At 33.2% G+C, this 115343-nt stretch carries 119 protein-coding genes and 1 tRNA gene (2 of these 120 running past the window's edge); 85 read left to right on the forward strand and 35 right to left on the reverse strand.

Translation table 11 applies throughout. The annotated features are described in order from the left end of the window. From AB3G36_RS06175 to AB3G36_RS06230, 12 genes are all read left to right on the forward strand, one after another. Positions 1 to 2713, forward strand: the 3' portion of a protein-coding gene (locus AB3G36_RS06175) for a SusC/RagA family TonB-linked outer membrane protein (RefSeq protein ID WP_367757049.1). Its footprint begins 395 nt before the window's first position; only the last 2713 of its 3108 coding nucleotides appear in the window; its start codon lies beyond the left edge, outside the window; its stop codon occupies positions 2711 to 2713. Between the two features lie 14 nt (positions 2714 to 2727). Then, complete coding sequence (locus AB3G36_RS06180) at positions 2728 to 4245, forward strand: RagB/SusD family nutrient uptake outer membrane protein (RefSeq protein ID WP_367757051.1); 1518 nt, start codon at positions 2728 to 2730, stop codon at positions 4243 to 4245. A 17-nt stretch (positions 4246 to 4262) separates the two neighbouring features. Beyond that, positions 4263 to 5147, forward strand: coding sequence for a hypothetical protein (locus AB3G36_RS06185; RefSeq protein ID WP_367757053.1), 885 nt, complete (start codon positions 4263 to 4265; stop codon positions 5145 to 5147). Positions 5148 to 5307: 160 nt separating this feature from the next. Next, the gene (locus AB3G36_RS06190) at positions 5308 to 6771 is read left to right on the forward strand and encodes a glycoside hydrolase family 30 beta sandwich domain-containing protein (RefSeq protein ID WP_367757055.1); all 1464 of its coding nucleotides are present in this window, start codon (positions 5308 to 5310) and stop codon (positions 6769 to 6771) included. A gap of 11 nt (positions 6772 to 6782) precedes the next feature. Then, positions 6783 to 8249 carry a glycoside hydrolase family 30 beta sandwich domain-containing protein gene (locus AB3G36_RS06195; RefSeq protein WP_367757057.1) on the forward strand — a complete coding sequence of 489 codons (1467 nt, stop codon included), beginning with the start codon at positions 6783 to 6785 and terminating at the stop codon, positions 8247 to 8249. A gap of 36 nt (positions 8250 to 8285) precedes the next feature. Beyond that, a complete protein-coding gene (locus tag AB3G36_RS06200; RefSeq protein ID WP_367757059.1) occupies positions 8286 to 10031 on the forward strand; it encodes a cellulase family glycosylhydrolase in 1746 nt (581 codons plus the stop codon). Positions 10032 to 10086: 55 nt separating this feature from the next. Then, the gene (locus tag AB3G36_RS06205) at positions 10087 to 11151 is read left to right on the forward strand and encodes a glycoside hydrolase family 16 protein (protein WP_367757061.1); all 1065 of its coding nucleotides are present in this window, start codon (positions 10087 to 10089) and stop codon (positions 11149 to 11151) included. Between the two features lie 81 nt (positions 11152 to 11232). After that, positions 11233 to 12081, forward strand: a complete 849-nt coding sequence (locus AB3G36_RS06210; protein WP_367757063.1) for an endonuclease/exonuclease/phosphatase family protein — start codon at positions 11233 to 11235, stop codon at positions 12079 to 12081. Between the two features lies 1 nt (position 12082). Then, complete coding sequence (locus tag AB3G36_RS06215) at positions 12083 to 13510, forward strand: glycoside hydrolase family 30 beta sandwich domain-containing protein (RefSeq protein WP_367757065.1); 1428 nt, start codon at positions 12083 to 12085, stop codon at positions 13508 to 13510. Positions 13511 to 13524: 14 nt separating this feature from the next. Next, on the forward strand, positions 13525 to 14445 hold the full coding sequence (locus tag AB3G36_RS06220) for an alpha/beta hydrolase (RefSeq protein ID WP_367757067.1): 921 nt from the start codon (positions 13525 to 13527) through the stop codon (positions 14443 to 14445). A gap of 43 nt (positions 14446 to 14488) precedes the next feature. After that, a complete protein-coding gene (gene bglX / locus AB3G36_RS06225; protein WP_367757069.1) occupies positions 14489 to 16711 on the forward strand; it encodes a beta-glucosidase BglX in 2223 nt (740 codons plus the stop codon). A 12-nt stretch (positions 16712 to 16723) separates the two neighbouring features. After that, a complete protein-coding gene (locus AB3G36_RS06230) occupies positions 16724 to 17632 on the forward strand; it encodes a sialate O-acetylesterase (protein WP_367757071.1) in 909 nt (302 codons plus the stop codon). Between the two features lie 107 nt (positions 17633 to 17739). Here the strand turns inward: AB3G36_RS06230 and AB3G36_RS06235 are convergent, their stop codons facing one another. Then, positions 17740 to 18852 (reverse strand): acyltransferase family protein, encoded by a 1113-nt coding sequence (locus AB3G36_RS06235; protein ID WP_367757073.1) that lies wholly within the window; start codon positions 18850 to 18852, stop codon positions 17740 to 17742. A 320-nt stretch (positions 18853 to 19172) separates the two neighbouring features. Here AB3G36_RS06235 and AB3G36_RS06240 point away from each other — a divergent pair, with 320 nt between their 5' ends. The 4 genes from AB3G36_RS06240 (at position 19173) to AB3G36_RS06255 (ending at position 23923) form a co-directional block, all read left to right on the forward strand. Then, positions 19173 to 19928, forward strand: coding sequence for an NUDIX hydrolase (locus tag AB3G36_RS06240; RefSeq protein WP_367757075.1), 756 nt, complete (start codon positions 19173 to 19175; stop codon positions 19926 to 19928). A 118-nt stretch (positions 19929 to 20046) separates the two neighbouring features. Continuing rightward, positions 20047 to 21966, forward strand: coding sequence for an alpha-amylase family protein (locus AB3G36_RS06245; RefSeq protein ID WP_367757076.1), 1920 nt, complete (start codon positions 20047 to 20049; stop codon positions 21964 to 21966). A gap of 333 nt (positions 21967 to 22299) precedes the next feature. Further along, entirely contained in the window at positions 22300 to 22482 is a 183-nt protein-coding gene (locus AB3G36_RS06250) for a hypothetical protein (RefSeq protein ID WP_367757078.1), read from the forward strand. A gap of 415 nt (positions 22483 to 22897) precedes the next feature. Further along, positions 22898 to 23923: a low specificity L-threonine aldolase gene (locus AB3G36_RS06255; RefSeq protein WP_367757080.1), complete on the forward strand. Its 1026-nt coding sequence runs from the start codon at positions 22898 to 22900 to the stop codon at positions 23921 to 23923. A gap of 237 nt (positions 23924 to 24160) precedes the next feature. On the opposite strand, the gene AB3G36_RS06260 is transcribed toward AB3G36_RS06255, so the two are convergent. From AB3G36_RS06260 to AB3G36_RS06270, 3 genes are all read right to left on the reverse strand, one after another. After that, on the reverse strand, positions 24161 to 24508 hold the full coding sequence (locus AB3G36_RS06260) for a putative quinol monooxygenase (RefSeq protein ID WP_367757082.1): 348 nt from the start codon (positions 24506 to 24508) through the stop codon (positions 24161 to 24163). Between the two features lie 106 nt (positions 24509 to 24614). Then, on the reverse strand, positions 24615 to 25358 hold the full coding sequence (locus tag AB3G36_RS06265; protein ID WP_367757084.1) for a carboxymuconolactone decarboxylase family protein: 744 nt from the start codon (positions 25356 to 25358) through the stop codon (positions 24615 to 24617). A gap of 9 nt (positions 25359 to 25367) precedes the next feature. Next, the gene (locus tag AB3G36_RS06270) at positions 25368 to 25778 is read right to left on the reverse strand and encodes a cupin domain-containing protein (RefSeq protein ID WP_367757085.1); all 411 of its coding nucleotides are present in this window, start codon (positions 25776 to 25778) and stop codon (positions 25368 to 25370) included. Positions 25779 to 26068: 290 nt separating this feature from the next. Between AB3G36_RS06270 and AB3G36_RS06275 the strand changes: the two genes are divergently transcribed. Then, complete coding sequence (locus AB3G36_RS06275; RefSeq protein WP_367757087.1) at positions 26069 to 26965, forward strand: helix-turn-helix domain-containing protein; 897 nt, start codon at positions 26069 to 26071, stop codon at positions 26963 to 26965. 283 nt (positions 26966 to 27248) lie between these two features. On the opposite strand, the gene AB3G36_RS06280 is transcribed toward AB3G36_RS06275, so the two are convergent. Next, on the reverse strand, positions 27249 to 27551 hold the full coding sequence (locus AB3G36_RS06280; protein ID WP_367757089.1) for a winged helix-turn-helix transcriptional regulator: 303 nt from the start codon (positions 27549 to 27551) through the stop codon (positions 27249 to 27251). A 169-nt stretch (positions 27552 to 27720) separates the two neighbouring features. On the opposite strand from AB3G36_RS06280, the gene AB3G36_RS06285 reads away from it, so the two are divergent. Next, positions 27721 to 28680 carry an aldo/keto reductase gene (locus tag AB3G36_RS06285; RefSeq protein WP_367757091.1) on the forward strand — a complete coding sequence of 320 codons (960 nt, stop codon included), beginning with the start codon at positions 27721 to 27723 and terminating at the stop codon, positions 28678 to 28680. A gap of 54 nt (positions 28681 to 28734) precedes the next feature. On the opposite strand, the gene AB3G36_RS06290 is transcribed toward AB3G36_RS06285, so the two are convergent. The 8 genes from AB3G36_RS06290 to AB3G36_RS06325 form a co-directional block, all read right to left on the reverse strand. After that, positions 28735 to 28809, reverse strand: a tRNA-Val gene (locus tag AB3G36_RS06290). Between the two features lie 207 nt (positions 28810 to 29016). Beyond that, entirely contained in the window at positions 29017 to 29814 is a 798-nt protein-coding gene (locus AB3G36_RS06295) for a hypothetical protein (protein WP_367757093.1), read from the reverse strand. 115 nt (positions 29815 to 29929) lie between these two features. After that, a complete protein-coding gene (locus tag AB3G36_RS06300; RefSeq protein WP_367757095.1) occupies positions 29930 to 31165 on the reverse strand; it encodes a folylpolyglutamate synthase/dihydrofolate synthase family protein in 1236 nt (411 codons plus the stop codon). 45 nt (positions 31166 to 31210) lie between these two features. Then, entirely contained in the window at positions 31211 to 32008 is a 798-nt protein-coding gene (locus AB3G36_RS06305; RefSeq protein WP_367757097.1) for an energy transducer TonB, read from the reverse strand. Positions 32009 to 32045: 37 nt separating this feature from the next. Beyond that, positions 32046 to 32438 (reverse strand): ExbD/TolR family protein, encoded by a 393-nt coding sequence (locus AB3G36_RS06310; protein ID WP_367757099.1) that lies wholly within the window; start codon positions 32436 to 32438, stop codon positions 32046 to 32048. A gap of 36 nt (positions 32439 to 32474) precedes the next feature. After that, positions 32475 to 33179 (reverse strand): MotA/TolQ/ExbB proton channel family protein, encoded by a 705-nt coding sequence (locus AB3G36_RS06315; protein WP_367757101.1) that lies wholly within the window; start codon positions 33177 to 33179, stop codon positions 32475 to 32477. Between the two features lie 197 nt (positions 33180 to 33376). Continuing rightward, positions 33377 to 34603, reverse strand: coding sequence for a Glu/Leu/Phe/Val dehydrogenase dimerization domain-containing protein (locus AB3G36_RS06320; RefSeq protein ID WP_367757103.1), 1227 nt, complete (start codon positions 34601 to 34603; stop codon positions 33377 to 33379). Between the two features lie 68 nt (positions 34604 to 34671). Continuing rightward, complete coding sequence (locus tag AB3G36_RS06325) at positions 34672 to 35742, reverse strand: anhydro-N-acetylmuramic acid kinase (RefSeq protein ID WP_367757105.1); 1071 nt, start codon at positions 35740 to 35742, stop codon at positions 34672 to 34674. Positions 35743 to 35830: 88 nt separating this feature from the next. Between AB3G36_RS06325 and AB3G36_RS06330 the strand changes: the two genes are divergently transcribed. From AB3G36_RS06330 to AB3G36_RS06375, 10 genes are all read left to right on the forward strand, one after another. Next, complete coding sequence (locus AB3G36_RS06330) at positions 35831 to 36970, forward strand: acyl-CoA dehydrogenase family protein (RefSeq protein WP_367757107.1); 1140 nt, start codon at positions 35831 to 35833, stop codon at positions 36968 to 36970. 128 nt (positions 36971 to 37098) lie between these two features. Beyond that, positions 37099 to 37776, forward strand: coding sequence for a Crp/Fnr family transcriptional regulator (locus AB3G36_RS06335; RefSeq protein ID WP_367757109.1), 678 nt, complete (start codon positions 37099 to 37101; stop codon positions 37774 to 37776). 80 nt (positions 37777 to 37856) lie between these two features. Further along, positions 37857 to 38456, forward strand: coding sequence for a peroxiredoxin-like family protein (locus AB3G36_RS06340; protein WP_367757111.1), 600 nt, complete (start codon positions 37857 to 37859; stop codon positions 38454 to 38456). A 2-nt stretch (positions 38457 to 38458) separates the two neighbouring features. After that, the gene (locus AB3G36_RS06345) at positions 38459 to 39358 is read left to right on the forward strand and encodes a hypothetical protein (RefSeq protein ID WP_367757113.1); all 900 of its coding nucleotides are present in this window, start codon (positions 38459 to 38461) and stop codon (positions 39356 to 39358) included. A 12-nt stretch (positions 39359 to 39370) separates the two neighbouring features. After that, complete coding sequence (locus tag AB3G36_RS06350) at positions 39371 to 39835, forward strand: YHS domain-containing (seleno)protein (protein ID WP_367757115.1); 465 nt, start codon at positions 39371 to 39373, stop codon at positions 39833 to 39835. 10 nt (positions 39836 to 39845) lie between these two features. Continuing rightward, entirely contained in the window at positions 39846 to 40235 is a 390-nt protein-coding gene (locus tag AB3G36_RS06355; RefSeq protein ID WP_367757117.1) for a DoxX family protein, read from the forward strand. 1 nt (position 40236) lies between these two features. Further along, entirely contained in the window at positions 40237 to 40725 is a 489-nt protein-coding gene (locus AB3G36_RS06360; RefSeq protein ID WP_367757119.1) for a DinB family protein, read from the forward strand. Beyond that, positions 40713 to 41423, forward strand: a complete 711-nt coding sequence (locus AB3G36_RS06365) for an NRDE family protein (RefSeq protein WP_367757120.1) — start codon at positions 40713 to 40715, stop codon at positions 41421 to 41423. The genes AB3G36_RS06360 and AB3G36_RS06365 overlap by 13 nt, the downstream gene beginning before the upstream one ends. A gap of 11 nt (positions 41424 to 41434) precedes the next feature. Next, a complete protein-coding gene (locus AB3G36_RS06370; protein WP_367757122.1) occupies positions 41435 to 42487 on the forward strand; it encodes a D-alanine--D-alanine ligase in 1053 nt (350 codons plus the stop codon). Between the two features lie 5 nt (positions 42488 to 42492). After that, positions 42493 to 43131, forward strand: a complete 639-nt coding sequence (locus tag AB3G36_RS06375) for a hypothetical protein (RefSeq protein WP_367757124.1) — start codon at positions 42493 to 42495, stop codon at positions 43129 to 43131. On the opposite strand, the gene AB3G36_RS06380 is transcribed toward AB3G36_RS06375, so the two are convergent. After that, a complete protein-coding gene (locus tag AB3G36_RS06380) occupies positions 43124 to 43693 on the reverse strand; it encodes a GNAT family acetyltransferase (RefSeq protein WP_367757126.1) in 570 nt (189 codons plus the stop codon). The genes AB3G36_RS06375 and AB3G36_RS06380 overlap by 8 nt on opposite strands. Positions 43694 to 43821: 128 nt before the next feature. Between AB3G36_RS06380 and AB3G36_RS06385 the strand changes: the two genes are divergently transcribed. Both AB3G36_RS06385 and AB3G36_RS06390 read left to right on the forward strand, forming a co-directional pair. Further along, complete coding sequence (locus tag AB3G36_RS06385) at positions 43822 to 44499, forward strand: SDR family NAD(P)-dependent oxidoreductase (protein WP_367757128.1); 678 nt, start codon at positions 43822 to 43824, stop codon at positions 44497 to 44499. 13 nt (positions 44500 to 44512) lie between these two features. Further along, positions 44513 to 45112: a SprT-like domain-containing protein gene (locus AB3G36_RS06390; RefSeq protein WP_367757130.1), complete on the forward strand. Its 600-nt coding sequence runs from the start codon at positions 44513 to 44515 to the stop codon at positions 45110 to 45112. Positions 45113 to 45174: 62 nt separating this feature from the next. Here AB3G36_RS06390 and AB3G36_RS06395 read toward each other — a convergent pair whose 3' ends face one another. From AB3G36_RS06395 to gcvP, 6 genes are all read right to left on the reverse strand, one after another. Continuing rightward, positions 45175 to 45936, reverse strand: a complete 762-nt coding sequence (locus tag AB3G36_RS06395; RefSeq protein WP_367757132.1) for an ABC transporter ATP-binding protein — start codon at positions 45934 to 45936, stop codon at positions 45175 to 45177. Beyond that, positions 45936 to 46682 (reverse strand): MlaE family ABC transporter permease, encoded by a 747-nt coding sequence (locus AB3G36_RS06400; RefSeq protein WP_367757134.1) that lies wholly within the window; start codon positions 46680 to 46682, stop codon positions 45936 to 45938. The genes AB3G36_RS06395 and AB3G36_RS06400 overlap by 1 nt, the downstream gene beginning before the upstream one ends. A gap of 77 nt (positions 46683 to 46759) precedes the next feature. Continuing rightward, on the reverse strand, positions 46760 to 47611 hold the full coding sequence (locus AB3G36_RS06405; protein WP_367757136.1) for a glycosyltransferase family 2 protein: 852 nt from the start codon (positions 47609 to 47611) through the stop codon (positions 46760 to 46762). Further along, positions 47611 to 48135, reverse strand: coding sequence for a methyltransferase (locus tag AB3G36_RS06410; RefSeq protein WP_367757137.1), 525 nt, complete (start codon positions 48133 to 48135; stop codon positions 47611 to 47613). Before AB3G36_RS06410 ends, AB3G36_RS06405 begins: the two co-directional genes overlap by 1 nt. Before the next feature lie 152 nt (positions 48136 to 48287). Further along, complete coding sequence (locus AB3G36_RS06415) at positions 48288 to 49346, reverse strand: 3-oxoacyl-ACP synthase III family protein (RefSeq protein ID WP_367757138.1); 1059 nt, start codon at positions 49344 to 49346, stop codon at positions 48288 to 48290. Between the two features lie 301 nt (positions 49347 to 49647). Next, positions 49648 to 52491 carry an aminomethyl-transferring glycine dehydrogenase gene (gene gcvP / locus AB3G36_RS06420; protein WP_367757140.1) on the reverse strand — a complete coding sequence of 948 codons (2844 nt, stop codon included), beginning with the start codon at positions 52489 to 52491 and terminating at the stop codon, positions 49648 to 49650. Positions 52492 to 52629: 138 nt separating this feature from the next. On the opposite strand from gcvP, the gene AB3G36_RS06425 reads away from it, so the two are divergent. Further along, positions 52630 to 53442, forward strand: a complete 813-nt coding sequence (locus tag AB3G36_RS06425) for a hypothetical protein (RefSeq protein ID WP_367757142.1) — start codon at positions 52630 to 52632, stop codon at positions 53440 to 53442. A 104-nt stretch (positions 53443 to 53546) separates the two neighbouring features. On the opposite strand, the gene AB3G36_RS06430 is transcribed toward AB3G36_RS06425, so the two are convergent. Beyond that, on the reverse strand, positions 53547 to 55574 hold the full coding sequence (locus AB3G36_RS06430) for a M3 family metallopeptidase (protein WP_367757901.1): 2028 nt from the start codon (positions 55572 to 55574) through the stop codon (positions 53547 to 53549). Positions 55575 to 55806: 232 nt separating this feature from the next. On the opposite strand from AB3G36_RS06430, the gene AB3G36_RS06435 reads away from it, so the two are divergent. Beyond that, positions 55807 to 56475, forward strand: a complete 669-nt coding sequence (locus AB3G36_RS06435) for a hypothetical protein (protein WP_367757144.1) — start codon at positions 55807 to 55809, stop codon at positions 56473 to 56475. A 68-nt stretch (positions 56476 to 56543) separates the two neighbouring features. Here AB3G36_RS06435 and purE read toward each other — a convergent pair whose 3' ends face one another. The 4 genes from purE to AB3G36_RS06455 all read right to left on the reverse strand — a co-directional run bounded on the left by purE (position 56544) and on the right by AB3G36_RS06455 (position 61721). Further along, on the reverse strand, positions 56544 to 57029 hold the full coding sequence (gene purE / locus AB3G36_RS06440; RefSeq protein WP_367757146.1) for a 5-(carboxyamino)imidazole ribonucleotide mutase: 486 nt from the start codon (positions 57027 to 57029) through the stop codon (positions 56544 to 56546). 112 nt (positions 57030 to 57141) lie between these two features. Next, positions 57142 to 58293: a 5-(carboxyamino)imidazole ribonucleotide synthase gene (locus AB3G36_RS06445; protein ID WP_367757148.1), complete on the reverse strand. Its 1152-nt coding sequence runs from the start codon at positions 58291 to 58293 to the stop codon at positions 57142 to 57144. A 96-nt stretch (positions 58294 to 58389) separates the two neighbouring features. After that, entirely contained in the window at positions 58390 to 60033 is a 1644-nt protein-coding gene (locus tag AB3G36_RS06450) for a T9SS type A sorting domain-containing protein (RefSeq protein ID WP_367757150.1), read from the reverse strand. 38 nt (positions 60034 to 60071) lie between these two features. After that, on the reverse strand, positions 60072 to 61721 hold the full coding sequence (locus AB3G36_RS06455; RefSeq protein WP_367757152.1) for a DUF1800 family protein: 1650 nt from the start codon (positions 61719 to 61721) through the stop codon (positions 60072 to 60074). 266 nt (positions 61722 to 61987) lie between these two features. Here AB3G36_RS06455 and hpt point away from each other — a divergent pair, with 266 nt between their 5' ends. The 4 genes from hpt to obgE all read left to right on the forward strand — a co-directional run bounded on the left by hpt (position 61988) and on the right by obgE (position 65690). Further along, positions 61988 to 62518, forward strand: coding sequence for a hypoxanthine phosphoribosyltransferase (gene hpt, locus AB3G36_RS06460; RefSeq protein WP_367757154.1), 531 nt, complete (start codon positions 61988 to 61990; stop codon positions 62516 to 62518). A 16-nt stretch (positions 62519 to 62534) separates the two neighbouring features. Then, positions 62535 to 63107, forward strand: a complete 573-nt coding sequence (locus AB3G36_RS06465; protein WP_367757156.1) for an adenylate kinase — start codon at positions 62535 to 62537, stop codon at positions 63105 to 63107. Positions 63108 to 63257: 150 nt separating this feature from the next. Then, a complete protein-coding gene (locus AB3G36_RS06470; protein WP_367757158.1) occupies positions 63258 to 64532 on the forward strand; it encodes a hemolysin family protein in 1275 nt (424 codons plus the stop codon). 156 nt (positions 64533 to 64688) lie between these two features. Next, entirely contained in the window at positions 64689 to 65690 is a 1002-nt protein-coding gene (gene obgE, locus AB3G36_RS06475) for a GTPase ObgE (RefSeq protein WP_367757160.1), read from the forward strand. Between the two features lie 75 nt (positions 65691 to 65765). On the opposite strand, the gene AB3G36_RS06480 is transcribed toward obgE, so the two are convergent. Next, positions 65766 to 66227, reverse strand: a complete 462-nt coding sequence (locus AB3G36_RS06480) for a DUF962 domain-containing protein (RefSeq protein WP_367757162.1) — start codon at positions 66225 to 66227, stop codon at positions 65766 to 65768. 241 nt (positions 66228 to 66468) lie between these two features. Then, the gene (locus AB3G36_RS06485; protein ID WP_367757164.1) at positions 66469 to 67458 is read right to left on the reverse strand and encodes a glycosyltransferase family protein; all 990 of its coding nucleotides are present in this window, start codon (positions 67456 to 67458) and stop codon (positions 66469 to 66471) included. Between the two features lie 210 nt (positions 67459 to 67668). Between AB3G36_RS06485 and AB3G36_RS06490 the strand changes: the two genes are divergently transcribed. From AB3G36_RS06490 to AB3G36_RS06515, 6 genes are all read left to right on the forward strand, one after another. Further along, the gene (locus AB3G36_RS06490; protein ID WP_367757166.1) at positions 67669 to 68382 is read left to right on the forward strand and encodes a tetratricopeptide repeat protein; all 714 of its coding nucleotides are present in this window, start codon (positions 67669 to 67671) and stop codon (positions 68380 to 68382) included. Beyond that, positions 68379 to 69734 carry a UDP-N-acetylmuramate--L-alanine ligase gene (murC, locus tag AB3G36_RS06495; RefSeq protein WP_367757168.1) on the forward strand — a complete coding sequence of 452 codons (1356 nt, stop codon included), beginning with the start codon at positions 68379 to 68381 and terminating at the stop codon, positions 69732 to 69734. Before AB3G36_RS06490 ends, murC begins: the two co-directional genes overlap by 4 nt. Positions 69735 to 69742: 8 nt before the next feature. Then, positions 69743 to 70201: a GNAT family N-acetyltransferase gene (locus AB3G36_RS06500; protein ID WP_367757170.1), complete on the forward strand. Its 459-nt coding sequence runs from the start codon at positions 69743 to 69745 to the stop codon at positions 70199 to 70201. A gap of 66 nt (positions 70202 to 70267) precedes the next feature. Continuing rightward, a complete protein-coding gene (gene radC, locus AB3G36_RS06505) occupies positions 70268 to 70960 on the forward strand; it encodes a DNA repair protein RadC (protein WP_367757172.1) in 693 nt (230 codons plus the stop codon). A 16-nt stretch (positions 70961 to 70976) separates the two neighbouring features. Then, complete coding sequence (locus AB3G36_RS06510; protein WP_367757174.1) at positions 70977 to 71666, forward strand: YjjG family noncanonical pyrimidine nucleotidase; 690 nt, start codon at positions 70977 to 70979, stop codon at positions 71664 to 71666. A 3-nt stretch (positions 71667 to 71669) separates the two neighbouring features. After that, the gene (locus AB3G36_RS06515) at positions 71670 to 72437 is read left to right on the forward strand and encodes a hypothetical protein (protein WP_367757176.1); all 768 of its coding nucleotides are present in this window, start codon (positions 71670 to 71672) and stop codon (positions 72435 to 72437) included. Positions 72438 to 72495: 58 nt separating this feature from the next. Here the strand turns inward: AB3G36_RS06515 and AB3G36_RS06520 are convergent, their stop codons facing one another. Further along, on the reverse strand, positions 72496 to 73773 hold the full coding sequence (locus tag AB3G36_RS06520; protein ID WP_367757177.1) for a replication-associated recombination protein A: 1278 nt from the start codon (positions 73771 to 73773) through the stop codon (positions 72496 to 72498). Between the two features lie 220 nt (positions 73774 to 73993). On the opposite strand from AB3G36_RS06520, the gene AB3G36_RS06525 reads away from it, so the two are divergent. Next, on the forward strand, positions 73994 to 74773 hold the full coding sequence (locus AB3G36_RS06525) for a rhomboid family intramembrane serine protease (RefSeq protein WP_367757179.1): 780 nt from the start codon (positions 73994 to 73996) through the stop codon (positions 74771 to 74773). Positions 74774 to 74827: 54 nt separating this feature from the next. Here the strand turns inward: AB3G36_RS06525 and rlmB are convergent, their stop codons facing one another. The 4 genes from rlmB to AB3G36_RS06545 form a co-directional block, all read right to left on the reverse strand. Next, the gene (gene rlmB / locus AB3G36_RS06530) at positions 74828 to 75562 is read right to left on the reverse strand and encodes a 23S rRNA (guanosine(2251)-2'-O)-methyltransferase RlmB (protein ID WP_187017200.1); all 735 of its coding nucleotides are present in this window, start codon (positions 75560 to 75562) and stop codon (positions 74828 to 74830) included. Positions 75563 to 75632: 70 nt separating this feature from the next. Then, complete coding sequence (locus AB3G36_RS06535) at positions 75633 to 77081, reverse strand: SusD/RagB family nutrient-binding outer membrane lipoprotein (protein WP_367757181.1); 1449 nt, start codon at positions 77079 to 77081, stop codon at positions 75633 to 75635. 3 nt (positions 77082 to 77084) lie between these two features. Next, positions 77085 to 80342 (reverse strand): SusC/RagA family TonB-linked outer membrane protein, encoded by a 3258-nt coding sequence (locus AB3G36_RS06540; RefSeq protein WP_367757183.1) that lies wholly within the window; start codon positions 80340 to 80342, stop codon positions 77085 to 77087. Between the two features lie 85 nt (positions 80343 to 80427). After that, positions 80428 to 82137: a hypothetical protein gene (locus tag AB3G36_RS06545; RefSeq protein WP_367757185.1), complete on the reverse strand. Its 1710-nt coding sequence runs from the start codon at positions 82135 to 82137 to the stop codon at positions 80428 to 80430. Positions 82138 to 82318: 181 nt separating this feature from the next. Between AB3G36_RS06545 and rpsL the strand changes: the two genes are divergently transcribed. From rpsL to carA, 33 genes are all read left to right on the forward strand, one after another. Next, positions 82319 to 82702, forward strand: coding sequence for a 30S ribosomal protein S12 (gene rpsL, locus AB3G36_RS06550; RefSeq protein ID WP_007136570.1), 384 nt, complete (start codon positions 82319 to 82321; stop codon positions 82700 to 82702). A gap of 73 nt (positions 82703 to 82775) precedes the next feature. Beyond that, positions 82776 to 83252: a 30S ribosomal protein S7 gene (gene rpsG / locus AB3G36_RS06555; RefSeq protein ID WP_035668130.1), complete on the forward strand. Its 477-nt coding sequence runs from the start codon at positions 82776 to 82778 to the stop codon at positions 83250 to 83252. 10 nt (positions 83253 to 83262) lie between these two features. Beyond that, complete coding sequence (gene fusA, locus AB3G36_RS06560) at positions 83263 to 85419, forward strand: elongation factor G (protein ID WP_367757192.1); 2157 nt, start codon at positions 83263 to 83265, stop codon at positions 85417 to 85419. Between the two features lie 11 nt (positions 85420 to 85430). Further along, positions 85431 to 85736, forward strand: a complete 306-nt coding sequence (gene rpsJ, locus AB3G36_RS06565; RefSeq protein ID WP_011963470.1) for a 30S ribosomal protein S10 — start codon at positions 85431 to 85433, stop codon at positions 85734 to 85736. A 154-nt stretch (positions 85737 to 85890) separates the two neighbouring features. After that, complete coding sequence (rplC, locus tag AB3G36_RS06570; RefSeq protein ID WP_367757197.1) at positions 85891 to 86508, forward strand: 50S ribosomal protein L3; 618 nt, start codon at positions 85891 to 85893, stop codon at positions 86506 to 86508. Beyond that, positions 86508 to 87137 (forward strand): 50S ribosomal protein L4, encoded by a 630-nt coding sequence (gene rplD, locus AB3G36_RS06575; protein ID WP_367757199.1) that lies wholly within the window; start codon positions 86508 to 86510, stop codon positions 87135 to 87137. Before rplC ends, rplD begins: the two co-directional genes overlap by 1 nt. Before the next feature lie 6 nt (positions 87138 to 87143). After that, on the forward strand, positions 87144 to 87434 hold the full coding sequence (gene rplW / locus AB3G36_RS06580) for a 50S ribosomal protein L23 (protein WP_026707015.1): 291 nt from the start codon (positions 87144 to 87146) through the stop codon (positions 87432 to 87434). A gap of 9 nt (positions 87435 to 87443) precedes the next feature. Further along, the gene (gene rplB / locus AB3G36_RS06585; RefSeq protein ID WP_035668122.1) at positions 87444 to 88268 is read left to right on the forward strand and encodes a 50S ribosomal protein L2; all 825 of its coding nucleotides are present in this window, start codon (positions 87444 to 87446) and stop codon (positions 88266 to 88268) included. 6 nt (positions 88269 to 88274) lie between these two features. Beyond that, a complete protein-coding gene (gene rpsS, locus AB3G36_RS06590) occupies positions 88275 to 88553 on the forward strand; it encodes a 30S ribosomal protein S19 (protein WP_007136562.1) in 279 nt (92 codons plus the stop codon). A 6-nt stretch (positions 88554 to 88559) separates the two neighbouring features. Beyond that, the gene (gene rplV / locus AB3G36_RS06595) at positions 88560 to 88970 is read left to right on the forward strand and encodes a 50S ribosomal protein L22 (protein ID WP_007136561.1); all 411 of its coding nucleotides are present in this window, start codon (positions 88560 to 88562) and stop codon (positions 88968 to 88970) included. A gap of 6 nt (positions 88971 to 88976) precedes the next feature. Further along, positions 88977 to 89726, forward strand: a complete 750-nt coding sequence (rpsC, locus tag AB3G36_RS06600; RefSeq protein WP_026707012.1) for a 30S ribosomal protein S3 — start codon at positions 88977 to 88979, stop codon at positions 89724 to 89726. Positions 89727 to 89744: 18 nt separating this feature from the next. Next, positions 89745 to 90170, forward strand: a complete 426-nt coding sequence (gene rplP / locus AB3G36_RS06605) for a 50S ribosomal protein L16 (protein WP_367757203.1) — start codon at positions 89745 to 89747, stop codon at positions 90168 to 90170. A gap of 13 nt (positions 90171 to 90183) precedes the next feature. Then, entirely contained in the window at positions 90184 to 90375 is a 192-nt protein-coding gene (gene rpmC / locus AB3G36_RS06610) for a 50S ribosomal protein L29 (protein WP_035668115.1), read from the forward strand. 17 nt (positions 90376 to 90392) lie between these two features. Continuing rightward, positions 90393 to 90653 carry a 30S ribosomal protein S17 gene (gene rpsQ / locus AB3G36_RS06615; protein WP_016989323.1) on the forward strand — a complete coding sequence of 87 codons (261 nt, stop codon included), beginning with the start codon at positions 90393 to 90395 and terminating at the stop codon, positions 90651 to 90653. A 2-nt stretch (positions 90654 to 90655) separates the two neighbouring features. Then, positions 90656 to 91024, forward strand: a complete 369-nt coding sequence (rplN, locus tag AB3G36_RS06620) for a 50S ribosomal protein L14 (RefSeq protein WP_007136556.1) — start codon at positions 90656 to 90658, stop codon at positions 91022 to 91024. Between the two features lie 11 nt (positions 91025 to 91035). After that, on the forward strand, positions 91036 to 91350 hold the full coding sequence (gene rplX / locus AB3G36_RS06625; RefSeq protein ID WP_026707009.1) for a 50S ribosomal protein L24: 315 nt from the start codon (positions 91036 to 91038) through the stop codon (positions 91348 to 91350). A 2-nt stretch (positions 91351 to 91352) separates the two neighbouring features. Further along, positions 91353 to 91904, forward strand: a complete 552-nt coding sequence (gene rplE / locus AB3G36_RS06630) for a 50S ribosomal protein L5 (RefSeq protein ID WP_367757206.1) — start codon at positions 91353 to 91355, stop codon at positions 91902 to 91904. Positions 91905 to 91907: 3 nt separating this feature from the next. Next, on the forward strand, positions 91908 to 92177 hold the full coding sequence (gene rpsN / locus AB3G36_RS06635) for a 30S ribosomal protein S14 (protein WP_126745308.1): 270 nt from the start codon (positions 91908 to 91910) through the stop codon (positions 92175 to 92177). A gap of 71 nt (positions 92178 to 92248) precedes the next feature. After that, entirely contained in the window at positions 92249 to 92647 is a 399-nt protein-coding gene (gene rpsH / locus AB3G36_RS06640; RefSeq protein ID WP_072945389.1) for a 30S ribosomal protein S8, read from the forward strand. 15 nt (positions 92648 to 92662) lie between these two features. Next, entirely contained in the window at positions 92663 to 93205 is a 543-nt protein-coding gene (gene rplF, locus AB3G36_RS06645) for a 50S ribosomal protein L6 (protein ID WP_367757209.1), read from the forward strand. Positions 93206 to 93216: 11 nt separating this feature from the next. Beyond that, complete coding sequence (gene rplR, locus AB3G36_RS06650) at positions 93217 to 93567, forward strand: 50S ribosomal protein L18 (protein ID WP_367757211.1); 351 nt, start codon at positions 93217 to 93219, stop codon at positions 93565 to 93567. A 6-nt stretch (positions 93568 to 93573) separates the two neighbouring features. Then, positions 93574 to 94101, forward strand: coding sequence for a 30S ribosomal protein S5 (rpsE, locus tag AB3G36_RS06655; protein ID WP_187017211.1), 528 nt, complete (start codon positions 93574 to 93576; stop codon positions 94099 to 94101). Positions 94102 to 94113: 12 nt separating this feature from the next. Then, the gene (gene rpmD, locus AB3G36_RS06660) at positions 94114 to 94296 is read left to right on the forward strand and encodes a 50S ribosomal protein L30 (RefSeq protein ID WP_187010092.1); all 183 of its coding nucleotides are present in this window, start codon (positions 94114 to 94116) and stop codon (positions 94294 to 94296) included. 11 nt (positions 94297 to 94307) lie between these two features. Further along, positions 94308 to 94760 (forward strand): 50S ribosomal protein L15, encoded by a 453-nt coding sequence (rplO, locus tag AB3G36_RS06665; RefSeq protein WP_367757213.1) that lies wholly within the window; start codon positions 94308 to 94310, stop codon positions 94758 to 94760. A gap of 11 nt (positions 94761 to 94771) precedes the next feature. Beyond that, a complete protein-coding gene (gene secY, locus AB3G36_RS06670) occupies positions 94772 to 96118 on the forward strand; it encodes a preprotein translocase subunit SecY (protein WP_367757215.1) in 1347 nt (448 codons plus the stop codon). A 4-nt stretch (positions 96119 to 96122) separates the two neighbouring features. Next, positions 96123 to 96338, forward strand: a complete 216-nt coding sequence (gene infA / locus AB3G36_RS06675; protein WP_007136545.1) for a translation initiation factor IF-1 — start codon at positions 96123 to 96125, stop codon at positions 96336 to 96338. A gap of 12 nt (positions 96339 to 96350) precedes the next feature. After that, positions 96351 to 96467, forward strand: coding sequence for a type B 50S ribosomal protein L36 (gene ykgO / locus AB3G36_RS06680; RefSeq protein ID WP_008992256.1), 117 nt, complete (start codon positions 96351 to 96353; stop codon positions 96465 to 96467). A gap of 2 nt (positions 96468 to 96469) precedes the next feature. Continuing rightward, positions 96470 to 96844 carry a 30S ribosomal protein S13 gene (rpsM, locus tag AB3G36_RS06685; RefSeq protein WP_073210387.1) on the forward strand — a complete coding sequence of 125 codons (375 nt, stop codon included), beginning with the start codon at positions 96470 to 96472 and terminating at the stop codon, positions 96842 to 96844. 8 nt (positions 96845 to 96852) lie between these two features. Further along, positions 96853 to 97236: a 30S ribosomal protein S11 gene (rpsK, locus tag AB3G36_RS06690; RefSeq protein ID WP_024981527.1), complete on the forward strand. Its 384-nt coding sequence runs from the start codon at positions 96853 to 96855 to the stop codon at positions 97234 to 97236. Between the two features lie 90 nt (positions 97237 to 97326). Beyond that, complete coding sequence (gene rpsD, locus AB3G36_RS06695; protein WP_187017215.1) at positions 97327 to 97932, forward strand: 30S ribosomal protein S4; 606 nt, start codon at positions 97327 to 97329, stop codon at positions 97930 to 97932. A gap of 21 nt (positions 97933 to 97953) precedes the next feature. Next, a complete protein-coding gene (locus AB3G36_RS06700; protein WP_066080995.1) occupies positions 97954 to 98946 on the forward strand; it encodes a DNA-directed RNA polymerase subunit alpha in 993 nt (330 codons plus the stop codon). Positions 98947 to 99009: 63 nt separating this feature from the next. Continuing rightward, positions 99010 to 99498, forward strand: a complete 489-nt coding sequence (gene rplQ, locus AB3G36_RS06705; protein ID WP_367757221.1) for a 50S ribosomal protein L17 — start codon at positions 99010 to 99012, stop codon at positions 99496 to 99498. A gap of 305 nt (positions 99499 to 99803) precedes the next feature. After that, the gene (carA, locus tag AB3G36_RS06710; RefSeq protein WP_367757223.1) at positions 99804 to 100904 is read left to right on the forward strand and encodes a glutamine-hydrolyzing carbamoyl-phosphate synthase small subunit; all 1101 of its coding nucleotides are present in this window, start codon (positions 99804 to 99806) and stop codon (positions 100902 to 100904) included. 51 nt (positions 100905 to 100955) lie between these two features. Here carA and AB3G36_RS06715 read toward each other — a convergent pair whose 3' ends face one another. After that, entirely contained in the window at positions 100956 to 102293 is a 1338-nt protein-coding gene (locus tag AB3G36_RS06715) for an erythromycin esterase family protein (protein WP_367757225.1), read from the reverse strand. Positions 102294 to 102654: 361 nt separating this feature from the next. Here AB3G36_RS06715 and eno point away from each other — a divergent pair, with 361 nt between their 5' ends. The 4 genes from eno to ctlX all read left to right on the forward strand — a co-directional run bounded on the left by eno (position 102655) and on the right by ctlX (position 107356). Continuing rightward, entirely contained in the window at positions 102655 to 103947 is a 1293-nt protein-coding gene (eno, locus tag AB3G36_RS06720) for a phosphopyruvate hydratase (protein ID WP_367757227.1), read from the forward strand. Positions 103948 to 104102: 155 nt separating this feature from the next. Next, positions 104103 to 105380: a citrate synthase gene (locus AB3G36_RS06725; RefSeq protein ID WP_367757229.1), complete on the forward strand. Its 1278-nt coding sequence runs from the start codon at positions 104103 to 104105 to the stop codon at positions 105378 to 105380. A gap of 74 nt (positions 105381 to 105454) precedes the next feature. Then, positions 105455 to 106369, forward strand: coding sequence for a dimethylarginine dimethylaminohydrolase family protein (locus AB3G36_RS06730; protein ID WP_367757231.1), 915 nt, complete (start codon positions 105455 to 105457; stop codon positions 106367 to 106369). 51 nt (positions 106370 to 106420) lie between these two features. Further along, the gene (gene ctlX / locus AB3G36_RS06735; RefSeq protein WP_367757233.1) at positions 106421 to 107356 is read left to right on the forward strand and encodes a citrulline utilization hydrolase CtlX; all 936 of its coding nucleotides are present in this window, start codon (positions 106421 to 106423) and stop codon (positions 107354 to 107356) included. Between the two features lie 77 nt (positions 107357 to 107433). On the opposite strand, the gene AB3G36_RS06740 is transcribed toward ctlX, so the two are convergent. After that, on the reverse strand, positions 107434 to 108066 hold the full coding sequence (locus AB3G36_RS06740; protein WP_367757235.1) for a MarC family NAAT transporter: 633 nt from the start codon (positions 108064 to 108066) through the stop codon (positions 107434 to 107436). A gap of 181 nt (positions 108067 to 108247) precedes the next feature. Here AB3G36_RS06740 and AB3G36_RS06745 point away from each other — a divergent pair, with 181 nt between their 5' ends. Then, on the forward strand, positions 108248 to 108613 hold the full coding sequence (locus tag AB3G36_RS06745; protein ID WP_367757237.1) for a CoA-binding protein: 366 nt from the start codon (positions 108248 to 108250) through the stop codon (positions 108611 to 108613). Between the two features lie 121 nt (positions 108614 to 108734). On the opposite strand, the gene AB3G36_RS06750 is transcribed toward AB3G36_RS06745, so the two are convergent. After that, entirely contained in the window at positions 108735 to 110243 is a 1509-nt protein-coding gene (locus AB3G36_RS06750) for a sodium:solute symporter (RefSeq protein ID WP_367757239.1), read from the reverse strand. Positions 110244 to 110386: 143 nt separating this feature from the next. On the opposite strand from AB3G36_RS06750, the gene recR reads away from it, so the two are divergent. From recR to AB3G36_RS06770, 4 genes are all read left to right on the forward strand, one after another. Then, positions 110387 to 111007 (forward strand): recombination mediator RecR, encoded by a 621-nt coding sequence (gene recR, locus AB3G36_RS06755; protein WP_367757241.1) that lies wholly within the window; start codon positions 110387 to 110389, stop codon positions 111005 to 111007. Between the two features lie 70 nt (positions 111008 to 111077). Continuing rightward, entirely contained in the window at positions 111078 to 111866 is a 789-nt protein-coding gene (locus tag AB3G36_RS06760) for a polysaccharide biosynthesis/export family protein (RefSeq protein WP_367757243.1), read from the forward strand. A 15-nt stretch (positions 111867 to 111881) separates the two neighbouring features. Continuing rightward, positions 111882 to 114341, forward strand: a complete 2460-nt coding sequence (locus AB3G36_RS06765; RefSeq protein ID WP_367757244.1) for a polysaccharide biosynthesis tyrosine autokinase — start codon at positions 111882 to 111884, stop codon at positions 114339 to 114341. 23 nt (positions 114342 to 114364) lie between these two features. Then, positions 114365 to 115343, forward strand: the 5' portion of a protein-coding gene (locus AB3G36_RS06770) for an SDR family oxidoreductase (protein WP_367757246.1). 5 nt of this gene lie beyond the right edge of the window; only the first 979 of its 984 coding nucleotides appear in the window; it begins with the start codon at positions 114365 to 114367; its stop codon lies beyond the right edge, outside the window.

Raw genomic sequence — 115343 nt, forward strand, 5'->3', positions numbered from 1 at the left:
TTTGCCAATTACTAGAGTTGAGCAATCATTACAGGGTAGAGTTTCTGGTTTGACTATAGCTGCAAACTCAGGACAACCTGGTTCTTCTGCAACTATTCGAGTTCGTGGTATTACTACATTCGGAAACAATGAGCCACTTTGGGTTGTTGATGGAGTAGTGGTTGATGCTGGCGGTATAGGTTATTTGAATCAATCTGACATTGCCTCAATAGAGGTGTTGAAAGATGCTGCTTCACAAGCTATTTATGGTGCAAGAGCAGCGACGGGTGTTATTCTTGTGACAACAAAAAAAGGGAAATCTGGAAAAATCAGTGTCAATTATAATGGTTACACTGGAATATCGGCTCCTGCTAGAAAATTAGACTTATTAAATGCTACTCAATATGCCACTTTGATGAATGAGGCTTCAGTAGCAGGTGGTGGAGATATTAAATTTTCAAACCCAGCATCATTTGGAGTAGGTTCCGATTGGCAATCAGCGATTTTTAATAATAATGCAAAACGTGTTGGTCATGAATTAAGTTTAAGTGGTGGAAATGAAGTGTCAACATTCTATTTGTCTTTTGGTCTTTTGGATCAAGAAGGAATTGTCGCTACTGATATCTCCAACTATATCAGAAAAAATATTAGGTTAAACTCCACACATAAAATCACTAAGAAAATTACTTTTGGTCAAACATTGGGATATTCTAGAGAGAAAAATGTAGGGTTAGGAAATACTAATAGTGAATTTGGAGGACCTTTAAGTTCTGCAATCAATTTAGATCCATTGACACCAATTGTAGAAAGAGATCCAGTTCTTGCAAATCAATCTCCTTACACAAATACAGGTGCAATTAGAGATGCTAATGGTAATCCTTATGGTATTTCCTCTTTTGTGGGTCAAGAAATGTCTAATCCATTGGCGTATATTCAAACAAGATTAGGGAATTATGGTTGGTCTGACAATTTTGTTGGTAATGCTTATTTAGAAGTTGAGCCAATAAGTGGCTTAAAATTTAGAACTACTCTTGGGGGAAAATTAGCTTATTGGGGTAGTGAAAGCTTTACTCCAATATCTTATTTGAATGCTTCAAATATTGTAGCCAAAAATAATATATCAAGAAGTACAAATACTGGCTTTGGTTGGAATATAGAAAATATAGCTTCTTATTCTAAACTTATCAATAGTCATAATTTCAGTATTTTAGTTGGTCAGGGTGCTTATGTTGATAATATTACTAGTGGGAGCGGTGTAACGTATTATAATATTCCTGTTACTAGCTATAAAGATGCTTCATTTAATTATAGTGTTCCAAAAGACCAGATTGACTCTTACGCGTATACTGGATCAGAACATGTTGTAACATCGTTGTTCTCTAGATTAAATTATGATTATAAAGAAAAATATTTGGTAACTGGTATTATTCGTAGAGATGGTTCTTCGCGATTTGGATCAAATAATAGATACGGAACTTTTCCTTCATTCTCATTAGGTTGGGTAGCTTCAAAAGAAGATTTTTGGAAGGATAACAATGTAATTAATCAACTGAAATTTAGAGGTGGTTATGGTGTTACAGGTAATGATGCTATTGGTGATTTTAGATATTTAGCTACAATTGGAGGTGGAAGAAATTACACTATTGGGAATTCGGGTTCTGTAACTATAGGTAATAGTCCGAATGCTCCTTCTAACCCTGATTTGAAATGGGAAGAGACAAGTCAAACTAACATAGGATTTGATGCTACATTATTTCAAAATTTTAATCTTTCGTTAGATTTATATGATAAAAAGACAACAGGCATTTTGCAAGATGTTTTGATACCTGGTTATGTGGGTTCTACAGGAAATCCTGTTGGGAATGTAGCTGATATGCAAAATAAAGGTATTGATTTAGAGTTGGGGTACCGTAAAAAAATTGGTCAAGTAAATATGTCCGTTAATGCGAATGTTTCCTATTTAGATAATAAAGTTACTTATTTAGGGAACGGTATTGATTTCTTATCTGGTGGGCAAACTATTCAGTCAAGTACTTACCCTATTACAAGAGTTCAAGTGGGGCAACCATATAATGCTTTCTATGGTTTTAAAACGGCAGGGATATTCCAAAATCAAACAGAGATTAATGAATATACTAATGCAGATGGTGGATTAATTCAACCTAATGCTGTACCTGGAGATTTCCGTTGGAAAGATGTAAATGGTGATGGAAAGATCACATCAGATGACAGAGAGTTCCTAGGTAGTCCAATTCCTAAATATACTTTTGGTTTTACTATTAATTTAGATTATAAAAATTTCGATTTATTAGTTTTTGCCCAAGGAGCAAGTGGGAACAAAATTTTTCAAGGTTTACGTAGGTTAGATATTGGGAATGCCAATTTTCAAACATCAGCTTTAGGACGTTGGACAGGAGAAGGAACTTCAAATACTTTTCCAAGATTGACTACAAATGACACGAATAAAAACTTTAATAATCCTTCTGATTTTTATCTTGAAGATGGTGATTATTTAAGATTTAAAACAATTCAGTTAGGGTATTCTTTGCCAAGCGACGCTATTAGTAAAGCAGGTTTAAGCAAAACTAGAATTTATTTAACTGCCGAAAATTTATTCACTTTCACAAAATATTCAGGATATGACCCTGAAATTGGTGGAGGAGTAATGGGAATTGATAGAGGATTTTATCCGCAAGCAAGAACATTCATGTTAGGTGTTAATTTACAATTTTAATAAAAGATATTATTATGAAACTTAAAAATATAAAATTTTCACTTATTGCTTCTGTTGTGCTTTTTACAGCAACATCATGCAGTGAGGAATTTTTAAATGTAGAACCAAAAGGGACAGCATTAGAAGACAACTATTATACTAACGAAACAGAAGCTTATTCAGGACTGGTTTCCGTATATGACGTTTTAGGTAAACAGTCAAAAGGATTTGAGAATATGATTTGTATGTTAAATGCAGGATCAGATGACTTTTATGCTGGTGGTGGTGGTGCAACTGATGGTACCGGAATTCAATCTTTTTCAGATTATTCGATAAGCCCAGTTACAATTCCTGCTAGTTTTTGGAATGATTTTTATCAAGGTATTTTTAGAGCAAATATTCTACTTGAAAAATTGCCTAATGTGCCGATGAATGATGCAACTAAAGCAAGATTTACTGCTGAAACAAAGGCTTTGCGCGGTTATTATTATTTTGAATTAGTGCGAACTTTTAAGAATGTCCCATTAATTACTGAACCAATAGCTACTAGTGAAATATATAATGTTTTACAAGCTAGTTCAGATGATGTTTATGCTCAAATTGAAAAAGATTTGACAGAAGCATTACCTAATTTGCCTAATATAATAAGTGATGTAGCAAATGAAGGAGGACGTTTTTCTAAAGGTTCAGTTCAAGCTTTATTAGGAAAAGTATATTTATATGAAGGGAAAAATACTCAAGCAGCTGCTGCATTTGCTTCAGTTAATGGAACACCAGGGGGCACGAGTATGTATGGTTATAAATTGCTAAATAAATTTGCGGATTTGTGGACTATAAATAACAAGTTTAATTCAGAGGCAATTATTGAAATTACCCATACAGATAAAAGTAATGCAGATTGGGGTAATTGGGGATCAGGATCAGATGAAGGAAACAGTGTTAATGTAATGGTTGGGCCAAGGAGTTTTTCTAGACCTTCTAATTCTACGGCTCCGGATTATGCTTCGGGCTGGAGTTTCAATACAGTGACTCAAAATTTGTATGATGCCTTAAAATCAGACCCTCGTTTTGATGCAACCATTGTTGATATGAAAGCATTAAAAGCGGCAGGACAGGCGGATTATTCTCCTGGATATAAAGACACAGGTTACTTTTTGAAAAAATTTATGCCATTAACATCAGATGTTTCTACAGGTGGAGGCGCTTCAGTTTTAAATTATAAGCAAAATGTATATGCAATCCGTTTGGCTGATACGTATTTGATGGAAGCGGAAGCACTTGGTGCAACTGGAGCAAGAGCACAAGCTTTATTAGATGCGGTTAGAGCAAGAGTAGGTTTAGCTTCTGTACCAGTTTCTATGGATGCTGTTTTAGTTGAGAGAAGATTAGAATTAGCGGGAGAAGGTCATCGTTGGTTTGACTTAGTAAGAACAGGAAGAGCTGCTTCGACATTAGCAAGTAGAGGGTTTACAACTGGTAAAAATGAAATTTGGCCAATTCCTTTGAAAGAATTGGAAAATACTAAAATTGTTCAAAATCCTAATTACAACTAATATTAAAAATGAATAAGATGAAATTAAAAATAGTTTTAAATAGAGGAGTTTACTTAATGTTTGCTTTAGCTACATTATGTTCACTAAATAGTTGTCAACCTGATGCTGTTGGTGTTGGCAATGGTCTTACAGATACAAATGTAGATGCTTCATTTACTGTCAAACCAGTTGAGGGAGCTGTAAACAAATTTACATTAAGTGCTCAAAAAACAAATGTAATTGCTTCAAAATGGGATATTGGTGAAGGTACTTATTCAGGTAAAATGATTGAGACCGTTTTCTTTCCTGATGCGGGAACTTATACTGTAACCCATACTGCAATTGGGAAAGGTGGTTTTATGAATTCATCAAGTCAAGATATTGTAGTAGCAAGCTCGGATCCAGTTGCGGGGAATATCATTCAAGGAGGAAAATTTGAAAATGTGGCGGATCAGAGTAAGTGGACTGTTCTAAATCTTAGTCCTTCTGGTGCTGCAAAATGGACTTTTAATCCTGGAAGTGCTACAATTAATTCTTCTGGATCTTGGAATCAAGAGGCTATATATCAGTCGATAGAGGTTGTTAAGGATAAAGAATACACGGTAGATATGCTTGTTTCATCTTTAAATGGTTCCAATGAAACTTGGTTTGAAGTATATGTTGGTAAAACAGTACCTACGTCAGGTGTTGAATATAAAGATAACAAAGTAATGGGGTTAAGTACTTGGGATGGCTGTGCAACAGCCGCTTTTTCGGGTAGATTATCAGTTGTTGGATGTGTGAAAAACGATGTGACAAAAACCGTTAGTAATGTTGTGAAATTTGCAGAATCCGGTACAGTTTATTTTGTTATAAGATGTGGTGGTAACACCTTTACACAAAGCGGTATAATTGTTAAAAATGTAGAAGTAAGAGGTAAATAAGTTAGTTAAGTTAGGTTTAAATGTAGTTGGTAAAATGGCCCATTCTCTTTGGATTATGGGCTATTTTTTAAATTCAAATATAACAATTATATTTATTTTTTGTTTAAAGTCTTTATTTATAGACTTTTACAATATAATATTCAAATTAAAAATTCGATAAATGAAAAAAAATAGTTTAAAAATTCTTGTCTTGTTCTTGTCATTTACTGCTTTTGCACAACAGCATTCGCTTAAAAAAGAACAGCAAGGATTTATCACTAATGGAAAAAAAATAACGGTATATACTACTGCAGATAGTACGGATTTAAGGTTAACTCCCACAGATAATTTAGTTTTTAAGCCTGCGGGACAACCTTTTGAAACAGAAATTTCAGTTTTTGTGGAACCATCTAAAACTTTTCAAAAATTCATGGGAATTGGAGGCGCAATAACTGATGCTAGTGCTGAAGTTTATGCTAAATTATCCAAAGATAAACAGCAGGAACTCATGAATGCATATTATGATAAAGACAAAGGAATTGGTTATTCTTTGTTACGAACAACAATTCATAGTTCTGATTTCAGCAATGGAAGTTATACTTATATCAAGGAAGGTGATACGTCTTTGAAGACTTTTTCTATTGAGCATGACAGGCAATTTCGTATTCCAATGCTTAAAGAAGCAATCAAAACTGCTGGCGGTAAATTATTGACCTATGTTTCTCCTTGGAGTCCACCAGCTTTTATGAAAAGCACAAATAATATGCTAAAAGGGGGCATTTTGTTGCCAGAGTTTTATCAAGCATGGGCTAGTTATTATGCTAAATTTATTAAGGCATATGAAAAAGAAGGCATGCCTATTTGGGGGCTTACCATACAAAACGAGCCAATGGCGGTCCAAACTTGGGAGTCTTGTGTATATACAGCTGAAGCTGAGCGCAATTTCTTGAAAAACTTTCTGGGACCAACAATGGTAAAAGAAGGCCTTGGAGATAAAAAAATTGTGGTTTGGGACCACAATCGTGATTTAATGAATCAAAGAGCAAATACTATTTTTTCTGATCCTGAAGCTGCAAAATATGCTTGGGGTATGGGTTTTCATTGGTATGAAACTTGGGCAGGTGGAGCGCAAATGTTTGATAATGTACGCAAAGTACATGAAGCGTATCCAGATAAAAAATTACTTTTTACAGAAGGATGCATTGAGAAATTTGATGCTAAAAAATATCAATTTTGGCCTAATGCAGAGCGTTATGGCATTTCTATGATTAATGATTTTAATAATGGAACTGTAGGATGGACGGACTGGAATATCTTATTGGATCAAAATGGTGGTCCTAATCATGTTGGAAATTTCTGTTTTGCACCGATTCATGCGGATACTAATACAGGAGAATTAATCTATACTCCTTCCTATTATTACATCGGACATTTTTCAAAATTTATTCGTCCTAATGCCAAAAGAGTAAGTACAGCAGTTAGCAGAAGCAGTTTGTTAAGTACTTCTTTTTTGAATACAGATGGTAAAATGGTCACTATTGTAATGAATCAAAGTGACAAAAAAGTCACCTATAATTTATTTATAGCTTCAGAGAAAACAGTAGTGCAAATCCCAGCTCATGCTATTCAAACATTAGTCTACTAAAAAACAACAACATGAATCAGTATTTAAAAAGAGTACTTAAGATTGCCTTTTTTATAACGGCAATAGTTCTGCAAGTAAAATGTTCTTCATCAAGTGATAGTGGTTCAGAGCCAGCACCGCCAACACCAGTACCTCCTGTGAAAGTGGCTAATGAAGTTGATTTTTGGTTGACTAAAGGAGATCAAAGCGTAAAACTTCAAAAACAAACAGGTGTCTTGGGGTTTGGAACTTCGGCTAACGGTTACGCTAGTATAGAAGTAAATGAAGCCCAAAAATACCAAACAGTTGATGGCTTTGGTTATACTTTAACTGGGGGTAGTGCGGATGTCATTAATCAACTGACTTCTTCAAAGAAAAATAACCTTTTACAGGAATTATTCGGATCTGGTGAAAGTGCAATTGGGGTCAGTTATATCAGGATAAGTATTGGCGCATCGGATATGAATGCTACTCCATTTACCTATAATGATTTACCAACTGGGGATTCTGATTTGGCTTTAGCAAAATTCAGCTTGGATCCTGACAGAAATGGAGTTATTGCTTTATTGAAAGAAATACTATTGATTAACCCAAAGATTAAGATTGTAGCAACACCGTGGTCAGCGCCTCTTTGGATGAAAGATAAAGACAGTTTTGTGGGAGGACACTTGCAAACAAAATATTATGAAGTTTATGCACAATATTTTGTGAAATACATTCAACAAATGAAAGGGGAAGGAATTACAATCGATGCGATTACTCCTCAAAATGAACCTTTGCATGGAGGGAACAATCCAAGTATGGAGATGACAGCAATAGAACAAACCAATTTCATTAAAACAAATTTGGGACCCGCTTTTAAAACAGCAAACATCACTACAAAAATTATTGCTTATGATCATAATTGTGATAATATACAATATGCTAACACCGTATTAAGCGATGTTGATGCAGCTGCTTTTGTAAATGGAACTGCTTTTCATCTATATGCTGGAGATATTAGTGCACTTTCTATGGTTTACGATACTTTTCCAACTAAAAGCATTTATTTTACGGAACAATTTACGGCTTCTACTGGGGATTTTAAAGGAGATTTAAAATGGCATTTAAAAAATATAATCATTGGTTCTATGCGAAATTGGAGTAGAAATGCATTAGAGTGGAACCTAGCAAATTCAGGTTCTTTTGGCCCACACACCTCCGGTGGTTGTTCGACTTGTAAAGGTGCCATAACCGTTAATTCTAGTGAAAGTTTGGAACGTAATGTTGCTTATTATATTATTGCTCACGCTTCTAAATTTGTTCCGGCTGGTTCTATAAGAGTCGGAAGTAATGTTAGTGGTGATTTAAATAATGTGGCTTTTATAACTCCCGAAGGGAAAAAGGTTCTAATTGTTGAGAATGACGGTACTGTTAACACCTTATTTAATATTAAGTTCAATGGAAAATGGATAACAACTTCCCTAGATGCAGGTTCAGTGGGAACCTATACATGGTAATGAAATTTTAAAACACATTAAACTCAAAATTAGTATATGAAAAAAGGAGCTTTAATAATTACAGTATTGTTCTCAATTGCGTCTTTTAGTCAAGGGTTTTTACATACTAACGGGCAAAATATTGTTGATGGGAATGAGCAGAATCTAATTCTAAGAGGTGTAGGTTTAGGTGGTTGGATGGTTCAAGAAGGCTATATGCTCAAGACCGATCAATTTGCAGGACCACAGTATGTTATAAAACAAAAAATCACTGATTTAATTGGTGAAAAGAGTACCGAAGATTTCTATAAAGCATATAAAGAAAACGGAATTACAAAGAGAGATATTGATTCTCTTGCGGCTTGGGGATTTAATTCAGTTCGATTGCCCATGCATTATAACTTGTATACTTTACCTGTTGAAGAGGAAAAAAGTGCAGGAGAGAATACATGGCTTGTAGAAGGTTTTACAATGACTGATCATCTACTAGAATGGTGTGCGGCAAATAAAATGTATTTAATTTTAGATCTTCACGCCGCTCCTGGAGGGCAAGGGAGAGACGCTAATATATCCGATTATGATACGTCTAAGCCGTCTTTGTGGGAAAGCGAAGCCAATCGAAATAAAATGATTTCCTTTTGGAAGAAAGTGGCGGTACGTTATAAAGATAATCCGTGGATTGGTGGGTATGATATTATAAATGAACCCAACTGGAATTTTACGGGAACCAATAATAATGGATGTGATGAAACTTCAAATGGGCCTTTAAGAGCACTTCAAGTTAATATTACGAAGGCAATACGAGAAGTAGATACGAATCACTTAATTATTATTGAAGGCAATTGCTGGGGAAACAATTATAATGGAATTTTTCCGCTTTGGGATGATAACATGGCTTTGAGTTTTCATAAATATTGGAACCACAATACACAAGGTGCGATTCAGAAAATGTTGGATTATAGAACGCAATACAATGTTCCAATATGGTTGGGAGAAAGTGGTGAAAATTCTAATGTTTGGTTCAAAGATGCTATTTCTTTAGTAGAATCCAATAATATAGGTTGGGCTTTTTGGCCAATGAAAAAAATAGAAAATATCGCAGGAATTACCTCGGTTAAAAAGAATCCTGATTATGAGGTTTTACTTCAATATTGGAAAAATGGCGGAATGAAACCTAGTCCAGATTTTGCTAAAATAGCACTGATGCAGTTAGCGGAAAATTTTAAAATGGAAAATGTGACCGTCAAGCCAGATGTCGTTGATGCGATGTTTAGACAAGTACAAACGAATGAAACAAAGGCCTATAAAAAACATAATTTACTAGGAAAAATCTTTGCGACCGAATACGATTTGGGTACCAATGGATTTGCTTATTTTGATAAGGATGTAGTAAATTATAAAGTGGATACGGGAACTTTTGAAGAGTGGAATAAAGGAAATTCAATGCGTAATGACGGAGTTGATATTTTACCATGTACGGATGCAATTTCAAATGGATTCCAAGTTTCATTTATAGAAAATGGGGAGTGGTTGCAATTTACATTAGATTCAAAATCAAAAGAAACGTATGATATTGCAATTCGATACGCAAGTTCAAAAGCAGATGGGAAGCTACATTTTGAAATGGAAAATGGAATGAAATCATCGGGTATGAAACTTCCAAGTACGGGTGGTGATGCGGTATGGAAAACGGTTGTTTTGCATGGATTAGATTTAAATAAAGGAATAAATAAAATCAAAGTAGCTTTTGACAAAGGAGGTTTTAATCTTAATTATTTTGAATTTATAAAAAGTAAAAAATAACTATTTACACTAAGGTCAATCAATAGAAATCAACATCTTTAAAATAATATTTATAATGAAAAACATTGCTTATAAAATAACATTGTTATCTTTTGTTTTACTATTCGCATTTCTGTCTTGTAGCGACAATGGAGGAGCTTCAAATGAAGTGCCTGTAGTTGTGCCGTCAAATTTATCGGTTAAAGCTACAGTTGTTGGTACATCTACTGCAAATCCTAATGGAGATGGAAGCGGACTAGTGAATTTTAAAATCACGGCGAATAACGCGGTTTCGTATAAAATATTGGTCGATGGAAAAACGATTGAACAAACCTCTGGAGATTATTCGTATACTTTCAAAACGGCAGGAACTAATACTTTTACGGTTTATGTCTCAGCATATAATGGAGTAAATTTTATTAGTTCTTCGGTTGTGGTGGTGGTTAATGTAGCTTTAAATTTAATTTGGTCAGATGAGTTTAATGTAGATGGAACTCCTGATGTCTCTAAATGGAATTTGCAAACTTGGGATCCAGGTTATGTTAATGACGAACTTCAATCTTACACCACCCGTGCAAAGAATATAAAAGTGGAAGACGGCCTTTTGAAAATCACAGCACTTAGAGAAGATTATGGTAAAGGGAAGTTTACTTCTGGAAGAATAGAAAGCAATGGAAAATTTGAATTTACTTATGGCACAATTGTGATAAGAGCAAAAGTACCTACTGGAGTTGGTACATGGCCAGCTGTCTGGATGCTAGGTAGTAATATTGGTAGTGTAGGATGGCCAGCTTGTGGAGAGTTAGATATTTTAGAATCTGTGGGAAAAAATTTAAATCAAAATCACTCTTCGTTGCATTCACCAGGAAGATCAGGAAATACGCCTGATACAGGAATTATAAAAGTTCCTAATAGTAATACAGAATTTCATATTTATAAAGCAAGTTGGACTGCTACCGATATTAAGTTTTATGTTGATGATGTCTTGTATTATACTTTTCAAAATTCGGATAAATTTCCATTCAATAAAAACTTTTATCTAATAGTAAATTTAGCTATGGGAGGCGTTTGGGGAGGTGATGTTGATCCAAATTTCACATCTTCTACTTTTGAAATTGATTATGTTAGGGTTTATAATTAGGGTTTTATTGTTTATTATTGTCCATATTTTGGCTGCTGTTTTGTAATTCGAACAATCTTATCTATAATATAATTTGATAAAATGAAAAATTTAAAAAATATCTTTTTTCTTCTGATTTTTGGTCTAATGTGCACGGTTTTACCTGCTCAATCATTAAAGATCATGACGTACAATATCCGATTGGATGTAAGTAGTGATGGAGAAAATGATTGGACTCATCGTAAAGACTTTTTTACATCACAAATTCAATTCTATGAACCTGATGTTTTTGGAGTTCAAGAAGCTACCCCTAATCAAGTTGTTGATATCTCAAATGTACTTTTGAAATATAATAATGTAGGCATGGGAAGAGAAGGGGTTGGAAAAGGAGAGTCTTCCAATATTTATTTTAAAAAAGATAAATTCACAATACTGGATTCTAGTACTTTTTGGCTTTCAGATACACCCAATGAAATTTCAATGGGTTGGGATGCGGCTTGTAATAGAGTTTGTACATATGCTCTTTTTAAGGATAACAAAACAAAACAGTTTTTCTGGGTTTTCAATACTCACTTGGACCATATTGGTGAAGTGGCTCGAACCAAGGGAATTGAGCTAATTCTTTCTAAAATTGCGGCGCTAAATAGTAAGAAATATCCTGTAATTTTCATGGGGGATTTTAATACAGAACCTAATGAGGATCGAATAATCAAGTTGCAAAAAGTAATGGATGATACTAAGGACCTTTCACAGAATAAACCTTTTGGACCTGAAGGAACTTTCAATGGTTTTAAACATAATGAGCCTGTAACTAAAAGAATTGATTACATTTTTATATCAAAAAATAATAATTTAAATGTAATGAAATATGCTGTTTTGAGTGACTCCAAGGATTTGAAATACCCATCAGATCATTTGCCGGTTTTAGTAGAACTTAACTTTAAAAAATAATATGAAAAGAAGATTAAAAACGATACAGCTTTTGTTAATGTTGCCTATAATTGTCCTTCAATACAATTGTAGCCCTTCAAGGAAGACAATGGAAACTACTAATGAAGTTTCTTTTTGGATAACTAAAAGTGATCAATCGGTGCTATTGCAAAAACAAGAAAAAAACTTGGTATTCAATATTATTGCTAATTCGAATCCAACAATTGATGTTGATGACTCTCAAAAATTCCAAACGATTGATGGTTTTGGCTTTAGTTTAACAGGAGGAAGTGTGATGGCTATCAATAAATTAGAAAAATCAAAAAAAGCGGCCCTTTTACAAGAATTATTTGGTACTAAAGAGGATGCAATTGGGATTAGCTATTTGCGAATTAGCATTGGAGCGTCCGATTTAAATGAGGCTGTTTTTTCGTATGATGATATGCCTAAGGGGGAAACCGATTTGAAGTTGGAGCATTTTAATTTTGGTTCAGACGCAAATGATTTGATTCCACTTCTAAAAGAAATTATAGCAATAAATCCATCGATTAAAATTATGGGATCGCCATGGTCTCCACCTGTTTGGATGAAGGACAATGGAAATACAAAAGGAGGCAGTTTACTTCCTCAATATTATGAAGTATATGCGGAGTATTTTGTAAAATACATTCAACGTATGAGTGAAAAAGGAATTACTATTGATGCTATCACACCTCAAAACGAACCCTTGCACCCAGGGAATAATCCAAGTTTGTTAATGACTGCTTTAATGCAAGCTGATTTTATAAAAAATAACTTAGGTCCTGCTTTCAAAAAAGCCAATTTAAAAACAAAAATCGTAATTTACGACCATAATTGTAATAAGCCAGAATATCCTTTGACCATTTTGAATGATCCTCAAGCATTGCCATTTGTTACAGGTTCAGCTTTTCATTTGTATGAAGGAGACATCAGTGCGCTGTCAACAGTGCACAACGCTTTTCCTAATAAAGAAGTATATTTCACAGAACAATACACAGGTTCGGGGAGCAGTTTTGAATCGGATTTAAGATGGAGTGAAAAAAACGTGGTGATTGGTTCCATGCGAAATTGGAGTAAAAATGCACTATCTTGGGGTTTAGCCAATGATGAATTCTACAGACCTTTTACACCAGGTGGTTGTAGCACTTGTAAAGGAGCGTTAATGATTGATAAAAATGGGGCTATTAAAAGAGAAGTAGGATATTACATTATTGGTCATGCCTCTAAGTTTATTCCTGATGGATCTACTCGAATTGCTAGTAATTTAATTGATCATCTGACTAATGTGGCTTTTAGAACTTCTGGAGGAAAAACTGTTTTATTAGTTTTGAATGATGGAGAAAATAATGAAACTTTTAATATTAAATACAATAATAAATGGGTTACTACGACTTTAAATTCTGGAGCGGTAGCAACTTATATTTGGTAATAAATAAAAAAATAATGATGAGATTTAAGATTTTTTGCACACTGTTTTTGAGTTGTTTTATTATCAATAATGCTATATCACAAGAGGTTAAAACGATAACTTATTTCCAAAACGACACTATAAAACTGGATTTGGATTTATATTTGCCTCAAAAGAAAACCAATCAAAAAATACCCTTAATACTCTTTGCTTTTGGGGGTGGATTTTCTGGAGGGGATCGTACTAGCGGAAAAGAGTTTTGCAAACTACTAGCTCAAAATGGGTATGCGGCAGCAAGTATTTCTTATACTTTATATATGAAAGATAAAAACTTTAGTTGTGATGGTATTTTGACCGAAAAAATTAAAGCCATTCAAATTGGAGTGAGTGATATGTGGCAAGCTACTTCGTATTTGATAAAAAATGCGGATAATTATAATATTGATGCTTCTAAAGTATTTATAAGTGGAATAAGTGCAGGTGCCGAAATTGGTTTTCAGGCTAGTTATTGGGATTATAAATTAATGAATTTATATGAAAATAATTTACCAGATAATTTTAAATATGCTGGATTTATGGGAGGTTCAGGTGCCATTATGGATTTGAATTTGATTACAGAAAAAAACTGTATTCCAATGCTTTTGGCTCATGGTAGTGCTGACGGAACAGTTCCCTATGGAACAGCTGCGCACCATACTTGTCCAACTAATTCCTCTGGATGGTTGATGTTGTTTGGTTCATATTCAGTATATAATTATGCATCACAATTTAATAAATGGATTGAATTAATTACTTTTTGTGGTGGAGGGCATGAGTTTTCAGGCTATTTATTTGAGAAAGAACCGCACTATGTTTTAGAATTTTTAAAAGAGGTTTTAGCAGGAAACAAATTTCAAAACCATATTGTAAAACCTTCATCTAAAGCAGAAAAGTCTAAATATATGTTTTGTAATTAAGTTTATAACTAAATACTATTATTAAAGTTACAATTAAAAAAAAATGAAAAAAAGAACCACTTTAATCTTGTTGATGATTTCTTTTATAGGGATTGCACAACAATCAATTGATCAAAAAGTAAATGCATTGCTAAAGCAAATGACATTGGAGGAAAAAATTGGGCAACTCAATCAATATACTGGTAATAACCAGGCAACTGGACCTATAACGATTAATCTAAATAAGGAAACAGAAATTAAGCAGGGTTTGATAGGTTCGATGTTGAATGTTTTAGGAACTCAATATACGCGACAATATCAAGAATTGGCGATGCAATCCCGTCTTAAAATCCCTTTGTTATTTGGACAGGATGTTATTCATGGATACAAAACTACGTTTCCAATTCCTTTGGCCGAAGCGGCTAGTTGGGACTTAGATGCTATGGAACTTTCGGCAAGAATTGCAGCAACTGAAGCGGCTGCAAGCGGAATCCATTGGACATTTGCTCCAATGGTTGATATTGCTCGTGACCCACGCTGGGGACGTGTAATGGAAGGCGCTGGCGAGGATACGTATCTTGGTTCAAGAATTGCTGCTGCCAGAGTTAAAGGTTTTCAAGGGAAACTAGGTGATGTGAATTCAGTTATGGCTTGTGTAAAACATTTTGCGGCTTATGGCGCAGCTGTTGGAGGTAGAGATTATAATTCGGTTGATATGAGTGAGAGAATGTTATGGGAAACCTACTTGCCTCCATTTAAAGCAGCGTTAGATGCTGGTGCAGCAACTTTTATGAATTCATTTAATGATCTTAATGGGATTCCAGCTACTGGAAATAAATATTTGCAAAGAGATATTTTAAAAGGAAAATGGAATTTTCAAGGTTTTGTTGTTTCTGACTGGGGTTCTATTGGAGAAATGGTCAATCACGGTTACGTAAAAGATAATAAGGAAGCCGCATTGGCTGCAATAACTGCAGGAAGTGATATGGATATGGAAAGTAATGCTTACCGCTATCATTTGGCTGAATTGGTGAAAGAAAACAAAGTGCCAATTGCTTTGATTGACGATGCGGTAAAAAGAATTTTGCATGAAAAATTCGAATTGGGTTTATTTGATGATCCATATAAATACTGTAATCCTGAAAGGGAGCAAGCAGCATTAAATAATCCAGAACATAGAAAGGCAGCAAGAGAAGTTGCGGCAAAAAGTATCGTTTTATTAAAAAATGACAATGCTATTTTACCACTTTCAAAATCGATTAAAACGATTGCTTTCATAGGCCCATTAGTTAAAGAACACAAACAGAATATGGGATTTTGGGCTGTTGAATTGCCTGATTTGAATTATGATAAACAAGTAGTTTCTCAATGGGAAGGATTGCAAAATAAAGTTAGTAAAAACACTCAGTTGCTTTACGCCAAAGGATGCGAGACAACTGGAGATAGTAAAGAAGGCTTTGCTGAAGCAGTTGCTGTAGCTAATCAAGCTGATGTTATTGTTTTAAGTGTTGGTGAAAGTTGGAATATGAGCGGAGAAGCTAAAAGCCGTAGTAATATTCATTTACCAGGAGTTCAAGAAGAACTAATAAAGGCAATTCAGGCAACTGGAAAGCCAGTTGTAGTTTTAATCAATGCTGGAAGACCACTGATTTTTAATGATACTGCTGATACTGTCCCTGCTATTCTTTATACATGGTGGTTAGGTACTGAAGCAGGAAATGCGATTGCTGATGTTTTATTTGGAGACTACAATCCTTCGGGAAAATTACCAATGTCTTTTCCAAGAGAAGAGGGGCAAATTCCAATTTACTACAATCATTTTAATACAGGAAGGCCAGCTCCAAATGATACAGCAACAAATTATGTTTCGGCTTATACTGATTTGAAAAACAGTCCTAGATTTCCGTTTGGGTATGGATTGAGTTATACTACTTTTGAGTATTCTGATTTGAAATTATCTCAGAATAAAATAAAAAGCAATGAAACAATTGAAGTTTCGGTAACCATAACTAATTCAGGAAAAATAGCTGGAGAAGAAGTAGTTCAATTGTATTTAAGAGATAAAGTGGGTTCAGTGGTAAGACCAATTATTGAACTGAAAGATTTTCAAAAAATAAAATTAAATGCGGGAGAAAGTAAAACAATCCAGTTTCATATTGACAAAGAGAAATTGTCTTTTTACAATGCAGCATTGCAATGGATAACTGAACCTGGTGATTTTGATTTGATGATTGGTTCGTCTTCGGCAGATATCCGTTTGAGAGATAGTTTTGAATTAACGAATTGATTTTAGAATAAAATGAGCAATTTAAAAAATGCATTGTTGTTATTTATAATGCCATTTATGGTTTTTGCACAAACTAAAAAAGATACTATAAGGGTATTTTATTTGGGCGGCCAGTCCAATATGCAGGGGTTTGGTTATGTGAAAGAGCTTCCAGATTCTTTAAATAAATCAAATAAAAATGTTTTTATTTATCAAGGAAACCCTGTTGGGGATAATGATGTAGCTGGAGGTTTGGGAAAATGGGATTTTTTAAAGCCAGGTCATGGAACAGGATTTGAATCAGATGGAAAGAACAATATGCTTTCGGATCGATTTGGTATTGAGCTTTCGTTTGCCAAAAAACTACAAGAATTATATCCAAATCAAAAACTTGCAATTATAAAATATGCTAGAAATGGATCTTCTATTGATAGTAGTGGGACTGCTTATTTTGGTTCTTGGGAACCTAATTTTAGAAGCGGAAAAGGAATCAATCAATACGATTATTTCCTCAAAACAGTTAATGACGCTATGGCCATGAAAGATATAAACGGTGATGGAGTCGAAGATATTTTGATTCCAAGCGGTATCATCTGGATGCAAGGAGAAAGTGATGCCGATAAATCGGAACTAATTGCCAATCAATATTATTCGAATTTAAAAAGGTTGATGGAGTTGATGCAAGCCGCTTTTAGAAATAATGATTTGCCTATAGTAATTGGAAAAATATCGGATTCTGGTGATGATGTCGATGGGAAAATTTGGGCTTATGGCGAATTAGTTCAATATGGACAAGAAAAATTTGCAGCAATGGAACCCCATGTAAGCATTGTACGAACTACAAGTACTTATAAATATACAGACAAATACCACTACAAAAGTGATGGATATATTGATTTAGGAAAAGAATTTGCAAAATCAATTTTCCTTTTGAATAAATAAGAAAACATCTAATTGTAAAGGAGCAACTTTTATTTGAAAAATATTTTAAAACAGAAAAGTCGATAGTTTCTAATAGAAAACTATCGGTTTTTTGAATAAGGCTTGAGTTATTTTAATATTTTGTTTTTTAGCCACAACCTTGTTGGTTCATCATAAAGCTTTAGACAGGCATAAGCAACAATAATACTTGTAACCAAAGTTAATATGCTGTAAGGATACGCTTCGCTAATTTTAATTTTTGTGTCAGCAACCCATCCAGTGTAAATATAAATAAAGGCATAATGCGTGATGTAAATTGGATAGGATATATCACCCAAAAATTTGCAAATACGAGCTGCATTTTTACCTTTTATTTCACCACTAGCTCCTAAATAAACAATTAAGGGAAATAGAATAATGATACTTAAAGAGTCATAAAGGCCATTTTGCCATAAGTTTTCACCACCCCCAATTCGTGGCATTGCTAAAACAAAAACAATTAACAGACTAGACCAGAAGAACGCATTTTTAATAGTTGTAATTTTCGCTAGTCGGTGCAGTAAAATTCCACCAAAGAAGGGAAACATTAAGCGGGAGAGTCCTATATGAATTTGTGTAGAATCAATTGCCCAGCCACCAATAACATCACCAGTTTCACTAGTAACTGCAAGGTGAATTAATGCACATCCAGATAGGAATACAAGTATGGAAAGTGCTGTTTTTGAAAATTTCCTTACAAAAAGGGCATAAAGAATATTACCTATATATTCATAAAATAAGGACCAGCCTGGGCCATTAAGAGGATGCATTTCGGTCCAACCTCTTATGTCTAAAGAAGGAGGGACTGGTATTAATGTAAACCCTATAATCATAACTAGAATCATTTTCCAAATAGGCACCTCATGAATTGTTGGCCACAAAATAGAATCTTGAAAATAAAAACAAATGGCCCCGATAATCATTCCCATAATGACCATAGGTTGAAGTCTCACCAGTCTACGTTTGAAAAAATCACCAATAGACATTTTTTCCCAACGATCATCATAAGCATAGCTAATAACAAATCCAGAAAGTAAGAAGAAAAAATCTACAGCAAGGTAACCATGATTTATTATTTGATCCAGATGGCTTGTAGCGTGTGCTTCAAAAATATGAAATGCAACAACCATAATAGCTGCTACACCTCGTAAACCGTCTAGAATGGGGTAGTGGGGTTTTGAATGTAATGCGGTTGTTTTCATCGGTTTATTAATGTGGTTTTTTTAAAATGGTTAGTTTTGTAGTTGTTGTGTAATTTTGACGCAATGTACACGTTTTTTTTATTTGCATTCCTTTTTTTGATAATTTTTCTGTTTTCAGAATGATGCTTTTAGTTAATTTTGTAAGAATTATATTTATTATAATTTAAAATAATTCCATATTCTTAAATATTTAAAGTATTTGAGCTTATTTAATAGATTGTGAACTTTGAAAATAATACTTTCTTCTATTTTCTTAAATAAAAAAAACTAAATTGCGAAGATCGAAGAGATGAAAGTGTAATTATCAGAAAAAGAGTTTAATGTTAAAAAATATTTTAGATAACAAGGAAAGATACCAACCAGGCTTATCAATTGATTGTGTCATTTTTGGGTTTCATGATAACCAGCTTAAAGTGTTGCTAATAAAAACCAAGTATAGCAAAAAATGGTCTTTGCCAGGAGGATTTGTCCCTGTAGATCAAGATATTGATCAGGCTGCAGTAACAGTTTTACACGATAGGACTGGATTGGAAGGTATATTTTTGAGGCAGTTTTCAACTTTTGGAAAAGTCAAAAGGAATAATTCAGATTTTAGTCAAGAGGTTTTAAATTTTCATTCTATTCCATTAGAAGAAGGGGAATGGTATTCTAACCGTTTTGTAACTGTAGGCTATTATGCTTTAGTTGATTTTTTTAAAACAATGCCCAATCCAGAAGGGAAAAACGGAATTGTAGAATGGATTGATCATAATGCTGTTCCTGATTTGATTATTGATCATAAAGAAATTTTAGATAAAGCATTAGAAACACTGCGGGTAGAATTGAATTTAATGCCAGTAGGGTATAATTTACTTCCTGAAAAATTCACGATTCCAGAATTGCAAAAACTCTATGAAACTATCCTTGGTAGAACGCTTGATAGAAGGAATTTTCTTCGTAAAATAACTGCGATAGGAATTTTGATTAAATTGGATGAAAAGAAAAGTAATGTTGCTCATAAAGCGCCTAATTTATATAGTTTTGATAAACATAAATATGAAGAAGTGGTTAAAAATGGACTGACTCAAGGCTGGTAATTTTGTAACAATTTAGTTCTAATGAAAGTATTTACTAACTATTTTATTAGGTCATTTTTCTTTATTTTTGAGACACATCTCTTTTTATTTAATAATAAATATTTATAATTTAAAAATCATGCAACAGGCTGAAAAGTTATCAAAATTGAATGTTTTTTTGAAAGAAGTGAAAATTAATGATACTAATTTTCATCTTAGATTGGGAGCTAATTTTCCAATTATAAATGATTTATTTCAAAAACTATATTCGGATAGCCCAAATAAAGAGGAAGCGTTTCAATTGCTAATGCAGTCTTTAGTTAAAAATTTTGAAAATCGATCTGATTTTCAAAAGAAACGAGATTTGAACCGTGTATCTAATCCCAATTGGTATTCAAGTGAAAAAATCGTTGGAATGATGTTATATGTTGATCTTTTCAATATTGATTTCAATGGGCTAAAAGCAAAAATCCCTTATTTTCTTGATTTAGGTATTAATACGGTGCATTTAATGCCGTTTTTAGACGTTCCAGAATTTGAAAATGACGGTGGATACGCTGTGCGAAATTATCGCGAAGTGAATCCTAAGTTTGGTTCTATGGATGATTTTGAAGCTTTGGTTACTGAGTTTCAAAAAAACGATATGAATCTAGTCATGGATTTAGTGCTGAACCATTGTGCAAATGAACATGAATGGGCTGTAGAAGGCCGTAAAGGGAATCCAAAATATAAAGATTTTTTCTATTTCTTTCCTGATCGAACTTTGCCCAATGCCTACGAGAAATCAATGGTTGAAATTTTTCCGGATACCGCTCCTGGCAACTTTACTTATTTACCTGAAAATGATAAATGGGTGATGACTTTGTTTTATGGCTACCAATGGGATTTGAATTATAAGAATCCAATGGTTTTGGCTGAAATGATTGATATTATGTTGTTTTGGGCCAATAAAGGAATCGATATTTTTCGTTTTGATGCAGTTGCATTTATGTGGAAGGAAATTGGCAAATTCAACCAAAATTTACCCGAAGTACATTTATTATTGCAACTTTTTAAATTGTGTGGGCAAATTGTTTCCCCAGGTGTAGCTTATATAGCTGAAGCGATTGTAGCTCCAGATGAGATTATAAAATATTTTGGACAAGGATTATCACAAGGGGATGAATGTGATATCGCTTATAACGCTAATTTCATGGCTTTAAGTTGGGAAGCAATGGCTACTCGCAATACAAATTTGCTTAAAAAATCAATGAGAGCGGTTCCTACAAAACCTAGAAATACAACTTGGATCAATTATGCAAGATGTCACGATGATATAGGATTTGGTTTTGATGATAAATTAGTGACTGAATTAGGGCTTAATAGCCTACAGCACCGATTGTATATCTTGAAACATTATTGTGATGGATTTAATGGGAGTTTTGCTTTAGGGCAGCGATTTATGATTGAGCATGAAACGGGTAATGCTAGAATTTCGGGATCCATGGCTGCTTTATGTGGTTTAGAAAAAGCATTAATTGAAAATAATGTGAAAGAAATTCAAATTGCCATAAAGAGAATTAATTTGCAACATGCCGTTATTTTGTCTTTAGGAGGATTGCCAATGATTTATAGTGGTGATGAGGTAGGTTTGCCTAATAATTATGATTATTTAAATGATGAAAGTAAAAAGTATGATAATCGCTGGCTCCATCGTTCTAAAATGAATTGGAGTTTGGTCGAAAATATAGAAGATTCTCCATCGGCACAAGCTCAGGTCTACAAACAGTTAAAGCAATTAATTAGAATAAGGAAACAAACTCCAGCTTTCGCAGATAACAATGATTTGCAATATATCGATTATGAAAACAGTCATTTGTTAATTTATAAAAAAACAGATTCTCAAGGGAAAGAAGTATATGTTATCTCGAATTTCTCAGACTATGATACTTTTTTTAATAGTAACGTGTTTGAAAATTTAAAAAGCACAAAATTATTTAATTTACTTACTGGAGAGGATTTTGATATTCAAGAAATTAATTTCATCAGTGCGTATGATATTTTGTGGTTAAGAAAATAAAGTCACAGTAAATGCTGTATGTCTATTCCTGAAAAAAGGATACAGGAATAATCAAAATTAAAGATGTAATTATTAAACAGTAGTGAGGAAAAGTTTGCTGCTGTTTTTTTTATTTTTAAGTTTTTGTTTGACTTTATGTCGGCAGTGGAGTTCGTATACAGTTAGAGTAATTGTGATAAAGACAATTTATATTCTAGCATCTTAAGAGTGTTATTTCTTAAGGATTATGGACAAGGTTATCTTTTGGAGAAAATATAAATCAACTTCCCTTTTAATAAAAGTGTTACAAGAAAAGTTGATTTTTTTCATGTAGAACTACGTGCAGCTTGGTTTATGAAATACGATATGATACCTTCTATGATTGAAGGGGATTTGCAATTGCAAAATCCATCTTTAAAATCTATTTTTAAAAAGCTATATCTTGAAACTTATAATAATGATACTGCTACTAAGATTGCGGTTGATCGTTTAGTGGTTCAGGCGTTTTCTGAAATCGTAAGAAATAAGTCGTATTAAAAAGCTCAAAAACCAGCTTGGGCTTCGAAAATAGAATCGATTATTAATGATGAAAACTGGAGAAATTTGTTTTTGAACAAACTAGCAAATGAGTTAGGCTTGTATCTTGTTTATTTATCAAGAAAATTTGCAGAGTATTTTAATATGGACTTCGCAGATTATATTCGTGAAAAAAAGCTAGAACAAGGGAAGTTTATTTCATTAAAATAAATCGATTACTAATTCAGCTATTTCACATAATGCGGATTTTCGGATGAAAGCCATTTTTCGAGATATTTATAGCAAAGTTCAAAATGAAGCCAAAGCAATTCCAAAAAACAGTTCAAAAAGATAAGAATATGCCATTAGGTTTGCAATCTGCTATTTTAAGTTTTTTAAATTCTATATTTTTGTTTTCATATAAAACGATATCAGTATGTATAATTTCAAAAATGATTATTCAGAAGGTGCTCATCCTTCTATTTTAAATACGCTTTTAGCAACCAATATGGTGCAACAAATAGGTTATGGAGAAGATGATTATTCGGCTCAAGCAAAAACTATTTTAAGAAATAAAATGAGTAATGCTAATGCAATTATCTATTTTGTATCTGGAGGGACGCAAACTAATCTTCTTGTTATTACTACCTTGCTACGATCACATGAAGCGGTTATTAGTGCAAAAACTGGTCATATTTATGCTAATGAAACTGGAGCTATAGAGGCAACAGGGCACAGAGTAATTACTGTTGAGACACAAGATGGGAAACTTAGACCATTAGATATTAAAAAAGTGTTGCAAGATCATTTATTACGACCACACGTTGTAAAACCAAAAATGGTTTATATCTCTAATTCAACCGAAATAGGTACGATTTATAATAAAGAAGAATTGCAAGAGCTATCTGAATGTTGCAGATCGGAAGAGTTGTATCTTTTTTTAGACGGGGCAAGATTAGGACATGCACTAATGGCTGAAAACAATGATTTGACTTTGTCTGATATTTCAGCACTTACCGATGTGTTTTATATTGGGGGAACAAAAAATGGAGCTTTGCTTGGTGAAGCAATTGTGTTTAATACTGTAAAACTAGCAACAGATTTTGATTATTTATTGAAACAAAAAGGAGCGCTATTGGCAAAAGGAAGAGTGCTGGGGATACAGTTTCTGGAGTTATTCAAAGAGGACTTGTATTTTACTTTAGCAAAATATGCTAATGCTATGGCAATGAAAATTGCAGATGCAATTAAAGATAAAGGATATTCTTTTTTAACAAATTCTACTACAAACCAAATATTCCCTATTTTACCCAAAGATATAATTGAAAAATTAAGTCAAAAATATGCGTTTTATGTGTGGAAAGATATTGATGAAAATACATCTGCTATACGTTTAATTACATCATGGGCAACAGACGAGAATAAAGTGAATGAGTTGATTGATGATTTAAAGAAGCTATAAATTTAAAGTCTGTAGTAGGGGGTGATTTTGATGCATTGCTCAAAAAAATCTTACATAAAAAAACCTCCAAAATCAAATGACTTTGGAGGTTTCTAAGTTATGGTGGTCCTTACGAACCTGTTTACGAACCATTTTTTACAGGATTTAAAGAAACTTCAAAATTATAAAATACTACTTTAATGTTTTTTTTTAAAGATTATATCTCATCTTTTAATCGCGGTATTTCTAAAATTATTTTTATTCAATCATTTTCCTAAACAACATTTTCATTGATTCTGGATCTATTGTATTCATGTCTACCAGTTTTAATGATTTAATCATTTTAATTGTGGTTGTTTTATATTTTTGAAAATGAGGTGTTTTTAAATGCGATTGATAAGCATTGTTGTCATTGTATATTTCGATTATTCTTACTTGAGTTGAATCATTTTTTTGATACATAGGGAAAATTGCCAGTACACCAAGTTCTAATTTTACTGAAGCTGAAGATTCCTCTTTTAATATCGCTAAATATTCAGATAAATACTCAGGGTAAATTTCAATTTCCGAAAGACGAACCAGCATATCTTTTTTTTGAGCTGACATATTACTGTAAGTTAAAAACATTGTTGCACATATTAAATACACGAATAACCTATTTGGAAAAATATTCTGAAAATTATGAATTAACTTTTTCATTTATAACTTCAATTTAATTAATCTTTTTATTGGTTTGGATGACCTTCGCTAGAATATTTTTAACAATTTCTGACTGTTCTTTTCCGATTTTCTGTTCAATAATGGTGCTAAGTTCAATAATTTGTATCTCTGTAATTCCTGTATTTAGTCCTATGGAAATGTGAGCCTGCAATTGAGGTTCTACACCTGACATTGCTGATATTATGGAAATTGTAACAAACTCACGCTGACGATAATTGAGTACGTCGCGACTAAAAATATCCGCAAATAAATGCTCTTTCAAAAAAACATCAATTATAGGAGCAAAAGCATTTGCGCCAGTTTTGGGGTCTTTTTCTTCTCGTCCGGTTAATTTTTGTAGTGTTTCTTTTCCTACACTATACTTGTCATTTGCTGTATTAATGGGAGATGTTTCTCTTCCCTGTAAATCGGTAATCCCATCAGCTTTTCTCTTTTCCAAAACTTCCATAAAAGTATTGATTGCATTAAGGCTTCTCGGAAAACCACAATATGCATAAAGCTGTACTAACGCTTCCTTAATCTCATTAATAGTCAGTCCAGAATCAAGACCAAGATTTAACTCTGTTTTAAGTTGTTGCATATTTCCTACGGCAGACAATGCGACGATACTAGCCATGTTTTTCTGATGGAAATTTAAATTTGAACTGCCTGTATTTTTATCTTGTGCGATCATTATATTGATATTTAATAAAAGAATGGCTAGCAAAAGCTTTCCGAAATTATTTGCTTCTTTCATTTTTTTAAATTATTTATTTGCTTCTGAATATTCCATATCTGTTACTGGATTTAACCAAACGGCATTTACTTCTCCTTCGTAATTTGTAATAGCAATATGAACCATTTTCGAAGTTGCCGAAGCGCCATGCCAATGTTCTACATTTTCAGGAATATTGATTACGTCTCCTTTTTTAATTGATTTTGCAACTTTACCTTTTTCCTGATATAAACCAGCTCCTTCAGTAACTATTAAAACCTGTCCTTTTGGATGTGTATGCCAATTTGTTCTTGCTCCTGATTCAAATGTTACACTTCCTATTACGAAGTCGTTGTTTTTATCTTTAGCTAGTAATAATTGTAAATATGCGTCTCCGGTAAAATATCCGTTTGTTAATTTTTCTCCTTTAGCGAAAAGCGATGAAGTGCTTTCTGTACTCATTTTTTGTTGAATTATTTTATTATTACAGGATGTCAGTATTAATATCGATATTAAAGTTAATCTTTTCATTATTCCTTTTATCATAAATTTCATTTTTGTATTTTGAAGTATTCTAACCATAAAATTTATCTTGTAAATGATTATAGATAAACTACAATGCAAATTTCGTCAGTATACTTCTATTTAAGTGTAGACAGAATACAGATTTATTTACCACTTTTACTGATATTGCTTATACGGCGCAGTCAGGTAATTTAGTTTCTTTAAATTTGTGTAGTAATTTTTTGATTATGGAAGAAGTTGAAAGAATAGATACTGTTAAACAATACAACGACTCTGTTGGGGTTGATACCCTGCATCCTTTAGTAAGTGTTGTTAATTTTGATGAAATACCAACTTATCAATATTTCCGAAGATATATGGGTGTTTACGCAGTTTTTCTAAAATATATAAATTGCGGAGATATGCGCTATGGATGCCAGCCTTATGATTATGAAGACGGAACTTTAATTTTTATTGCACCGGGACAGGTTTACGGAATTGACAGTAAAGGCAAGCTTATAAAACCCGCCGGAAGAGCGCTTGTATTTCATCCCGACTTAATTGTGGGTACTTCACTTGGAAAACACATAAAAGAATATTCCTTTTTTTTATATGAAGTTAATGAAGCGCTTCATTTATCAAAAAAAGAAAGAGCAACAATAAATGATTGTTTAGAGAAAATCGCTGTTGAAATTGATTTGAATATAGACAAACATAGTAAAACACTAATCGTTTCAAATATTGAGCTTTTCCTAAACTACTGTATGCGTTATTATGATCGCCAGTTTATTACCCGAAATACCGTAAACAGGGATATTTTAGTTCGTTTTGAAGGTTTACTTAAGGACTATTTCAATTCCGATCTACCAGGAAAATTAGGATTACCCAGTGTAACGTGGTGTGCAGAGCAATTGCATTTGTCGCCCAATTATTTTGGGGATTTAATTAAAAAAGAAACTGGAAATACTGCATTAGACTACATTCAATCAAAACTTATTGATGAAGCAAAGGTTAAAATATTTGATCCTTTTAAATCAATAAATGAAATTGCAGATGAACTTGGATTTAAATACCAACAGCACTTTACCCGTCTTTTTAAGCAAAAAACTGGAATGACACCAAATGAATATAAAAATGCAAATTAAAGAAGTTTTCATTTTTGGCATATTTTAGCAAAAAATATCAGCTAAGAACCTTGCGATGTTCGAATCAATTTTCTCAGTAAATATTGGTGTCGAGAAAGCTAAGTGATTTTTTTCGATTATTTCGAACCATAAAAAAACCTCTAAAATCAAAAGACTTTAGAGGTTGTTTAAAAATGGTGGTCCTTACGAACCTGTTTACGAACCATTTTATGCAGGATTTGAAGATACTTTCGATATAATTCGACAGTTAATATATTGTAAATAATAAGAATAATTTAAAAAATTACTCCTGTAAAACTATTAATTTTTCTAGTTCTTCTCGATGATCTTCGCCCCATTTGGCGGTAAATTCTATAGCCGGAATTAAAGATTCTCCCAAGGGTGTTAACTCATATTCAACCTTTAAAAGACGTTCGTTAAATATAATTTTAGAAATAATTCCGTGATCTATAAGTTGTTTCAGTTGTGTGTCCAAAACTCTCCTTGATGCCTTTGATATTTTGCGATGCAATTCTCCTGGCCGCTTTATACCCGAATAGATACTCCAGATTAAAGCTATTTTCCATTTTCCATTGATTACCTCCATAAATAGGTGTAAACCGCAATCCATCGAGACTGGTATCTTTTTTTGGTACATAGTAATTCATTTGAAATTCAAATATAAGTCAAAATAATATAGTATTGATATGGCTAAATTTAGCCGTACTTGTACAGATTGATACTTATATTTAATTTTGTTAAATAAAATAAATGCAATGAAACAAAAATTATTTGGAACAAAAACGGGGCTTTATGCAAGTGAAATCATTTTAGGTGCAGCAATGCTTGGAAATAGAAAAGGTTATGGATCTAGTATTGAAGATGCCAAGCAAATATTAACTGCGTATACAGATGCCGGCGGAAATTTTATAGATACATCCGACCGATATCAGCTTGGTGAGTCCGAAGAAATAATAGGTCAATTTATTGAAAAACAGCGCAGTAACTTTATAATTTGCACTAAATATACGCAAAGTAGCGAAGCCAATCCTGCAATCAGTAATTACGGAAATCACCGTAAAGCAATGAGACAAGCTGTGGAATCCAGCTTGCGAAGACTAAAAACGGATTATATTGATATTTATATGCCACATTTTGACGATGGTGTGACTCCTCTTGATGAAATTATGAGAGGCTTGGAGGATTTAGTTACTTCAGGAAAAGTACTGTATACCGGTTTAACAAACTTTCCTGCATGGAAAGCAGCTGCAATTGCAAACTCAATACCTTTAAGTGCAATTCAGATTGAATACAACTTATTGCAGCGAACAGCAGATCGCGAACTAATACCGATGGCTTCACAATTCGGTTTAGGAACAATGATGTATTCTCCATTAGCCGGCGGATTATTAACAGGTAAATATCGTAAGGGAGAAACTGGACGTATAAATGGTACATCAAATGAATACGACGAAGACAAATTAACAAAAGCTATAATTGATCAGCTTTTTCTAATTGCAAAAGAACTTAGCGTAACTCCGGGTCAGGTGGCTTTTGCTTGGGTCTTATCAAAAGAATCATTCCCGATAGTTGGAGCTCGTAAGGTTGAGCACTTAAATGATGGACTTAAAGCTGCTAACGTGCAATTAACAACAGATCAGATCCAACAGCTAGATCAGCTAACTGCTATTTCTCTAGGTTATCCACATGATCTATTGTTAAGCGTTAGAAGATAATTTTTCAAAATACAGCATAAAAAAAACTCCTTAATTTCTTAAGGAGTTTCTTTGTGGGCGATGAGGGGTTCGAACCCCCGACCCCCTCGGTGTAAACGAGGTGCTCTGAACCAGCTGAGCTAATCGCCCTAACACAATTTGTAAATTTTACATTTCCTTATTGCGAGTGCAAATATAGACTAGTTTTTCGCTTACGCAAAACATTTATATGAATATTTTTTTATTTTTTTTATTTGATTTATATCTTGTTGAATTTTAATTTGTTGGGATTTTAAAAACGAAATAAAAAAACTCCATTTGATCAAAGATAAGTGGAGTTTTAAAAGTTTCTAGGAATTATTTGGAAAGTGTGGGCTCATTATGGTACAAATAATCGCCATGTATTCCAGTAAAGGCCTTGTTTAATTCAGCAAAGAATGCTTTTCGATCTTCTTCTTTTGGCCATGCGAGTTGAATTAACTCATTTTGTTTGTCGTTAGCTTTTTCTAAATCAGATAAGGAATCGTATAAATAGGCTTCCAAGAAGTCTCTGCTATCAGATCCCCAGGAATGACGATGTGGATAGTATGCTTTTATATAGGGGTTGTTCAGTGTTACTTTTTCGTTGAATTCTTTTAACCCTTTTCCCTGTCCATTCAATGACAATTGAGATTTTCTAATATATACGATCATAGGCTCTTTTGATGTACTTTTAAGGTCTTTGCTTCCAGCAGCTACTGTAGTGTATATTTCATCTGAATGCATTGGACCATAATAACTAGTGTATTTGTCAAAAAAGGCCTTTCTGGATTTTTCATCAGGCCATCCTTTTTTAATCAAGTCATTAGAAATGTCATTGGCTTTCTCTATATCTTCCCATGTTTTGAATACTGAAACGAGTAAAACTTCGGAGCTATTTTCAGTGTAATAATGATTTAATAGTTCGGAGCCGATTATTAAATCATTCTTACTAGTTACTTTGTCAAAGTACTCTTGTTCTGTTTGTTTCCAATCTTTTCGATCAGTATCTAGGTTGCGATGTAAAGTGGTCACCGTAACAAATACGGGTTTTGGATCTTCTTGAGCATGTAGTTTGATACTCAATAGGAGCGTTAAAATTAACATTCCTAATACTAAATTTCTGCTTTTTTTCATGATAATTTTGTATTAAATGATTAATTACTAAAAACGAGTATTAAATTTAACACATTAACAGTCAGAAACTTAGATTTTTTTAAAATATTTTTTAACACAAAAATAGCTTTGTAATCTATATCCCTTTGTTTAAAGGTAATTCGGCAACTACAAAAGTGCTTCCGCCGATATAAATGAAATCATTTTTTGTAGCATTATTCTTAGCGGATTCGTATGCGTCTGTTACAGAGCGATATATGTTTCCGTGTAGATGGTGTTTCTCTGCTTTGGTTTGTAAGATTGTCGCTTCTAAACCACGGGGAATGTTGGGTTTACAAAAGTAGTAAATAGCGTCAATTGGGAATAAAGGTAGAATTTCATTCAAATCCTTGTCATTTACTACGCCAAGGACAATATGTAATTTCTCAAATGTTTCTTTTTCTATTTGATGTAGTACAATAGATAAACCTTCTTTATTATGAGCGGTATCACAAATGATTTTAGGGGAACTTCCTAATTGTTGCCATCTGCCTTGAAGTCCAGTATTTTTAACAACGTTCAATAATCCGTTTTCAATATTAACTTGGGTAAGACTAAATTCATTTTGCGTATTTAGAATACTGATTGTTTGAAGAACTGTTTTTTTATTGAATTCTTGATAGTCACCAATTAAATCAGATGGGAATGTTTTTGAAATTAAGTCCGAAGCAAAATAAATTTCAGAATTACATTCTGTAGCCTTTTTAATAAAGACTTCTTTTGTTTCAGGAGTATATTCTCCAATAACCACTGGAATTTCAGGTTTGATAATTCCTGCTTTTTCAAAGGCTACTGCTTCTAGCGTATTTCCTAAAAACTGCGTGTGATCTAATCCTATATTGGTAATTACGGATAGTAATGGGGTAATGATATTGGTCGCGTCGAGTCTTCCGCCCATTCCTACTTCGATAATGGCAATATCTACTTTTTCTTTCGAAAAATAATCAAATGCAAGACCAACACTCATTTCAAAAAAGCTGATTTCATTGGACTCAAAAAATGATTTATTTGTATTGATAAATTTGCAGACGAATTCTTCTGAAATATCTATTCCATTAATTTTTATGCGTTCTCTAAAATCTTTTAAGTGCGGGGAGGTGTATAGCCCTACTTTGTAACCAGCTTCTTGTAAAATGGAGGATAACATGTGTGAAGTGGATCCTTTTCCATTAGTGCCTGCTACATGAATGCATTTTAAATTTTTATGTGGATTAGCAAGATGATTAATCAGGAGGTGTGTGTTTGTTAAATCTTTTTTATAGGCCGATGCACCCTGAAGTTGATACATAGGAAGTTGATTGAACATCCATTCTGTAGTTTCTTGATAATTCATTTTATTGCAAAGTTTAGAAAATTGAGTTCAATTTTCAAATAAATATTATTCTCCTAATTTGAAGTTCACAGTGATGAAACCTATTTGTGTTTCGGGAGCATTTGAGTCAGGTTGCCATTTGTATTTTCTAGCTGTCGCTAATGCGGGTTCTACAAGACAAGGGTTTGTGTTTGTTGTTCCTTTGGTATATTTTGCAGCAACGACATTTCCGTTTCGATTAACAGTTATTTGAACGACAACTGTTCCAAATTCATTACATTTTTGTACTTCTTTACCTCTAGAACTAATGCTTCTTCCATTTAAACCCCATCCGCTACCATTTCCTGTTCCTGTTCCAGAACCGTAGTAGCTGTTGGCATAAGGATCTCCGTTTAAGCTTCCTTTGTCGCCTGCTACATTGTCATTTCCTTCTCCTCCTTTGGCTTTTCCATCGGATTTAGGGCCGTTTATTAAACTAGATAGGGCATCTGAAGTGCTTTTTGAAGGTTTCGGGTTTTCTTTCGGTTTTGGTTTTACCTCTTCGGTAGCAACTTGTTTAGTGGGTTGCGCTTTTTTAACCTGTTTGATAACAACTGCTTCTTCAATATCTTGAGCTAGTATTTCGTCTTCACTAGATGCAGCCTGCTTGGCAGCTGTAGGTTGTGGTGCTGATTGAACGGCTTCGGTAGGTTGAATGTCTCCAGACCCAAACTCTGAGGTTCCAAAATTGATTGCTATTCCATTTTCTGGTGGTGGATCTAAAGAGGTTAGTCCTAAATAAAAAAACAAGATGAACATTAACACAAAAAGAACTGATGTGATAACGAATGACTTTTTTTCTTCTTCTGTTTCTAAATATTTCATGTAGAATAGATCTGTTTTTTTTGAAATGCAAATAAAATTATTTTGGCCTAACAGCCAAAACTACTTTGATTTGGTTTCTGTTTGCAATATCCAAAACGTTTACGGCTTTTTCGATTGGCACTCCTTCTTCAGCTCTTAGAATAATAGCTTTGGTTTTATCAGCAGAAAATAATGCTAATAATTTTGATTCTAATTCAGTTTCGGAAACAGGTTCTTTATCAATAAAAAACTCTAATTTTTTATTGATACTTACGGCAATATTTTTATTACTATCCGTTTTTCCTTTTGCTTTTGGTAGTACTAAATCTAAAGCATTAGTGGTTACCATGGTGGATGTTAGCATAAAGAAAATAAGTAATAAGAACACAATATCAGTCATAGATGACATATTGAATTCGGCACTTACTTTATTTCGTCCTCTTAAATTCATAAGTAGATTTTATTTTTTTTATTAAAATGCTTAGTTTTAAGCAGGATCGTTTAATAAATCCAAAAAGTCAACCGCATTTGCCTCCATTTGGTGAACAATTTTATCCGTTTTTACTACTAGGTGGTTGTACCCTACAAAAGCAATAATTCCAACTACTAGCCCAACAACAGTTGTTGTCATAGCAGTATAGATACCTTCAGAAAGTGCACCAACTTCAATTTGACCTCCAGCTGTTGCCATTTTATGAAATGCTTGAATCATACCTACAACGGTTCCTAAGAAACCAGTCATTGGACCTGCTCCAGAAATAGTTGCTAGCATACTTACGTTTTTTTCAAGCTTATAAATTTCTAGTTTTCCGGCGTTTTCTATTGCAGTATTGATGTCATCAAGAGGTTTTCCAATTCTTGAAATTCCTTTTTCAATTAATCGTGCAACAGGAGATTTAGAATGGGCACAAGCTATTTTAGCATTGTCAATGCGACCATTTTTAATATTTTCTTTAACTTGACCCATGAAATTCACATCGATTTTTGATGCTGCATTGATAGCCATTAAGCGTTCGAAATAAAGGTATAGCGCTACAAAAAACATTAGGAATAAAGAGGTCATAATGATCTGACCAGCTAATCCTCCGCTAGTTATTAATTCAATTATAGATAAAGTTTTTTCTACAGGAACCGTTTCGGCTAAACTTTCACGAGCAACAGATAAGGTATCTGCTTGTAACAATATGTTCATAAAATTTTCTTTATTATGGAAACGCTAATATATTATAAAAATTGTTATTTTTTAGGATAAAAATGGTAAACAAATATTAATTGTTTTTGCTGTTTATTTTAGTTTAAATGTAAAAAGTCCGTTTGATAGATTCGGTTTAAAACGGATCTGTCAAACGGACTTAAAATGAATTAATATTGCCTTTTTAATCTATTAAATTACACTAATTGTTTTAAAGCAATTTCAAATGCAGTAGCACTAATGTTTGTTTTAGAATTGTTTAAAGCATGTGCTTTTACAATGGCATTTTTTATAATTTCTGATGTGTCTTGAAAAATAGCTTCATCAGTCATTTGTACTTTCTTTTCCATGAAATAAGCAAAAACTCTAGCCATTCCGCAATTTGAAATGAAATCAGGAATCAAACTTACTTTATGATCTACATCTTCCATGATTGGTCCAAAAAATATTTCTTTATCAGCAAATGGAACGTTAGCACCACAAGAAATTACTTCTAATCCACTCGCAATTAAACTGTCAATTTGAGATTGAGCAACTAAGCGAGAAGCAGCGCATGGGGTGAAAATTTCAGCGCCAATTGTCCATATTTTTTGATTTATTTCCTCAAAAGGAATCATGTTTTTAGCAACTAATTTATTCCCGTCTTTATTAAGGAATAATTCTTTTATTTCTTCAAATGTGAATCCTTCTTCATTGATTAATCCACCGTCTCTATCGATAATACCAATTACTTTAGCACCCATTTCGGCCAAATAGAATGCAGCAGCTGAACCTACATTTCCAAAACCTTGTACAATTGCTTTCTTTCCTTTTACATCGCCACCATAAGTAGCATAATAATGACGAACTGCTTCGGCAACACCAAAACCAGTAATCATATCGGCAATCGTATATTTTCTTGCAACGTCTGGAGAGAATTTTGGATTTTCTATAACTTTAACTACTCCTTGACGTAATTGACCTATTCTATTTATTTTATCAGCTTCGGTAGGTTTAAAGTGACCGTTAAAAACCCCTTCTTGTGGATGCCAAACGCCACATTCCTCTGTCATTGGAATAACTTCGTGAATTTCATCAACATTTAAATCACCACCAGTTCCATAATAACTTTTTAATAATGGAGAAACGGCTTTGTACCAGCGTTGTAAAACCCCTTTTTTTCTAGGGTCATTTGGGTCAAAATTAATACCAGATTTGGCACCACCAATTGCTGGGCCAGAAACTGTAAATTTTACTTCCATCGTTTTTGCTAACGACAAAACTTCATTTATATCCAATCCTTTTCTCATTCTTGTTCCACCACCAGCAGCACCACCACGCAACGAGTTAATCACAGTCCAGCCTTCTGCATCTGTTTCAGTGTCTTTCCAATTGAATACAATGACTGGTTCTTTATTTTCAAATTTCTTCAGTAAATCTTTCATTTTGTTGCGATATGTTTAATTTGTACAAATATAAAAAATAGAATAATGCGAATTATGTATTTGTGTATTTATTTTGCATAGTAAATTTTTCCAGAACTATGGTCCTTTTTTGCTCCCGTTACACTTGATAATACGTTGATTTCATTACGTAATTTCAATACGCCTAGTAAAGCAAAGATCAGTGCTTCTTTAAATTCTAGAATTTTGGGACTAGGAATTATGATTTCTATTTTGGGTAAGTGATATTGAATTCTCTCTATTAGAAAATCATTATAAGCTCCGCCGCCAGTTATGAAAAAACTTCCTGTTTTAGTTGGTAGTGCTAAAGAAATTTGTAGCGCTACATGTTCTGTGAAAGTATGTAATTTGTCTTCTATAGTAATAGTGAAACTTTCAATCAAGGGTAAAACAGTTTCTTTTACAAATTCAAAACCTAAGGATTTAGGATGTTTTTTTTGATAAAAATCCAATTCATTTAGTTGCTTTAAAAGCGCTTCATTGGTATTTCCGGATCTTGATATTTCCCCTTTATCATCGTAATTGAATCCCAATTGATTGGCGTAGTAATTTAATACGGTGTTAACTGGTGAAATATCAAAAGCAATACGTTGATTATTTTCTTCGAATGAAATATTAGAAAATCCACCTAAATTCATGCAATAATCGTATTCTGAAAACAAAATACGATCCCCAATAGGAACTAATGGAGCACCTTGACCGCCTAGTTGAACATCTTGGACTCTAAAATCACAAACAACAGTCTGATTAATTAAAGAAGCAATTTCAGGTAAATTTCCTATTTGTAAGGTGAAGCCTTTTTGAGGTTGATGTAAAATAGTGTGTCCATGGGAACTGACAGCATCAAGATTTTCAATTTTATTTATTTTTATAAAATTTGAAATAATAGTAGCGAGAAGGGTAGTGTAATCTTGATTTAATTTTTCTAATTTAGTTGTCGAATAATCTACTGCTGATTTTAAAGAATTGATCCAATTTGAGTCATAAGAAATAGTTTCAGATTCTAGGATTTTAAAATTCCATTTGTTATTTTCGACAGTGAAGATTATTTGTGATAAATCGACTCCGTCTAGAGAAGTGCCTGACATGACACCTATAATATTATACTTTTCTTTTAACATTGGCTTAATTTACGAAATCGTTTGAAATATGATTTATAATAATTACTTTTGGCAACAAATTTAACAACATTTAATTTACAATAAAAATATGGATTTTAATCTTACCGAAGAGCATTTAATGATTCAACAAGCGGCAAAAGATTTTGCTAATACTGAATTGTTGGGTGGAGTTGTAGAAAGAGACGAGCATTCAAAGTTTCCTACTGAACAGGTGAAAATGATGGCTGAGCTTGGGTTTTTGGGAATGATGGTCGATCCTAAATATGGTGGGTCAGGATTAGATAGTATTTCTTATGTTTTAGCAATTACTGAAATTGCAAAAGTAGATGCTTCAGCTGCGGTTATCATGTCAGTAAATAATTCATTGGTTTGTGCGGGTATTGAAAAATATTGCAATGAAGAACAAAAAATGAAATATTTAGTGCCTTTAGCTAAAGGGGAGGTAATTGGTGCTTTTTGTTTATCGGAGCCAGAAGCGGGTTCTGATGCTACTTCACAAAAAACAACTGCAATAGATAAAGGAGATTATTATTTACTTAACGGTACAAAAAACTGGATTACTAATGGATCTTCGGCATCAACTTATATTGTAATTGCTCAAACGGATATTGAAAAAGGACATAAAGGAATCAATGCTTTTATAGTTGAAAAAGGGTGGGCTGGTTTTGATATTGGTCCAAAGGAAAAGAAAATGGGAATTCGTGGATCTGATACTCATTCATTACTATTTAATGATGTGAAAGTTCCAAAAGAAAATAGAATTGGAGAAGATGGATTTGGATTCAATTTTGCCATGTCTGTTTTAAATGGAGGAAGAATTGGAATTGCTTCTCAAGCCTTAGGAATTGCAACAGGAGCTTATGAATTAGCATTAAAATATTCGCAAGAGCGTAAAGCTTTTGGAAAAGAAATTTTCAAACACCAAGCTATTGCTTTCAAATTAGCTGATATGGCAACTCAAATTATGGCTGCCAAATTGTTAGTTCTTAAAGCGGCATCTGAGAAAGATGAAGGTAAGGATATTTCACAATCTGGAGCTATGGCTAAATTGTTTGCTTCACAAACCGCTATGGATACTACAATTGAAGCAGTACAAATTCACGGTGGGAATGGTTACGTATCCGAATATCATGTAGAACGTATGATGCGCGATGCTAAAATTACTCAAATCTATGAAGGGACATCTGAAATACAACGAATTGTAATTTCAAGAACGTTAGTTTCCTGAATTTTATAAAATATTTTTTTTTAACCATTAAGGGGTAAGTAGTTGAGATGTAAATCATCTTAATGGTCTTATTTCTTAGTGGTTTTTTAATTCTAAAAAAGTGTACATTTACCCAAAAGTTTCCTTTTATGTACGATGATTTAAAATATTGGTACTTGCGCGATCATAAATTATTCCGGACTTTAAGTTTTGGACAAATCAAGCAATTGTGTATTATTACGGGGTTTAAAAAGGCTCAAAAAGGAGAGGTTATTTATTTCAGTTCTTCAGATGTGCCTCGAATTTTTCTTTTGAAAAAAGGGAACATAAAAATAGTGGCAGTAGACGAAGAGGGAAATGAAACCATAAAAGACATTATTCAAAAAGGCGATTTGTTTGGGGAACTAACTTTAGAATCCGACAATCAAGCCAATGAGTACGCCAAAGTATTATCTGATGATGTAGCTATTTGCAGTTTTTTACTATCGGATTTTGAAGATCTATTATTGAGCAATCCTAGTTTGGCTTTATCCTATACTAAATTTGTAGGTTTGAAAATGAAGCGAATAAAAAACAGCTACTCTAATTTGATTTCTAAAGATGCCAAAACCAGACTACTATTGTTTTTAAAAGACTGGGGTGAAAGCGAAGGAAAAAGAACGGGTAACCGAATTGTGATTGAAAATTATTTGACTCAAAACGATATTGCTCAAATCATTTGTACTTCAAGACAAACCGCTACTCAGTTATTGAATGAAATGGAAACGAACGGTATAATTGCCTACAACAGAAAAGAAATAATTATAACGGATATAAATAATTTGTAGTTATTTTTATTGAATTGCAAACTAGGCGACAATTGCTTCTTAAATTACATAGTAGTTTTGTATTAATAAAATGAAACACTATGAAAAAATTATTTAGCCTTGCTTTATTTGCAATAGTATCGCTTGTAAATGCCCAAAATGAATTGCCTAAAACGGCAACAGATATTTCACCTTTGTTAATTGGTGAGAAAATCCCAGATGTTATCTTGAAATCAGTCGATAATCAAGATGTTAATTTAGCCTCCCTATTTAGTAATAAAAAAACTGTTTTAGTTTTTTATCGTGGTGGATGGTGTCCATATTGTAATCTACATTTATCCGCTTTAGGTGAAGCCGAAGCAGCATTAATAGCTTTAGGATACCAAATAATAGCAATTAGTCCAGATTCTCCAACAAGTTTGAAAGCTACTGTAGAAAAAGATAAAGTAAATTACCTTTTATTATCTGATAGTAATGGAAAGCTTGCAAAAACGATGGGAATTGCTTTTGAAGCTCCAGAAAATTACAAATCTATGTTGGCTAAAAGTTCTGATGGTGTAAATAGTAGTTTTTTGCCCGTTCCCTCTGTTTTTATTTTGAATGTAAATAAGGAAATCGAATTTGAATTTATTACTCCGGATTTTAAACATAGAATTACAAATGATCTTTTGATTGCAGCTGCTAAATCTTTAAAAGAATAGAAATGAAAAATTATTTTTTTGTTTTGATACTGGTTACTGTTTCTACTTTTGGCTACGCCCAAGGTTGTAGTGATGCAGGAATATGTTCAATAGGACATGGTTTTCAAAGTGACGAAAAAGAATTAAAAAATAGTGTAGGAATTGCTTCTGTTTTTGGTGATGGTGAGGCTGATGTAACCTATTTTTCTCCATTTATTTCCTATACTAGAAAAATAAATGAAAACTGGGCGCTGAGTAGTAAGGTGACATTTTCTAGTGCCAATGGTGCATTTGGAACTTCAACTTCATTAGGAGATGCATTTCTGTCAGGGAATTATACCTTTGAAACAAAGAATAATAAACAATGGAGTACATTATTCGGTTTTAAAATTCCTTTCACAAATTCCGATTTAAAAATTGATGGAAATTCACTGCCATTAGATTATCAATCAAGTTTGGGAACTTATGATTTATTTATTGGAGGGAATTTTAAATATAATAATTGGGATTTTAATTCAGCTATTCAAATCCCAGTAATAAATAATAATAAAAACTCCTATTTTAAAGAGTTTTCAGGCACTAATGATTTTCCGTCTACAAATAGGTTTGAACGTAGGTCAGATGCATTGTTTCGAACAACTTATACGCTAAAAACTGCCAATAAAAAATTTATCTTTAAACCGAATGTTTTATTTATTTATCATCTAGGAGAGGATAGTTATGAGACTATTCAGGGAGATAGAGAAAAAATAAAAGGGTCAGATGGTTTAACTATTAACGGGAATTTATTAACCACATATGTAATAAATAATCATAACAGTATAGAGCTCTCAATGGCAACTCCATTTGTAATTAGGGATATCCGTCCAGATGGTTTGACAAGGGCTTACGTTGTTAGTATTCAGTATAATATAATATTTTAATTGATTTGTAAGATGAAAAACCGTATTTTAATTGCCGCAATATTTTGTTTGATTTCTTTATTATCATTTGCACAAAATGAGAGTAAAAGACTAACACAATTTAATCTAGAAAAGAAAGTAGCTATTCAAGGCTACGATCCTGTTGCTTATTTTAAACAAGGTAAAGCAGTAAAAGGGAAAAAAGAATTGGGATCTATTTATGAAGGAGTGAATTATTATTTCTCATCAGTAGAAAACAAAGATGCTTTTGCAAAAAGCCCAATGACTTACGAACCACAATATGGAGGTTGGTGTGCATTTGCAATGGGAGATTCTGGTGAAAAAGTCGAAATTGATCCCGCAACATTTAAAATTGTTGAAGGTAAATTATACTTGTTTTATAATGCCTATTTTAACAATACATTGAAAAGCTGGAATAAAGATCAATCCAATTTGAAGGCAAAAGCCGATACAAACTGGAAGAAGTTTTTTAAATAAAAATAAAATTATGAAATCACCACTGATAACTTGGTTATTGCGCCTTATTGTTGCAGTAATTCTAATTCAAACTTTGTATTTTAAATTTACTGGTGCCGAAGAAAGTGTTTATATTTTCTCTACTTTAGGGATGGAACCTTATGGAAGAATAGGCTCAGGGATTGCCGAATTGATAGCGTCGATTTTAATTGTGTATCCAAAAACAACTTGGATTGGGGCATTAATAGGCATGGGAGTAATGATAGGTGCTATTGCATCTCATTTATTTGTTTTGGGTATAGAAGTGCAAAATGACGGGGGAACTCTTTTTATTTTGGCTCTAATTACCTTTATTTGTTGTTCTCTTTTGGTTTATCAAAATAAGAATACAATACTCAATTTGTTAAAATTAAAATTGTAATATGCTGATACCTTCTATAAATACGAGCTTGAATGAATTGGTAGATTTGCTTGTTCAACTCCCAGATTCTGAATATGCTAAGCCTTGTGTTTCGCTAAGTGATTCTACTATTGGCGAACATACGAGGCACATTATCGAGATGTTTCAGTGTCTTGAGAATAATTATAATTTGGGGATAGTGAATTATGATAAAAGACCACGGAACAAATTAATTCAAACCGATACTGATTTTGCCATATCTCAAATTAAAATGGTCCAAAATTCATTGGAAAAAGAAAATAAAAAGTTAGAATTACAGCAAATAATTGATAGTGAAGAGCTTCGTATTGAGAGTAATTATTTCAGAGAATTGCTTTATAATTTGGAACATTGTATCCATCATCAGGCTTTAATAAAAGTGGCGATTTTACAAATTGATACTATTGAAGTAGATGTCAATTTTGGAGTGGCACGTTCAACAATTGAATATAGAAATCAATGTGCACAGTAAGTTTTGTAAAAGTGGATAACAAAGTCATCATTACCTCCAATCGCGATGAAAAGGTGATAAGGCCCAGTGCAATTAAGCCCAAAAATTACATAGTAAAAGGCAAAAATGTCATTTATCCAAAAGACCCAAAAGCGGGAGGGACTTGGTACGCAGTGGATGACGATGGGACTATTTTGGTTTTATTGAATGGTGCCAATGAAAAACATATCCCAAAGCTTCCCTATAGAAGAAGCCGTGGTTTAATTGTTTTAGATATCATAAGCGAAGTATCCCCAAAGGATTTCTGGAATGAGATTGATTTAGATAACATTGAACCTTTTACTTTAGTTTTATTTCAAAATGGGGCGCTTTTTCAATTAAGATGGAACGGTTTAAAAAAAGAGGAGGTTGTTTTAAATGCAGATGATAGACACATCTGGTCTTCGGCTACTTTGTATTCCGATGAAATTAGAAAAGAAAGAGCAGATTTGTTTTATACCTTCTTGGAGGAGAATGGGGCAATTTCAGAAAAAGAAATGTACCAGTATCATCGCTATACAGATAAAGACAATCATCAAAATGGGTTGGTTATCAATCGAAATAATGAAATGAAAACGCTAAGTATTACGCAAGCCATAACTGAACAAAATAAGGTCGCTATTCGTCATTATGATTTAATATCCCAAAAAGAATCGTGCACTTCATTTATTATAATTTAAAAATTCCCTAAGTGATATTTAATAGAAATTCTAAATTACTACTACACAAGATAACCCATTGGGAATATTGGCCTTTCCAATTGGTCTATATTCCTATTTATTTTCAATGGGCTTTTTACGCTATAAAAGCAAAATCAATTTTTTTCTTTAATGCGTCTAATCCCACGATAAAAAATGGAGGATTTATTATGGAATCTAAAAAAGCGATTTATGATTTAATCCCTCAAAAATATTATCCCAAAACGGAATTAATTAGAGAAGGGACTTCATTAGAATCAATAGAAAATACAATTAAATCCTCGGGGATAAAATATCCTTTGATCGCTAAACCTGATATTGGTTTGCGTGGTTCAGGAGTTAAGAAAATTGAAACTATTACTGATTTAAAGCAATATGCCTCCAAAGCCAATTTTGATTATGTAATCCAAGACTTAATTCCGTTTCAAAATGAAGTTGGGATTTTCTATGTACGATACCCCAATCAAAAATCAGGAAAAATTACAGGAATTGTTTCCAAAGAATTTTTAATTATTACAGGAAACGGTATTGCAACAATCGAAGAGTTAATAAAGGAAAATCCGCGTTATGAATTGCAATTAAAAGTACTACAGCAGGAATACGGTAATCGTTTATTAACCGTTTTAGCTGTAGGTGAAAAAATGAATCTTGTTCCCTACGGCAATCATGCCAGAGGGGCTAAGTTTATTGATGGGAGTGACTGGATAACTCCAAAATTGGAAGCCGTTATTAATGAAATGTGCTTGCAAATACCAGGCTTTTATTTTGGGAGATTGGATGTCATGTATAATACGATTGAAGAATTAGAAAACGGAAAAAACTTTTCGATAGTGGAATTAAATGGAGCAGCCAGTGAGCCAACGCATATTTATGATCCCAAACATTCTTTGTTTTTTGCTTGGAAAGAACTATCACGACACATTAGTTATATGTTTGAAATTAGTGTTGCCAACAATAAAAATGGGGTTCCATATCTTGATCATAAAGTAGGGATGAAAGAATACAGATTGCATCTAGAACAGAGCAATAAAATTGTCAATTTTTAACAGCAATGAAAATAATAAAGAATATTCTTGTGGGGTTTGTTGTGAGCTTCTTGGGTTCTATTCCACTGGGATATTTGAATTTTATAGGCTTTGAAATTTACACTGAATTTGGAATAAATAATTTACTTTTATATTTATTAGGTGTTATTTTTATTGAAGCTCTAGTCATTTATTTCACTTTAATTTTTGCTGCTAAATTAGCCAATAATAAAAAATTGATGAAGGTAATTGACATCTTTGGTATTTTCTTTTTGTTGCTTTTGGCCTATTCCTTCTACTCTCATTCTACTCAATCTGTTTCGAATCAACATTATTTAGAAAAATACATTATCTATTCTCCTGTTGTAATCGGTTTATTTTTAAGTAGCATTAACTTTTTGCAGCTTCCCTTTTGGACGGGTTGGAATTTGTATTTGATAAATGGAAAATATATTCATGTGAATGGAAAATGGAAGTTTTTTTACATTCTAGGAACGCTAATAGGAACTTTTTTAGGAATGCTAGCTTTGGTTTTTTTCTTGAATACAATATCTCAAAACGCAGATAGCTTCTCTAAATACTTAATACCTGTTATAATTCCAATGCTCTTTATCGTTATGGCTTGTTTACAAAGCTATAAAGTTTTTAAAAAATATATTAAATAGCTTTTTTCATGTTATAAGCCAAAATGAAGTAGTCATTACTATTGAATTGAAAATCGCCAATAACAGTCCATTGTAATTTTTCACTATGGGCTTTTAAGGAAGGGATATTCTTTTTATTGATAAATGTCAAAGCCAATGGGTAACGTTCCACAATATGGCTTCTCATGAATTCAAAAAGAGGTCTGATTAATCCTTTGCCACGATAGTCCGCATGAATGCATATAGGACCGTATTGAAAACTATTGGTTGTAGTAATAGTATTAAAATCTTGAAAAGTAAGATTTGGAAATAAGGAACTCATGTATTTAAAAATGGGCCATTGGTTAAAAAAAGTCCAGCTTTCTGCAAAAATATAAGCGATGACTTTTTGATTGTCTTTGGCAATAAATAAACCTTTATTTTCTATGACTTCAGTCAACTGAGCATTTGTAAATGGCGTTGTCACAAAACCAAATTCTTTTTCGGCTTCTGTTAAATTAGAAACTAAATATAATTCTTGTAATGATAAAACACCGTCGATGTCTTGAAGTGACGCAATTTCTAATGGGATGTTTTCGGTCATTTTAAAGGAATTTAGTAGCGTTATTTTTTTGCAAAAATAAAAATAATTTGAGATTTTTTTATATTCAGATGAAAAATAATCACTTGTTTTAAATAGTACTTTTTAATGGATTTGTTTATTTTTGCTAAATGAAAAATATCATTGTAACAGGTACAAGTAGAGGAATAGGGTATGAGTTGGCTTTATTATTTGCAAATGCAGGACATCAAGTATTGGCTCTCTCTAGAAAAACCCCACGTATCCTTATAGAACATAAAAACATAAGCTGTCTATCAGTTGATTTATCAAATGAATCAGATTTAGATAGTGTAAAAGATTTTCTTTCTAGTTCATGGAAAAAAGTAGACGCTATTGTTCATAATGCGGGAAGTTTGTTATTGAAACCTTTTTCAGAAACAACTCAAGATGATTTTGAAGCTGTTTATAAAGTCAATGTTTTTGGGGTTGCAAATTTAACTCGTATTTGTTTGCCATATTTACAAAAAGGGAGTCATGTAGTAACAATAAGTTCTATGGGTGGAATTCAAGGAAGCCTAAAGTTTGCTGGACTAGCGGCATATAGCTCTAGTAAAGGAGCGGTTATAACGCTTTCTGAATTACTTGCTGAGGAATATAAAGAAAGAGGAATTTCGTTTAATGTTTTGGCATTGGGTTCAGTTCAAACAGAAATGTTGGCTGAAGCTTTTCCAGGATATCAAGCTCCGATATCTGCAAGTGAAATGGCGGACTATATTTTCAATTTTACATTGACTGGAAATAAATATTACAACGGGAAAGTACTAGAAGTTTCTTCTACAAACCCATAAATTAACAACTATTTTGAGCGAAACTCTAGCTAGATATATTCCTGAACATGCTGTAAAACCAGTTTTCGAATTGATTGTTGCGAATCAAGTACATCTTAAGATTGTAAATGAGCGACAAACTCGTCATGGTGATTATAGAAAAGGATTAAATGGTAAACATGAGATTACTGTTAATTCTAGCTTGAATAAATATAAGTTCCTAATTACATTAATACATGAGATAGGACATTTGGTGGCCTTTGAAAGGTTTGGTCGAAATATAAAACCTCATGGTCAAGAATGGAAATATTCGTTTCAACAACTCATGGTTCCTTTTATTCGTCCTGAGATTTTTCCAAATCATTTATTACCGTTAATAGCTAGACATTTTAAAAATCCAACTGCTAGTAGTGATACAGATGCTAATTTGTCTTTGGCATTAAAGCAATTTGATAAACAAAATGATAAAAATTATATTTTTGAAATTCCATATGGCAGTGTTTTTAGAATTCAAAATGGAAAGATTTTTAAGAAAATTGCAATAAGAACTAAAAGGTTTGAATGTTTAGAAATTAACTCTGGAAAATTGTATCTTTTTAATCCAAATGCTGAGGTAGAGTTATTACCTAGTTAATAATAAAAAACGGACTTTGGTTTTAAATCAAAGTCCGTTTTTTATTAAAATGGTATTTTTATTTATTCCTTCAAATACGCTTCTCTTACTTTTTTGAATAAATTAGAAGAGTAGACAAAATCAACTACTGCTTGATTATCTGTTCTAAAAATTTCTTCTTTTGTTCCTTCCCAAGCTTTTAATCCATTTTTAAGAAATAAGATGCGTTCTCCGATTTCCATCACTGAATTCATATCATGTGTATTTATAACGGTAGTGATATTGTATTCCTCCGTTATCTCTTTAATCAAATTATCGATTAATATAGCAGTGTTTGGATCCAATCCAGAGTTTGGTTCATCACAAAACAAGTATTTAGGGTTGTTTACAATGGCACGGGCAATAGCCACACGCTTTTGCATTCCTCCAGATATTTCTGATGGGAGTTTCTTATGAGCGTCAGTAAGATTAACTCTTTTTAAAACAAAATCGACACGTTCTTGGATTTTAGTTCCGTTGTCTCTAGTAAACATTTTCAAAGGGAAACCCACATTTTCAGCAACAGTCATGGAATCAAATAAAGCACTGCCCTGGAAAACCATTCCAATTTCGGTTCTTAACTCTCTTTTTTCATCTGCTTCGAGTTCAGAGTATATTCTACCATCAAAACAAATTTTCCCAGATTCCGGCTGATGGATACCAAGTAAACTTTTTAACAAAACCGTTTTTCCAGAACCACTTTGACCTATAATTAAATTGGTTTTACCAGTTTCAAAAACAGTTGATATTCCTTTAAGAATTTTGACACCACCAAATGATTTTTCTATGTTTTTTACTTCTATCATTACGTTAAGAGTAATTGTGTTAAAATATAATTCATCAAAATAATGGTTACGGAAGTCCAAACAAATGATACTGTACTTGCCTTTCCTACTTCAAGTGCTCCACCTTTCATATAATAACCATGAAAAGAAGGAATAGTTGCCAATAGCAAAGCAAAAATAAAGGTCTTTATAAAAGCATAAGCAATATGAAAAGGGATGAATTCTCGTTGTATACCATCAATAAAATCAGCACTACTACCAAAACCACCATAAACACTAGCAATATAACCACCAAGTATTCCTAGAAACATAGCAATCCCAATAAGGAACGGATATAATAATAAAGCCATTAACTTAGGGAAAACTAAATAGTTTAATGAATTTACGCCCATCACTTCAAGTGCATCTATTTGTTCCGTTACTCTCATGGTCCCAATACTCGATGTGATAAATGATCCCATTTTTCCTGCCATTACCACAGAGATAAAAGTGGGTGCAAATTCTAAAATAATAGATTGACGAGTAGCGAATCCTATTAAGTACTTTGGTATTAAAGGGTTGGTCAAGTTTAATGCTGTTTGTATAGCAACAACTCCACCAACAAAAAATGAAATAAAGGCAACAATACCAAGAGAACCAATGATTAAATCATCTATTTCCTTAAATATAAGTTTTTTCATTACAGACCATTTGGTTTGTTTATTGAAAATCTCCCCTAACATTAAGAAATATTTCCCTACTTGTGATAAATATCGAATGAGCATCATAGTTTTAAAATATAGTCAAAAATAGTTATAAGTTATGAGTTATGTGTTATGAGTTCAGGCTTTTTAGAATAGAGTAATTAACCAATTAATTTCTCTTTCATTTTCATTAAACGATACTTTCGAATAAATCGTGCTTGTTCTTTTGTAACCATTAAAGGCGTTTTTGCTGATTTTGCTTTCCAAAAACCGCTTAGATAGTCGATAAATAGGAGGGGCTTCTTTTTCATCATTGCCAGTTTTGCTGATGCAATTGCAGTAATGATAAAACCGTAGCCTAAAGTGTAAAACGCTTCCCCTTGTTTGTAACGAGCCGTTTTACTATAATTAGCGCCAGTAGGTTTTAAATGTTTTACATGTAAAGTAGCATCAGTGACTACTTTCCAATTGTAGAATTTACAAAGTAATTCATCAACCGTATCCCAACCCATTTGTGCTTTTAGTCCACCTATTTGTTTGAATGTTTCTTTTCTGTATGCTTTTAACGCACCACGAATATGATCTTTATCTGTTAAATTTTCTAGAATCCATTCTCCATTTTTCTCAATATAACAAAAGCCTCCAGCCATACCAATAGTGGAGTCTGATTGAAAATGCTTGACAATTGTTTCAAAATAATTATTTGGAAAAATTAGATCGGCATCCGCTTTCATCATAATATCATACTGATCATCTAGTGATTCTAAACCTGCGTTGAATGCTTGGATAACTTTGCTTCCTGGTAAATGAATGGCGCTTGACTCTTTGTTGACTAATGTGATAAACGGATGTTCTTTGGCGAAAGCCAAAACAATCTCTGCCGTTTTATCAGTTGAGTTATCATTAACAATCACTACTTTTTTTGGCAATAGTGTTTGAGAAATCAAGGATTCCAATGTTAAAGTAATAAGTGCCTCTTCGTTGTGTGCGGGAATAACTACGTAGTAATTCATTATTTTATCTTTTCGGCATAAACAATATAATACCTATTAGTGAAATAGCGCAATAAAGGGCGGATTCCAAGTTTCTTTACTGGATTAGTCCATTTTTGTCTGTCGATGATTTTCCAGCCTGTTTTTTCTAATAACCAATCGAGTTGCCAATCTTCAAATTCGTGGTAATGTCTGTCCCACATATCCGTTTTACTTCGGTATGCTGGAGAAAACCACAATCGCATTGGGATCGAAATAAAAAGTTTGTCTGATTTTATTTCACTTAAAATGGTAAACGGATTCAATAAGTGTTCGAAGATTTCAAATGCAGTAACTACATCTTGTTTTTCTTTTGAAAATATAGATTGATCAAGATCTAAATCTTCACCAGTAGTGTTTCTTACAGTATAGCCATCTTCTTTCATGATTTTTGAAAAAGGATTTTCAACGCCTAAATCTAGAATGCTTTCTGTAGTTGAAATGTGTTTGTTTAAAAATTCTAAAGTATGTTTGAATCTTTTATTAGGAAACGTTTTTTCGTACATTTTTGTTATAGTTTATCCAAAGTGCAAATGTACAAAGATATATTTCTTCTATTGCAGATTTCAACTCAGTTTGTTTCATGTTGAATCATTTATTAATAAAAAGGCCACTATTATATGAGAATAGTGGCCTTTTATAAATGTGTTTCGAAAAATTAATATCTATAAATAAAGGCATTTACATTCATTCCAGCTCCAACAGAAGCAAAAAGAAGAATATCTCCTTTATTGATTTTTTGATCTTTTATTTCACCTCTAATTAATAAGTCAAATAAAGTAGGCACAGTAGCTACACTACTATTACCTAATTCATGAATACTCATAGGCATTATGTCTTGTGGTACTGGTCTGTCATGAAGTTTGTAAAAACGTTGTATGATCGCTTCGTCCATTTTTTCATTGGCTTGATGAATAAGAATTTTCTTTACATCATCAATTCCAAGACCACTTTTATCCAAACAGTTTTTCATTGCAGCTGGAACAGTAGTTAGGGCAAATTCATAAATCTTACGACCATGCATTTTTATGTATCGCGTGTCAGGATCTAGTTCCGTATTGTAGGATGGTCCAAAAAATAAATAATTAGCTTCGTCCATAGCATAAGTTCCACTTTCATAAGAAAGTAATCCAGTTTCATCGTCTGAAGCTTCTATTATCGAGGCACCAGCACCATCCGAATAGATCATCGAATCTCTATCATGGTCGTCTACAACTCTAGATAATGTTTCAGACCCGATAACTAAACAACGTTTGGCCATGCCAGATTTAATAAAAGCATTAGCTTGTAATACACCTTCAATCCATCCAGGACATCCAAAAAGAATATCGTAGGCGACGCATTTAGGGTTTTTTATTTGTAATTTATTTTTCACTCGTGTTGCTAAACTAGGTAACATATCCGACTGTGATGTGCCACTTTTTACATCACCAAAATTATGAGCAAAAATAATGTAATCAATAGTTTCAGGGTCTATTCCTGCATTAGCGATTGCTTTTTGAGAAGCAAAAAAAGCCAAATCGGATGAAGTATATTGATCTTCAGCATAACGCCTATGCTCAATTCCTGTAATTCCTTTAAATTTATTGATAATTACATCGTTTGGTCGTCCAAATGGAGTGCCGTCTTCATTTAAAAAAACATGATTTCCAAAATCAGTATTGCTTACTTTCTTTTCAGGAATATAACTTCCTATTCCAGTTATTTTTATTTTCATGGTTTTATTTTCCAAAAATTTAGGCTAATTTAAAGATAAAAAAATAATTACAGCTATGTTATTTACTATGCATGCATATAATTATAGGATATTAATTATTTGGCTAATTTACTGATGATTTTTTAATAAATATCCGAAAACGATGTAGTTTTTACAATGCTATTTGTGATTTTCCGATTAGAATTTTTTTTCGGGAGTTTTTTTCTAATTAAATGTTTCTAAAATAAGTAGTTGTAAAAGGAATAAAAAAAATGCCTCGAAATCAATCGAGGCATTAATATAAGTTATAAAAATGTGTAATTTACATATACGCCTCAATTGGAGCACAGCTACAAACTAAATTTCTATCACCATAGGTTTCATCAACACGACGTACACTAGGCCAGAATTTATTCTCCGCTACATATTCTAATGGATATGCTGCTTTTTCTCTTGAATAAGGTAATACCCAAGTGTCAGCAGTAAGCATTGCTAAAGTATGTGGTGCGTTTTTCAATACATTGTTTGGTTCTTCGACAGAAGATTCTTCAATTTCTTTACGAATGGCTATCATAGCGTCACAAAAACGATCCAATTCTCCTACATCTTCTGATTCTGTTGGTTCAATCATTAACGTTCCAGCCACTGGGAAAGAAACAGTTGGAGCATGAAAACCATAATCCATTAAACGTTTTGCAATATCAGATACTTCGATACCTTTTACTTTGAAACCTCTGCAGTCTAGAATCATTTCGTGAGCTGCTCTTCCTTTTTCACCAGAATATAAGATAGGGTAGTGCTCTTCTAAACGCGCTTTCATGTAGTTAGCGTTCAGGATAGCATATTTAGTTGCATTAGTAATTCCTTCAGCACCTAACATACAAATGTATCCATAAGAGATCAAGCAAACTAAAGCTGATCCATAAGGCGCTCCAGATATAGCAGTAATTCCTTTTTCACCACCTACTTTTACTAATGGGTTTGTTGGTAAAAACGGAACTAATTTTTCGTTTACACAAATAGGTCCTACACCAGGTCCACCACCTCCGTGAGGAATAGCGAATGTTTTATGCAAGTTCAAGTGACAAACGTCAGCCCCAATAGTAGCTGGATTTGTTAAACCTACTTGAGCATTCATATTAGCACCATCCATGTAAACTAGTCCACCGTTATCGTGAATAATTTGAGTGATTTCTCTAATAGCACTTTCAAAAACACCGTGAGTAGATGGATACGTTACCATTAAACAAGACAATTCATCTTTGTATTGAATCGCTTTTTCTCTAACATCTTCTACATCTATATTACCATTTTCCATTGTTTTGGTCACGATAATTTTCATTCCAGCCATTGCTGCCGATGCAGGGTTTGTTCCGTGAGCCGACGCAGGAATCAAACAAATAGTTCTTTTCTCATCGCCTCTTGATTGGTGGTACGCGCGAATAGTCATTAAACCGGCATATTCGCCTTGGGCTCCAGAGTTAGGTTGTAATGTAGTTCCTGCAAAACCAGTAATCACATTTAATTGATGCTCTAATTTTTTAAGCATCTTCGTGTATCCTTCTACTTGATCTAAAGGTGCAAATGGATGGATAGTATTCCAATACGGCATACTTAATGGTAACATTTCAGCTGCTGCATTCAATTTCATAGTACAAGAACCCAAAGCGATCATCGAATGATTTAATGATAAATCTTTACGTTCTAATTTTTTGATATAACGCATCATACTCGTTTCCGAATGGTATTTGTTGAATACCTCATGCGTTAAGAATTCCGATGTTCTGTTTAAAAGCATCGGATAATTGTTCTCTAAAACATATTCCGAAACTTCAAAAGCTTCTTTTCCTACTGCTTCAGCAAAAATGGCAATTACTTGATTAATATCAGATGATAAAATGGTCTCGTTTACTGAAATAGAAATCGTTTCGTTATCAATATAATAGAAGTTTACCTCATTCTTTTCGGCAATAGTTTTTACTTTTTGAGCATCCGCTTTTACAACGATTGTATCAAAAAATGCTGTATTGGTTTGGTATATGCCTAATTTATTTAAAGCCTCCGCCAAAGTTGCAGCAGAAGAGTGTACTTTGTTAGCAATATACTTTAATCCTTTTGGACCGTGATATACTGCAAACATTCCTGCCATAACGGACAATAATACTTGAGCAGTACAAATGTTTGAAGTTGCTTTTTCACGCTTAATATGTTGTTCACGTGTTTGTAATGCCATACGTAAAGCGCGGTTCCCATTAGCATCTTGCGAAACTCCAATGATTCTTCCTGGCATAGAACGTTTGTATTCTTCTTTTGTCGCAAAATAGGCAGCATGTGGTCCACCATAGCCCATTGGGATTCCAAAACGTTGTGTAGTTCCAACAACAACTGTAGCTCCCATTTCTCCAGGAGGGGTTAATTTTACTAATGATAAAATATCTGCAGCCACTGCTACTTTTATTTCGTTATTATTTGCTTTTTTGATGAAGTCAGCATAATCATATACTTGACCGTATTTTCCTGGATATTGTAAAATAGCTCCAAAAAACTCTTTTGAGAAATCAAATTCTTGGTGATTTCCTATCACTAATTCTACACCAATAGGAGCAGAACGCGTTTGTAAAACAGATAAAGTTTGTGGTAAAATTTCTTCAGAAACGAAGAACTTACATACATTGTTTTTCTTTTGGTCTCTAGAACGAACATCAAACAACAACGCCATCGCTTCTGCAGCTGCAGTACTTTCGTCAAGTAACGATGCATTTGCAATTTCCATTCCCGTTAATTCAATAACCATGGTTTGAAAATTCAAAATAGCTTCAAGACGTCCTTGAGCAATTTCGGCTTGGTATGGTGTGTAAGCCGTATACCAACCTGGATTTTCAAAAATATTTCTTTGAATTGCTGGAGGTACAATGGTAGGGTGGTATCCTAAACCAATATATGATGTATATACTTTGTTAGTACGACCTAATAACCGAATGTGATTTGCATATTCATATTCAGTCATAATATGCTCCAATTCCAACGGTTTCTTTAAACGAATATCACTAGGAATAGTTTCTAATATTAACTGATCTAAAGTTTCAACACCTATGGTTTCTAACATTTTTGGTAAATCGTTTTCCCTTGGGCCTAAGTGTCTTAAAGCAAATGAGTCTGTTTTCATGTATATATGGTAATATTGTGTTTTTTTAGTGATGCAAAAATAAGTATTATAAACAATCTAATTCGGGTTTTAACATTCAATTTTTATCAATTTTTCAACTAAATGCGGTATTTGCTCACAATTGATTAATTTTGTCTAATGATTAGCTTTAAACAACTATTGGATTTTTATATCAGAAGCAGTATCCACGTTGCATTTTCTGTATATGCATTGGTGCGAATGACTCATTTTATGTTCAACATATCTGAAGATACATCTATGGCCTATTTTGCTTTTTTCGGCACTATTGTAGGATATAATTTCGTAAAATACGATGCTTTGGCTAGAGCCAAAAAAAGAACCATGCGAAAAGAACTAAAGTTAATTGCCGGCTTAAGCTTTTTTTCTCTTATTGCTGTGGGGTATTTTTTCTTTAAATTGCAATTCATAACACAAATGGTTTCTGTAGGAGTACTTGCTTTAACGTTGCTCTATACACTTCCTTTTTTTCCCAATAGAAAGAATGCCAGAAATTGGGCAGGGGTGAAAATTTACATTGTGGCTTTGTGTTGGGTAGGAGTAACGCTGGTCTTACCATTAGTAGATGCACATATTTCACTTGGACTTGATTTTTATCTAAAGTGTATTCAACGTTTTATATTGGTTTTTGTGCTGATTCTTATTTTTGAGATATTGGATTTGGCAAATGACGATCCACATCTAAAAACGGTACCACAACAAATAGGTGTGAAGCGAACAAAAAAGGTAGGTTTGTTGCTATTGCTTCCTTTTTATTTTTTAGAGTTTTTAAAAAATAATTTTATTGAAGAACAATTGATCGTTAATGGAATTCTAGTTCTCGCTCTTTCATTATTTTTGGCTTTCGCCAATGAAACACGATCTAAATATTACACTTCTTTTTGGGTGGAAAGCATTCCGATTTTTTGGTGGCTGATGGTGGTTTTCTTTTAAAAACAGTGGTTTTGGTGAATAGAGATCAATAATTTTCCCAGTTTGAAACAAAAAAACCGAAGCATTACTACTTCGGTTTATGTCTAAAACGACTTATCTTAAATCTATATCAATCCAGCTCTTTTCAATAAAGCATCTGGACTTGGTTCGTGTCCTCTAAAACGTTTGTATAAAATCATAGGATGTTCTGTTCCTCCTTTTGAAAGGATATTGTCTTTGAATTTATCAGCTACTTCTTTGTTGAAAATTCCTTTTTCTTGAAAATATTCAAAAGCATCAGCATCGAGCACTTCAGCCCATTTGTAGCTGTAATAACCAGATGAGTATCCACCTTGAAAAATGTGTGAGAAAGAGGTGCTCATAGCATTTTCTGCTACTTCAGGATACAATTGTGTATCGGCAAATTGTTCTGTTTCGAATGCTTTTAAATCAGTAATTGATGTAGGGTCTTGTCCATGCCATCCCATATCTAATAATCCAAAACTCAATTGTCGCATTGTTGCCATGCCTTCTTGGAAACTGGCACTTTCTTTTATTTTAGTAACATATTCCATCGGAATCATTTCACCAGTTTGATAATGAGTAGCGAATAAAGCTAAAGCTTCCGACTCATAACACCAGTTTTCCATGATTTGACTTGGAAGCTCTACAAAGTCCCAATATACTGATGTTCCAGATAAACTTGGATAAGTAGTATTGGCTAACATTCCATGTAATCCATGGCCAAATTCATGAAACAAAGTGGTCACTTCATTAAAAGTTAATAAAGAAGGTTTTGTTTCAGTAGGTTTTGTGAAATTACAAACATTAGAAATATGTGGTCTTTCGTTTACGCCATCTTTAATAAATTGGGTTTTGAATGAAGTCATCCAAGCGCCATTTCGTTTTCCTTTTCGAGGGAAAAAATCAGCGTAGAAAATAGCAACTAACTCCTTATTAGCATCAGTAACTTCATAAGTCACCACTTCGTCATGATATTTATCGATATCAAATATTTCAGTAAAAGTAAGTCCGTATAATTTTCCAGCAATGGTAAAAGCACCCTTTAAAACTTTTTCTAGTTGAAAATACGGTTTTAGTTTTTCATCATCCAAATTAAATAATTCTTGTTTTAATTTTTCCGAATAATATGCGCCATCCCATTTTTCTAGTTGTTCAAGTCCGTCTAGTTTTTTGGCGAAAGCAGATAATTCAGCAAATTCTTTTAAAGCGGCAGGTTTGGCTTTGGCCAATAAATCATGAGAGAATGATTTTACTTTTTCAGGACTTTCGGCCATACGCTCTTCCAATACAAAATGAGCATGTGTTGCATACCCTAAAAGTTGTGCTCTGTCAAAACGCAATTTGGCAATTTTAAGTACATTTTCCTGATTGTCAAATTCGTTGTTTTGAAAACCTTTGGCGCCAAAAGCGATTGCCATTTTCTTTCTAAGTTCACGTTTATCTGAATAAGTGACAAAAGGAACATAACTTGGATAATCTAAGGTGAAAATCCATCCATCACTATCTTGGCTCTTGGCTAGTGAACGAGCAGCTTCTATAGTTCCTTCAGGTAAGCCGGATAAGTCGCTTTCATCTATAATATGCAATTGAAACCCTTGTGTTTCTGCTAAAACATTTTCACCAAACTTAAGGCTTGTTTTAGACAGTTCTTTGTCTATTTCTCGAAGCAAGATCTTTTTGTCTTCAGGTAAATTGGCGCCATTTCTAGAGAAACCTTTGTATTTTTTGTCTAGTAATGTAGACTGTTCTGGGTTAAGGTTCAAGCTATCCTTTTGTTCGTAAATAGCTTTTACTTTTGCAAATAAATCAGCATTAAGAGTGATGTCATTCCCAAAATCAGAGAGTAAAGGAGAAACTTCTTGAGCGATTTTTTGCATTTCGTCATTGGTTTCCGCCGAATTCAAATTGAAGAAAATACTGGAAAGACGATCCAGCGTATATCCACTAAAATCTAATGCCTCTATAGTATTTTGAAAAGTAGGTGTGTCATTGTTTTGGACAATAGCGTCAATTTCGGCTTTTGCCAATGCGATTCCTTCTAGAAAAGCGGGTAGATAATCTTCATTCTTTATTTTAGAAAAAGGAGCAGTATCGTATTTAGTATTGAATTTTGAAGTTAAGACTTTCATTGTATTATAATTAGTTTTCATTATTTGAAACGAAATATTTTGAACTACAAATGTAGCGATTTATAGAAAAAGGAGCGTTTAAAATTGGATTGATTTGCGCTCCATCTCCTTAAAGTATTTGTGTTATAGTTATGTTATTTATTTCGTTAGAAGCGGTAAAAAGCTTAAATTGTACAATTAGATTAGATTTTGAATAAGCTAATCATTAACAATTGCAAATAATATACAATAAATGAATTACCAAATTATAATAAAGCGTATCGATACTGTAAATGAAGTGGAAGGGTATTGGTCTGATGAAGATTTTATTCAATTACTAGAAAAATTCAATTTTCCAGATGCGGCTACTGCAGAAAAAAAGAATTTACCAGAATTACTAGAAATGGCCATATCTGATTATGAGCCTAACGAAGCGGCTGAAATAGTGCTTGCTTACAAATTGTCTGAAGAATTAAATGAAGGACAAATAGAGCAAATTTCTCATAATATGTTAATTGATAAAGTATGTGAAGAGTATCCCGAAATTCATTTGCAAGGGACTTTGTTTCATATCAATCAATTGCTTTTTAAAGCGTATAACGGAAAGTTTCCTAATGCCAAAGCTTCAGTTGTTCATTTTTCAATGACGCCAGTTGATGGAGAAGTGAAAGAATTGACAGCCGAAAATGTACTGAAATTATTGAATAACGGATTGTCTGATCGGAATTTGATAAAAAGATTGTTTGACGATCAAATGTATAAGAACATTCCTTTCCCAGAAGCGGAAGGTATTATTTGGGAATTGAATACAGAAGATAATGTAAACTACAGTTTAGTGACTTCAGAGAACTGGATTAATAATGAAGATATAACCGCTTCTGAATTTGAAGGTATTCTAGAGGAAATAGAAGAGGAGGTATAAACTCTAACAATTTTTTTAAAACAACAAAGGCTCCCGTAATGGGAAGCCTTTTTTGCTATTAGGAGCTGTTATTTTTTAAGTAAACTTTCGGATGCTATGATTACCGCATCTTTTAATCCTGTTTTATATTGGATTACTTTTTCTAAAATAGCAGCGTCATGGCTTCCAATAATTTGAGCAGCTAGTATTCCTGCGTTTTTTGCACCGTTAAGAGCAACAGTTGCTACGGGAACGCCACCTGGCATTTGCAAAATAGAAAGAATACTGTCCCAACCATCGATAGAATTACTTGATTTTACAGGAACCCCAATAACGGGTAATGGAGACATTGAAGCAACCATTCCTGGTAAATGTGCGGCTCCACCAGCACCAGCAATAATTACTGAAATACCACGAGTATGTGCATTTTTACTGAAATCAAATAATTTCTCAGGTGTTCTATGTGCCGAAACGATATCGACTTCTGTTTCTATTTCAAATCCTTTTAAGATTTCAATGGCTTCTTGCATTACTGGCATATCTGAGATACTTCCCATGATTATAGCTACTTTCATTTTTTTATTATTTAAAGATTTAAAGATTTAAGTATTTAAAGATTTCTATTGAAGCTTGTTTTTGAGTCAAACCAATTTTTTCAATCTTTTAATTTTTCAATCTTTTAATATATTATGCGATTACTCTTATTGTATTCTTCACGTCTTCAGCAATTCTTCTGGCTTCATTCATGTTTTGGTTTACGATAGTTACATGTCCCATTTTTCTAAAAGGACGGGTTTGTTTTTTACCGTAAATATGAGGAGTGACTCCGTTCCATCCTAAAATAGTGTCAATGTTTTCATAAACAACATTTCCAGAAAATCCTTCTTCGCCAACTAAGTTAACCATAACTCCAGCTACTTTACTATCTGTATTTCCTAAAGGAAGATTTAGTATAGCACGAATGTGGTTTTCAAATTGAGAAGTAAAACTAGCTTCAATAGAATAGTGTCCAGAATTGTGTGGTCTTGGTGCTACTTCATTCACTAGTATTTCATCGTCTTCTGTTTGGAACATTTCAACTGCTAATAATCCAACATGATTGAATTTTTCAGAAACGTTTAAAGCTATAGTTCTAGCATTAGCAGCCACTTTGTCGTCAATTCGAGCAGGGCAAATTACGTATTCTACCTGATTGGCTTCCGGATGAAATTCCATTTCAACTACAGGATACGTTTTAATTTCGCCCGATGGACTGCGACAAACAATAACAGCTAATTCGTTTTTGAAAGGCACCATTTCTTCGGCAATGCATTCTACATTAGGCAGGTGATCTAAATCAGCTATTTGACGAATGACTTTTACTCCATTTCCATCATAACCAAACTCAGTACATTTCCATACAAACGGCAATTTTATTTTAGAATCTAAAATTTTAACTACTAGGGCTTTTAAATTGTCAAATCGCTTGAACGGGGCGGTTGGGATATTATGCTCAGCATAAAATGCTTTTTGAATTCCTTTGTTTTGAATTAATTGTAGCGTTTTAGGCGAAGGGTATACTTTTAATCCTTCATTCTCTAGCTTTATTAGAGCTTCGAGATTAACAAGTTCGATTTCAAAAGTAAGCACATCTACTTTTTTTCCAAAATTATAAACAGTTTCAAAATCCATTAAGTCACCCTGAAAAAAATGATCACAAGCTATACGACTTGGCGCTTCTTCACTTGGATCTAAAACATAGGTTTGTATGTCAAATTTACGGGTATCGAATAGCATCATTTTACCCAATTGTCCACCACCTAGAATTCCCAATTTAAAATCAGAAGAAAAATAATTCATTGTATTGTTATTTGTTGCATGCAAAGATACTTTTAAATGAGTAAAATAAAAAAGATACATTTTAATATTGTTAAATAGTTGTTTGACTATTGGCTTCTATCTTCTAATAATTATTTTTTTTGATAATGAACCCTTATCGGTTTCGATTTTTAAAAAGTAGAATCCAGAGGGGATATTTTGAACATTAATTGAATACTGATTCCCTATTTGTGGATTGTTAAATTTAGCAATTAGTTTTCCGTCTAATGAAAATAAGGATGCTGAATAAATTTCATTATTGTTATGTAGATTAATAGTGATTAATTCTGAGGCAGGGTTAGGATATACTATTGCCTCAGCTGGTTTTTTAAATTCATTTATTGATAAAGTACTATTAGTATAACAGGAAGAGTTAACAACATATTGAGGTTTTATCAAATCAACAATTTTATTATTTGAAAAACCTGTATTGTTTGTGTAATTATAAAAGCTTAAATCCAATGTCTGATTACTTGTTCCAAACCAATCTTGAAGAATAGTACTAAATACTCTTCTATAATCATGTTGTACCGTTTTAATTTGATAACCATTACCCGCTACAGCCTCTGAAAGATTTACATTTGTTCCCGAAATACCTGGGGTTATTGAATTGCCAAAAACGAATACAGGTGCAATCTCACCATGATCGGTGCCTAAACTTGCATTTTCCCCCGCTTTTCTTCCAAATTCTGAAAATGTAACCGAAACTACATCATTTCCTAAATTTTGATTATTTAAATCAATAATAAAAGCATTGACTGCTTCTGATAATTGAGTTAAGAGTGCTGCATGCGCTCCTAAATGTGTGGTGTCATTTGCTGCAACCTGTAAGTTATGAGTGTCAAATCCTCCTAGTTTAACTAAATAAACTTTAGTTTGAAGGCCTCCAGAAATAAATCGAGCTACGGTTTTTAGTTGATTTGCCAATGTTGTATTTGGGTAGGGTATTGAATTTGAACCTGTATTAAAGGAGTTGGATATGGTCTGAGCATAAGTATTTGTAGCAGCATCATTATTAATGATGAATTGAATTAAATCACCGTATTCTGATTTTGGAATCGCAGTAGGAGGACTTCCTCCTAATCCATTTACAACTGAATAGAATCCAGATGGAGATTGTCCCGTAATATTTAAGGACATGTTGTGTTCTACTTCACCATAGAAACCTAAAGAATTGTCGCTGTTCCCGAGCTGAATCCCTAAGGGGAAATTTGATGTTAGAAAATTAGAATAGTAATGTTCTAAAAAACGACCAATCCAACCGCTTGTTAAAGAGTTGTTTGCTGTTGTTCCATCACCACCTGTTAGCCATAAGTCAGTTGATTTAAAATGGGATTTGTTTTGAAATGGATAGCCAACACCTTGAATGACTCTCATAAATCCACTGTCGTACAAGGATTTAAAGCCAGTCAATGAAGGGTGCAAACCAACTTGATCCGTAAGCGCTAATGTGGAGTCCAAATTAATGATCCCATTTGAAGCGCCAATATTATTGAGTTTGATGTTAGGGCGCAGCGAAGCATAAGTATCATACTGGTTAATGGGTATAATTGTGTTTAAACCATCGTTGGCGCCAGATAATTGAATTAAAACGATTTTTTTAGAGATCACATCAGGACAGGTAGTCATTCCAGCTGATTTGAAAAGGGCGAAAACTTCGGAGGGAAATAATGACAATACACTAGCCGTAGAAGTTATTTGGATAAAATTTCTTCTTCTCATGTTTTTAGTTTTTAGGTTTTTTTAATTCAGAAAAAAGGCTAAAACATTTGAGATTCGGGAGCTCTTAATATTTTAATTACTAATAGTTTTAATCGGGATTCTACTACTGTATTGTTATTCGTGCTGATGTAATTATTCCAGGAGTCAGTCCAGTAATTTGAAGCAAAACCCTGTAACAAAAAAGAATTCATAAAATAAGAAATACGTTCTGTATTTGCTTCTTGAGCAAAAAGGGCATTGGATAATTCGGAAGTTAATATATGAGCGTCAGAAGGATTTGAGATAATTCCACTATTTTTTATGACTTCAGAAATAGAGATTTTAGCAGCGATTGTACTGTTGTTGCCTATTCTATTTAATCCATCAAGTAGTGATTCTCCTAATCTGTATTTTGCAATTAGGGTAGATCCAGAAATCCATTTTTTGTCATATTCGGGTGACTGATAATAAGCAAGATGTCCCGCAACTGTATCGGGTTCAAATAACTTCATATTAGAGTTTAGTGAAAAGGTACCGTTAACAAAGTTCCAAAACACTTGGAAATAATCAAATGGCTCTACTGTAGGGTTTGGTATTGTTGCCTGAAGATACGTACAGGTTTCCGACAATTGTTGAATTGGAGATTTGATCATTGCCCCAATGGTTTCATCTGTCGGGTCGGTATCATCTAAATCATAAAAATGTAGGCTAATGAGTAATTTTCGTATTATTGGAACAATTTCATAACCGTTATTGTAAAGCTCTTGTGATAAAGGAATTATAATATCATTTTCTGTTTCGATACTAATATTGCTTTTTACAAAATAAGTATAGAGTTTTCTACAAATATTTTTAGCTGTTTCTTGTTGATTAAAGATCATTTCAACAAAGCTATTTAATTCGTTATCCATTGACATACTGTCTGTTGCAGATGTTATTGTGGTGTTGTTAAATGCACTACTGAAAATTTTGGCACTGGTATTATGGTCGGAAAACACATTGTATCCTTTAGGGATATTTGTTTCGGAATCTATAACGGATCTATTCGACTGTCTTTTAAAGCCCGTTAGAACTCTTGCGGCTTGAACGATGTCGGATTCAGTGTAATTGGTATAATTACCTACTGCTATTTGAGGGCCTCTTCCTATTGTAAATAATTCCAAAAACTCTCGGGCGTAGTTTTCATTTGGAGAAGATTTGACATTATAAGTATTGCTCAAAAAGTAAAGCATAGAATTATTAAGTGTCATCTTTTTGGCTAATGTTTTATAATTACCATAGGAATAGAATAATAACAATCGGAGATAGTCATAAAACTCCGTAGCAGACCCAAAAACTTCTGGATGTTTTATTACTGTAAAACGGGTCGATAAGAAATGGCAAAGTTTGAATTTTAAAGTTGGACTGTTTATAGAATTAAACCACCACCAGCCAGATAAAATAGGAGATTGTCTATATTGATCGCTGGGGTTGTAAATTAAATTAATATTTTCTGTCCAGTACCCCACAGGTGCAGAGGTTGGTAATGGGTCATAAGGTAATGGTACTATAAGTGGAGAGTCGATTAATAACAAGTCTAACGCTTGATTAGGAGTTAATGTGGCATATTGATCAATTAAGGTTTTTGTATACACAAATGTGGCTCTTCGCAACAAATGTTTTGCGTTTTTTATACCTAAAATAGCGGTATTTGGATTTAATGAAGCCATAGTTTTATGATTTTAAACATCCTCTATTAAAGATAAGAATAAATAAAATTTGTTAAATTTTTTTTCGTTTATCTGTTTATTTTTAACGTTTAAATACTTGTTTTTCAAATGATTGTGTTTTTTAACAGATATTTTTTTTGTTATTTTATGTATTTAGGTCTATTTGTTATTTGTTGGTTTTAGATTCGTATCACAAATTAATCTTCATTTTCCTATTGTCAATTTCGAATTCTGTATCTTTGCAAATTATTTAAAACATATAAATAATGATTCAACTTCACGATAAACAATTTGTTCCATTTATTTCTGCCAAAGAAATTGAGTTTGCGATTGCAAAAATGGTAGCACAAATAGAAGATGATTTTGCAGATGAAATTCCTGTCTTTATAGGAGTTCTAAATGGCTCTTTTATGGTAGTTTCTGATTTTATGAAAAGCTATAAAAAACCATGCGAACTAAGCTTTATTAAAATGGCTTCTTACGAGGGAACTACATCAACGGATGAGGTAAAGCAGTTAATAGGGTTAAATCAGGACTTGTCAGGGCGTTCAGTTGTTATAATAGAAGATATTGTTGATACTGGAAATACTTTAGTAGAGCTGAAAGAATTATTCAAAAAGCAAAACGTAAAGCATTTCAAAATCGCAACTTTATTTTTCAAACCTGAAGCGTATAAAAAAGATATCAAAGTTGACTATGTTGGAATTAGAATTCCAAATAAATTTATAGTTGGTTTTGGTTTAGATTATGATGGACTAGGAAGAAACTTACCAGAAGTATATAAATTAAAAGAATAACCACTCAATACACACTATGATTAATATCGTTTTATTTGGGAAACCAGGAGCAGGAAAAGGAACTCAAGCCGAGTTTTTAAAAGAAAAATACAAGTTAACTCATATTTCAACCGGCGATGTATTTCGTTTCAATTTGAAAAATGATACAGAACTAGGAAAACAAGCAAGAGTCTACATGGATGCTGGAGATTTAGTGCCAGATGAATTGACCACTAAAATGCTAATTGATGAGGTAAATAAACATCCAGATACTAATGGAATTTTATTTGACGGATATCCTAGAACAATATCTCAAGCCGAAGCATTAGATGCTTTTCTTACGACAATTAACTCTAGTGTTGCTGCCACAATTGCTCTTGAAGCCGATGATGAAATCCTGATTCAACGTTTATTAGAAAGAGGAAAAACAAGTGGTAGAATTGACGATCAAGATGAAGATAAAATTAGAAATCGTTACCAAGAATACAATGAAAAAACCGCTCCATTAATGGGGTATTACGATAAACAAGGAAAGTTTTATGCCGTAAATGGCATTGGGACAATTCAAGAAATTACAGAGCGTTTAAGTTCGGTAATTGATAATTTATAGGAGCAATTCCAGCTGTACGTTGCAAGTCCTTGCTTAGAAATCAATTTTTCTAAAATAAAAAAGGAGCTTCCGCTGGGCGCTCTTTTTTATCAAGAAAAATAAGGTTTTACAAGTGGCGCACTTTTTACTACCATCTGGGCTAAAAAAAACATGGAAATACTAATAATATTTTTTTTAATTCTATTAAATGGAGTTTTCTCCATGTCTGAAATCGCACTAATTTCAGCCAGAAAAAATAGATTAGAATCGGCTGCTAAAAAAGGAAACAAAAGTGCTAAGATAGCATTAGAGTTGGCCAATTCACCTAATAAGTTTTTATCAACGGTCCAAATAGGGATTACATTGATAGGAATCTTAACAGGTATTTATAGTGGTGATAAAATCACTTTAAATGTAGAAACTTTTGTTAGTGGTTTTGAAATTTTAAAGCCGTACTCTCATACTATTTCAGTGGGAATAGTTGTGGTTGTTTTAACCTTTTTTTCATTGGTTTTAGGAGAATTATTACCAAAAAGAATTGGTATGAATCATCCTGTGTCTATTGCTAAAGCAGTGGCAATGCCTATGAAAATGGTCTCGATTATAACGGCGCCATTTATCTGGTTGTTAACTCATGCCACCGAGTTTCTATTGAAGGTTTTACAAATTAAACCCAATGCAGATGGTAAAGTTACTGAAGAGGAGATTAAAGCTTTTATAAAAGAAGGTACCGAAGGCGGAGAAGTGCAAGAAATTGAGCAGGATATTGTAGAGCGCGTTTTTCACATTGGAGATAGAAAGATAAATTCATTGATGACGCATAGAAAATCAGTGGTTTTCTTGCAGCAAGATGCAAATAAGAGTCAGATTAAGGAATACATAATAAAAGATCTGCATTCTATTTATCCAGTGTATGGTACCGATTATGATGATATTGTAGGTGTTGTAAATTTGAAAAGCATTTTTGCGCGCATCGATGATGAAACGATTGATCTTTCTAAAATTATGACTGATGCGCCATTCATGATGGAGCATACTACAGCTTATAAAGCATTAGAGAAATTTAAAAAATCAGGAATTCATTATTCTTTTGTGGCTGATGAATATGGTGTTTTTCAAGGTGTCATCACCTTGAATGATATTTTAGAAGCATTAGTAGGTGATGCGTCTGATTTTTATAAAGAAGATTTTCAGCTGATAGAAAGGGAAGATGGAACTTGGCTGGTTGATGGGCATTATTCATTACATGACTTTCTTACCTATTTTGAATTAGATGATTTGATAAATGATTATGATGTGACAACCGTTAGCGGATTAATTATGACTGAGCTTTCACATATACCAAAACAAGGTGAAAAATTGATTTGGCATCGATTTGAATTGGAAGTCATAGATATGGATGGTATAAAGATTGATAAAGTAATGGTGAAATCATTACGAAAATAAAATAGATTGCCCTATTTTAAAGCATAAGATATGTGGTGAATAGGGTAACTCAACATTGAATACTAAAAAAAAATGACAGAGGATTTGAAATTAAAAGGAGGACAGCTGGTGGCTGTCAGGTATTTTAGATCAATGTCGAAGTAAAAGAAAAGAGTTATGACTGAAGGGAACTTCGTAGATTACGTAAAAATATTTGTTTCTTCTGGTAAAGGAGGAAAGGGGTCTACGCACTTGCATAGAGAGAAATTTATTGAAAAAGGAGGACCTGATGGGGGTGATGGTGGACGTGGTGGACACGTGTTTTTAGTTGGGAACAAAGGACTTTGGACTTTGTTTCATCTTAAATTCGCAAGACATATCAAAGCTGGTAATGGTGGAGATGGTAGTGGTGATAGAAGTACTGGTGCTGATGGGGACGATAAATTTATCGAAGTACCATTAGGAACAGTAGTGAAAGACAAAGAAACGGGTGAAATCTTATTTGAAATCACTGAAGACGGAGAGAAACAAGTGCTTTCTAGAGGAGGTAAAGGAGGTTTAGGAAACTGGCATTTTAGAAGTTCTACTAACCAAACACCAAGATACTCTCAACCTGGATTACCTGGTGTTGAAATGGATGTTATTCTAGAGCTTAAAGTTTTGGCCGATGTAGGTTTGGTAGGTTTTCCTAATGCTGGAAAATCAACCTTATTGTCGGTATTGACATCTGCAAAACCTAAGATTGCCGATTATCCTTTTACCACTTTAAAACCAAATCTTGGAATTGTAGCCTATAGAGATTTTCAATCTTTTGTAATTGCTGATATTCCGGGAATTATTGAAGGTGCTGCCGAAGGAAAAGGATTAGGCCATTATTTCTTGCGTCACATTGAGCGTAACTCGACTTTATTGTTTCTTGTTCCTGTGGATACACCAGACATTAAAGGGGAATACGATATTCTTGTAAACGAATTGACAAAATACAATCCTGAAATGCTAGATAAAGAACGTCTTCTGGTAATATCAAAATGTGATATGCTGGATGACGAATTAAAAGCAGAGCTTAAAACAGAATTGGACGTAGCATTCAAAGATGTTCCTTATATGTTTATATCCTCTGTTGCACAACAAGGATTGACAGAGTTGAAAGACAAACTATGGAAAATGTTGAATGACTAAAGAGTCTATTTCTATAAATAAAAAACCCACTATGACGCGATTGCTTTATAGTGGGTTTTTTTAGTAAAATGCTTCTTAATTTAATTTAAGCACAGAATCTATTACCCAAGCTGGACCAATCAATAAAAACTGTAAATCCTTAATGAATGACGGTTTCTTACCTTCTATTTTATGACCATAAAATTGCCCTATCCAACCAATAGTAAATACAGCAATTGAAAACCATAATAATGGAAATGTTTGTGAAATAATATAGTTGCCAACTAAACATAGCGCTGTAAATAGTAACATTTTTAATCCCATAGCTAATGATAGTCTAAAATAGAAAAACAATACGAACACTAAGACAACAAAAGCCCAATTGGCAAAAATAGGATGGAGAGAAGCAAGTGGTTCTAATATTTGATTGGGAATGCTCATGAACAATCCTACGACAGAGAAAAAGATTAAAGGCACACAGAGGTAATGAATTTTTTTATTGGTCACGTTTTTATGACTTAAACTGTATTCTTCAAACCATTGATCTAATGTTTTCATGTTTTGTTTTTTACTATTGGTAGCTAATGTAATAAAAAAACATAAAATTGCTGCTATTGGCTCATTTTATTAAAAAGGAAGTAATTAGTTGACAGTATTGTGATTATATCAGAATTTTTTTTTGGATGAGGGCTATATGCTACAATCTTTATTGAGGTTTTTTTACCTCAATAAAGATTGTAGCATATAGCCCGACCCGCTTTTTTTTTGCGGGACAGCCCATAATAATAATAATAATAATTTAGTCTTTGTAAGTGTCAAATAAGTATTCGAGGGTTTCGGGGATATTATTGGCCTGCATTTTTGGATAGATAAGATCTAAATCAATCCAGTTTTCTATAATCGTATTAAAATCATCCCCCACTTCATAGACAACGGGAACCCCCAGTTTTTTTAAAGCAGCAGCATTGCACTCTTGTTCGTAATGATTACGAATAGGAATGGAAAGTACTTTTTTACCAAGATACAAAGCTTCGGAAGGAGTTTCAAATCCGCCACCAGTAATGATTCCCTCACAAGTAATAAGGCTTTTATTGAATTTTTTTTGATTTACAGGAAAATAGGTAATGTTGCCTATTTTGTGTGTTTGTTCCACTGTATTTAGAAACCAGTGAAATTGAATCCCAGGAATGCTATTAAAGGCTTTTTCTAAGCAATCTTTATCAAAGGAAGGTAAATACACTGTAATGTGCTTTAAATTGGTTGGTTCTGATGCTATGATTTCATCTTTAATGATTGGTGGAAGGATAAAAGAATCATATTTTTCAAAATGCAAGCCAATGTTTTTTCGAGATGGAGCGTAGTGTTTTAAGATCATTTCTCCCATTAGGCTCTTTTTTTCTGGTCTTGGAGTATGTGTCGAAATGAAGCTAGCTTGATGTCCTAATTGTACCGAGTTAACATTTTGCATTTTACAGGCCAAAGAGGTTATAGAATCAAAATCATTTATAATTATATCATAGTCTTTTAAAGGCAGTGATTCAGCATCTTTGTAAATTTGTCTGGGTTTAATGTTTTTTACAATATCCCAATAATCTAAGCCACCACATTTACTGTAATGTAAACTACAGCCTTTGCTTTTGTATTTTACAGGTAGCTTAATATCGAGGCTGGTATTGTTTCCGCTTAAAAAGAAATCTATAGTTCCGTATTTTTGTAAATAAGGATAAAGTTGCATTGCTCTACTGATATGTCCATTACCAGTAGCTTGTATTGCATAAAATATTTTCATAAATCCTAATTTATATAAAGAGACAAGAATGATTTTGTTTTTAGTTTTTCTATTTTAAATTGTTAAAACAAAAGTAATTGGACTATGTTATGATAAGGTTTTTTAAACTTTTCTAATACATTATTATTTTAATCGCATTCTCTATTTTTTTACTTTTTTATCTAAGCTAAAAATATTTTTATTCCTTTAAAATTTCCTTATTTTTGAAAAATGAAATACATTTTAAACTTCATTTTATTTTTCCCACTCGTAGTATTGTCTCAATCTAATTTTGATAAAGGACAAAGTTTATTTGAGGCAGGGAAATTGGATCAGGCCGAAATTGTTTTTGAAAGTATTTTAAAAACGGATCCAACAAATTTAAAAACAATTGAATATTTAGGAGATATAGCAGGTCAGAATAAGTCCTGGGATAAAGCTATAGAATTGTATGAAAAATTAAAGGGGTTAAAGCCGTCAGAAGCCAATTTTCAATATAAATACGGTGGTGCTTTAGCTATGAAAGCTTTGAGCGTTAATAAATTTAGGGCTTTAGGGATGGTAGATGAAATCAAAGAATCTTTTGAAAAAGCGATAGCACTTAATCCGAGGCATATTGAATCCAGATGGGCATTAATTGAATTGTACATTCAGTTGCCTGGATTTGTAGGGGGAAGTGAAACAAAAGCAATACAATATTCAAATGAATTATATAAACTTTCAGCTGTTGATGGACTTTTGTCTAAAGGGCATATAGATGAGTATTTTAAGAGATACGTTAAGGCGGAGCAGCAATATAAAAAAGCAATTGCAGTTGGGAATTCTGTAAAAAGTTACCAAATGCTGGCTAATTTGTACAAAAACAAAATGAAAGAACCTGCAAAGGCAGAGGCAGTTTTGTTAATTATAAAAAATTTAAATTCAACACCTAAGAAAAATATATGAGAACTCATTTTATCGCTATCGGTGGTAGCGCCATGCACAATTTGGCTTTAGCATTACATAATAAAGGATACCAAGTGTCGGGTAGTGATGATGCTATTTTTGAACCATCAAAATCACGTTTAGATAAAAAAGGAATTTTACCAGCTGAATTGGGTTGGTTTCCTGAAAAAGTCACTCCAGATGTTGAAGCAGTAATTCTAGGAATGCATGCTAAGGCAGACAATCCTGAATTATTAAAAGCGCAAGAATTAGGATTGAAAATTTATTCATATCCAGAGTTTTTATACGAACAGTCTAAAAATAAAACCCGAGTTGTAATAGGCGGTTCTCATGGTAAAACGACCATTACTTCGATGATTCTTCATGTAATGCATTACCATGATATTGCTGTGGATTACATGGTAGGTGCGCAATTAGAAGGGTTTGATACCATGGTTCATCTTACGGAAGAAAATGATTTTATTGTTTTGGAAGGAGATGAATACTTGTCGTCACCAATTGACAGACGACCAAAATTTCATTTGTATCAACCTAATATTGCTTTGATTTCTGGAATAGCTTGGGACCACATTAATGTTTTTCCAACCTATGAAAATTATGTAGAGCAGTTCGAAATTTTTATTGGTAAAATTACAAATGGGGGGATTCTAGTGTACAATGAAGAAGATCCTGAAGTAAAAAGGGTAGCGGAAGAAGCTACCAATCCAATCCGTAAACTGCCATATACTACTCCAAATTATAAAGTTGAAAATGGAATTACATTATTAGAAACTCCAGAAGGAGATATGCCTATCGAAGTTTTTGGTGGACATAATTTAAATAATTTGGCTGGTGCCAAATGGATTTGTCAAAACATGGGTGTTGATGAAGCTGATTTTTATGAAGCAATTGCCAGTTTTAAAGGAGCTTCAAAACGATTGGAAAAAATTGCCGAAAGTAAAACGAGTGTTGCTTATAAAGATTTTGCGCATTCTCCTAGTAAGGTAGCTGCAACTACAAAGGCGGTGAAGGAACAATATCCCAATCGTACTTTGGTGGCTTGTTTAGAATTGCATACGTATAGCAGCTTAAATGCCGAATTTTTGAAAGAATACGAAGGTGCACTTGAACATGCTGATGTAGCGGTGGTGTTTTATTCGCCTGATGCAGTTAAAATTAAGCAATTAGAGGAAGTTACATATGAGCAAATTGCAAATGCTTTTAATAGAAAAGACTTAATTATATATACGAATCCTATTGAGTTTAAAGAGTATTTGTTTGGCTTAAATTTTGATAATTCTGCTTTGCTGTTGATGAGTTCTGGTAATTATGGCGGATTGAATTTTGATGAAGTCAAAAAAATAATACAATAATCATTTGAATGGAAGATCAAATTAAAATTATAAAAACGACTAGTGAAAATAAAGATTTTATTTCATTGGTAGGAGATTTAGACAAGAGTTTGTGGGAAACCTATCCAGAGTTGAAATCCAATTATTGGGGCAACAACATTATTGAATTAAATCGGAATGTAGTAATCGTTTATAATGATGATGTGGCAGTTGCCTGTTCTTGCTTCAAGAAATATGATAAAAATACAATCGAAATAAAACGTATGTTTGTTTCTCCTGAAATACGTGGGAAAAGATTGGCACAAAGAATGTTACAGGAATTAGAATCTTGGGCAAAGGAGTTGGGTTTTTCTTTTTCGGTTTTGGAAACCTTGTATAAACAAGAAGCGGCTATTGGGATGTATCAAAGGGCAGGTTATTTTATTATAGATAATTACCCACCTTATGAAGGTTTGGGAAATAGTATTTGTATGAAAAAAAGCATTTAAATTCCACTGTAAATGTGGGTTTAAAAGAGAATTCATAAGTATTTGTATCAATTTAAATCTTTAAATGTGGAGCAAAATAATTTTCCGATTACCCATTGGTCTGAAGACGACAAACCTCGTGAAAAGTTGATGCTGAAAGGCAAAAGCGCATTAAGCGATGCAGAGTTGATTGCTATTTTAATTGGTTCTGGTAGTAGAAACGAATCGGCGGTGGAGTTAAGCAAGCGTATTTTAAAGAGTGTAAATAACAACTTGAATGCGTTAGGGAAATTGTCTATTTCACAATTGATAACATTTAAAGGAATAGGAGAGGCAAAGGCCATTTCTATTATTGCAGCTCTTGAATTAGGGCGACGAAGAAGAACTGAAGATGCGTTAGAGTTAGTAAAAATAACTTCTAGTAAAGCGATTTTTGAATTAATGCAGCCTATAATAGGAGAATTGCCACATGAGGAATTTTGGATTGTTTATTTAAATAATTCGAATAAAGTGATTTCAAAAGCACAATTGAGTAAAGGTGGGATAACTGGAACTTTGGTGGATGTGAGGCTGGTTTTTAAAAACGCATTGGAACTGGGAGCAACTGGTTTAATTTTATGTCACAATCATCCTTCGGGAACGTTAATTCCTAGTGATGCTGACAAGCAAATAACCAAGAAATTGAAGTTAGCGGGTGTTAGTCTTGAGATCATAGTTTTAGATCATTTAATTGTTACTGAAACAAGTTATTTTAGTTTTGTAGACGAAGGAATATTTTAAAAAATAAAAGAATAAAATGAAAATAGATAATATAAAAGATGTGTTTTTTGATTTAGATCATACGCTTTGGGATTTTGATAAGAATTCTGAAATTACTTTTGAGAACATATTTAATAGAAATCACCCAACTGTTGCCATAAAATCGTTTATTGAGAAATATGTACCTATTAATCAGGCTTGTTGGAAACTCTATCAATATGATAAAATAACGCATCAGGAATTGCGTTACAATAGATTAAAGCAATCATTTGATGCATTGAATTATACTATTTCAGATAAAGAAATTGATATTATAGCTGATGAATATATTGAATATTTACCGGATAATAATCACCTTTTTGATGGAACATTTGAAATTTTAGATTATTTAAATGAAAAGTACAACCTTCATATTATTACGAATGGTTTTGCAGATGTTCAGTATCGAAAAATCAGTAATTCAAAATTAACGAATTACTTTGATACGGTTACTAATTCTGAAATGGCAGGAGTGAAGAAACCAAATCCCATTATTTTTGAATATGCATTAGATTTGGCCAAAGCCAAAAAAGAACATAGTATTATGATTGGGGATTCCTTAGATGCTGATGTTCAAGGAGCGTTAGATAGTGGATTGGATGCTATTTTTTTTAGTGAAGCTGTTTTTCCAGTTGAAAAGCATATAAAACAAATTAATCATTTATTAGAAATTAAAAATTATTTATAAATTATGAAAAAAGTATTGCTTTTACTGGTTATGTTAGTTTCTTTTTTGGGATTTTCTCAGTCGATGACAAATTATAAATATGTAATCATCCCTTTAAAATTTGATTTTTTGAAAAGTGAAAACCAATATCGTTTAGCGACATTATCAAAGTTTAACCTTAATAAAGCGGGCTTTGAAGCTTTCTATGATAATGAACCTTTACCTAGCGATAATATTCAACGATGTGACTTAATGTCATTTGACGTTATTAAAGAAAAGTCATTTCTGACTACAAAAATGCATGTGGTTTTTAAAGATTGTTATGGTAAAATTATTTACCAATCAGAGACAGGAGTGAGTAAAGAAAAAGATTATCAACTAGCCTATACTGAAGCCTTAAACAAGGCATTTATGTCAGTTTACGCATTGAATTATAAGTATGTTGGTTCTAATAAAATAGTAGAAAGTAAAGTAAATACTATTAGTGCTAATTCGGATATAGTAACTGTGAAAGAAGTTATAAAGGTGGAGGAGAAATTAGTTCCTGTTCCTAAAAAAGAATTAATTGAAGATACAGGGTTTTTATATGCACAACCTGTTGTTAATGGGTTTCAATTAGTCGATACCACTCCAAAAGTGGTAATGAAAGTTTATAAAACCTCTAATGCTAGTTGTTTTATTGCTGAAAAAGATTCCAACAATGGCGTGTTAGTTTCTAAAGACGGGCAATGGTATTTTGAATATTATAAAAAAGACAAATTATTTTCAGAAAAAATAGCAGTTAAGTTTTAGTCGTAACTGTTTGAATAAAAAAAGCAGATTATTCTCTTGGGATAATCTGCTTTTTTATTTAATAACCGTATTTGTTTTTCCATCGGTTTTTTAAGAATTCCCGAGTCGTATTTTCTCTTGAATTGTTTCCAGGAACATAGATTGCTTTGTTGCTTAGCTCTTGGGGTAGAAACTCTTGCTCTGCAAAATTATCGGCATAATCGTGAGAATATTTGTAATCTTCTCCATAACCCAACTCTTTCATTAATTTTGTAGGAGCATTTCGCAAATGTATAGGAACTGATAAGTCTCCGGTTTGCTTCACTAATTGTTGTGCAGTTCCAATAGCTAAATAAGAAGCATTGCTTTTGGGTGAAGTTGCTAAATAAATGGCACATTGACTTAAAATAATTCTACTCTCAGGATAGCCTATTGTCGCTACAGCCTGGAAAGTATTATTAGCCATAATAAAAGCAGTTGGATTTGCATTTCCTATATCTTCACTAGAAAGAATTAACATTCTTCGCGCTATAAATTTCACATCTTCACCACCTTCAATCATTCTTGCTAGCCAATAAACAGCTCCGTTTGGATCGCTTCCTCTTATCGATTTTATAAAAGCAGAAACTATATCGTAATGTTGTTCGCCGCTTTTGTCATACAAAACGGTCTTTTGTTGCACAAGTTCGAATACCCTTTCGTTAGTGATTATAATTTTGTCTTCAGCGGATGCATTTACGACAAGTTCAAAAATATTCAATAGCTTACGTCCATCGCCTCCAGAAAGACGCAATAAAGCCTCTGTTTCTTTTAAAGTGATGTCTTTTGTGGCTAAAAATGAATCCGTCTTTAAGGCACGTTGTAGTAATGCTTCTAAATCGCCCTTTGTAAAAGCATTCAAAATGTATACTTGGCAGCGTGATAATAGTGCGGGAATTACTTCAAAACTTGGATTTTCTGTTGTTGCACCTATAAGGGTAATCCATCCTTTTTCAACTGCAGCTAATAAAGAGTCTTGTTGTGATTTGCTAAACCGATGGATTTCATCAATGAACAGAATTGGATTTTTAGCGGTAAAAAGTCCGCCACTTTGCTTCGCTTTTTCTATTACATCTCGTATGTCCTTTACACCAGAGTTGATTGCACTTAAGATGTAAAAGGGGCGTTTGGATTCTTGTGCTATTATTTGCGCTAATGTGGTTTTACCCGTTCCTGGAGGTCCCCAAAGTAGGAGTGAAGGGATAATTCCTTTTGCTATTTGTTGCGTTAAGGAGCCACTTGGCCCTACTAGATGAGACTGACTAATATAGTCTTCTAATTTTTGTGGACGAATTCGTTCTGCTAATGGTGCTTCCATTTTGTAAAATTACTATTTTTTTTTGAAGCTTTTTCCAGCTATCCACTATATCTTTTATTCCGTTTGCTCGTGCCTCGCTACTACATAAAAGGATGCCGTTTCTATCTGGGCTAAAATCATTTGGTTTTCAAAATGTATTTATTTTCTAAACTATGACAAAATAGCATTTGTATAATTTTGGATGTATTTTTGTGATATACTTTATAATAAAATTTTATAAATGGAAAAAGATTTTAAATATTCAAATTCAGTTATAGCGCTACCCCTTTTTTTTGTGCTTTTCCTTTGGTTTATTTATTGGTTGGAGATTCGATATGATTTTGATTTTGTTGAAAACGGCATTTTTCCAAGGACATTTTCTGGATTACAAGGGATTTTATTTAGTCCGTTCATTCATTCCAATATTGATCATCTTTATAGTAATTCAATTCCGTTATTAATTTTGTTGGCTGCACTTCAGTTTTTTTATTCCAAGCAATCACTTTATGTTATTGTGTTGGGCATACTTTTATCAGGATTAATAACTTGGATTATTGGTAGAGAAAATTATCATATCGGAGCAAGTGGGCTTATTTATGTTTTAGTTAGTTTTATCTTCTTAAAAGGAATTTTGACAAAATACTATAGGTTAGTTTCATTGTCTCTTTCGGTCATTATGTTTTACGGAGGAATGATTTGGTATGTATTCCCTAAAGTAGATGAAACTATTTCTTGGGAAGGTCATTTAGGAGGTTTGATCACGGGTTTCTTATTGGCTATTTTTCTAAAAACGCCAGAGTATGAAAAAGTAATAAAATACGATTGGGAAAAACCAGATTTTGATGCTACCCAAGATAAGTTTATGCAACGGTTTGATGAAAATGGAATTTTTGTGAATTTACCAGTGCCAGAAATAGAAGGAGAAATAGAAGATGAAATTCAATCGTATTATTCCTCAAATCTTTCTGTTAATTACGATATCGTTGAAAACGAAAAAAATGAATCAAAACTAGAGTTTTGATTCATTTTTATTTATTCTTGTATTTTGATTGATGTGAGAATAGGGATAAGGGATTTAACTTCTTTGTCTAACGGCTTCATATAAAAAAGCACCACAAGCTACTGATACATTTAAGGAGCCTATAGTCCCAAACATAGGAAGTTTTGCTTTTTCATCTACTATCTTTAAAACTGATGGGTTTACACCACGGTCTTCAGATCCCATTATAATTGCTACAGGTTCGTTTAATGAAATGTCATAAATGTTTTGATCTGTTTTTTCAGTTGCTGCAACCGTTTTTATTCCACTCGCTTGCAAAAGGAAAATAGCGTCTTTAATATGTTCTACTTTACAAATCGGGATGTTAAACACTGCACCAGCTGATGTTTTAACAGTATCTCCATTGACAGGAGCTGATCCTGCTTTTTGAACAATAATTCCATTAACTCCAGTACATTCTGCAGTCCTAATTATTGCACCAAAATTACGTGCGTCAGAAATTTGATCTAGGATTAAGAATAATGGGGTTTTTCCATTTTCTACAACCGTATTAATTAATGTTTCTAAATCAAAAAAGGAGATAGGGGAGATTGTAGCTACTGCACCTTGATGATTGTTAGGTGTTAGTCTATTTAGTTTTTCTACTGGAACGTAGGAGAAGTTTATGTTGCCACGCTTCATCACTTTCATTAAGTCCTTCATTAGTTCGCTACTCGCTTCCTTTTGTATATATACTTTATCAACAGTTGCACCAGCTTGTATGGCTTCAATTATTGCTCTTATTCCAAATATTTGATGTTCTTTTTCCATGGTGCAAATATATAAAAAAAAACCACCAGCTTTCGCTGATGGTTTTAATATTATTCAAGTGATGAAATAATTAGAATTTATCCCAAAATACTTTAGTAGTTAATAAATCACCACCACTAATAAGAGCTGAAGCAGCACTTACGTTTGTTTGATTTACCGTTTGTTCTGCAGCAGGATATTTATATCTTGTTGGTACAGATTTAAGGTCATTGTATGCAGCAGCTGGTGCTAATAAAACTGGGAAATCTAATCTTCTGTAAGAGATCCAAGATTCAAATCCTCTGTTGTATAAACCTATCCATGCTTGTTCTCCAATACTTTTTTTCCAGTTTGCAGCATTATATACTACTGATGGTTGAGCTAGGTAAGTAGCAACATCAGCAGTTGCAACACCCCAGCTTTCCATTGAAGCTGTAATTGCAGTTGTGTAATGTGTTGCTGCTGTACCTCCAACTGCTACTCCTCTTGCAGCTGATTCAGCTAGTAAGAATTCAGTTTCAGTATAATCAAATATTGTTCCTGCAAAAGTAGGATCTAAAATATCATCATTAATATGTGAAAAGTTAGTGTAGCTGTTAGATGTACCATAGATACCACCTTTATAAATTGCTGTACCAGGTGCTACAGTAAAGTATTTAGCTCTTCTTGGGTCAGCAAGTGCATTTAATTTGTCAGCAAATGTATCTGCAATTACAAAATCTTTTCTTCCACTTGCAACGATATCCACATATAATGGATTTGCATTAGGTTCTGCTCCTAAATAAACTAGATCAGCATTGTCAGAGTTACTTGTCATTACTCCTGCGTTTACTGCAGCAGTAATTTGAGCACTAGCATAAGCAGCATCAACATCATGCATGTTAACAGCAAGTCTTAATCTAAGAGAGTTTGCAAATTTTTTCCATTTAGCAGCATCTCCACCGTAAATTAAATCAGCAGATCCAAAACTAGAATCTGAAGAACTTAATGAAGATACATCCGCAGTAAGTCTACTGATGATGTCTTTGTATATTGTTTGAGCATCATCATACTTAGGTAGAGGATGTCCTTCAATATCTAAAGCTTCTGTGTAAGGTACATCTCCAAATGTGTCCACTAAAACACTAAAAGTATATGCTGACATGATGTCAACAATTGCTTTTTTGTTTGCTAAAATAGCTGCTTCAGTTGGTCCTGCAGTTACTTGTTTGTCCAATAAAGTTTTTGACTCTTTTAAATCTCTTAATACATCTCTATAAAGAATTGTAAAATGAGTATCTGGAATAGGTCTTGTAGTCAAGTTGTATTGACTTTCATCTGGATAAGTCGTTTCTGCCCAATATTGTGTAAACAATCTGAAAACATTTCTGTTAACTGATGCATTAACCATCTGGTCAACTAAACCTTTCTGAGCATTTGTGAATAAAAACTCTGGTTTTGTTGTAGTTGGGTTCTTTGTATCTGCATTTAATCCTGTAATATCATCAGTACATGATACCGTTAAGGCTATAAATGAGATTAATAAAAATATCTTTTTCATAATTTAAAATTTAAATGTTACGTTACAACCAATATTTCTAGTTGATGGCAATGAACCGATTGAATATCCTGCAGAGTTTGAGTTTGCACTTAATCCACTTTCTGGGTCAGCATAAGGAAGGTTTTTGCTTATTATCCATAAGTTTGAACCTACAATGCTAAATTTCATTTCTTGAAGATTCATTCTCTTAACAATAGTAGTAGGTAAGCTATAAGTAATGTTAACTTCTCTTAATTTAACAAATGATGCATCGTAAACAAACGCTTTGTTAGGAGCTCTTCTATATCCTGATACGTTTCCATATTGGTCAGGAGAAGGAGTTCTTACTGTATTTGCAGTTCCGTCAGCTTGTACACCTGGTAAAATTACACCACCACCATTTGCGATAGTATTTCTAATAGGATTTCCTAGTTCATTGTTACCTGCAGTTACGTCATATAATCCAGTAGCTAAGCCATAAGCTTGATCAAGAGAGAAGATGTCTCCACCTTGTTTCATGTCTATTAAGAATCCAAGAGATAAGTTTTTGTAAGTAAATTTATTACGAACCCCACCAATCCAATCAGGATTAACATCTCCGATTACATTGTTAGCTGATGCATTTACAACGTATCTACCGTTAGCACCTACAACTTTTTCACCATTCAAGTAAGTAAAGTCTGTACCTCTAAGCACACCATAAGCTTCACCTACAGCAGCATTAAGAGTTACACCTTGACCAAATGAACTTAATCTAAGGTTTTCAATTCCGTCAACTAATTTAGTTACTTTATTTTCGTTTTTAGACCAGTTTACAAATACATCCCATTGGAAGTTTTTTGATTTAAATGGTGTAACGTTAAATTGAACCTCAATACCTTTATTTTCTACAGTTGCTGCATTGATATATCTAGCACTGTTTCCTGTAGATGTAGAATAAGGAACTGAAATTGCCTCTCCATCATTTACGTTTTTGTATGCACTTACTTCAAAACCAATTCTTCTGTTTAAAAATTGCATTTCCAAACCAATTTCTTGAGTGTTTGTTTTTACAGCTTTTAAGTTAGGGTTGTTTTTTGTAGAAGCAACTGAATATTGTTGATTTGTTCCAAATGGGTCATTTTTGATATAAGTATCTACTAATGATTGATTTGGTGTACCAAGTGGAGATTCAGAATATCCAGCTCTAATTTTACCAAAACTTAACCATGGTTGGTTAACGTGATTTGTGAAAACATATGATCCAGATGCTGAATACGTATTAATCGCATTTTCGTTTTGTGGTAAAGTAGAGAAAGCATCTCTTCTTACAGTCGCATCTAAAAATGCAAAGTCTTTATATCCAAAAGATGTTGATGCGTAGTAACTATTGATTCCTTGGTTTACTTCAGATTCTACTGGAAATGGAACACCAGCAACAGAATTAGATAAACTAAAAAGATCTGGAACAATAAGTCCACCTTGAGTTGAGTTCAATGTAGAAATAACTCTAGTTTTTCTTGATGTACCTCCGGCAACTCCGTTGAAGCTAATGTCTTCTGAGATGTCTTTTTTGAAAGTCAAGATAAAGTCATAATTTTGTTCAGAGAAGTTTCTCATGTATTTTTGATACCCAGAAGTTTCTGCTAATCTGTTAATACCAAAATCACCTGCAATAGATCCGAAAGCTCTTCTTTCTTCACGTAATTCACTGTATGAATCAGTAGATATTTTACCTGTAGCAGTTAACCAGTCTGTTAGTTTATAGTCTAATTTACCGTAACCTAAGAATCTGTTTCTTTCATCTGATTGGAAGTTTTTATTTCTAATGAAATATGGATTATCCCAATAGATTTGTGTTAAATCTGAAGGATCAGAATAATTCCAGTTGATGTTTTGTCCACCAGATCTTTCGTAAACTTGTTTCAATTCTTGAACATCAACGTTTGTTTGCCACCATTGACGGAAGTTAGACATAATGTTTTCATTATATCCTGTTGAATTTCTACCTACAGTACCTTGAGTGTTGTAATTAGCAAACGCACTAACAGATAATTTATCTGAAAATATGTGGTTTACTTTAACGCTCATACTATTTTTTTTCATATCACTATTTGGTAAAATACCAGTCTGTTTTGAATTAGTAAAATTCAACACAAAATTTGTAGTGTCATTTCCGTCTTCTAACGATACAGAGTTGTTAAAAGAAGTTGCTGTTTGAAAAAATGTAGTAGGATCATTTTTTGCAGCTACCCAAGGAGTAGCTTTTTGGTAGCTATCAGACCATGGAGTAAATGCATTCCAATTGTATACTAGTAAGTTAGGGTTGAAAGCCGCTCCGTAAGATGCATCTTCAGAAGTTGGTACAACTAAGTCTTCAACACCGTCACCATCAATATCTCTTGATAAGAAATATCCAGAAGCATCTTCATAATAAGGTCCGTAACCAGCACCGTATTTGTCTTGGTATTTAACAAATGTTGATTTGTCAATAGTTCCAGCAACAAATTCAGATGATACTGTAACACCTAATCCTTTTTTTGTTCTACCTTTTTTGGTAGTAATCATTACTACTCCATTTCCTCCTAAGTAACCATATAAAGCAGAAGCTGCTGCTCCTTTTAATATGTTTACGCTTTCAATGTCTTCAGGATTGATATCCATAGCAGCATTACCGTAGTCATAAGTGTTACCAGCTCCAGTAGTTTGACTTGCAGTATTTGAGTTAATGTTTGAGTTGTTAATAGGCATTCCGTCTATTACAATTAACATTTCATTATTACCAGTTAAACTCTTAACCCCTCTAGATACAATACTTGAAGAACCTCCAAAGTTGTTGTTTCTTTTGATGTTTACACCAGCTACTTTACCTGAAAGTTCATTGATGAAATTTCCACTTCCAGCTCCTGCTGTTAAATCTTCAGCTTTAATCTCTTGTGTTGCATAACCTAAAGATTTTTTCTCTCTTTTGATTCCTAAAGCAGTTACAACAACGCCTTCAAGCTCCATAGCAGTGCTTTCTAACTTGACATTAACAGTTGATGATGTAGCTTTTAATTCTTGGGTTTTCATCCCAATGTAGCTAAATATCAAGATTTGACTTGATGATGCTTTGATAGTATATTTACCATCAAAATCAGTTTGTGCTCCGTTTTTAGTTCCTTTAACTAATACACTTACACCTGGTAAAGGCATACCTGTATTGTCAGAAACAACACCCGTCACAGCTCTCTCTTGCGCAAAAGTTAGTTGCGCCATAAGTACTACTAGTAGTACTAAGATTCCATTGAACTTTAGTTTCATTTTTAAATATTTTGAATTAGTGTGACAAAACTCTTAATAAATTGTTAACTTTCCTAATAATTGAAAACCTTTTTTATGCACGCATTCAAAATTTAACATTATAACTTATGTGAATGATTGTGTTATAAAATTTGAATTCTTCGTTTTTTCTACTACCGTTTGCAATTGATAATTTTATGAGCCCGCCTTTTGTTAGAGCTCCAATTCCTAAACCTGTTCCTAGTATTTTTGTTGTTTTGTTATTCTTTTCAGTGTTAAAAGGGTCTTTTAAAATGCTGTAGTCTAGTATGCTATGTATGTATAACTGTGGTGTAATTAAATAGCGATACTCTGTTAGTAAAGCTGACATTATATTTGCTTGCAGGCTGTTTTCTTTAAATCCACGTATTGAATTTATTCCTCCATATCGATATAGTTCATTGATATTGTATGAAGCACTTTTTAAGTAATAACTTTCATTTTTAATGTTGATAAAATTTTTTTCATTTATGCTAAATAGATGTTGAATGTTTAGATTTATGAACGCTTGTTTATTTGTTGGGGTGTTTTTGTCTTTGAAATTTGTTTCGCGTTTTCCTGTCCCTAGTTTTAATATTAATGTAGTTTTTGATGGAAATAGAGTGTTGTTGTAATTGTAATGACTGTATTCTATGTTTGTTGTGATAAAAGAGTTCTTATAATCACTTATGAAATTGGTATTTGTATTTTGGATGTCGCTTGAAGTGGTCGATTGGTATCCTAGGTAGAAACGAGTTTTGTAATTTGAATAATATCCAATGTCGATTGCTGTTTTTGTATTTTGATATATACTGTCTTGTTTGAAAATATCTAATTGCGCCCGTAGTCCTATTGGGCTATTTAATATATAAGGAATCTCTAGGCTAGTTTTGAAATTTTTTTGTTTTTTTTCATCGCTTTTCCAATATAATGTAAATTGTTCTCCGGTTAATAATAGGTTTTCTAGTTTTAAATCAAGGTATCCGTTAAGTACTATTTTATTTTGGGCGTTATTGTTAAAACCTATAAATCCGTCAAAATTGTTTGTCTTTCGTTTGTTGAGATAAATGTAGATTTTGGTGCTGTCTTTTGTGAACAGTATTTCTGGATATTTTATTTGGGTTGCGAACCCTAAGTTTTCAAAATCGTTATTAATTAAGGTTACTGTTTTTTGATTGTATGTTTTGTCCTTGTATTTGTGATTTATTTGGGTAAGGTATCCTTTTGGAAAATAATCATCAATGTTGTTGTTTGCTTGTTTAATGACGATTTTATCTATTTTTCTCTGATTTTCTGTTTCAAAGTCTAATTCTGCAAAAAGGATGTCGTTTTTTTTTGTAATATTTCTTAGTTTTAATTTCGTGAATGCGTAACCTCTTAGTTCTAATTTATGTAGGGTTTCATTTAAAAAATATTCTATTTCTGAATAGGGCATTATTAAGCTGTCCTTCTTTTGGTCGAATAAATTGAGTTTTTTGTATTTTGAATTTATACCTATATATATATGTATGTATTTTATTTTGTCTCCTATTTTTAAATTCGCAACATAGGAGGTGTCGTTAGTCTTCGTCAATTTAATTAATCTACTTTCGGTGTATCCTTTTTTTGAAAGTTTCTCCAAAACAAGGTTTGTCTCGTTTTCTATTGATTTTGTATTGATATGTATGGTCGAATAGGTAAGGGAGTCAATTTTTTTTGTTTCTAATGAAGAGTTTCCTGATATTTTTAATTGAAATTTCTGAGCTTGACAATTTAAGCTTAGGAGTATTAGTAATAGATAGGTTTGTAGGTGCTTCAATTGAAAATTAATTTTGATAAAAGTAATATAAATATCTAAAGTTTAAAATGTAATTCATTAAGGAAAATAATCTTATTGAAAATTAATGGATTAACGTTTGTAGAGTAAAAAATAATTTATACATTTGCAACCCCGTAAAAAGCGGGAATTAAATATACATAATAAATTTTTAGTATTAATTATGCCAACAATTCAACAATTAGTAAGAACAGGAAGAACTCAGATAACTAAGAAGAGTAAATCGGTTGCTTTAGATTCTTGTCCTCAAAGAAGAGGGGTTTGTACGCGTGTTTACACTACAACACCAAAAAAACCAAACTCTGCAATGCGTAAAGTAGCGCGTGTACGTTTGACAAATGGTAATGAAGTAAATGCCTACATCCCTGGTGAAGGACACAATTTACAAGAGCACTCGATAGTATTAGTTAGGGGTGGAAGGGTAAAAGATTTACCAGGAGTTAGATATCACATCGTTCGTGGTGCACTTGATACGTCAGGAGTAGCAGGAAGAACGCAAAGAAGATCTAAGTACGGAGCTAAACGCCCAAAAGAAGCAAAAAAGTAATTTAAAGTAATGTTCTTGTAATGGCGTAATTTATTATGTCTATACAAGTATAGTATTTTATTAAAAAAAAGACATGAGAAAAAGAGCGGCAAAGAAAAGACCACTTTTACCAGATCCAAGGTTTAACGACCAATTGGTAACGCGTTTTGTGAACAACTTAATGTGGGACGGTAAAAAATCAACAGCTTTTAAAGTTTTTTATGATGCAATTGACATTATAGAATCGAAAAAGCAAGATGCAGAAAAACCATCATTAGAAATATGGAAAGATGCTTTAACTAATGTTATGCCTCACGTAGAAGTACGTAGTCGTAGAGTAGGTGGAGCTACATTTCAAATTCCAATGCAAATTAGACCGGATAGAAAAATCTCTATGGCAATGAAGTGGTTAATACTTTATTCTAGAAGAAGAAATGAAAAATCTATGGCTCAAAGATTGGCATCAGAATGTTTAGCTGCGGCTAAAGAAGAAGGTGCTGCTGTTAAGAAAAGAATGGATACTCACAAAATGGCAGAGGCTAACAAAGCGTTCTCTCACTTTAGATTTTAATTCATAAGAAATGGCTAGAGATTTAAAATATACAAGAAATATTGGAATTGCTGCTCATATTGATGCTGGTAAAACAACAACAACAGAGCGTATTCTTTTTTATACTGGGAAATCACACAAAATTGGTGAAGTACATGATGGTGCTGCTACAATGGACTGGATGGCTCAGGAGCAAGAAAGAGGTATTACAATTACTTCTGCAGCGACAACTTGTGAGTGGAATTTTCCAACTACACAAGGTAAGCCGTTACCAGAAACATTGCCGTATCACTTTAATATTATCGATACCCCGGGACACGTTGACTTTACAGTTGAAGTAAACCGTTCTTTACGTGTTCTTGATGGTTTAGTTTTCTTATTTAGTGCTGTTGATGGTGTAGAGCCTCAATCGGAAACTAACTGGAGATTAGCTGATCAATATAGAGTACCACGCATTGGGTTTGTTAATAAAATGGACAGACAAGGATCTAACTTTTTGATGGTATGTCAACAAGTAAGAGATATGTTAAAATCTAATGCAGTTGCAATCACTTTGCCAATTGGTGAAGAAAATGATTTCAAAGGTGTTGTGGATTTAGTGAAAAACCAAGCTATTGTTTGGCATGAAGAAGGTTTAGGAGCAACGTACGATATTGTGCCTATTCCTGAAGATATGCTTGAAGAAGTGAAAGAATACAGATCAATTCTTATTGAAGCAGTAGCTGATTATGATGAGAATTTGCTTGAGAAATTCATGGAAGATGAAAACTCTATTACTGAGGAAGAAATCAACATTGCATTAAGAGCAGCTGTAATGGACATGGCTATCATTCCAATGATTGCTGGTTCTTCTTTTAAAAACAAAGGTGTTCAATTTATGTTGGATGCTGTTTGTAAATATTTACCTTCTCCAATGGATAAAGACGGTATCGAAGGGATTCATCCTGACGACGCTGAATTGTTAGAAGAAGATCAAACTAAAATTTTGCGTAAGCCAGATGTTAAAGAGCCATTTGCTGCTTTAGCTTTTAAAATTGCTACTGACCCATTCGTAGGTCGTTTGGCTTTTTTCCGTGCTTATTCAGGACGTTTAGATGCAGGTTCTTATGTTTTGAACACACGTTCAGGAAATAAAGAAAGAATCTCGCGTATATATCAAATGCATGCTAACAAGCAAAATCCAATCGATTATATCGAAGCGGGTGATATTGGAGCGGCAGTAGGATTTAAAGATATTAAAACTGGAGATACATTGTGTGATGAAAAAAACCCAATTATTCTTGAGTCAATGAAATTCCCTGCGCCAGTAATTGGTATTGCAATTGAACCTAAAACTAAAGCTGACGTTGATAAAATGGGTATGGCTTTAGCTAAATTAGCTGAAGAAGATCCAACATTTACTGTTAGAACTGATGAAGCTTCAGGACAAACTATTATCTCGGGTATGGGTGAGCTTCACTTAGATATCCTTGTTGATAGAATGCGTCGTGAATTCAAAGTTGAAGTGAACCAAGGTGAGCCTCAAGTTGAATATAAAGAAGCTTTTACAAGAGAAGCTCAACACAGAGAGACATATAAGAAACAATCTGGAGGTCGTGGTAAATTCGGTGATATCGTATTTAGATTAGAGCCTGCTGATGAAGTGGATGGTAAAACTCCTGTTGGTTTGCAGTTTATTAATGCTGTAAAAGGTGGTAACGTTCCTAAAGAATATATACCATCTGTTGAAAAAGGTTTCAGAGAAGCTATGAAAACTGGTCCTTTAGCAGGATACCAAGTAGATAGTTTGAAAGTAACTCTTTTGGATGGATCTTTTCACCCTGTGGATTCTGATGCGCTTTCTTTTGAGTTAGCTGCCAGAATGGGATACAGAGAAGTGGCTAAGGCTGCTGGAGCTGTAATTCTTGAGCCTATCATGAAAATGGAAGTTATTACACCAGAAGAAAACATGGGGGATATCGTAGGTGATATCAATCGTCGTAGAGGACAGGTTAATGACATGGGTGATAGAGCAGGTGCGAAAACAATTAAAGCGGATGTACCTTTATCTGAGATGTTTGGATATGTTACTACATTAAGAACTTTATCTTCAGGTCGTGCAACTTCAACAATGGAATTTTCACACTACGCAGAAACGCCTTCAAATATATCTGAAGCGGTTATCAAAAAAGCAAAAGGAAACGCTTAATCTTTAAGAAAATGAGTCAAAAAATCAGAATAAAATTAAAATCTTACGATCACATGTTGGTAGATAAGTCTGCTGAGAAGATTGTAAAAACAGTAAAAAGTACTGGTGCAGTAGTTACGGGACCAATTCCATTACCAACTCACAAAAAACTTTTCACAGTGCTACGTTCTCCACACGTTAATAAAAAAGCGAGAGAACAATTTGAAGTAATGTCATATAAGAGATTAATTGATATTTATTCATCTTCATCTAAAACTATCGATGCTTTAATGAAATTAGAATTGCCTAGTGGAGTTGAAGTAGAAATCAAAGTTTAAGTATCTTCTAAGGAAAATTAAGGGCACTTTGTTTAAGTGAAAACTTTTTTTGGATTGTGTGTAAATAAGTTATACTTTTGCACCACTTTAAAAATAAGGGTTCACTTAAATGATGTGTTCTATTTTTATATTTAATAATTAATAATTAATATTTATGTCTGGGTTAATTGGTAAAAAAATCGGCATGACTAGTATCTTTGATGAGAACGGGAAGAATATTCCTTGTACGGTAATTCAAGCTGGTCCATGTGTTGTTACCCAAGTCAGAACCAAAGGTGTTGACGGGTACGAAGCGTTGCAACTTGGTTTCGATGACAAAAACGAGAAACATTCCACAAAAGCGGCTTTAGGTCACTTTAAAAAAGCGGGAACTGTAGCTAAGAAAAAAGTCGTTGAATTCCAAAATTTTGCAACAGAACAAAAACTAGGGGATCTTATTGATGTCTCTATGTTTGTTGAAGGAGAATTTGTAGATGTACAAGGTGTATCTAAAGGTAAAGGTTTTCAAGGGGTTGTAAAACGTCACGGTTTTGGTGGTGTTGGTCAAGCAACTCATGGTCAACATAACCGTTTAAGAGCGCCAGGTTCTGTAGGGGCTTCTTCTTATCCATCTAGAGTATTCAAAGGAATGCGTATGGCTGGACGTATGGGAGGAGAAAATGTAAACGTTCAAAACCTTAGAGTTTTAAAAGTAGTTACTGAGAAGAATCTACTTGTTATTAAAGGATGTGTTCCTGGTCATAACAACTCTTATGTAATCATTCACAAGTAATGGAAGTAAAAGTATTAGATTTCAACGGAAAAGATACTGGCAGAAAAGTTCAACTTTCTGATTCAGTATTCGCAATTGAACCAAATAATCACGCTGTATACCTTGATGTTAAGCAATATTTAGCTAATCAAAGACAAGGAACGCACAAGGCTAAAGAAAGAGCCGAAGTTGCGGGAAGTACACGTAAGATTAAAAAACAAAAAGGAACTGGTACTGCTCGTGCGGGTAGTGCAAAGAATCCATTGTTTAAAGGCGGAGGAACGGTTTTTGGACCAAGACCAAGAAGTTATTCATTTAAATTGAATAAAAGCTTGAAGCGTTTGGCAAGAAAATCAGCTTTCTCTATTAAAGCAAAAGAGTCAAATATTATCGTTCTTGAAGACTTTAGTTTTGAAACTCCAAACACTAAAAATTTCATTAATGTTTTGAAAGCTTTAGAGTTAGATAATAAAAAATCTCTATTTGTGTTGGGCGATACGAATAAAAATGTATATTTGTCCTCACGCAATTTAAAGGCCTCTAGCGTAGTAAGTAGCTTAGAATTAAGTACTTACGCTATTTTAAATGCTGATAACTTAGTTCTTTTAGAGAGTTCTTTGGAGATAATTGAAGAAAATTTAAGTAAATAATAGGATATGAGCATCATAATTAAACCTATAGTAACAGAAAAAGTAACCAAAGAAAGTGAAGTTTTAAACCGCTTCGGATTCGTTGTTAACAAAAAAGCAAATAAAGTTGAGATTAAGAAAGCTGTTGAAGCTGCTTATGGAGTAACTATTTTGAGTGTTAACACGATGAACGTAAGACCGGATAGAACTACAAAATACACTAAAAGTGGTTTAATTACTGGAAAAACAAATGCAATTAAGAAAGCAATTGTTCAAGTAAAAGAAGGAGAAACAATTGATTTTTACAACAATATCTAAGATAGAAAAATGTCAGTAAGAAAATTAAAACCTATTACCCCAGGTCAGCGATTTAGAGTTGTGAATGGTTATGACGCCATTACAACTGATAAGCCGGAACGCTCTTTGATAGCGCCGATAAAAAACTCTGGAGGTAGAAATAGTCAAGGAAAGATGACCATGCGTTATACGGGTGGTGGTCACAAGCAGAGATATCGTATTATTGATTTTAAACGTACTAAAGAAGGAATTCCTGCTACGGTTAAATCAATCGAATATGATCCAAATCGTACTGCGTTTATCGCTTTATTAGCTTACGCTGATGGTGAGAAAACATATGTAATTGCTCAAAACGGATTGAAAGTTGGTCAGAAATTAGTTTCTGGTCCAGAATCTCAACCTGAAATTGGAAATACATTACCTTTAAGTAGAGTTCCACTAGGAACTGTAATTTCTTGTATCGAATTGAGACCAGGACAAGGGGCTGTAATTGCTCGTTCTGCTGGAACATTTGCTCAATTGATGGCAAGAGATGGAAAATATGCTACAATTAAAATGCCTTCAGGTGAAACAAGATTAATCTTGTTGACTTGTTCTGCTACAATTGGAGCTGTTTCTAATTCAGACCACCAATTAGTTGTATCTGGTAAAGCAGGTAGAACAAGATGGTTAGGTAGAAGACCTAGAACAAGACCTGTAGCAATGAACCCTGTCGATCACCCAATGGGTGGTGGTGAAGGACGTTCTTCTGGTGGACATCCACGTTCAAGAAATGGAATACCAGCAAAAGGTTATAGAACTCGTTCTAAGAAAAACCCGAGTAACAAGTATATCGTAGAACGTAGAAAGAAATAATAAGATATGGCACGTTCATTAAAAAAAGGACCTTTCGTTCATTATAAGTTAGACAAGAAAGTTCAAGAAAACATCGCTGGTGGGAATAAAGGAGTAGTAAAGACTTGGTCTAGAGCTTCTATGATTACTCCAGACTTCGTTGGGCAAACTATCGCAGTTCATAACGGTCGTCAATTTGTACCAGTTTACGTAACAGAAAACATGGTAGGTCACAAATTAGGAGAATTTTCACCAACTAGATCTTTTAGAGGTCATGCTGGAGCAAAAAATAAAGGTAAAAAATAAGAAGCAATGGGAGTTCGTAAAAGAGAAACAGCAGATGCGAGAAAAGAGGCTAATAAGTCTATTGCTTTCGCGAAATTGAATAACTGCCCTACTTCACCTAGAAAAATGCGCTTAGTAGCGGACTTGGTAAGAGGTCAGAAGGTAGAAAGAGCACTAAACATCTTAAGATTTAGTTCTAAAGAAGCTTCAAGAAAATTAGAAAAATTGGTTTTATCTGTAATTGCCAACTGGCAAGCAAAAAACCCTGACGCTAATATGGAAGAAGCAGGTTTATTTGTTAAAACGATTACAGTAGATGGAGGAATGATGTTGAAAAGACTTCGTCCAGCTCCACAGGGTCGTGCACACAGAATTAGAAAACGTTCTAATCACGTAACAATCGTGCTTGGATCTATTAATAACACACAAGCAATTTAATACAAGATGGGACAAAAGACAAATCCAATTGGAAATAGACTTGGTATCATCAGAGGATGGGACTCAAACTGGTATGGTGGAAATGATTATGGTGATAAACTTGCCGAAGATCACAAAATCAGAAAGTATATCCATGCTCGTTTATCAAAAGCTAGTGTATCAAAAGTAATCATCGAGAGAACTTTGAAACTTGTAACCGTTACTATCACTACTGCTAGACCTGGTATCATTATCGGAAAAGGTGGACAAGAGGTAGACAAGTTAAAAGAAGAACTTAAGAAAATTACTGACAAAGAGGTTCAAATCAACATCTTTGAAATTAAAAGACCTGAACTTGACGCGTATCTAGTTGCTACAAGCATCTGTCGTCAAATCGAAAGCCGTATTTCTTACAGACGTGCAATCAAAATGGCTATTGCTGCTTCTATGCGTATGAACGCTGAAGGTATCAAAGTTTTGATTTCTGGTCGTTTGAATGGTGCTGAGATGGCACGTTCAGAAGGTTTCAAAGAAGGAAGAGTTCCTTTATCAACTTTCAGAGCCGATATTGATTATGCATTAGCTGAAGCACATACTACTTATGGTAGAATGGGTATCAAAGTGTGGATCATGAAAGGTGAAGTTTACGGAAAGAGAGATCTTTCTCCGCTTGCTGGAATGGACAAGAAACAATCTGGCGGAAAAGGTGGAGATTCTCCTCGTGGGAAATCTAACTTTAATAAAGGTGGAAAACCAGACGCTCGTAAAAGAAAGTAATTTTTAAATTAAAGAAAAATGTTACAGCCTAAAAGAACAAAATACCGTAAGGTGCAAAAAGGTAAAATGAAAGGGAACTCTGGAAGAGGGCATGAACTTTCTAATGGAATGTTTGGTATTAAATCTGTACATGAAGATGGAATGTTTTTAACTTCTCGTCAAATTGAAGCAGCTCGTATTGCTGCTACACGTTTCATGAAAAGAGAGGGACAATTATGGATCAAAATATTTCCAGACAAACCAATTACTAAGAAGCCTCTTGAGGTACGTATGGGTAAAGGTAAAGGAGCAGTTGAGTATTGGGCTGCCGTTGTTAAACCCGGAAGAATTATGTTTGAAATTGGAGGAGTACCTTTGTCAGTTGCAAAAGAGGCGTTACGTCTTGCAGCTCAAAAGCTTCCAGTAAAAACTAAATTCGTTATTGCTAGAGATTTCGAAGCATAATCTATATTATATTATGAAACAATCAGAAATAAAAGATCTTTCTGCAGCGGAGTTGCAAGAAAAACTTAGTCAAACTAAGAAGGCATATGCCGACCTAAAAATGGCTCACGCTATTTCTCCAATTGAGAATCCACTTCAAATTAGAAGTGTGAGAAGAACAGTTGCAAGATTAGCTACTGAACTTACAAAAAGAGAGTTACAATAATTGTAATCTGCTGAAAGATGGAAGAAAAAAGAAATTTAAGAAAAGAAAGAGTTGGTGTTGTAACTTCGGACAAAATGGATAAATCTATTGTTGTAGCAGAAGTGCGTAAAGTAAAACACCCATTATACGGTAAGTTCGTGTTGAAAACAAAGAAATACGTTGCACATGACGAAACAAACGACTGTAACATTGGAGATACTGTAAGAATTAGCGAAACGCGTCCTTTAAGTAAATCAAAATGTTGGAGATTAGTTGAAATCCTAGAAAGAGCTAAATAATTATGGTACAACAAGAATCAAGACTAAAAGTAGCAGATAACACTGGAGCAAAGGAAGTTTTAACTATCCGTGTTTTAGGAGGTACCAAAAGAAGGTATGCCTCTGTTGGTGACAAGATTGTAGTTTCTATCAAAGATACAACTCCAAACGGAAGCGTTAAAAAAGGAGCTGTTTCAACTGCAGTTGTTGTACGTACCAGAAAAGAAGTGAGAAGAGCCGATGGTTCTTATATCCGTTTCGATGACAATGCATGTGTTCTTTTGAACGCTGCAGGGGAAATGAGAGGAACTCGTGTTTTTGGACCGGTAGCAAGAGAACTTCGTGAAAAACAATTCATGAAAATTGTATCATTAGCACCAGAAGTGCTTTAATTCGTTTTAAGATGATAAAGCTAAAAATAAAAACAGGTGACATCGTAAGAGTAATTGCTGGAGATCACAAAGGATCAGAAGGTAAAGTATTACGTGTTGACCGTGAGAAAAACAAAGCAATCGTTGAAGGTGTAAACATGGTTTCAAAACACACGAAACCAAGTGCAAAAAGCCCTCAAGGTGGTATTGTGAAAAAAGAAGCTTCTATTCAAATTTCTAACATCTCTCTAATTGATCCTAAAACTAAGGAAGCAACTAGAACTGGAGTTAGAGTTGAAGGAGATAAGAAAGTAAGATTTTCAAAAAAATCTAATCAAGTACTATAGTAATGGCATATACACCTAGACTAAAAGAAGAATATAAGAGTAGAGTTATCTCTGCTCTTACAGAAGAGTACGGATATGTAAACGTAATGCAAGTTCCTAAATTGGAGAAAATCGTTTTAAGCCGTGGAGTTGGAGCAGCAGTTTCTGATAAAAAATTAATCGACTATGCGGTTGATGAATTGACAAAGATAACTGGACAAAAAGCAATATCTACTATTTCAAAGAAAGACGTTGCGTCTTTTAAATTGAGAAAGGGAATGCCAATTGGAGCAAAAGTTACTTTGCGTGGAGAAAGAATGTATGAGTTTTTAGATAGACTTATTACTTCAGCTTTACCACGTGTTAGAGATTTCAGTGGTATTAAAGCTACTGGTTTCGACGGAAGAGGAAACTATAACCTTGGTGTTTTAGAGCAAATCATTTTCCCAGAAATTGATATTGATAAAGTAAACAAAATATCTGGAATGGATATCACTTTTGTTACTTCTGCTCAAACTGATAAGGAAGCAAAGTCATTATTGGCTGAATTAGGATTACCTTTTAAAAAGAATTAAGATATGGCTAAAGAATCAATGAAAGCCCGTGAGGTTAAGAGAGAAAAAACGGTAGCTAAATATGCTGAGAAAAGAAAAGCTTTGTTAGAAGCTGGAGATTTCGTAGGTTTGCAGAAATTACCGAAAAATGCTTCGCCAGTTCGTTTGCATAATAGATGTAAATTAACAGGTAGACCAAGAGGGTATATGCGTCAGTTCGGTGTTTCACGTGTTACATTTCGTGAAATGGCTAATAATGGATTGATACCAGGTGTTAAAAAAGCTAGTTGGTAAAAAATTGAATTTTAATTGGTTAAAGGTTCGAAAGAAAGTCTGGAGAAAACCATAATCGCAAATTAATACATATGTATACAGATCCTATTGCAGATTATTTAACAAGGGTTAGAAACGCTGTGGCTGCAAACCACAAAGTTGTCGAAATCCCTGCATCTAATCTAAAAAAAGAAATAACTAAGATCTTATTTGATCAAGGTTATATCTTAAGTTACAAATTTGAAGACAACGCTGTTCAGGGTTCGATCAAAATTGCTTTGAAGTATGATAAAGATACTAAAGAGTCAGTAATTAAAGATATCCAAAGAATTAGTAAACCAGGTTTACGTAAATATTCAAGTTCAGCTTCTATTCCTAGAATCCTTAATGGATTAGGAATTGCTATTGTTTCTACATCAAAAGGTTTGATGACAGGAAAGAAAGCCAAACAACTTAATGTTGGTGGAGAAGTAATTTGTTACGTATACTAATAAAAAGACTATAAGATGTCAAGAATAGGTAAAAATCCAATTGTAATCCCTGCTGGTGTAACTGTAGAAGTTAAAGACGGTATTATTACAGTTAAAGGAAAAAATGGTCAACTTACACAGGAGTTTTCGGACGTTACTGTAACGGTTGAAGACGGTCAAGTTCAAGTGGATAGATCGTCTGATCACAAAGACCAAAGAGCAAAACACGGATTGTACAGATCTTTAATCAATAACATGATTATCGGTGTAACTGACGGTTTTACAAAATCATTAGAATTGGTAGGAGTTGGTTATAGAGCTTCTAATCAAGGACAAAAATTAGATTTAGCTCTTGGATATTCTCACAATATTGTTTTAGAAATTGCTCCAGAAGTAAGTTTAGAAACTATATCTGAAAAAGGTAAAAACCCAATTGTTAAACTAACATCGTTTGACAAACAACTTTTAGGTCAAGTTGCGGCAAAAATTAGAGCTTTCCGTAAGCCTGAGCCGTACAAAGGAAAAGGTGTTAAATTTGTAGGTGAAGTATTAAGAAGAAAAGCAGGTAAATCAGCTTAAAAAATAAGATTATGTCATTAACGAAACCTGAAAGAAGACAAAGAATTAGATTCAGAATTAGAAAAACGATTAGTGGTACTGCTACTAATCCAAGACTTTCTGTATTTAGAAGTAACAAAGAAATTTATGCTCAACTTATTGATGACGTAAACGGAGTTACTTTATTGGCTGCTTCTTCAAGAGAAAAAGAAATAGGTAAAGGTACGAACATTGAAGTGGCAACTGCAGTTGGAAAACTAGTTGCTGAGAAAGCTATTAAAGCTGGAATAGATGTAGTAACGTTCGATAGAGGAGGTTATTTATATCATGGTCGTATTAAATCATTAGCGGAAGGCGCGAGAGCGGCTGGACTTAAATTCTAATATAGTATGTCTAATAGTAAATACAAAAATGTAGAGTTAGTAAAGCCTAGTGGTCTTGAATTAAAAGATCGTTTGGTAAGTGTAAATCGTGTTACTAAGGTTACAAAGGGTGGTAGAGCTTTTGGTTTTTCTGCTATTGTAGTTGTAGGTGATGAAAATGGTGTTGTAGGACATGGATTAGGAAAATCTAAAGATGTTTCTGAAGCAATTGCGAAAGCAGTAGAAGATGCTAAGAAAAATTTAGTAAAAATTCCTTTGAATGGTCAATCAGTACCACACGAACAAAAAGGTAAATTTGGTGGTGCACGTGTATTTTTAATTCCTGCCTCTCATGGTACAGGAGTTATTGCTGGTGGAGCTGTTCGTTCAGTTCTTGAGTCAGTAGGTATTCACGATGTATTATCTAAATCTCAAGGATCATCAAATCCTCACAACGTAGTAAAAGCAACTTTTGATGCTTTATTACAAATGAGAAGTGCTTATACTGTTGCAAAACAGAGAGGGCTTTCTTTAGAAAAAGTTTTTAAAGGTTAATTCAAGGAAATTATGGCTAAATTATTAGTAAAACAAGTTAGAAGTAAAATCAACTGTCCACTTGATCAAAAAAGAGGATTAGAAGCTTTAGGTCTACGTAAAATGGGTCAAGTTGTAGAACATGACTCAAACCCTGCAATCCTTGGGATGATAAACAAAGTTAAACACTTAGTTTCTGTAGAGGAAACTAAATAACAAATACTGTTATGAATTTAAGTAACTTACAACCAGCTGAAGGGGCAACGCACAATCAAAATAAGAGATTAGGTAGAGGAGAAGGTTCTGGAAAAGGTGGTACTTCTGCAAGAGGTCACAAAGGAGCAAAATCTCGTTCTGGATATTCTAAAAAGATTGGTTTTGAAGGAGGGCAAATGCCACTTCAAAGACGTGTGCCTAAGTTTGGTTTTACAAACATCAATCGTAAAGATTACGAAGGTGTGAATCTAGATACGCTTCAATTATTAGTTGATAATGGTATAATTACAGATGCTGTCGATATGACAACTTATGTAGCTAACCGTTTGGCAACTAAAAATGAAATCGTTAAGATTTTAGGAAGAGGAGAATTGAAAGCAAAATTAAAAGTAACTGCTCACAAATTTACTGCTACTGCAAAAGCTGCTATTGAAGCTGCTGGTGGAGAAGCTGTAACAATATAATTTTTCAATTTATGAAGAAATTTATTGAGTCAATAAGTAATGTTTGGAAAATCGAAGAACTAAAAAACAGAATCCTAATTACATTAGGCCTGCTTTTAGTTTATCGTTTTGGAGCACACGTTACGCTTCCGGGAATCGATGCAACACAATTAAATAGCTTAGCTGGTCAAACCAAAAGTGGTATTGGATCAATTTTAGACATGTTTACTGGTGGAGCTTTCTCTAAAGCGTCAGTTTTTGCTTTAGGAATTATGCCTTACATTTCTGCATCTATTGTTGTTCAACTTATGGGAATAGCTATTCCTTATTTGCAAAAACTTCAAAATGATGGAGAGAGTGGTAGAAAAAAGATTAATCAGATTACACGTTGGTTGACTATAGTTATTACTTTAGTACAAGGACCAACTTATATCTATAATCTATATAGAACTTTACCTAGTAGTGCATTTTTATTAGGGTTTAATTCTTTTGAATTCTTATTTTCTTCAGTAATTATCTTAGTTACAGGTACAATTTTTGCCATGTGGTTAGGAGAAAAAATAACTGATAAAGGAATTGGAAATGGTATTTCACTTTTAATTATGGTTGGTATACTTGCTAGATTTCCTCAAGCATTTATACAAGAATTTACAACTAGGGTGACAAATAACAACGGAGGACCAATGTTATTGGTTATTGAAATTATTATTTGGCTATTGGTTATTATTGCTTGTGTTTTATTAACTATGGCAATTAGAAAAATACCAGTTCAGTATGCACGTCGTACAACATCAGGAGATTATGAGCAAGATTTAATGGGTGGTAATAGACAATGGATTCCATTGAAGCTTAATGCTTCAGGAGTGATGCCTATTATCTTTGCTCAAGCAATTATGTTTATTCCTGCTGCTGTTGCTGGGTTATCAAAATCTGATGCATCACAGTCTATTGTTGGTGCTTTTAGTAACATGTTCGGTTTTTGGTATAATTTTGTATTTGCAACATTAATTGTTGTATTTACTTACTTTTATACTGCGATTACTGTTCCTACTAATAAGATGTCTGATGATTTGAAAAGAAGTGGTGGTTTTATTCCAGGTGTTAGACCAGGAGTTGAAACTTCTGATTTTCTTGACAAGGTGATGTCTTTGATAACTTTCCCAGGATCTTTATTTCTTGCTCTAATAGCTGTGTTCCCAGCGATTGTTGTAAGTCTTATGGATGTTCAGCAATCTTGGGCAATGTTTTTTGGGGGTACCTCATTAATCATTATGGTTGGTGTTGCAATAGATACAATTCAACAAATCAATTCATACTTGTTAAACAAACATTATGATGGTTTAATGAAAAGTGGAAAAAATAGAAAAGCAGTAGCTTAATTTTATGGCAAAACAATCAGCAATAGAACAAGACGGATCGATCATTGAAGCATTATCAAATGCGATGTTCCGTGTAGAATTAGAGAATGGACATATCGTTATTGCTCACATTTCTGGAAAAATGCGTATGCATTACATCAAATTATTACCTGGTGATAAAGTGAAACTAGAAATGAGTCCTTACGATTTGTCAAAGGCAAGAATTACTTATAGATATTAAAGGATATTCACAATGAAAGTTAGAGCATCAGTAAAAAAGAGAAGTCCCGAGTGCAAAATTGTGCGTAGAAAAGGGAGATTGTACGTTATAAACAAAAAGAATCCTAGATTTAAACAAAGACAAGGATAGTTATGGCAAGAATAGCAGGGGTAGATATCCCGAAAAACAAGAGAGGTGTTATAGCACTTACCTACATCTTCGGATTAGGAAATAGTAGAGCTATTGAGATTTTAGAAAAAGCTCAAGTAAGCCAAGATAAAAAAGTTCAAGACTGGAATGATGACGAGATCGGAGCAATTCGTGAAGCGGTATCAGCATTCAAAATTGAAGGAGAATTACGTTCTGAAGTTTCTTTAAACATCAAACGTTTAATGGATATTGGTTGTTACAGAGGTATCCGTCATAGAACTGGTCTTCCTTTAAGAGGGCAAAGAACTAAGAATAACTCTAGAACAAGAAAAGGTAAAAGAAAAACTGTTGCTAACAAGAAAAAAGCAACTAAATAATAAGTAATATGGCTAAAGCAACTGCAAAAAAACGTAAAGTTATCGTTGAATCAACGGGAGAAGCTCATATTTCTGCTACCTTCAATAACATCATCATTTCTTTGACAAACAAAAAAGGTGAAGTTATTTCTTGGTCTTCAGCTGGTAAAATGGGTTTTAGAGGTTCTAAAAAGAATACTCCATACGCAGCCCAAATGGCAGCAGAAGATTGTAGTAAAGTAGCTCTTGAAGCAGGACTTAAAAAAGTGAAAGTGTATGTTAAAGGACCAGGAAACGGACGTGAGTCTGCTATCCGTTCTTTGCATAACGGTGGAATTGAAGTTACAGAGATTATCGATGTTACTCCAATGCCTCACAACGGATGTCGTCCTCCAAAAAGACGTAGAGTTTAATTATATATTTAAGTATAACTAGGTAGAATATACGATTATCGGAGGATATGACCTGAATTCATAATCTCTACCTTAATTTAATTTTTAGAAATGGCAAGATATACTGGTCCAAAAACTAGAATTGCTCGTAAATTTGGCGAAGCAATCTTCGGAGATGACAAATCTTTCGAAAAAAGAAATTACCCACCTGGACAACACGGGATGGCTAAAAAAAGAGGAAAAAAATCTGAATATGCAATCCAGTTAATGGAAAAGCAAAAAGCTAAATATTCTTACGGAATTTTAGAAAAACAATTCAGAGGTTTATTCAAAAAAGCATCAGCTACTAAAGGTGTTACTGGTGAAGTTCTTTTACAATTATGTGAGGCAAGATTAGATAACGTTGTATTTAGAATGGGTATTGCTCCTTCTAGAAGAGGCGCTAGACAATTAGTTTCTCACAGACATATCACTGTAAATGGTGATGTAGTAAATATTGCTTCTTATCACCTTAAACCTGGTGATAAAGTTGCTGTTCGTGAAAAATCTAAATCATTAGAAGCTATCGAACGTTCTTTATCTAATTCAAGTCATGTTTATGAATGGATTACTTGGAATAATGATGTTAAAGAAGGTACTTTTGTAACTGTACCAGCTAGACTTCAAATTCCAGAAAACATTAAAGAACAATTAATCGTAGAGTTGTACAACAAATAATAATTGACTTAGTCGAAATTTATGGCAATATTTAATTTTCAGAAGCCCGATAAAGTTATCATGATCGATTCAACCGATTTTGAAGGTAAGTTTGAATTCAGACCTTTAGAACCAGGATACGGATTGACCGTTGGTAATGCACTTAGAAGAGTTTTGCTTTCAGCATTAGAAGGTTATGCAATTACATCTGTCCGCATAGAAGGTGTAGATCATGAGTTTTCTACTATCTCAGGAGTTGTTGAAGATGTTACCGAAATTATTCTTAATCTTAAACAAGTACGTTTTAAGCGTCAAATTGAAGATATAGATAATGAAGCAGTTACTATTTCTGTTTCTGGTAAAGATCAATTAACAGCAGGTGATTTTCAAAAATTTATCTCAGGTTTCCAAGTTCTGAACCCAGAACTAGTTATTTGTAATTTAGATAGTAAAATCAAACTGAACTTCGATTTAACAATCGAAAAAGGTAGAGGATATGTTCCTGCTGAAGAGAACAAAAAACAGAATGCTGCAATTGGAACCATTTTTACAGACTCCATTTTTACTCCGGTAAAAAATGTAAAATATGCAATTGAAAACTTCCGTGTAGAGCAAAAAACAGATTATGAAAAATTAGTTTTTGAAATAAAAACTGATGGTTCTATTAATCCAAAAGATGCACTTACTGAAGCTGCCAAAGTTCTAATTCACCATTTCATGTTGTTCTCTGACGAAAGAATTACACTTGAGGCTGATGAGATCGCACAAACAGAATCATATGATGAAGAATCATTACACATGAGACAATTGCTTAAAACTAAGCTTGTTGATATGGATTTATCTGTTAGAGCATTAAATTGTTTGAAAGCGGCTGAAGTTGATACACTTGGTGATTTAGTATCGTTCAATAAAAATGACCTAATGAAATTCCGTAATTTCGGTAAAAAATCTTTAACAGAGCTTGATGAACTTGTGGCTGTGAAGAATTTGAACTTCGGTATGGATTTAGCAAAATACAAACTAGATAAAGAATAAATTACTTCATATTTTGATCTCCAAAGCGGATAGTATCAAGATGAAAGTATAAAAATACACGTCATGAGACACGGAAAAAAATTCAATCACTTAAGCAGACAGACTGCACATAGAAAATCTATGTTAGCTAATATGGCTTGTTCTCTTATTGAGCACAAACGTATTAACACAACTGTAGCTAAAGCAAAAGCGCTTAAACAATTTGTTGAGCCTTTAATAACAAAATCTAAAACTGATACTACTCACAATCGTCGTATTTGTTTTGCTTATTTACGTAGCAAATATGCTGTAACTGATTTATTCAGAGACGTAGCTGCTAAAGTAGGAGACCGTCCAGGTGGATACACTCGTATCATTAAAGTTGGAAATCGTTTAGGAGATAATGCTGATATGGCAATGATCGAATTAGTAGATTTCAATGAACTTTACAATGGTGGTAAAAAAGAAGTTAAAAAAGCGAAAAGCCGTCGTGGTGGAAAAGCTAAGAAAGCAGATGAAGCTACTGAAGCTCCAGCTGCTGAAGCTGAAACAACTACAGACGCAGCTGAATAGTTATGAAAATAATCATTCAATAAAATTTAAGGATAAGCTATTTATAGTTTATCCTTTTTTTTTTTTTGGAGCAAATAAACAATAGTTTTTTGCACTTATTTCCTGCTGTTCATTCTATCTTTTACTTTATAAAGAATAAAGTAAAAGGATGTCATTACCATCAGGGCTATTTTATAACTTTTTTATTTTATAATAAAATTTAAAAGTTTGCATCCATTGTATTAATGAATTAAATTTGCAAAATATTTAACTACGTATGGAATGAGTTTTAATTCCATGAGATTATTAAAATATAAAATCTACTAATGAAATATACAACACGACAAAGTGCCATACTTTTACTAAGTGATGGTACAATTTTTCACGGAAAATCTATTGGAATCAGCGGAACTACTTTTGGGGAAGTTTGTTTTAATACTGGAATGACTGGATATCAGGAGATTTTTACTGACCCATCTTATTTTGGACAAATCATGGTAGCGACTAATGCTCATATTGGAAATTATGGTGTAAATGAAAAAGAAATAGAATCTGATAGTATTAAAATTTCTGGATTGGTTTGTAAAAACTTTAGTTTTAATTATTCTCGTGAAGATGCTACACAAAGTTTAGAGGATTATTTTATTAAAGAAAACCTAATTTGTATCTCAGATGTTGATACGCGTGCTTTAGTTAGTTACATTAGAGATAACGGAGCAATGAATGCTGTTATTTGTACAGACGGCTCTTCTGTTGAAGAATTGAAAGTTGCCTTAGCTAATGTTCCAGATATGAAAGGTTTAGAATTAGCTTCTAAAGTTTCTACTAAAACGCCATATTTTTATGGAGAAGAAAATGCTACATATAAAATATCAGCTTTAGACTTAGGAATTAAAACAAATATTCTACGTAATCTTGCAAAAAGAGATTGTTACATTAAAGTTTTTCCTTTTGACTCCTCGTATGAGGAGATGGCTTCTTTTAATCCTAACGGTTATTTCTTGTCTAATGGGCCTGGTGATCCTGAACCACTTTCTAGTGCAATACAAGTTGCTAAAGATATTTTAGCAAATGATAAACCTTTATTTGGAATCTGTTTAGGTCATCAAGTAATTGGTTTGGCTAATGGAATTTCAACTTATAAAATGTTTAATGGACATAGAGGGATTAATCATCCAGTAAAAAACTTGATTTCTGGTAAAGGGGAGATTACATCTCAAAATCACGGTTTTGCTGTAAATAAAGAGGAACTAGAACGCAATCCAGATTTAGAAATTACGCATGTTCATCTTAATGATGGTACTGTTGCTGGAATGCAAATGGTAAATAAAAATTGTTTTTCTGTACAATACCATCCTGAAGCAAGTCCTGGTCCGCATGACTCTTCTTATTTATTTGATCAGTTTATAGCAAATATTAATAAATAATAATTTTAGTATTCTATTCTAGAAGGCCTAACTTATATGTTAGGCCTTTTTTTATATACCAAAAGGATAAGTTTCGGGGAATTGTTTTTTATCAACTAGAGTATGTATAGGATGTAGCGCTGTTGTTTTATCAATATAAATAAAAGCATCATATCGTTTTGGTAAAATTGTGGGGACGTAATTTCCAAATCGTTCGTGTTCGGGATTGTATACGACTCCTATGGCTCTATGACCAATGTAGTTCTCCATGCATTTCTCTTGCCTTACCTTGTTCATTAGTAATAATCTATTTTGACCTTCAGAAGCTTTATGAAAGAGATATTCCCAGCTGTCTTCTTCTGCTTTAGGAACTTCTATTTTTCTCATAGCATCGCCCCAATTTCGTCCTGCTATGACACTTCCTACATAAGAGCCAAATCCTACTGATATTACACCCTTAGTTTGGTATTGTTCTTTTAATAATTGACCTACATTTACCATTCCTTCGGATGCCATGTCAGTTGCACGAGCGTCCCCTATATGGGTGTTGTGTTCCCAAACTATAATTTTTGAATTTGTACCATGGTATTTAAGCAGTCGTTCTATAGTAGCTACCATATGTTCATCTCTTATATTCCATGAAGCAGAACCACGTTTTATCATTGCGCGGTAATACTTTTCAGCATTTCTAGCTATATAGGCATTTTGTTCTGTACTCATTACATTTTCAGCATCTGAGTTATAATTTGGAACGTTTTTTCTGATTTCAATAAGTAGATCCAGAATTTCTTTTTCGCATAAAATGGGCACAAACGCCGAGGCTCTTGCATACGACTGGCCTTCGTCTTTGGAATAAGGTTCGTAGCATTCAATCGCTTTTTTTGCAATGGCCAATGCTTTTGTGTCGTGTTTTTCTAAATATTGGATTATAGAAGCCATGGACTCTCTAAAACTATATACATCTAGTCCGTAGAAGCCTATTTTTTTATTCTCTGATAAGTCTCTATTGTAGGATTTAAGCCAATCAATAAATGCGGCTATTTCCCAATTTGCCCACATCCAAGTTGGCCAGCGCTTAAACTCATTCATAACATTATAGATGTCTTTACCAGAATCGATGTAGCCTTTAGAGTACCGATTTAGTCGGTAGCAATCTGGCCAATCTCCTTCTACTCCTATAAAGGAAAAACCTTTTTCTTGTATTAAACGTTGCGTGATTTTGGCTCTCCATGTATAATATTCATGGGTTCCGTGTGATGCTTCACCAAGTAAGACATATTTTGAGTCACCAATAAAATCAATTAATGGGTCTAAATCTTCTGATTTTTCTAAAGGAGAGGAAGTTTTTTTTAATAGATCTTCAATTGCATTATTGCATTTTTTTCTTTTTAAATCATTTAAAGTTCTCATTTTCTTTATTTTATTTGAATTAAGTGTGTTTTTATGAACTTAAAAAAATTGTAAAATGTATAAATATCTTATATAAAGTTATAATAATATACTGGTAATCAACAATTTGAATATATAAATATATGTTAACTTGTGTCTTATAGTTAGCGAAAGTGTAATTGTCGATTTATAATTAATTGAGCTATTTTTTTTAGATATAAAAAAAATAGTCATAAATTATCATTATAATTTTTATAAAACAGTAGGAATCACATATTTTAAAAAATAATTATAACGTTTTCGTTAATAACATTCATTATTTTCATTAAATCATTACAAAAGATAGAATATATTTGTATTTTAAATTTTAAAATAAAGTAGTATGAGTATTATTATCAAAATTCACGCAAGACAAATTTTCGATTCAAGAGGAAATCCTACAATAGAAGTAGATGTAATTACAGAAAATGGTGTTTTAGGCCGGGCAGCAGTTCCTTCTGGAGCTTCAACTGGTGAACATGAAGCAGTAGAATTACGTGATGGTGGAAAAGCTTTTCTAGGAAAAGGAGTTTTAAATGCGGTGAAAAATGTTAATACCGTTATTGCCGAAGAATTGATCGGTACTTCAGTTTTTGAACAAAACTTGATTGACCAAACAATGATTGATTTAGATGGGACTGCAAACAAATCAAACTTAGGAGCTAATGCAATTTTAGGAGTTTCTCTTGCTGTTGCAAAAGCAGCGGCAAATGAATTAGGTTTGCCTTTATATAGATATGTAGGAGGTGTTTCTGCAAACACTTTACCTGTTCCTATGATGAATATCATCAACGGAGGTTCACATTCTGATGCACCTATTGCATTTCAAGAATTTATGATTTTTCCAGTAAAAGCAACTTCTTTTACACATGCTATGCAAATGGGAACCGAAATTTTTCATAGTCTTAAAAAAGTGCTTCATGATAGAGGTTTGAGTACTGCAGTTGGAGATGAAGGTGGTTTTGCTCCAAATTTACCTGGAGGAACTGAAGATGCATTAGATACAATCAAAAAAGCAGTTGAAAATGCGGGTTATACTTTTGGAGACGAAATTATGATTGCTTTAGATTGTGCTGCTGCTGAATTTTATGTAAACGGAAAATACGATTATTCTAAATTTGAAGGGGAAACTGGAAAAATTAGATCTTCTGCTGAACAAGTAGATTATTTAGCTGAATTAGCTGCTAAATACCCTATTATCTCTATTGAAGATGGAATGGACGAAAATGACTGGGATGGTTGGAAATTATTAACTGAAAAAATAGGTGATAAAGTACAATTAGTTGGTGATGATTTATTTGTTACAAATGTAGAACGTTTGTCAACAGGTATTCAAAAAGGAATTGCTAATTCTATACTTATTAAAGTAAACCAAATTGGTACATTAACTGAAACTATTGCTGCAGTTAACATGGCGAAAAATGCTGGATATACTTCAGTAATGTCGCACCGCTCAGGAGAAACAGAAGATAATACAATTGCTGATTTAGCAGTTGCATTAAATTGTGGGCAAATAAAAACAGGATCTGCTTCAAGATCTGACCGTATGGCTAAATACAATCAATTATTAAGAATTGAAGAAGAGCTAGGAAATACTGCGTATTTCCCAGGTCTAAATGCTTTTAAAATAAAATAAATTTTTTATTTACTATTATAGAGAGCCATTCGTTTTATACGAATGGCTTTTTTTATTAAATTTAACAATATCATTATAGTTTTATCTTTTTATTTAATGTTATTATCCTTAGATTTGATAAATTATTAAATATTAAGATTTATTTGCAAAATATTATGTCAAAAACAGCTATATTAGAAATTGATGGTAAAAAATACGACTTTCCTATAATTGAAGGGAGCGAAAATGAAGAAGCTATCGATATTAACAAATTACGTGATTTAACAGGGATTATTACTTTAGATCCGGGGTATAAAAACTCAGGTTCTTGTACAAGTAAAATTACTTTCTTAGATGGTGAATTAGGGATTTTACGTTATAGAGGGTATTCAATAGAAGACTTAGCTGATAAAGCTGATTTTTTAGAAGTTTCATTTCTTTTAATATTTGGAGAATTACCTACAGCTGCTCAACTAGAGCAGTTTGAAGTTGATATTAGAAAACATACTTTGGTTAACGAAGAGATGAAAAACATCATTGACGGTTTTCCAAGAACAGCTCATCCAATGGGTATTTTGGCAGCTTTAACAAGTGCTTTAACTGCATTTAATCCTAAGTCGGTAAATGTTGACAATGAAAAGGAAATGTACCACGCTGTTTGTAAAACAATGGGTAAATTTTTAGTTATTGCGACTTGGACTTATAGAAAAAGCATGGGGTATCCTTTAAATTATTATGATAATACTAAAGGGTATGTAGAAAACTTTATGCGTTTAATGTTTGAATTGCCAACAGAGCCTTACAAGGCAAATCCTGTAGTGATTGATGCATTAGATAAATTGTTTATCTTACATGCTGATCACGAACAAAACTGTTCTACATCAACTGTAAGAATGGTTGGTTCTTCTCATGCGGGTTTATTTGCTTCTATTTCTGCAGGAGTTTCTGCGCTTTGGGGACCTCTTCATGGAGGTGCTAATCAAGCTGTACTTGAAATGTTAGAAGAAATACATAAAAACGGAGGTGATACTGATGCTTATATGGCTAAAGCCAAAGATAAAAATGACCCTTTTAGATTAATGGGTTTTGGACATCGTGTATATAAGAATTTTGACCCTCGTGCTAAAATTATTAAAAAGGCAGCTAATGAAGTTTTAGAAATATTAGGAGTTGACGATCCTATTCTTGAAATTGCTAAAAAATTAGAAGCGGCTGCTTTAGAAGACGAATATTTCAAGTCAAGAAATTTGTATCCTAATGTGGATTTCTATTCTGGAATTATCTATAGAGCTTTAGGAATTCCTACTGATATGTTTACTGTAATGTTTGCTATTGGAAGGTTACCGGGCTGGATCGCTCAATGGAAAGAAATGCGTGAAAATAAAGAGCCTATTGGTAGGCCAAGACAAATATATACTGGTGCAGCCTTAAGAGATTTTAAGAAACCAGAATAAATTAAACCAGAATCAAAAGCTTCACTACTAGTGAGGCTTTTTTTTTATCTTTGTCTAAAATATTATAAAAACATATGCTAGAATTAAAAGTAAATAATGAGACTTCAAAGTTGAGAGCTGTTGTGTTAGGGACTGCAGTTAGTAACGGGCCAACTCCTTCAATTGATGAGGCATATGATCCTAAATCATTGGAGCATATTTTAGCGGGAACTTACCCAGTAGAGGAAGACATGGTTGCTGAAATGGAGGCTTTTCATGCTGTGCTGAAAAAATACCAGGTAACAGTTTTTAGACCTGAGTTAATTGATAATTGTAATCAGATATTTACTAGAGATATTGGATTTGTTATTGATGACACTTTTATTAAATCCAATATTTTACCTGATCGTGAAATGGAATTGGATGCAATCCAGTATATAATTGATCAAATTAATCCAATCAAAGTGGTACGCCCTCCTGAAAATGTACATATAGAAGGTGGTGATGTTATGTTGTGGAATAATTATATTTTTGTTGGTACTTACAAGGGAAGTGACTATGCGGATTATATAACAGCAAGGACAAATAAAGAAGGAGTCCAATTTATTAAAGATTTGTTTCCTAATAAGATTGTCAAAGAATTTGATTTAGTTAAATCTAAAACGCAAGCAAGAGATAATGCTTTGCATCTAGATTGTTGTTTTCAATCAGTTGGTCTAAATAAAGGAATTATTTATAAAGGCGGATTTAGATCTGAATCAGATTATTTGTATTTAGTAGATTTATTCGGAGAAGACAATTTATTTCATATTACAAGAGAGGAAATGTATCATATGAATTCGAATATATTTTCAATAGATACAAATGTGGTAGTCTCGGAAAGAAATTTTACAAGGCTAAATGACTGGTTAAGATCGAATGGATTTATTGTGGAAGAAATTCCATATGCAGAAATTTCAAAACAGGAAGGTTTGTTGAGATGTTCCACTTTGCCATTAATTAGAGAATAATTTACAGTAGAGATGCATGGTAGTGCGTCTCGATAATTTAAAATAATCAAAATGAAACAAACAACTAATTCTATTTTAATGATTCGCCCGGTGGCGTTTCGTATGAATGAACAAACGGCTGTAAATAATTATTATCAAAAAGTGCTGGATGAACTTTTACCAGCAACAGTAAATGCTAAAGCACAACAAGAGTTTGACACTTTTGTTGAAAAACTGAGAGCTGTTGGTGTTGATGTTACGGTTGTGGATGATACTTTAAATCCAGATACACCAGATAGTATTTTTCCAAATAACTGGGTTTCTTTTCATGAAAATGGAGATGTGGCTCTTTACCCTATGTTTGCCGAAAATCGTCGTGTGGAACGTCGTGAGGAAATTTTGGATGATTTAGAAGAAAAAGGATTTAAAATCGAAAATATTGTTGATTATACTTCTGCTGAAGAAGATGGTTTTTTCTTGGAAGGAACAGGGAGTTTACTTCTGGATAGAGCCAATGAAAAAGCATATTGTGCATTATCTCCTAGAGCCGATGAAGAGTTGTTTATAGAATTCTGTGAAGACTTTGATTATGCACCTGTTTTATTCGAAGCTTTTCAAACGGTCAATGGGGAGAGAAAACTTATCTATCACACTAATGTGATGATGTGTTTGGGTGAAACTTTTGCAGTTATTTGTGCAGATTGTATAGATGACAAGAAAGAACGCAAAATGGTTTTAGAAAACCTAAAAAAGGATGGTAAAGAAATCATTTTAATCACAGAAGCTCAAGTAAATAATTTTGCAGGAAATATGCTTGAAGTTCGTGGAGCGGATGATAAGAGATACCTTGTAATGAGTGCTGCAGCGCATCAAAGCTTGAAACCAAAACAAATTGAACAATTACAAAAACATGCTACAATTCTAAGTTCAAGTTTAGACACAATAGAGGCTTGCGGTGGCGGAAGTGCCAGATGCATGATGGCAGAAATATTTTTGCCTAGAGTTTAACTCATAAAAGGCTTTAATTTAGAATGCCCCAAGAAGTAGAATTACTTTTTGGGGCATTTTTATTTTTTATCTTCTTTTTACTTCATAAAATTGGTTTCGACAATTGTTATGATTGAGCTAATAATGTATTGAACCCCAATTGCAATAACAATAAAACCTACTATTCTTGAAATAGCTACAATTCCTGAAGCTCCCAGTATTTTTGCTAAATAATGAGCGCTTTTTAATGTGATGAAAATAGCAATGGCAACGGCTAAAATAGCTAAAACAGAAATAATAATATCCGATATGTTTTGGTGTTCGTGATAAAAAGCAATCAGTAATGAGATAGAACCAGGGCCAGCTAGCATTGGAATAGCAAGAGGTGTTAAAGCAATGTCGTTTCTTTTTTGTGCATCATTTTCCACCTTTTTATTTACTCCTCTTTTCTTATTAAAATTCCCAGTTAGTAATGAAAATCCTGATGTAGCGATAATAATACCGCCAGCGATACGTAATGCTTCAATACTTATTCCAAAGAAAGACAAAACGTATTCACCAAAGAAAAACGAGATAATTAAAATGATAAAAACATTAATAGCGGTCCACAATGAAATTCTGGAACGTTCTTTTTTGTCATCGTCCATGGTGAGTCCTACAAAAATAGGAACAGTTCCAATTGGGTTTAAAACGGAGAAAAGCGCAGCAAATAAATAAATAAAAAGTTCCATGTTTTTTTCGCGAAATTAGTTTGTTCAATTAAAGAAAACGATGTTCCTCAGATTAAGAAAATGTTATAATAAAAAGAGAAAGAAAACGGTTTTTACTTTAGAAAAAAGGAAAGATATTAATTTAATTGAAAACAAGCTATAGTAATTCACTACTTTTGCAAAAAATAATAATAGTAATACAATGAAAAATAAAAAAACTTTAGTTCTTGGTGCTTCAACAAAACCAGAAAGATATGCTTTTAAAGCAATTACAATGCTTGTTGATAAAGGGCATTCTGTTTTGGCAATTGGGCAAAATAATGGTGAAGTAGCCGGAATTAAAATCAAGACTAAAGCAATTCCTTTGTCAAACATTGATACAATTACTCTATATTTAAACCCAGCGCGTCAACGTGATTATTACAATTATATCGTAGAAGCTAAGCCAAAACGTGTGATTTTTAATCCAGGTACTGAGAATCCGGAGTTGTATCAACTTTTAGAATTAAACAATATAAAGTCTGAGGTAGCTTGTACTTTAGTGCTATTGACGACTAATAGATATTAATTTTTATAGGAGCTAATTCCTGCTATCCGTTACACCCGAGCAAAGCGAACTGACGAAGTAATCTTTTCCTTTTTTAAAGGAAAAAAGGAAAAGGATTTCCACTGCTATCAGGGCTAAAAATCTAGAACGTTATTTTTTCTGTGGATGATTTGCTTATTAAAAGTAACCCAGAAAAAGTAATCAGACCGTTAATGATGATTAATTCGTTGTCAAAAACGTATCCAAAAAACAATGCTTTTGAATTCTCACTTATTAAAAAAGTAATTGCTGGAGATAAGACGCAAACTATTGGTACTAACTTATCTATTACTGTTTTTGATTTCATAAATAGCCCAAAACAATAAAGCCCTAATAATGGTCCGTAAGTGTAGGAAGCAACTCTAAATATCATTCCTACCACTGAGCTATCGTTTACTGCATTAAAGAATACAATTACTAGAAACATTAAAAACGAAAAGCCTACGTGAACAAAATGTCTTGTTCGCACTACATTAGGTTTGTTTAAATTTTCGGTTTTATCCATATTTAAAAAATCGACACAAAAAGAAGTCGTAAGTGCTGTTAGTGCTGAATCTGTAGTAGCAAATGTCGCTGCTGTCAGTCCCAATAGAAATATAATGGACGGAATAAGACTCAAGTGATGAAATGCAATTTCAGGAAAAAGCAAATCAGTTCTTGGTTTGCCCGTAACTAAATCCGTAGGAACTTCAATTCCATTTTTAGCGGCGTAAATATACAAAAGTGCACCTACACTTAGGAAGAATATATTAATCAGAACAAATATTCCCGTGAATGTAAACATGTTTTTTTGGGCCTCGCCAATAGTCGCGCAGCTCAAGTTTTTTTGCATTAAATCCTGGTCTAATCCTACCATAGCAATGGTCACAAAGATGCCTCCTAGTATTTGTTTGATAAAATGAAATTTACTGGTCAAGAAATCGTCAAAGAAAAATATTTTAGAATAATTGCTGTTTTTTACTTCTTCAAAAGCATCTACAAAGCTCAGGTTTAAACTTTGGCAAATAAAATAAATAGTTAGGAATACGGAGGTAACGAGGAAAAGAGTTTGTAAAGTATCTGTGATGATAATTGTTTTTAATCCCCCTCGATAGGTATAGGCAAAAATTAATGCCAATGAAATTAATACTGTAGCAGCAAAAGGGATTCCATAAAAATCAAATACAAAGCGCTGTAAGACGATAACAACTAGATACAATCGAAATGCAGATCCAATAGTTCTACTGATAAGGAAAATAGTAGCGGCAGTTTTATAAGAGTAGGTTCCGAGTCTTCTTTCTATATATCCATATATAGAAGTTAAATTCATTCGGTAATACAATGGCAGTAGGATTTTTGCAATAATTATAAAACCTATGGCATTTCCCAAAACAAATTGAAAATATTTAAATTGCTCTCCACTAGGTGCTCCTACTTCACCAGGAACGGAGATGAAAGTCACCCCAGAAAGAGCTGTTCCTATCATTCCAAAAGCAACTAGATACCATTTTGAGTTTTTATTGGCTTTAAAAAAAGCTTCATTTCCACTGTTGTTTTTACTCGTAATATGAGAAATCGTAAATAAGATTCCGAAGTAAATAAGGATAAGCGATAGAATTGCGAATGGTGTCATCTTTTGTATTTTGAAGAGCCAAAATACAATTTTTTGTTTAATGGGATATTTGTTAGTTTGTTTATTTAAAAAAGTGCGGTTTTACAAGATGGATTCAAGAAATAACCCAATAATTAAATAAACAATTTGTTACATTTGTAGTTATGGAATTTTCTTCAAAATTAATAGAGAAAGCAGTAAACGAAATAGCTCAATTACCTGGTATAGGTAAAAGATCTGCTTTGCGTTTGGCACTGCATTTATTGAAACAACCCAAAGAGCAAACTGGTTTTTTAGCTCAAGCATTAATAAATATGCGAGAGGATATCAAATATTGTGAGAATTGCCATAATATTTCGGACAATGTTACTTGTGAAATTTGTGCTAATATAAATAGAAACCATCAAATTGTGTGTGTAGTTGAAGACATTCGCGATGTAATGGCTATTGAAAACACAGGACAGTTTAGGGGAATATACCATGTTTTAGGAGGGAAAATTTCGCCTATTGATGGGGTGGGTCCTAGTCAGTTAAAAATTAGTACTCTTGTTGAAAAGGTAAAATTGGGAAATGTAAGCGAGGTAATCTTTGCGTTAAGCTCCACAATGGAAGGGGATACAACAAATTTTTATATTTTCAAACAAATTGCCCATTCTGATGTTGTTGTATCAACAATTGCTCGAGGAATTGCTGTTGGTGATGAACTTGAATATGCGGATGAAGTTACTTTGGGGAGAAGTATATTGCAAAGAGTTCCATTTGAAAAGTCATTCAAAAATAATTAATTTATATTAAAAATAACTAAACTTTTAATATAGTGAATGAAAAGCTATATTTGTTACCTAAAATAAAATAATGAACAAGAATATATTCTATTTATTGCTAAGTATTAGTGTGTTATTAACTTCGTGTATTTCTACTCATGATTTAATTTATTTGCAAAATAAAGACGGTGTAACTACCGAAAATTCTATTTCTGCAGTTATGTCAAAGCCATATCGATTGCAAACAAATGATGTTTTAAGTATCAATATAAAAGCAATTGATCCAAAATTAGTGGCAATTTTTAGCACAACTGAAAGTGCTGAAGCTGGAAAGTCTGAATCAGAACTGTATTTTAGTGGTTTTACTGTTGATGATCATGGGAATATAAGAATGCCAATTTTGGGAGAACTAAATGTTATTGGATATACTCTTGATGAAATAAGAATTAAAATCGAGAAACAATTGCTGGAAGAATATTTTAAAAAGGAAGCGAATATATTTGTAACCGTTAGATTGGCTGGATTCAAATACACAATAAATGGTGAAGTTGGTAGTACGGGTACTAAAATTTTGTTTCAAGATCATGTAAATATAATGGAAGCAATTGCTAATTCGGGTGATATTACGATTACCGGAAATAGAAAAGCGGTTACCATAATAAGACAATCTCCCACTGGAAGTGAGATGCATGATATCGATTTGACGGATATCAATGTAATGAATTCTCCTTATTTTTATTTGCAACCTAATGATTATATATATGTTAAGCCACTCAAGCAAAAAACTTGGGGAACAGGAAAAACGGGTATAGAATCTTTAGGGACGATTATAACTTTATTATCATTGGCTACAACTACTTTTTTATTATTAAAAAATTAAAATACATTTCAAAGAATGTTAGATATAAAAGATTTTTCGATTTTTGAAAACCAAGTAAGTTTTGACTTTAAGGGTTTTTTGATAAAAATCGGAAGCTACTGGAAATGGTTTCTTATCAGCTTACTGATTACATTTACGATTGCTTACCAAGTAAATATTCGTAAGGAAAAGGTGTTTAGTATGGAGACGGTTATTTCTGTAAAAGAAGAAAGCAATCCTCTTTTTACCTCCAATACTAGTTTAGTTTTTAATTGGGGAGGAACGTCTGATCAGGTTCAGACTATTTCTACTACACTTCAATCGCGTTCCCATAATGAGTTGGTCGTCGATAAACTGCAGTATTACATTGATTATCTGACTCAAGGGAAATACAATATGGTGGATGCCTATGGGGCTGTACCTTTTTATGTAAGTATTGATAAAGCAAAAGGGCAAATTGCAGGTAATCTAATTAGTATTAAATTTCTTAGTGATACCGAGTATGAAATCAAAATCCCTTTTGAGAATAATGCTGTTTCAATAATCAACTATACGGATAACTCCTATAGTAGCACGGCTGTGGCTGTGGGTGAATTTGTAAAAAAATATAAAGTAGGAGAACAGGTTTCCTTGCCTTTCTTAAATTGGAAATTACTAATAAAAGGCAACCCAGGTTTTTATAAAGGGAATGAATATTTTGTGCGTTTTAATGATTTTGACGGAACTGTTTCTCGTTATAAAGGTATAAATGTTCGTTCAGATGATAAAGGGGCATCTATAATTACCTTGGGAATGCAGGGAGGAAATAAGGCAAGAATGGTTGAGTATTTGAATTCGACTGTAAAGATGCTTATTAAAAGACAATTAGATGATAAAAATCGATTTGCTACAAATACAATAGGTTTTATAGATAGTACGCTAGTTGCAATGGAATCCCAGTTAAAAGAAACAGGGAATGAGTTAAAAACATTTAGGAAGGGTAAAAATATATACGATATTGAAGAAGGTGGTGGTAAGTTTTCGGATCAAATGTTAGAATTTGATGTAAAGAAAGATGAGATTACTCGTAAAATGGCCTATTATAATTCTTTAAAGTCTTATTTGAAGAATAGTGTTGATTATTCTAGACTACCGGCTCCATCAGTGGCAGGAATTGAAGATCCAAATATTGCTGTTAACATATCTAAGTTGATTGCGCTATCTACTCAAAGATCTGAAATGGCTTATGCTGTAAAAAGTGAGAAAATATTCAAGGATTTTGACAACCAAATGGAGGCTGTTAAAAATGTTTTGCTAGTGAATATAGCATCAGCAAAATCTTCTTTGCAATTTGATTTGGCCATGATTAATAGTAAAATTAATCAAGCGGAAAGTACGATTAAAGCGCTCCCGGATGATCAGCAAGAATTGATTAAAATAAAGAGAAAGTATGACTTAAGTGATAATATCTATAGTACCTTTTTACAAAAAAGAAGTGAAGCAGATATTGTTAAAGCGGCCAATTTATCGGATATTCATTTTATTGATCCTGCGAAAGACATTGGCGGTGGGTTAATTGGACCTAAGACATCTGTAAATTATGTGTTGGCTTTATTTCTTGGGATTCTGTTTCCTTTGCTTTTTGTATTTATTATTTTTTTTGTTAATAATTCGATTCAAAATACGGAAGATATCAGCAAGTTAACTAAAATCCCTATAATTGGAGTTGTTGGATTAAATAAAGAGATTACGGATTTAGCCGTTTATGACAGGCCAAAATCAGCCTTGTCAGAATCTTTTAGGGCTATTCGATCATCACTTCAATTTTTATACAAACAGCAAAATGTTGAGGGTGCAAAAACACTTATGATAACATCTTCGGTCAGTGCTGAAGGGAAAACATTTTGTTCGATAAATATTGCTACTGTATTTGCATTAAGTGAAAAAAAGACGGTAATTATAGGATTGGATTTAAGAAAACCTAAGTTATTTGATGAATTTAATTTAGCGAATGATGTGGGAATTGTAAATTATTTAATTAAACAAAAAAGTGTTGATGAAATAATAAATCATACACAGATTCCCTATCTTGATGTTATTCTTTCAGGGCCTGTTCCTCCTAATCCTTCAGAGCTACTTATGGGAGATGGTATGGGGAAATTAATGGAAGAATTAAAGGAGAAATACGATTATATTATTTTGGACACTCCGCCTGTTGGACTTGTGTCCGACGCATTAGAGCTGTCTCAATATTCGGATGTTACTTTATATATAGTTAGGCAAAATTTCTCAAAGAAAGAAATGATTACTTTGTTAAACAATAGAATTAAACGAGGAGAACTGGATAATGCAAGTATCATTTTTAATGGCTTTGAGAATAAGGCAAAATATGGTGCGGGTTATGGATACGGTTATGGCTATGGCTACGGATATGGACCTTATTCAAATGGATATCATGATGATGACAAGCCAAAATCGATTATTCAAAAAGTTATTAGTACATTCCGTAAAGTATAAAACTTGATTTAAAGTATTTAGAGATGAAACAAGAAACAAAAAGTACACTTTTAATTACTGGTGGAGCTGGATTTATAGGCTCTAATCTGTGCGAATATTTTTTGGAAAAAGAATACAAAGTTATTTGTTTGGATAATTTTGCAACGGGGCATAGGTACAATTTGAAGGGTTTTATAAATCATCCTAATTTTAAATTAATAGAAGGAGATATTCGTAATGTAATTGATTGTGCGAATGCGGTGAAAGGCGTTGACTATGTTTTACATCAAGCAGCTCTTGGCTCTGTTCCACGATCTATTAATGATCCAATTACGACAAATGATGTTAATGTTTCTGGTTTTTTGAATATGTTAGTTGCTTCAAGAGAGGCGAAAGTGAAGCGATTTATTTATGCGGCTAGTTCCTCTACTTATGGAGACTCAGTTGGTTTACCAAAGGTAGAAGAAGTGATAGGGAAGCCTTTGTCGCCTTATGCTATAACTAAATATGTTAACGAATTGTATGCGGATATCTTTAGTAAAACCTATGGATTAGAAACAATTGGGTTGCGATATTTTAATGTGTTTGGTAGAAAACAAGATCCAAAAGGGGCATATGCCGCCGTGATACCAAAATTTGTGATGCAGTTAATGCAGCATGAAAGTCCAAAAATTAACGGGGATGGGAATTTTTCACGTGATTTCACTTATATAGATAATGTAATTCAAATGAATGAATTGGCTATGACAACTCAGAATCCTTTAGCAATTAATACCGTTTATAATACTGCTTATGGAGATCGAAATACATTGAATAATTTAGTAAGTTATTTAAAAGAGTATTTATCAAAATACGATTCTAAAATTGCAAATATAGAAGTAGAGTATGGTCCTGACAGAGAAGGGGATATTCCTCATTCTTTGGCTAGTATAGATAAAGCAAAAGGATTGTTAGGTTATGATCCTAAATATTCTTTGCAAGAAGGATTACATGAAGCAGTAGATTGGTATTGGAAAAATTTGA

This window comes from Flavobacterium sp. WC2430 (genome assembly GCF_040822075.1).
In the GTDB taxonomy this organism is placed as follows: domain Bacteria; phylum Bacteroidota; class Bacteroidia; order Flavobacteriales; family Flavobacteriaceae; genus Flavobacterium.

What these genes read in the sequence shown, in the direction of transcription:
- AB3G36_RS06350 (WP_367757115.1), top strand. Translation starts at nt 39,371, where the DNA reads ATGAAAAACCGTATTTTAATTGCCGCAATATTTTGTTTGATTTCTTTA.
- AB3G36_RS06380 (WP_367757126.1), bottom strand. Translation starts at nt 43,693, where the DNA reads ATGACCGAAAACATCCCATTAGAAATTGCGTCACTTCAAGACATCGAC.
- infA (WP_007136545.1), top strand. Translation starts at nt 96,123, where the DNA reads ATGGCAAAACAATCAGCAATAGAACAAGACGGATCGATCATTGAAGCA.
- AB3G36_RS06265 (WP_367757084.1), bottom strand. Translation starts at nt 25,358, where the DNA reads ATGAAAGAAGCAAATAATTTCGGAAAGCTTTTGCTAGCCATTCTTTTA.
- AB3G36_RS06245 (WP_367757076.1), top strand. Translation starts at nt 20,047, where the DNA reads ATGCAACAGGCTGAAAAGTTATCAAAATTGAATGTTTTTTTGAAAGAA.
- AB3G36_RS06260 (WP_367757082.1), bottom strand. Translation starts at nt 24,508, where the DNA reads ATGTCAGCTCAAAAAAAAGATATGCTGGTTCGTCTTTCGGAAATTGAA.
- ctlX (WP_367757233.1), top strand. Translation starts at nt 106,421, where the DNA reads ATGAAACAAACAACTAATTCTATTTTAATGATTCGCCCGGTGGCGTTT.
- AB3G36_RS06485 (WP_367757164.1), bottom strand. Translation starts at nt 67,458, where the DNA reads ATGAAAATATTTTATGCAATACAAGCTACTGGTAATGGACATATCAGT.
- AB3G36_RS06395 (WP_367757132.1), bottom strand. Translation starts at nt 45,936, where the DNA reads ATGATAGAAGTAAAAAACATAGAAAAATCATTTGGTGGTGTCAAAATT.
- AB3G36_RS06215 (WP_367757065.1), top strand. Translation starts at nt 12,083, where the DNA reads ATGAAAAGAAGATTAAAAACGATACAGCTTTTGTTAATGTTGCCTATA.
- AB3G36_RS06525 (WP_367757179.1), top strand. Translation starts at nt 73,994, where the DNA reads ATGGAAAAAGATTTTAAATATTCAAATTCAGTTATAGCGCTACCCCTT.
- rpsM (WP_073210387.1), top strand. Translation starts at nt 96,470, where the DNA reads ATGGCAAGAATAGCAGGGGTAGATATCCCGAAAAACAAGAGAGGTGTT.
- AB3G36_RS06280 (WP_367757089.1), bottom strand. Translation starts at nt 27,551, where the DNA reads ATGGAGGTAATCAATGGAAAATGGAAAATAGCTTTAATCTGGAGTATC.
- AB3G36_RS06400 (WP_367757134.1), bottom strand. Translation starts at nt 46,682, where the DNA reads ATGATGCTCATTCGATATTTATCACAAGTAGGGAAATATTTCTTAATG.
- AB3G36_RS06740 (WP_367757235.1), bottom strand. Translation starts at nt 108,066, where the DNA reads ATGGAACTTTTTATTTATTTATTTGCTGCGCTTTTCTCCGTTTTAAAC.
- obgE (WP_367757160.1), top strand. Translation starts at nt 64,689, where the DNA reads ATGACTGAAGGGAACTTCGTAGATTACGTAAAAATATTTGTTTCTTCT.
- AB3G36_RS06430 (WP_367757901.1), bottom strand. Translation starts at nt 55,574, where the DNA reads ATGAAAGTCTTAACTTCAAAATTCAATACTAAATACGATACTGCTCCT.
- AB3G36_RS06185 (WP_367757053.1), top strand. Translation starts at nt 4,263, where the DNA reads ATGAAATTAAAAATAGTTTTAAATAGAGGAGTTTACTTAATGTTTGCT.
- AB3G36_RS06470 (WP_367757158.1), top strand. Translation starts at nt 63,258, where the DNA reads ATGGAAATACTAATAATATTTTTTTTAATTCTATTAAATGGAGTTTTC.
- rpsK (WP_024981527.1), top strand. Translation starts at nt 96,853, where the DNA reads ATGGCTAAAGCAACTGCAAAAAAACGTAAAGTTATCGTTGAATCAACG.
- AB3G36_RS06300 (WP_367757095.1), bottom strand. Translation starts at nt 31,165, where the DNA reads ATGAATTATCAAGAAACTACAGAATGGATGTTCAATCAACTTCCTATG.
- rplE (WP_367757206.1), top strand. Translation starts at nt 91,353, where the DNA reads ATGGCATATACACCTAGACTAAAAGAAGAATATAAGAGTAGAGTTATC.
- AB3G36_RS06375 (WP_367757124.1), top strand. Translation starts at nt 42,493, where the DNA reads ATGAAAATAATAAAGAATATTCTTGTGGGGTTTGTTGTGAGCTTCTTG.
- gcvP (WP_367757140.1), bottom strand. Translation starts at nt 52,491, where the DNA reads ATGAAAACAGACTCATTTGCTTTAAGACACTTAGGCCCAAGGGAAAAC.
- AB3G36_RS06500 (WP_367757170.1), top strand. Translation starts at nt 69,743, where the DNA reads ATGGAAGATCAAATTAAAATTATAAAAACGACTAGTGAAAATAAAGAT.
- AB3G36_RS06760 (WP_367757243.1), top strand. Translation starts at nt 111,078, where the DNA reads ATGAACAAGAATATATTCTATTTATTGCTAAGTATTAGTGTGTTATTA.
- AB3G36_RS06455 (WP_367757152.1), bottom strand. Translation starts at nt 61,721, where the DNA reads ATGGCTTCATTAAATCCAAATACCGCTATTTTAGGTATAAAAAACGCA.
- AB3G36_RS06520 (WP_367757177.1), bottom strand. Translation starts at nt 73,773, where the DNA reads ATGGAAGCACCATTAGCAGAACGAATTCGTCCACAAAAATTAGAAGAC.
- AB3G36_RS06360 (WP_367757119.1), top strand. Translation starts at nt 40,237, where the DNA reads ATGCTGATACCTTCTATAAATACGAGCTTGAATGAATTGGTAGATTTG.
- rplF (WP_367757209.1), top strand. Translation starts at nt 92,663, where the DNA reads ATGTCAAGAATAGGTAAAAATCCAATTGTAATCCCTGCTGGTGTAACT.
- AB3G36_RS06415 (WP_367757138.1), bottom strand. Translation starts at nt 49,346, where the DNA reads ATGAAAATAAAAATAACTGGAATAGGAAGTTATATTCCTGAAAAGAAA.
- rplP (WP_367757203.1), top strand. Translation starts at nt 89,745, where the DNA reads ATGTTACAGCCTAAAAGAACAAAATACCGTAAGGTGCAAAAAGGTAAA.
- AB3G36_RS06405 (WP_367757136.1), bottom strand. Translation starts at nt 47,611, where the DNA reads ATGAATTACTACGTAGTTATTCCCGCACACAACGAAGAGGCACTTATT.
- AB3G36_RS06750 (WP_367757239.1), bottom strand. Translation starts at nt 110,243, where the DNA reads ATGACACCATTCGCAATTCTATCGCTTATCCTTATTTACTTCGGAATC.
- murC (WP_367757168.1), top strand. Translation starts at nt 68,379, where the DNA reads ATGAGAACTCATTTTATCGCTATCGGTGGTAGCGCCATGCACAATTTG.
- rpsL (WP_007136570.1), top strand. Translation starts at nt 82,319, where the DNA reads ATGCCAACAATTCAACAATTAGTAAGAACAGGAAGAACTCAGATAACT.
- AB3G36_RS06725 (WP_367757229.1), top strand. Translation starts at nt 104,103, where the DNA reads ATGTCAAAAACAGCTATATTAGAAATTGATGGTAAAAAATACGACTTT.
- rpsH (WP_072945389.1), top strand. Translation starts at nt 92,249, where the DNA reads ATGTATACAGATCCTATTGCAGATTATTTAACAAGGGTTAGAAACGCT.
- AB3G36_RS06700 (WP_066080995.1), top strand. Translation starts at nt 97,954, where the DNA reads ATGGCAATATTTAATTTTCAGAAGCCCGATAAAGTTATCATGATCGAT.
- ykgO (WP_008992256.1), top strand. Translation starts at nt 96,351, where the DNA reads ATGAAAGTTAGAGCATCAGTAAAAAAGAGAAGTCCCGAGTGCAAAATT.
- AB3G36_RS06330 (WP_367757107.1), top strand. Translation starts at nt 35,831, where the DNA reads ATGGATTTTAATCTTACCGAAGAGCATTTAATGATTCAACAAGCGGCA.
- rpsE (WP_187017211.1), top strand. Translation starts at nt 93,574, where the DNA reads ATGTCTAATAGTAAATACAAAAATGTAGAGTTAGTAAAGCCTAGTGGT.
- rpsG (WP_035668130.1), top strand. Translation starts at nt 82,776, where the DNA reads ATGAGAAAAAGAGCGGCAAAGAAAAGACCACTTTTACCAGATCCAAGG.
- rpmD (WP_187010092.1), top strand. Translation starts at nt 94,114, where the DNA reads ATGGCTAAATTATTAGTAAAACAAGTTAGAAGTAAAATCAACTGTCCA.
- AB3G36_RS06465 (WP_367757156.1), top strand. Translation starts at nt 62,535, where the DNA reads ATGATTAATATCGTTTTATTTGGGAAACCAGGAGCAGGAAAAGGAACT.
- AB3G36_RS06715 (WP_367757225.1), bottom strand. Translation starts at nt 102,293, where the DNA reads ATGAGAACTTTAAATGATTTAAAAAGAAAAAAATGCAATAATGCAATT.
- AB3G36_RS06335 (WP_367757109.1), top strand. Translation starts at nt 37,099, where the DNA reads ATGTACGATGATTTAAAATATTGGTACTTGCGCGATCATAAATTATTC.
- AB3G36_RS06345 (WP_367757113.1), top strand. Translation starts at nt 38,459, where the DNA reads ATGAAAAATTATTTTTTTGTTTTGATACTGGTTACTGTTTCTACTTTT.
- rplN (WP_007136556.1), top strand. Translation starts at nt 90,656, where the DNA reads ATGGTACAACAAGAATCAAGACTAAAAGTAGCAGATAACACTGGAGCA.
- AB3G36_RS06205 (WP_367757061.1), top strand. Translation starts at nt 10,087, where the DNA reads ATGAAAAACATTGCTTATAAAATAACATTGTTATCTTTTGTTTTACTA.
- AB3G36_RS06255 (WP_367757080.1), top strand. Translation starts at nt 22,898, where the DNA reads ATGTATAATTTCAAAAATGATTATTCAGAAGGTGCTCATCCTTCTATT.
- AB3G36_RS06540 (WP_367757183.1), bottom strand. Translation starts at nt 80,342, where the DNA reads ATGAAACTAAAGTTCAATGGAATCTTAGTACTACTAGTAGTACTTATG.
- rplD (WP_367757199.1), top strand. Translation starts at nt 86,508, where the DNA reads ATGGAAGTAAAAGTATTAGATTTCAACGGAAAAGATACTGGCAGAAAA.
- AB3G36_RS06445 (WP_367757148.1), bottom strand. Translation starts at nt 58,293, where the DNA reads ATGAATTATTTTTCTTCTGATTTTAAATTGGGAATTCTAGGTGGTGGA.
- AB3G36_RS06320 (WP_367757103.1), bottom strand. Translation starts at nt 34,603, where the DNA reads ATGAAAGATTTACTGAAGAAATTTGAAAATAAAGAACCAGTCATTGTA.
- AB3G36_RS06730 (WP_367757231.1), top strand. Translation starts at nt 105,455, where the DNA reads ATGCTAGAATTAAAAGTAAATAATGAGACTTCAAAGTTGAGAGCTGTT.
- rpmC (WP_035668115.1), top strand. Translation starts at nt 90,184, where the DNA reads ATGAAACAATCAGAAATAAAAGATCTTTCTGCAGCGGAGTTGCAAGAA.
- AB3G36_RS06295 (WP_367757093.1), bottom strand. Translation starts at nt 29,814, where the DNA reads ATGAAAAAAAGCAGAAATTTAGTATTAGGAATGTTAATTTTAACGCTC.
- AB3G36_RS06275 (WP_367757087.1), top strand. Translation starts at nt 26,069, where the DNA reads ATGGAAGAAGTTGAAAGAATAGATACTGTTAAACAATACAACGACTCT.
- rplR (WP_367757211.1), top strand. Translation starts at nt 93,217, where the DNA reads ATGTCATTAACGAAACCTGAAAGAAGACAAAGAATTAGATTCAGAATT.
- AB3G36_RS06200 (WP_367757059.1), top strand. Translation starts at nt 8,286, where the DNA reads ATGAAAAAAGGAGCTTTAATAATTACAGTATTGTTCTCAATTGCGTCT.
- rplB (WP_035668122.1), top strand. Translation starts at nt 87,444, where the DNA reads ATGTCAGTAAGAAAATTAAAACCTATTACCCCAGGTCAGCGATTTAGA.
- AB3G36_RS06515 (WP_367757176.1), top strand. Translation starts at nt 71,670, where the DNA reads ATGAAAAAAGTATTGCTTTTACTGGTTATGTTAGTTTCTTTTTTGGGA.
- AB3G36_RS06210 (WP_367757063.1), top strand. Translation starts at nt 11,233, where the DNA reads ATGAAAAATTTAAAAAATATCTTTTTTCTTCTGATTTTTGGTCTAATG.
- fusA (WP_367757192.1), top strand. Translation starts at nt 83,263, where the DNA reads ATGGCTAGAGATTTAAAATATACAAGAAATATTGGAATTGCTGCTCAT.
- AB3G36_RS06365 (WP_367757120.1), top strand. Translation starts at nt 40,713, where the DNA reads ATGTGCACAGTAAGTTTTGTAAAAGTGGATAACAAAGTCATCATTACC.
- AB3G36_RS06490 (WP_367757166.1), top strand. Translation starts at nt 67,669, where the DNA reads ATGAAATACATTTTAAACTTCATTTTATTTTTCCCACTCGTAGTATTG.
- AB3G36_RS06480 (WP_367757162.1), bottom strand. Translation starts at nt 66,227, where the DNA reads ATGAAAACATTAGATCAATGGTTTGAAGAATACAGTTTAAGTCATAAA.
- rlmB (WP_187017200.1), bottom strand. Translation starts at nt 75,562, where the DNA reads ATGGAAAAAGAACATCAAATATTTGGAATAAGAGCAATAATTGAAGCC.
- AB3G36_RS06355 (WP_367757117.1), top strand. Translation starts at nt 39,846, where the DNA reads ATGAAATCACCACTGATAACTTGGTTATTGCGCCTTATTGTTGCAGTA.
- rpsD (WP_187017215.1), top strand. Translation starts at nt 97,327, where the DNA reads ATGGCAAGATATACTGGTCCAAAAACTAGAATTGCTCGTAAATTTGGC.
- AB3G36_RS06235 (WP_367757073.1), bottom strand. Translation starts at nt 18,852, where the DNA reads ATGAAAACAACCGCATTACATTCAAAACCCCACTACCCCATTCTAGAC.
- AB3G36_RS06435 (WP_367757144.1), top strand. Translation starts at nt 55,807, where the DNA reads ATGAATTACCAAATTATAATAAAGCGTATCGATACTGTAAATGAAGTG.
- AB3G36_RS06315 (WP_367757101.1), bottom strand. Translation starts at nt 33,179, where the DNA reads ATGAACATATTGTTACAAGCAGATACCTTATCTGTTGCTCGTGAAAGT.
- AB3G36_RS06410 (WP_367757137.1), bottom strand. Translation starts at nt 48,135, where the DNA reads ATGTACGAAAAAACGTTTCCTAATAAAAGATTCAAACATACTTTAGAA.
- AB3G36_RS06180 (WP_367757051.1), top strand. Translation starts at nt 2,728, where the DNA reads ATGAAACTTAAAAATATAAAATTTTCACTTATTGCTTCTGTTGTGCTT.
- bglX (WP_367757069.1), top strand. Translation starts at nt 14,489, where the DNA reads ATGAAAAAAAGAACCACTTTAATCTTGTTGATGATTTCTTTTATAGGG.
- AB3G36_RS06425 (WP_367757142.1), top strand. Translation starts at nt 52,630, where the DNA reads ATGATTAGCTTTAAACAACTATTGGATTTTTATATCAGAAGCAGTATC.
- AB3G36_RS06310 (WP_367757099.1), bottom strand. Translation starts at nt 32,438, where the DNA reads ATGAATTTAAGAGGACGAAATAAAGTAAGTGCCGAATTCAATATGTCA.
- AB3G36_RS06745 (WP_367757237.1), top strand. Translation starts at nt 108,248, where the DNA reads ATGAAAAATAAAAAAACTTTAGTTCTTGGTGCTTCAACAAAACCAGAA.
- rplW (WP_026707015.1), top strand. Translation starts at nt 87,144, where the DNA reads ATGAGCATCATAATTAAACCTATAGTAACAGAAAAAGTAACCAAAGAA.
- secY (WP_367757215.1), top strand. Translation starts at nt 94,772, where the DNA reads ATGAAGAAATTTATTGAGTCAATAAGTAATGTTTGGAAAATCGAAGAA.
- AB3G36_RS06220 (WP_367757067.1), top strand. Translation starts at nt 13,525, where the DNA reads ATGATGAGATTTAAGATTTTTTGCACACTGTTTTTGAGTTGTTTTATT.
- AB3G36_RS06535 (WP_367757181.1), bottom strand. Translation starts at nt 77,081, where the DNA reads ATGAAAAAGATATTTTTATTAATCTCATTTATAGCCTTAACGGTATCA.
- rplC (WP_367757197.1), top strand. Translation starts at nt 85,891, where the DNA reads ATGTCTGGGTTAATTGGTAAAAAAATCGGCATGACTAGTATCTTTGAT.
- rpsJ (WP_011963470.1), top strand. Translation starts at nt 85,431, where the DNA reads ATGAGTCAAAAAATCAGAATAAAATTAAAATCTTACGATCACATGTTG.
- recR (WP_367757241.1), top strand. Translation starts at nt 110,387, where the DNA reads ATGGAATTTTCTTCAAAATTAATAGAGAAAGCAGTAAACGAAATAGCT.
- AB3G36_RS06270 (WP_367757085.1), bottom strand. Translation starts at nt 25,778, where the DNA reads ATGAGTACAGAAAGCACTTCATCGCTTTTCGCTAAAGGAGAAAAATTA.
- eno (WP_367757227.1), top strand. Translation starts at nt 102,655, where the DNA reads ATGAGTATTATTATCAAAATTCACGCAAGACAAATTTTCGATTCAAGA.
- rpsN (WP_126745308.1), top strand. Translation starts at nt 91,908, where the DNA reads ATGGCTAAAGAATCAATGAAAGCCCGTGAGGTTAAGAGAGAAAAAACG.
- AB3G36_RS06190 (WP_367757055.1), top strand. Translation starts at nt 5,308, where the DNA reads ATGAAAAAAAATAGTTTAAAAATTCTTGTCTTGTTCTTGTCATTTACT.
- rpsC (WP_026707012.1), top strand. Translation starts at nt 88,977, where the DNA reads ATGGGACAAAAGACAAATCCAATTGGAAATAGACTTGGTATCATCAGA.
- rplO (WP_367757213.1), top strand. Translation starts at nt 94,308, where the DNA reads ATGAATTTAAGTAACTTACAACCAGCTGAAGGGGCAACGCACAATCAA.
- AB3G36_RS06385 (WP_367757128.1), top strand. Translation starts at nt 43,822, where the DNA reads ATGAAAAATATCATTGTAACAGGTACAAGTAGAGGAATAGGGTATGAG.
- AB3G36_RS06250 (WP_367757078.1), top strand. Translation starts at nt 22,300, where the DNA reads ATGAAATACGATATGATACCTTCTATGATTGAAGGGGATTTGCAATTG.
- carA (WP_367757223.1), top strand. Translation starts at nt 99,804, where the DNA reads ATGAAATATACAACACGACAAAGTGCCATACTTTTACTAAGTGATGGT.
- rplV (WP_007136561.1), top strand. Translation starts at nt 88,560, where the DNA reads ATGGGAGTTCGTAAAAGAGAAACAGCAGATGCGAGAAAAGAGGCTAAT.
- AB3G36_RS06195 (WP_367757057.1), top strand. Translation starts at nt 6,783, where the DNA reads ATGAATCAGTATTTAAAAAGAGTACTTAAGATTGCCTTTTTTATAACG.
- AB3G36_RS06325 (WP_367757105.1), bottom strand. Translation starts at nt 35,742, where the DNA reads ATGTTAAAAGAAAAGTATAATATTATAGGTGTCATGTCAGGCACTTCT.
- hpt (WP_367757154.1), top strand. Translation starts at nt 61,988, where the DNA reads ATGATTCAACTTCACGATAAACAATTTGTTCCATTTATTTCTGCCAAA.
- AB3G36_RS06765 (WP_367757244.1), top strand. Translation starts at nt 111,882, where the DNA reads ATGTTAGATATAAAAGATTTTTCGATTTTTGAAAACCAAGTAAGTTTT.
- AB3G36_RS06340 (WP_367757111.1), top strand. Translation starts at nt 37,857, where the DNA reads ATGAAAAAATTATTTAGCCTTGCTTTATTTGCAATAGTATCGCTTGTA.
- AB3G36_RS06230 (WP_367757071.1), top strand. Translation starts at nt 16,724, where the DNA reads ATGAGCAATTTAAAAAATGCATTGTTGTTATTTATAATGCCATTTATG.
- AB3G36_RS06240 (WP_367757075.1), top strand. Translation starts at nt 19,173, where the DNA reads ATGTTAAAAAATATTTTAGATAACAAGGAAAGATACCAACCAGGCTTA.
- purE (WP_367757146.1), bottom strand. Translation starts at nt 57,029, where the DNA reads ATGAAAGTAGCTATAATCATGGGAAGTATCTCAGATATGCCAGTAATG.
- AB3G36_RS06510 (WP_367757174.1), top strand. Translation starts at nt 70,977, where the DNA reads ATGAAAATAGATAATATAAAAGATGTGTTTTTTGATTTAGATCATACG.
- rpsS (WP_007136562.1), top strand. Translation starts at nt 88,275, where the DNA reads ATGGCACGTTCATTAAAAAAAGGACCTTTCGTTCATTATAAGTTAGAC.
- rplX (WP_026707009.1), top strand. Translation starts at nt 91,036, where the DNA reads ATGATAAAGCTAAAAATAAAAACAGGTGACATCGTAAGAGTAATTGCT.
- AB3G36_RS06285 (WP_367757091.1), top strand. Translation starts at nt 27,721, where the DNA reads ATGAAACAAAAATTATTTGGAACAAAAACGGGGCTTTATGCAAGTGAA.
- AB3G36_RS06305 (WP_367757097.1), bottom strand. Translation starts at nt 32,008, where the DNA reads ATGAAATATTTAGAAACAGAAGAAGAAAAAAAGTCATTCGTTATCACA.
- rplQ (WP_367757221.1), top strand. Translation starts at nt 99,010, where the DNA reads ATGAGACACGGAAAAAAATTCAATCACTTAAGCAGACAGACTGCACAT.
- rpsQ (WP_016989323.1), top strand. Translation starts at nt 90,393, where the DNA reads ATGGAAGAAAAAAGAAATTTAAGAAAAGAAAGAGTTGGTGTTGTAACT.
- AB3G36_RS06450 (WP_367757150.1), bottom strand. Translation starts at nt 60,033, where the DNA reads ATGAGAAGAAGAAATTTTATCCAAATAACTTCTACGGCTAGTGTATTG.